Source organism: Fictibacillus terranigra (assembly GCF_030412265.1).
GTDB lineage: Bacteria > Bacillota > Bacilli > Bacillales > Fictibacillaceae > Fictibacillus_C > Fictibacillus_C terrinigri.
Map to the genome: position 1 here is coordinate 57672 of NZ_JAUHLN010000001.1, position 115343 is coordinate 173014.

General features: G+C 45.9%; 108 protein-coding genes and 1 riboswitch (2 of these 109 cut by a window edge). Of the genes, 79 read left to right on the forward strand and 29 right to left on the reverse strand.

Translation table 11 applies throughout. From position 1 onward, the window contains the following. From QYF49_RS00315 to qoxD, 7 genes are all read left to right on the forward strand, one after another. On the forward strand, positions 1-11 hold the end of the coding sequence (locus tag QYF49_RS00315) for a glycine C-acetyltransferase (protein ID WP_290397649.1). It extends 1183 nt beyond the left edge of the window; 11 of the gene's 1194 nt are visible here — the last part of the coding sequence; its start codon lies off the left edge, out of view; the stop codon is at positions 9-11. Positions 12-44: 33 nt separating this feature from the next. Then, positions 45-1007, forward strand: a complete 963-nt coding sequence (locus tag QYF49_RS00320; RefSeq protein WP_290397650.1) for an L-threonine 3-dehydrogenase — start codon at positions 45-47, stop codon at positions 1005-1007. Positions 1008-1149: 142 nt separating this feature from the next. Continuing rightward, positions 1150-2370: a DEAD/DEAH box helicase gene (locus tag QYF49_RS00325; protein ID WP_290397651.1), complete on the forward strand. Its 1221-nt coding sequence runs from the start codon at positions 1150-1152 to the stop codon at positions 2368-2370. A 394-nt stretch (positions 2371-2764) separates the two neighbouring features. Continuing rightward, on the forward strand, positions 2765-3715 hold the full coding sequence (qoxA, locus tag QYF49_RS00330; protein WP_290397652.1) for a cytochrome aa3 quinol oxidase subunit II: 951 nt from the start codon (positions 2765-2767) through the stop codon (positions 3713-3715). 18 nt (positions 3716-3733) lie between these two features. After that, positions 3734-5677 carry a cytochrome aa3 quinol oxidase subunit I gene (gene qoxB, locus QYF49_RS00335; RefSeq protein WP_290397653.1) on the forward strand — a complete coding sequence of 648 codons (1944 nt, stop codon included), beginning with the start codon at positions 3734-3736 and terminating at the stop codon, positions 5675-5677. A gap of 14 nt (positions 5678-5691) precedes the next feature. Continuing rightward, positions 5692-6312: a cytochrome aa3 quinol oxidase subunit III gene (qoxC, locus tag QYF49_RS00340; protein ID WP_290397654.1), complete on the forward strand. Its 621-nt coding sequence runs from the start codon at positions 5692-5694 to the stop codon at positions 6310-6312. Beyond that, positions 6305-6733, forward strand: coding sequence for a cytochrome aa3 quinol oxidase subunit IV (gene qoxD, locus QYF49_RS00345; protein ID WP_290397655.1), 429 nt, complete (start codon positions 6305-6307; stop codon positions 6731-6733). Before qoxC ends, qoxD begins: the two co-directional genes overlap by 8 nt. A 66-nt stretch (positions 6734-6799) precedes the next feature. Here qoxD and QYF49_RS00350 read toward each other — a convergent pair whose 3' ends face one another. From QYF49_RS00350 to QYF49_RS00375, 6 genes are all read right to left on the reverse strand, one after another. After that, positions 6800-7084, reverse strand: coding sequence for a spore morphogenesis/germination protein YwcE (locus QYF49_RS00350; protein ID WP_290397656.1), 285 nt, complete (start codon positions 7082-7084; stop codon positions 6800-6802). A gap of 354 nt (positions 7085-7438) precedes the next feature. Then, positions 7439-8713, reverse strand: a complete 1275-nt coding sequence (locus tag QYF49_RS00355) for a glutamate-5-semialdehyde dehydrogenase (protein ID WP_290397657.1) — start codon at positions 8711-8713, stop codon at positions 7439-7441. 11 nt (positions 8714-8724) lie between these two features. After that, positions 8725-9870 carry a glutamate 5-kinase gene (proB, locus tag QYF49_RS00360; RefSeq protein WP_354005781.1) on the reverse strand — a complete coding sequence of 382 codons (1146 nt, stop codon included), beginning with the start codon at positions 9868-9870 and terminating at the stop codon, positions 8725-8727. 332 nt (positions 9871-10202) lie between these two features. After that, positions 10203-11993 carry a DHA2 family efflux MFS transporter permease subunit gene (locus tag QYF49_RS00365; protein ID WP_290399003.1) on the reverse strand — a complete coding sequence of 597 codons (1791 nt, stop codon included), beginning with the start codon at positions 11991-11993 and terminating at the stop codon, positions 10203-10205. 8 nt (positions 11994-12001) lie between these two features. Then, a complete protein-coding gene (locus QYF49_RS00370; RefSeq protein WP_290397659.1) occupies positions 12002-12679 on the reverse strand; it encodes an HlyD family secretion protein in 678 nt (225 codons plus the stop codon). Next, positions 12676-13125, reverse strand: coding sequence for a MarR family winged helix-turn-helix transcriptional regulator (locus tag QYF49_RS00375; RefSeq protein WP_290397660.1), 450 nt, complete (start codon positions 13123-13125; stop codon positions 12676-12678). The genes QYF49_RS00370 and QYF49_RS00375 overlap by 4 nt, the downstream gene beginning before the upstream one ends. Positions 13126-13430: 305 nt before the next feature. On the opposite strand from QYF49_RS00375, the gene QYF49_RS00380 reads away from it, so the two are divergent. Beyond that, positions 13431-14975 (forward strand): phosphodiester glycosidase family protein, encoded by a 1545-nt coding sequence (locus tag QYF49_RS00380; protein WP_290397661.1) that lies wholly within the window; start codon positions 13431-13433, stop codon positions 14973-14975. 61 nt (positions 14976-15036) lie between these two features. Here the strand turns inward: QYF49_RS00380 and QYF49_RS00385 are convergent, their stop codons facing one another. Further along, positions 15037-15315 (reverse strand): alpha/beta-type small acid-soluble spore protein, encoded by a 279-nt coding sequence (locus QYF49_RS00385; protein WP_290397662.1) that lies wholly within the window; start codon positions 15313-15315, stop codon positions 15037-15039. 291 nt (positions 15316-15606) lie between these two features. Between QYF49_RS00385 and msrA the strand changes: the two genes are divergently transcribed. Together msrA and fni are read left to right on the forward strand one after the other, a co-directional pair. After that, positions 15607-16581 (forward strand): peptide-methionine (S)-S-oxide reductase MsrA, encoded by a 975-nt coding sequence (gene msrA, locus QYF49_RS00390; protein WP_290397663.1) that lies wholly within the window; start codon positions 15607-15609, stop codon positions 16579-16581. 105 nt (positions 16582-16686) lie between these two features. Next, complete coding sequence (fni, locus tag QYF49_RS00395) at positions 16687-17733, forward strand: type 2 isopentenyl-diphosphate Delta-isomerase (protein ID WP_290397664.1); 1047 nt, start codon at positions 16687-16689, stop codon at positions 17731-17733. On the opposite strand, the gene QYF49_RS00400 is transcribed toward fni, so the two are convergent. Beyond that, positions 17723-18322 carry a DUF3298 and DUF4163 domain-containing protein gene (locus tag QYF49_RS00400; RefSeq protein ID WP_290397665.1) on the reverse strand — a complete coding sequence of 200 codons (600 nt, stop codon included), beginning with the start codon at positions 18320-18322 and terminating at the stop codon, positions 17723-17725. The genes fni and QYF49_RS00400 overlap by 11 nt on opposite strands. A gap of 173 nt (positions 18323-18495) precedes the next feature. Here QYF49_RS00400 and QYF49_RS00405 point away from each other — a divergent pair, with 173 nt between their 5' ends. From QYF49_RS00405 to QYF49_RS00430, 6 genes are all read left to right on the forward strand, one after another. Further along, a complete protein-coding gene (locus QYF49_RS00405) occupies positions 18496-19464 on the forward strand; it encodes a GNAT family N-acetyltransferase (RefSeq protein ID WP_290397666.1) in 969 nt (322 codons plus the stop codon). 17 nt (positions 19465-19481) lie between these two features. After that, entirely contained in the window at positions 19482-19925 is a 444-nt protein-coding gene (locus tag QYF49_RS00410) for a GNAT family N-acetyltransferase (RefSeq protein WP_290397667.1), read from the forward strand. A gap of 93 nt (positions 19926-20018) precedes the next feature. Continuing rightward, entirely contained in the window at positions 20019-20987 is a 969-nt protein-coding gene (locus tag QYF49_RS00415; protein ID WP_290397668.1) for a YbgA family protein, read from the forward strand. 75 nt (positions 20988-21062) lie between these two features. Further along, complete coding sequence (locus QYF49_RS00420; protein ID WP_290397669.1) at positions 21063-21557, forward strand: Crp/Fnr family transcriptional regulator; 495 nt, start codon at positions 21063-21065, stop codon at positions 21555-21557. A 102-nt stretch (positions 21558-21659) separates the two neighbouring features. Then, positions 21660-22160 (forward strand): hypothetical protein, encoded by a 501-nt coding sequence (locus QYF49_RS00425; RefSeq protein ID WP_290397670.1) that lies wholly within the window; start codon positions 21660-21662, stop codon positions 22158-22160. A 65-nt stretch (positions 22161-22225) separates the two neighbouring features. Next, positions 22226-23221 (forward strand): HD domain-containing protein, encoded by a 996-nt coding sequence (locus QYF49_RS00430; RefSeq protein WP_290399004.1) that lies wholly within the window; start codon positions 22226-22228, stop codon positions 23219-23221. On the opposite strand, the gene QYF49_RS00435 is transcribed toward QYF49_RS00430, so the two are convergent. From QYF49_RS00435 to QYF49_RS00445, 3 genes are all read right to left on the reverse strand, one after another. Beyond that, entirely contained in the window at positions 23222-23917 is a 696-nt protein-coding gene (locus tag QYF49_RS00435) for a queuosine precursor transporter (RefSeq protein WP_290397671.1), read from the reverse strand. A gap of 394 nt (positions 23918-24311) precedes the next feature. Next, a complete protein-coding gene (ald, locus tag QYF49_RS00440) occupies positions 24312-25445 on the reverse strand; it encodes an alanine dehydrogenase (RefSeq protein WP_290397672.1) in 1134 nt (377 codons plus the stop codon). Between the two features lie 136 nt (positions 25446-25581). After that, positions 25582-26823, reverse strand: coding sequence for a PucR family transcriptional regulator (locus tag QYF49_RS00445; RefSeq protein WP_290397673.1), 1242 nt, complete (start codon positions 26821-26823; stop codon positions 25582-25584). 133 nt (positions 26824-26956) lie between these two features. On the opposite strand from QYF49_RS00445, the gene QYF49_RS00450 reads away from it, so the two are divergent. The 3 genes from QYF49_RS00450 (at position 26957) to QYF49_RS00460 (ending at position 29727) form a co-directional block, all read left to right on the forward strand. Continuing rightward, positions 26957-28663, forward strand: coding sequence for a M3 family oligoendopeptidase (locus tag QYF49_RS00450; RefSeq protein ID WP_290397674.1), 1707 nt, complete (start codon positions 26957-26959; stop codon positions 28661-28663). A gap of 174 nt (positions 28664-28837) precedes the next feature. Continuing rightward, entirely contained in the window at positions 28838-29383 is a 546-nt protein-coding gene (locus tag QYF49_RS00455; protein ID WP_290397675.1) for a DUF420 domain-containing protein, read from the forward strand. A gap of 104 nt (positions 29384-29487) precedes the next feature. Next, positions 29488-29727, forward strand: a complete 240-nt coding sequence (locus tag QYF49_RS00460; RefSeq protein WP_290397676.1) for a hypothetical protein — start codon at positions 29488-29490, stop codon at positions 29725-29727. A gap of 40 nt (positions 29728-29767) precedes the next feature. On the opposite strand, the gene QYF49_RS00465 is transcribed toward QYF49_RS00460, so the two are convergent. Then, entirely contained in the window at positions 29768-30388 is a 621-nt protein-coding gene (locus QYF49_RS00465) for an NAD(P)-dependent oxidoreductase (protein ID WP_290397677.1), read from the reverse strand. A gap of 135 nt (positions 30389-30523) precedes the next feature. Between QYF49_RS00465 and QYF49_RS00470 the strand changes: the two genes are divergently transcribed. Both QYF49_RS00470 and QYF49_RS00475 read left to right on the forward strand, forming a co-directional pair. Then, positions 30524-31396: an NAD(P)-dependent oxidoreductase gene (locus tag QYF49_RS00470; protein ID WP_290397678.1), complete on the forward strand. Its 873-nt coding sequence runs from the start codon at positions 30524-30526 to the stop codon at positions 31394-31396. Positions 31397-31539: 143 nt separating this feature from the next. Next, positions 31540-32292 carry an SLAP domain-containing protein gene (locus QYF49_RS00475; RefSeq protein ID WP_290397679.1) on the forward strand — a complete coding sequence of 251 codons (753 nt, stop codon included), beginning with the start codon at positions 31540-31542 and terminating at the stop codon, positions 32290-32292. Positions 32293-32540: 248 nt separating this feature from the next. Here QYF49_RS00475 and QYF49_RS00480 read toward each other — a convergent pair whose 3' ends face one another. Both QYF49_RS00480 and QYF49_RS00485 read right to left on the reverse strand, forming a co-directional pair. Then, the gene (locus tag QYF49_RS00480; protein WP_290397680.1) at positions 32541-33038 is read right to left on the reverse strand and encodes a YajQ family cyclic di-GMP-binding protein; all 498 of its coding nucleotides are present in this window, start codon (positions 33036-33038) and stop codon (positions 32541-32543) included. Between the two features lie 264 nt (positions 33039-33302). Then, positions 33303-33656: a YflT domain-containing protein gene (locus QYF49_RS00485; protein ID WP_290397681.1), complete on the reverse strand. Its 354-nt coding sequence runs from the start codon at positions 33654-33656 to the stop codon at positions 33303-33305. Between the two features lie 145 nt (positions 33657-33801). Here QYF49_RS00485 and QYF49_RS00490 point away from each other — a divergent pair, with 145 nt between their 5' ends. The 4 genes from QYF49_RS00490 to QYF49_RS00505 all read left to right on the forward strand — a co-directional run bounded on the left by QYF49_RS00490 (position 33802) and on the right by QYF49_RS00505 (position 40285). Further along, positions 33802-33948, forward strand: a complete 147-nt coding sequence (locus tag QYF49_RS00490; RefSeq protein ID WP_290397682.1) for a lmo0937 family membrane protein — start codon at positions 33802-33804, stop codon at positions 33946-33948. Positions 33949-34122: 174 nt separating this feature from the next. Beyond that, positions 34123-34824: a polysaccharide deacetylase family protein gene (locus QYF49_RS00495; RefSeq protein WP_290397683.1), complete on the forward strand. Its 702-nt coding sequence runs from the start codon at positions 34123-34125 to the stop codon at positions 34822-34824. 240 nt (positions 34825-35064) lie between these two features. Beyond that, positions 35065-38562 carry a bifunctional 2',3'-cyclic-nucleotide 2'-phosphodiesterase/3'-nucleotidase gene (locus QYF49_RS00500; protein ID WP_290397684.1) on the forward strand — a complete coding sequence of 1166 codons (3498 nt, stop codon included), beginning with the start codon at positions 35065-35067 and terminating at the stop codon, positions 38560-38562. A gap of 133 nt (positions 38563-38695) precedes the next feature. Beyond that, positions 38696-40285, forward strand: a complete 1590-nt coding sequence (locus QYF49_RS00505) for an ATP-binding protein (RefSeq protein ID WP_290397685.1) — start codon at positions 38696-38698, stop codon at positions 40283-40285. A 64-nt stretch (positions 40286-40349) separates the two neighbouring features. Here the strand turns inward: QYF49_RS00505 and QYF49_RS00510 are convergent, their stop codons facing one another. Beyond that, positions 40350-40922, reverse strand: a complete 573-nt coding sequence (locus QYF49_RS00510; RefSeq protein WP_290397686.1) for a beta-class carbonic anhydrase — start codon at positions 40920-40922, stop codon at positions 40350-40352. 376 nt (positions 40923-41298) lie between these two features. On the opposite strand from QYF49_RS00510, the gene QYF49_RS00515 reads away from it, so the two are divergent. Together QYF49_RS00515 and QYF49_RS00520 are read left to right on the forward strand one after the other, a co-directional pair. Next, positions 41299-41535, forward strand: coding sequence for a hypothetical protein (locus tag QYF49_RS00515; protein WP_290397687.1), 237 nt, complete (start codon positions 41299-41301; stop codon positions 41533-41535). A 310-nt stretch (positions 41536-41845) separates the two neighbouring features. Continuing rightward, positions 41846-42124, forward strand: coding sequence for a YwdI family protein (locus QYF49_RS00520; protein ID WP_290397688.1), 279 nt, complete (start codon positions 41846-41848; stop codon positions 42122-42124). Between the two features lie 43 nt (positions 42125-42167). Here the strand turns inward: QYF49_RS00520 and QYF49_RS00525 are convergent, their stop codons facing one another. Continuing rightward, the gene (locus tag QYF49_RS00525) at positions 42168-43787 is read right to left on the reverse strand and encodes a glycoside hydrolase family 13 protein (protein WP_290399005.1); all 1620 of its coding nucleotides are present in this window, start codon (positions 43785-43787) and stop codon (positions 42168-42170) included. 153 nt (positions 43788-43940) lie between these two features. Here QYF49_RS00525 and QYF49_RS00530 point away from each other — a divergent pair, with 153 nt between their 5' ends. From QYF49_RS00530 to QYF49_RS00540, 3 genes are all read left to right on the forward strand, one after another. After that, a complete protein-coding gene (locus QYF49_RS00530; protein ID WP_290397689.1) occupies positions 43941-44183 on the forward strand; it encodes a hypothetical protein in 243 nt (80 codons plus the stop codon). 93 nt (positions 44184-44276) lie between these two features. Next, on the forward strand, positions 44277-44513 hold the full coding sequence (locus QYF49_RS00535; protein WP_290397690.1) for a YvrJ family protein: 237 nt from the start codon (positions 44277-44279) through the stop codon (positions 44511-44513). A 51-nt stretch (positions 44514-44564) separates the two neighbouring features. After that, entirely contained in the window at positions 44565-44936 is a 372-nt protein-coding gene (locus QYF49_RS00540) for a DUF423 domain-containing protein (protein WP_290397691.1), read from the forward strand. Positions 44937-44980: 44 nt separating this feature from the next. Here QYF49_RS00540 and gerQ read toward each other — a convergent pair whose 3' ends face one another. The 3 genes from gerQ to QYF49_RS00555 all read right to left on the reverse strand — a co-directional run bounded on the left by gerQ (position 44981) and on the right by QYF49_RS00555 (position 47426). Further along, complete coding sequence (gene gerQ / locus QYF49_RS00545; protein WP_425589528.1) at positions 44981-45544, reverse strand: spore coat protein GerQ; 564 nt, start codon at positions 45542-45544, stop codon at positions 44981-44983. A 252-nt stretch (positions 45545-45796) separates the two neighbouring features. Continuing rightward, positions 45797-46543: a hydrogen peroxide-dependent heme synthase gene (gene hemQ, locus QYF49_RS00550; RefSeq protein ID WP_290397692.1), complete on the reverse strand. Its 747-nt coding sequence runs from the start codon at positions 46541-46543 to the stop codon at positions 45797-45799. 109 nt (positions 46544-46652) lie between these two features. Next, a complete protein-coding gene (locus QYF49_RS00555) occupies positions 46653-47426 on the reverse strand; it encodes a sporulation protein (RefSeq protein WP_290397693.1) in 774 nt (257 codons plus the stop codon). Positions 47427-47636: 210 nt separating this feature from the next. On the opposite strand from QYF49_RS00555, the gene pta reads away from it, so the two are divergent. Then, on the forward strand, positions 47637-48608 hold the full coding sequence (gene pta, locus QYF49_RS00560; RefSeq protein WP_290397694.1) for a phosphate acetyltransferase: 972 nt from the start codon (positions 47637-47639) through the stop codon (positions 48606-48608). A 146-nt stretch (positions 48609-48754) separates the two neighbouring features. Here pta and lipL read toward each other — a convergent pair whose 3' ends face one another. Both lipL and QYF49_RS00570 read right to left on the reverse strand, forming a co-directional pair. Next, a complete protein-coding gene (lipL, locus tag QYF49_RS00565; RefSeq protein ID WP_290397695.1) occupies positions 48755-49588 on the reverse strand; it encodes an octanoyl-[GcvH]:protein N-octanoyltransferase in 834 nt (277 codons plus the stop codon). A 3-nt stretch (positions 49589-49591) separates the two neighbouring features. After that, positions 49592-50392 (reverse strand): class I SAM-dependent methyltransferase, encoded by an 801-nt coding sequence (locus tag QYF49_RS00570; RefSeq protein ID WP_290397696.1) that lies wholly within the window; start codon positions 50390-50392, stop codon positions 49592-49594. Positions 50393-50544: 152 nt separating this feature from the next. Between QYF49_RS00570 and QYF49_RS00575 the strand changes: the two genes are divergently transcribed. From QYF49_RS00575 to QYF49_RS00595, 5 genes are all read left to right on the forward strand, one after another. Beyond that, positions 50545-50868: a hypothetical protein gene (locus QYF49_RS00575; RefSeq protein ID WP_290397697.1), complete on the forward strand. Its 324-nt coding sequence runs from the start codon at positions 50545-50547 to the stop codon at positions 50866-50868. A gap of 275 nt (positions 50869-51143) precedes the next feature. Beyond that, positions 51144-52430: an HD domain-containing protein gene (locus QYF49_RS00580; protein ID WP_290397698.1), complete on the forward strand. Its 1287-nt coding sequence runs from the start codon at positions 51144-51146 to the stop codon at positions 52428-52430. Positions 52431-52457: 27 nt separating this feature from the next. Beyond that, the gene (locus QYF49_RS00585; RefSeq protein WP_290397699.1) at positions 52458-52964 is read left to right on the forward strand and encodes a YwgA family protein; all 507 of its coding nucleotides are present in this window, start codon (positions 52458-52460) and stop codon (positions 52962-52964) included. A 504-nt stretch (positions 52965-53468) separates the two neighbouring features. Next, positions 53469-57824 carry a S8 family peptidase gene (locus QYF49_RS00590; RefSeq protein ID WP_290397700.1) on the forward strand — a complete coding sequence of 1452 codons (4356 nt, stop codon included), beginning with the start codon at positions 53469-53471 and terminating at the stop codon, positions 57822-57824. 137 nt (positions 57825-57961) lie between these two features. Beyond that, positions 57962-58135 carry a hypothetical protein gene (locus QYF49_RS00595; RefSeq protein ID WP_290397701.1) on the forward strand — a complete coding sequence of 58 codons (174 nt, stop codon included), beginning with the start codon at positions 57962-57964 and terminating at the stop codon, positions 58133-58135. Positions 58136-58338: 203 nt separating this feature from the next. Here QYF49_RS00595 and QYF49_RS00600 read toward each other — a convergent pair whose 3' ends face one another. After that, positions 58339-59652, reverse strand: coding sequence for an NCS2 family permease (locus tag QYF49_RS00600; RefSeq protein ID WP_290397702.1), 1314 nt, complete (start codon positions 59650-59652; stop codon positions 58339-58341). 206 nt (positions 59653-59858) lie between these two features. Between QYF49_RS00600 and QYF49_RS00605 the strand changes: the two genes are divergently transcribed. Then, the gene (locus tag QYF49_RS00605) at positions 59859-60386 is read left to right on the forward strand and encodes a YwhD family protein (RefSeq protein WP_290397703.1); all 528 of its coding nucleotides are present in this window, start codon (positions 59859-59861) and stop codon (positions 60384-60386) included. A 593-nt stretch (positions 60387-60979) separates the two neighbouring features. Here the strand turns inward: QYF49_RS00605 and QYF49_RS00615 are convergent. Then, positions 60980-63046, reverse strand: coding sequence for a transglycosylase domain-containing protein (locus QYF49_RS00615; protein WP_290397705.1), 2067 nt, complete (start codon positions 63044-63046; stop codon positions 60980-60982). A gap of 124 nt (positions 63047-63170) precedes the next feature. Here QYF49_RS00615 and QYF49_RS00620 point away from each other — a divergent pair, with 124 nt between their 5' ends. From QYF49_RS00620 to QYF49_RS00660, 9 genes are all read left to right on the forward strand, one after another. Next, the gene (locus tag QYF49_RS00620; RefSeq protein ID WP_290397706.1) at positions 63171-64460 is read left to right on the forward strand and encodes an amidohydrolase; all 1290 of its coding nucleotides are present in this window, start codon (positions 63171-63173) and stop codon (positions 64458-64460) included. A gap of 513 nt (positions 64461-64973) precedes the next feature. Further along, positions 64974-65912, forward strand: a complete 939-nt coding sequence (locus QYF49_RS00625) for a ketopantoate reductase family protein (protein ID WP_290397707.1) — start codon at positions 64974-64976, stop codon at positions 65910-65912. Positions 65913-66041: 129 nt separating this feature from the next. Further along, a complete protein-coding gene (gene speE, locus QYF49_RS00630) occupies positions 66042-66869 on the forward strand; it encodes a polyamine aminopropyltransferase (RefSeq protein WP_290397708.1) in 828 nt (275 codons plus the stop codon). A 93-nt stretch (positions 66870-66962) separates the two neighbouring features. Then, positions 66963-67838 (forward strand): agmatinase, encoded by an 876-nt coding sequence (gene speB, locus QYF49_RS00635; protein WP_290397709.1) that lies wholly within the window; start codon positions 66963-66965, stop codon positions 67836-67838. A gap of 129 nt (positions 67839-67967) precedes the next feature. Continuing rightward, positions 67968-69719: a PAS domain-containing sensor histidine kinase gene (locus QYF49_RS00640; protein ID WP_290397710.1), complete on the forward strand. Its 1752-nt coding sequence runs from the start codon at positions 67968-67970 to the stop codon at positions 69717-69719. Between the two features lie 173 nt (positions 69720-69892). Beyond that, on the forward strand, positions 69893-70336 hold the full coding sequence (locus tag QYF49_RS00645; protein ID WP_290397711.1) for a YwiB family protein: 444 nt from the start codon (positions 69893-69895) through the stop codon (positions 70334-70336). Continuing rightward, on the forward strand, positions 70333-72003 hold the full coding sequence (gene argS / locus QYF49_RS00650; RefSeq protein WP_290397712.1) for an arginine--tRNA ligase: 1671 nt from the start codon (positions 70333-70335) through the stop codon (positions 72001-72003). The genes QYF49_RS00645 and argS overlap by 4 nt, the downstream gene beginning before the upstream one ends. Positions 72004-72141: 138 nt before the next feature. Next, positions 72142-72315, forward strand: a complete 174-nt coding sequence (locus QYF49_RS00655; protein ID WP_290397713.1) for a XapX domain-containing protein — start codon at positions 72142-72144, stop codon at positions 72313-72315. 19 nt (positions 72316-72334) lie between these two features. Next, positions 72335-73093, forward strand: coding sequence for an alpha/beta fold hydrolase (locus QYF49_RS00660; RefSeq protein WP_290397714.1), 759 nt, complete (start codon positions 72335-72337; stop codon positions 73091-73093). On the opposite strand, the gene uvsE is transcribed toward QYF49_RS00660, so the two are convergent. Both uvsE and cls read right to left on the reverse strand, forming a co-directional pair. Next, positions 73086-74039: a UV DNA damage repair endonuclease UvsE gene (gene uvsE / locus QYF49_RS00665; protein WP_290397715.1), complete on the reverse strand. Its 954-nt coding sequence runs from the start codon at positions 74037-74039 to the stop codon at positions 73086-73088. The two genes, QYF49_RS00660 and uvsE, sit on opposite strands and share 8 nt — an antisense overlap. A 71-nt stretch (positions 74040-74110) precedes the next feature. Next, positions 74111-75313, reverse strand: a complete 1203-nt coding sequence (gene cls, locus QYF49_RS00670; RefSeq protein WP_290397716.1) for a cardiolipin synthase — start codon at positions 75311-75313, stop codon at positions 74111-74113. A 226-nt stretch (positions 75314-75539) separates the two neighbouring features. Here cls and QYF49_RS00675 point away from each other — a divergent pair, with 226 nt between their 5' ends. From QYF49_RS00675 to pyrG, 10 genes are all read left to right on the forward strand, one after another. Continuing rightward, positions 75540-77687 carry a (Fe-S)-binding protein gene (locus QYF49_RS00675; RefSeq protein ID WP_290397717.1) on the forward strand — a complete coding sequence of 716 codons (2148 nt, stop codon included), beginning with the start codon at positions 75540-75542 and terminating at the stop codon, positions 77685-77687. Between the two features lie 130 nt (positions 77688-77817). Then, positions 77818-79014, forward strand: coding sequence for an acetyl-CoA C-acetyltransferase (locus QYF49_RS00680; protein ID WP_290397718.1), 1197 nt, complete (start codon positions 77818-77820; stop codon positions 79012-79014). Between the two features lie 2 nt (positions 79015-79016). Next, positions 79017-79868: a 3-hydroxybutyryl-CoA dehydrogenase gene (locus QYF49_RS00685; protein ID WP_290397719.1), complete on the forward strand. Its 852-nt coding sequence runs from the start codon at positions 79017-79019 to the stop codon at positions 79866-79868. Between the two features lie 31 nt (positions 79869-79899). Further along, positions 79900-81042 carry an acyl-CoA dehydrogenase gene (locus QYF49_RS00690; RefSeq protein WP_290397720.1) on the forward strand — a complete coding sequence of 381 codons (1143 nt, stop codon included), beginning with the start codon at positions 79900-79902 and terminating at the stop codon, positions 81040-81042. Positions 81043-81061: 19 nt separating this feature from the next. Next, the gene (locus QYF49_RS00695) at positions 81062-82204 is read left to right on the forward strand and encodes an acyl-CoA dehydrogenase (RefSeq protein WP_290397721.1); all 1143 of its coding nucleotides are present in this window, start codon (positions 81062-81064) and stop codon (positions 82202-82204) included. 10 nt (positions 82205-82214) lie between these two features. Beyond that, complete coding sequence (meaB, locus tag QYF49_RS00700; RefSeq protein WP_290397722.1) at positions 82215-83168, forward strand: methylmalonyl Co-A mutase-associated GTPase MeaB; 954 nt, start codon at positions 82215-82217, stop codon at positions 83166-83168. Between the two features lie 5 nt (positions 83169-83173). Then, on the forward strand, positions 83174-83818 hold the full coding sequence (locus QYF49_RS00705) for a TetR/AcrR family transcriptional regulator (protein WP_290399007.1): 645 nt from the start codon (positions 83174-83176) through the stop codon (positions 83816-83818). Positions 83819-83838: 20 nt separating this feature from the next. Next, positions 83839-87099: a fused isobutyryl-CoA mutase/GTPase IcmF gene (gene icmF / locus QYF49_RS00710; RefSeq protein ID WP_290397723.1), complete on the forward strand. Its 3261-nt coding sequence runs from the start codon at positions 83839-83841 to the stop codon at positions 87097-87099. Between the two features lie 429 nt (positions 87100-87528). Further along, positions 87529-88098, forward strand: a complete 570-nt coding sequence (rpoE, locus tag QYF49_RS00715; RefSeq protein ID WP_290397724.1) for a DNA-directed RNA polymerase subunit delta — start codon at positions 87529-87531, stop codon at positions 88096-88098. A 426-nt stretch (positions 88099-88524) separates the two neighbouring features. Further along, positions 88525-90129, forward strand: a complete 1605-nt coding sequence (gene pyrG, locus QYF49_RS00720) for a CTP synthase (RefSeq protein ID WP_290397725.1) — start codon at positions 88525-88527, stop codon at positions 90127-90129. A 400-nt stretch (positions 90130-90529) separates the two neighbouring features. On the opposite strand, the gene QYF49_RS00725 is transcribed toward pyrG, so the two are convergent. After that, positions 90530-91060, reverse strand: a complete 531-nt coding sequence (locus QYF49_RS00725) for a DUF2529 family protein (RefSeq protein WP_290397726.1) — start codon at positions 91058-91060, stop codon at positions 90530-90532. A 125-nt stretch (positions 91061-91185) separates the two neighbouring features. On the opposite strand from QYF49_RS00725, the gene QYF49_RS00730 reads away from it, so the two are divergent. From QYF49_RS00730 to QYF49_RS00770, 9 genes are all read left to right on the forward strand, one after another. Then, positions 91186-91572: a response regulator gene (locus tag QYF49_RS00730; RefSeq protein ID WP_290397727.1), complete on the forward strand. Its 387-nt coding sequence runs from the start codon at positions 91186-91188 to the stop codon at positions 91570-91572. Positions 91573-91782: 210 nt separating this feature from the next. After that, positions 91783-92646, forward strand: coding sequence for a class II fructose-1,6-bisphosphate aldolase (gene fba / locus QYF49_RS00735; RefSeq protein WP_290397728.1), 864 nt, complete (start codon positions 91783-91785; stop codon positions 92644-92646). A 201-nt stretch (positions 92647-92847) separates the two neighbouring features. Beyond that, complete coding sequence (fsa, locus tag QYF49_RS00740; RefSeq protein WP_290397729.1) at positions 92848-93498, forward strand: fructose-6-phosphate aldolase; 651 nt, start codon at positions 92848-92850, stop codon at positions 93496-93498. Positions 93499-93653: 155 nt separating this feature from the next. Next, a complete protein-coding gene (gene murA / locus QYF49_RS00745; protein ID WP_290397730.1) occupies positions 93654-94946 on the forward strand; it encodes a UDP-N-acetylglucosamine 1-carboxyvinyltransferase in 1293 nt (430 codons plus the stop codon). 98 nt (positions 94947-95044) lie between these two features. Further along, on the forward strand, positions 95045-96013 hold the full coding sequence (gene glpX, locus QYF49_RS00750; protein ID WP_290397731.1) for a class II fructose-bisphosphatase: 969 nt from the start codon (positions 95045-95047) through the stop codon (positions 96011-96013). A gap of 301 nt (positions 96014-96314) precedes the next feature. After that, positions 96315-97604, forward strand: coding sequence for a transcription termination factor Rho (rho, locus tag QYF49_RS00755; protein WP_290397732.1), 1290 nt, complete (start codon positions 96315-96317; stop codon positions 97602-97604). A gap of 113 nt (positions 97605-97717) precedes the next feature. Further along, the gene (locus QYF49_RS00760) at positions 97718-97963 is read left to right on the forward strand and encodes a type B 50S ribosomal protein L31 (protein WP_290397733.1); all 246 of its coding nucleotides are present in this window, start codon (positions 97718-97720) and stop codon (positions 97961-97963) included. 189 nt (positions 97964-98152) lie between these two features. Next, positions 98153-98770 (forward strand): thymidine kinase, encoded by a 618-nt coding sequence (locus QYF49_RS00765; RefSeq protein ID WP_290397734.1) that lies wholly within the window; start codon positions 98153-98155, stop codon positions 98768-98770. Between the two features lie 97 nt (positions 98771-98867). Then, positions 98868-99320: a hypothetical protein gene (locus QYF49_RS00770; RefSeq protein ID WP_290397735.1), complete on the forward strand. Its 453-nt coding sequence runs from the start codon at positions 98868-98870 to the stop codon at positions 99318-99320. Positions 99321-99544: 224 nt separating this feature from the next. Here QYF49_RS00770 and QYF49_RS00775 read toward each other — a convergent pair whose 3' ends face one another. Beyond that, the gene (locus QYF49_RS00775; RefSeq protein WP_290397736.1) at positions 99545-100879 is read right to left on the reverse strand and encodes an FAD-dependent oxidoreductase; all 1335 of its coding nucleotides are present in this window, start codon (positions 100877-100879) and stop codon (positions 99545-99547) included. Positions 100880-101050: 171 nt separating this feature from the next. Between QYF49_RS00775 and QYF49_RS00780 the strand changes: the two genes are divergently transcribed. The 10 genes from QYF49_RS00780 (at position 101051) to QYF49_RS00825 (ending at position 109920) form a co-directional block, all read left to right on the forward strand. Further along, positions 101051-101380 carry a hypothetical protein gene (locus QYF49_RS00780; RefSeq protein ID WP_290397737.1) on the forward strand — a complete coding sequence of 110 codons (330 nt, stop codon included), beginning with the start codon at positions 101051-101053 and terminating at the stop codon, positions 101378-101380. Positions 101381-101439: 59 nt separating this feature from the next. Beyond that, entirely contained in the window at positions 101440-102099 is a 660-nt protein-coding gene (locus QYF49_RS00785; protein WP_290397738.1) for an MOSC domain-containing protein, read from the forward strand. Positions 102100-102216: 117 nt separating this feature from the next. Further along, positions 102217-103290 (forward strand): peptide chain release factor 1, encoded by a 1074-nt coding sequence (gene prfA, locus QYF49_RS00790; protein WP_290397739.1) that lies wholly within the window; start codon positions 102217-102219, stop codon positions 103288-103290. Positions 103291-103300: 10 nt separating this feature from the next. Further along, complete coding sequence (gene prmC, locus QYF49_RS00795) at positions 103301-104161, forward strand: peptide chain release factor N(5)-glutamine methyltransferase (protein ID WP_290397740.1); 861 nt, start codon at positions 103301-103303, stop codon at positions 104159-104161. 223 nt (positions 104162-104384) lie between these two features. Next, positions 104385-104482, forward strand: a riboswitch (SAM riboswitch). 168 nt (positions 104483-104650) lie between these two features. Further along, a complete protein-coding gene (locus QYF49_RS00800; protein WP_290397741.1) occupies positions 104651-105697 on the forward strand; it encodes an LLM class flavin-dependent oxidoreductase in 1047 nt (348 codons plus the stop codon). Between the two features lie 45 nt (positions 105698-105742). After that, positions 105743-106696 (forward strand): ATP-grasp domain-containing protein, encoded by a 954-nt coding sequence (locus QYF49_RS00805; RefSeq protein WP_290397742.1) that lies wholly within the window; start codon positions 105743-105745, stop codon positions 106694-106696. A gap of 275 nt (positions 106697-106971) precedes the next feature. Continuing rightward, the gene (gene spoIIR / locus QYF49_RS00810; RefSeq protein WP_290397743.1) at positions 106972-107646 is read left to right on the forward strand and encodes a stage II sporulation protein R; all 675 of its coding nucleotides are present in this window, start codon (positions 106972-106974) and stop codon (positions 107644-107646) included. Between the two features lie 62 nt (positions 107647-107708). After that, complete coding sequence (locus QYF49_RS00815; protein ID WP_290397744.1) at positions 107709-108152, forward strand: GNAT family N-acetyltransferase; 444 nt, start codon at positions 107709-107711, stop codon at positions 108150-108152. Between the two features lie 106 nt (positions 108153-108258). Continuing rightward, entirely contained in the window at positions 108259-109308 is a 1050-nt protein-coding gene (locus QYF49_RS00820; RefSeq protein WP_290397745.1) for an L-threonylcarbamoyladenylate synthase, read from the forward strand. A gap of 105 nt (positions 109309-109413) precedes the next feature. Next, positions 109414-109920, forward strand: coding sequence for an NUDIX hydrolase (locus tag QYF49_RS00825; RefSeq protein ID WP_290397746.1), 507 nt, complete (start codon positions 109414-109416; stop codon positions 109918-109920). 27 nt (positions 109921-109947) lie between these two features. Here QYF49_RS00825 and QYF49_RS00830 read toward each other — a convergent pair whose 3' ends face one another. Further along, the gene (locus QYF49_RS00830) at positions 109948-112161 is read right to left on the reverse strand and encodes a PAS domain S-box protein (RefSeq protein ID WP_290397747.1); all 2214 of its coding nucleotides are present in this window, start codon (positions 112159-112161) and stop codon (positions 109948-109950) included. Between the two features lie 177 nt (positions 112162-112338). Between QYF49_RS00830 and QYF49_RS00835 the strand changes: the two genes are divergently transcribed. From QYF49_RS00835 to QYF49_RS00850, 4 genes are all read left to right on the forward strand, one after another. Next, positions 112339-112896: a manganese efflux pump MntP gene (locus tag QYF49_RS00835; RefSeq protein WP_290397748.1), complete on the forward strand. Its 558-nt coding sequence runs from the start codon at positions 112339-112341 to the stop codon at positions 112894-112896. An 89-nt stretch (positions 112897-112985) separates the two neighbouring features. Further along, positions 112986-113603, forward strand: a complete 618-nt coding sequence (locus QYF49_RS00840; RefSeq protein WP_290397749.1) for a low molecular weight protein arginine phosphatase — start codon at positions 112986-112988, stop codon at positions 113601-113603. A gap of 76 nt (positions 113604-113679) precedes the next feature. Next, positions 113680-114129 carry a ribose 5-phosphate isomerase B gene (rpiB, locus tag QYF49_RS00845; RefSeq protein WP_290397750.1) on the forward strand — a complete coding sequence of 150 codons (450 nt, stop codon included), beginning with the start codon at positions 113680-113682 and terminating at the stop codon, positions 114127-114129. Between the two features lie 78 nt (positions 114130-114207). Then, on the forward strand, positions 114208-114780 hold the full coding sequence (locus tag QYF49_RS00850) for a TIGR01440 family protein (protein ID WP_290399008.1): 573 nt from the start codon (positions 114208-114210) through the stop codon (positions 114778-114780). A gap of 179 nt (positions 114781-114959) precedes the next feature. On the opposite strand, the gene QYF49_RS00855 is transcribed toward QYF49_RS00850, so the two are convergent. After that, positions 114960-115343: the 3' end of a MurR/RpiR family transcriptional regulator gene (locus tag QYF49_RS00855; protein ID WP_290397751.1), read on the reverse strand. Its footprint extends 465 nt past the window's final position; 384 of the gene's 849 nt are visible here — the last part of the coding sequence; the start codon falls outside the window, past its right edge — the gene reads right to left on this strand; its stop codon occupies positions 114960-114962.

A 115343-nucleotide genomic window follows, 5' to 3' on the forward strand; every position in this document is an offset into this window, starting at 1 on the left:
TCATCTCTTAATAATGGAGCCGGTATAGATTTGGAGGATGTAGCATGAAAAAGATATTAATTACTGGAGCGCTCGGGCAGATTGGTTCAGAGTTGGTCATGAAAGCCCGTGATATATATGGAGCGGATCATGTCATTGCGACCGATATCCGTAAAACAGACAGCCCGGTCGTTCAATCAGGACCTTTTGAAATTCTTGATGTAACCGATGCGCAGTCGATGGCCGGCATCGCCAAAAAATATAATGCGGATACGGTGATCCATCTTGCTGCCCTTCTTTCTGCAACCGCAGAAGCGAAGCCTTTATTGGCGTGGAATTTGAACATGGGTGGCCTCGTGAACGCGCTGGAGGTAGCAAGAGAGCTGAACTGCCAGTTCTTTACACCAAGTTCCATTGGAGCGTTCGGTCCTTCAACACCGAAAGACCAGACTCCACAGGACACCATCCAGCGCCCAACGACCATGTACGGAGTCAACAAAGTGTCCGGTGAACTGCTTTGTGATTATTACTACCACAAATTTGGCGTGGATACCCGCGGGCTGCGATTCCCTGGATTGATCTCTTATGTTGCTCCTCCTGGAGGAGGCACGACGGATTATGCGGTTGAGATTTATTACGAAGCTGTCCGTAAAGGCAGATACACTTCATTTATCGATGCGGGAACTTACATGGATATGATGTATATGCCGGATGCGTTAAATGCGATCATCAACTTGATGGAGGCCGATCCGACAAAACTGGTTCACCGCAACTCGTTCAACGTTTCTGCGATGAGCTTTGAGCCGGAACAAATTGCTGCTGCTATCAAAAAGCAGATGCCATCCTTTACGATGGATTACGATGTGGACCTAGTTAGGCAGGCGATCGCAGACAGCTGGCCTAATGCTATCGATTCATCTGCAGCTGCAGCCGAATGGAGCTTTAAAGCAGACTATGATCTGGATAAAATGACGGAAGATATGCTATTAAGGCTGAATGATAAGCTGAACAACAAAGTAGCAAACTAATAGGAACAAAAAGGGAGCCTGTGAAAACGGCTCTCTTTTTTAAAAGATGCATGTAAACCAATTGGGAGAAAAAGATTCCAGGATCTCTCTCTGCATCAGTATGCGATGTTCACTAACAAAGGAAATGAAAGGAGGCTGGCTTATGGGTGGATTTGATGCTTTACAGGTCGATCCTCTGCTTCGGAAAACGTTAGCGGAATATGGGATCACCCAGCCGACCGCCATTCAGGAGCAGGTGATTCCACTTCTGTTGGAAGGTAAAGATGTTATTGCTAAATCCCAGACAGGGACCGGGAAAACGATGGCCTTTGCCGTTCCGATGCTGCAGCGGATTGACCGCGGGAAAGGAGCGGTACAAGCGCTTATTGTCACGCCGACAAGGGAATTAGCCATCCAGGTGGCGGAGGAAGTGAGAAAGCTGAGCCGTGCGATTGGAATTGAAGTCCTGTCCGTTTATGGTGGCCAAGATGTCATTCAGCAGATGCACAAACTTGGAGGAAGAGTACAGGTTGTCATCGCGACGCCCGGCCGTCTGTTGGATCATGTCAGACGTGGCACGCTTGATTTGTCACAGGTTAGAATGCTGGTTTTGGATGAAGCAGATCAGATGCTGCATATCGGTTTTTTGCAGGATGTGGAAGAGATTATCCATCAGACTCCAGAGAGCCGTCAGATGATGCTTTTTTCCGCGACTATGCCCCCGGAAATCGTAAAACTGGCCGGAAAGTACATCAAACATCCAGAACAGATCACGGTGAAGAAGACACTGATTACCTTAAAGGAAATAAGACAGCGGGTGATAGAGACGACGGACCGGTCGAAGCAGGAAGATTTGAAACTTTTGCTCGAGCTGCATCGTCCTTATCTTGCCATCATTTTTTGCCGTACGAAGAGGCGGGTAAGCAAGCTGAATGAGGCTTTAAAAGAAGCAGGCTTTCAGACAGATGAATTGCATGGCGACCTCACGCAGGCTAAAAGGGAAGCGGTGATGAACGCCTTTCGTAAAGGGGAGATCCGTTATCTCATCGCTACAGACGTTGCTGCACGCGGACTCGATGTGGAGGGTGTAACACATGTTATTAATTACGATATTCCTCAGGATACAGAAAGTTATATCCACCGGATCGGGCGAACAGGACGAGCCGGCAATAAAGGGCTTGCCGTGACCATGGTGGCGACAAAGGACAGTAGGCATTTGCAGCTTATCGAAAAAGGAATCAAGGAAAAAATCCAAAAGCTGAAGCTTGAAAAACCGCAAAGAAAAAAGGATGGGATTCATGCCGAACCGAATGATAAGCTGCGGAACCTCCGTACAGGGGCAGGAGGAACGGATCAGAAGAGCAGAAAACCGCGAAGGCGGTGACTGCTGTACAGGCAAGGGAAAATGTCGATTTATGAAGAATAAACGTTCCATGTGAAACATTTATTATTTTTTAATTCTTAACTGGGTTTAACCCGCCCATTTAAAGGAAATACAGAATTTAGAAAGCAAAAAAGAGTCGCCCGACAAGGCGGCTTTTTCAATTCGTTATCCATAAAAATGTGATTGGCAGAGGATGAAGTATATTCCAAAAATATGAACATTCTTTGATAAATATGTGATAAAGTCGTGAAATTTACTTGAAGAACTTATGACAGTTCATAAAAGATGGTCTATTTTTCTGGGAAATTTGTTATTATTGTGAACGAAAGCACAAAGTTAAAAGTATGCAGTGAGAAATCTCACTTATATGTTTACAGGAAGGAAGGTGGGCCTAGTGTTTAAGCGGTTAAAACCGTTTTTTGCGTTAGGACTTATGCTGTCCGTATTTTTCTTGGGCGGTTGCAGCAATTATATAGTTCTAGATCCGAAAGGACCTGTTGGGGCTCAGCAGAAGGATCTTATTCTTTATTCTATAGGATTCATGGCACTTATTCTACTTGTAGTGTATATCTTGTTCACGGTGATCGTGGTTAAATACCGTGAAAACAGAAAAGATATGTCCAACTGGGAACCTGAACAAGAGGGAAGCAAAAAATTAGAAATACTCTGGACGGCTATCCCAATACTTATTACCATCGCTTTGTCTATTCCGACGATTAAGACCATTTATGATCTTGAGAAACCGCCGCAGGCTTCTGCGCATAAAGAACCTATCGTCATTACGGCGACGGCAGTTGACTGGAAATGGATTTTCACTTATCCGAAGCAAGGCATTGAAACCGTCAACTACGTTAATATCCCGGAAGACCGGACGGTGGAATTCAAGCTGACTTCAGCAGATTCCATGTCGTCATTCTGGATTCCTGAACTTGGTGGCCAAAAGTACGCGATGCCAGGTATGGAAACAACGCTTTATCTGCAGGCGGATCATAAGGGCAAATTTGCCGGCCGAAACTCAAACTTTAATGGTGAAGGATTCACTCACCAGATTTTTGATGTGAATTCTGTTTCTCAAAGCGATTTTGACAAATGGGCAAAAGATACGAAGACCAAGGCGCCTGAGTTGACTAAAAAGCAGTATGATCAGTTAATGCTTCAAGGCGAAGCCAAGAAGATGACATTCTCATCCACACATTTAAAATGGGTAGATCACGCTAAAAATAGAGACTATGCAGTGAAGACCCGTGAACGCTTAGGAGTAGTTCCGCAAAACCCGCACGGTTCAAAAGCAAAAGATGCGAACAACCCGGAACAAGACTCTCATGGGGAATCTCATTCCCATTAATAGAGGAGGCACTAAATTATGAAATGGGATGAATTTTTTGTTACCGGTGACCCGCTGATTTACGGTGCGGACGTTTCCATCGGTTTAACAGTAATCGGACTTCTGTTTTATCTGACATATTTTAAAAAATGGCAGTGGCTTTGGAAAGAATGGCTCACTACCGTTGACCATAAAAAATTAGGAATCATGTACATCGCTTCTGCGGTTCTTATGCTATTCCGCGGTGGTGTCGATGCATTGCTCATGCGTGCACAGCTTGCTGTACCGGATGCAAAATTCCTTGATGCCCAGCACTATAACGAAATCTTTACAACACACGGTACGATCATGATCATCTTCATGGCGATGCCGTTCTTGATTGGTTTGATCAACGTAGTTATCCCGCTTCAAATCGGAGCGCGTGACGTAGCGTTCCCTTATTTGAACGCCGTAAGTTTCTGGACGTTCTTTATCGGAGCAATGCTCTTTAACATCTCGTTCGTTATCGGTGGATCACCATCTGCCGGTTGGACAGCCTACATGCCGCTTGCCGGCAATGAGTTAAGTCCTGGTCCGGGTCAGAACTACTACTTGCTCGGTCTTCAGATATCCGGGATCGGTACCCTGTTGACGGGTATTAACTTCCTGGTAACGATTTTAAAAATGCGAGCACCAGGCATGACATTGTTCAGAATGCCAATGTTCACTTGGTCTGCGCTCATTACTATGGTCATCATCGTGTTCGCGTTCCCTATTCTTACAGTAGCGCTTGCACTTATGACATTTGACCGTTTATTCGGAGCTCATTTCTTCACGCTTCAAGGAGCGGGGATGGATATGCTATGGGCGAACTTGTTCTGGCTTTGGGGCCACCCGGAAGTATACATCGTTATCCTTCCTGCGTTCGGTATGTTCTCAGAAATTATCAGTACATTTGCCCGCAAGGTGCTTTTCGGTTACAAAGCGATGGTATGGGCGATGGTTCTTATCGCAGCATACAGCTTCCTGGTTTGGGTCCATCACTTCTTCACAATGGGCACAGGTGCAGCAGTTAACACTGCATTCTCGATCAGTACCATGCTGATCGGTATTCCGACCGGTATTAAGATCTTTAACTGGTTGTTTACGATGTACAAAGGTAAGATTTCATTTACGACACCAATGCTTTGGGCACTAGGATTTATCGTAAACTTTGTTGTCGGTGGGGTAACAGGTGTCATGCTTGCGATGGCTGCAGCTGACTACCAGTACCATAACACGTACTTCCTAGTTTCTCACTTCCACTATGTATTGATCGCAGGAACAGTCTTTGGGTGTTTCGCAGGACTTGTATTCTGGTATCCGAAAATGTTCGGCTACAAGCTGAATGAACGTATTGGTAAATGGGTATTCTGGTTGTTCATGATCGGGTTTAACGTATGTTTCTTCCCGCAGTATTTCCTGGGCCTTGATGGAATGCCGCGCCGTGTTTACACGTACAGCGCAGCATCAGGCTGGGGAGATCTTAATATGGTCTCTACTGTAGGAGCGTTCGTGATGGGTATCGGATTCCTGGCCCTTGTTTATAACATCTACTACAGCTTCCGTTACTCAGAGCGTGAAAACACTGGTGACTCTTGGGGCCTTGGACGTACACTTGAGTGGGCAACTACATCTGCCGTACCGCCGCACTATAACTTTGCGGTAACTCCAACTGTAGAAGGTTTGGATCCAGTTGTCGCGATCCGCAATGACAAGAAAGACGTAACACCGAAATTGGCTGATATTAAGCCGATTCACATGCCTGACAACTCAGGAGTACCGTTCGTTATGGCGTCCTTCTTCTTCGTTGCAGGTTTCGGATTAGTATTCGAATGGTACTGGATGGGCATCGTTGGATTGATCGGTGTATTCATTACCTTGATCATCCGCTCATTTGATAAGAATGAAGGTTACTATGTAAGTGTTGATGAAATAAAAGAAACTGAACGGATTACCGTTTAAAGGAGGCGTGAACAATGGCACATGCAGAAGTACACGATCATAACACGCCTTTAGAATATCAATCAGAAACCGGGCGCTTGAATATCCTCGGTTTCTGGATATTCCTTGGGGCGGAAATTGCGTTGTTCTCTACGTTGTTTGCTACCTATCTCGTTCTGATGTACAGAACTGCAGATGGGCCTACACCTCATGAGCTGTTTGAACTTAAAGGTGTATTGATTGAAACATTCCTGCTGTTGACCAGCAGTTTCACTTGCGGTATTGCGATTCACGAAATGCGCAAACGCAACAGAACAGGATTATTTGTCTGGATGATCATCACGCTCGCACTTGGAGCTGGGTTCCTGGGCTATGAAATCTACGAGTTTGTTACTTACGTACATGAAGGCGCAGCACTAGGAACAAGCGCGTTCTGGTCTGGATTCTTCGTTATCGTAGGAACGCACGGACTTCACGTAACCATGGGTATTGCATGGATTATCTTAATCTTGATACAGGTGGCAAGGCGAGGATTAACGCCTCAGACGTCAGCGAAGGTCTTTATCTCAAGTTTATACTGGCACTTCCTTGATGTTGTGTGGATCTTCATCTTCACTGCCGTGTATTTGACAGGGATGGTGTTGCACAATGGCTAATCCACAAAATCAAGCTGTATCAAACGAACATGGCGGTATACCTTGGAAACACGTGGTTGGTTATATCCTGTCCATCGTTCTTACTGCATTAGCTCTATGGGTAACATTTGAAACAGGCTTTTCAAAACAAACGATTCTTATCATCATCTTTATCTTTGCGTTCTTGCAAGCGGCTCTTCAGCTTCTCATGTTCATGCATATGACAGAGAGCTCCGAAAAGAGCAGCTCGCTTACAGGTAAAACCCAGACAGGAAACATCTTGTTTGCTGCATTCATCGCGATCGTTATCGTTGCAGGTAGTGTATGGGTAATGTCTGCAGGACATGCAAAGCATGACCATCATAAAATGGATCATAACAAGATGGAAATGGATGGTTCAGATCATAAGATGGATAAAGATATGGAAGGCATGGATCACTAGATCTGCCATAGAAATCACAAAGAAAGCTCCTTGCAGGATTCCTGCAAGGAGCTTTTTTATTTTATCTTATTTAGATTCACGGAAAAGTTTGCGTTTTTCTCTTTCACGTTGGATAAACGGTATGGCGTAAATTTTGAAAGCGGCAACATGGGCAAAAACAACGTTTGCCACAAACACGATATTAAACAGCAGATGAGCCAGTGGATTCAAATCTCCGACCAAAAAGAGGCCGACATAGAGCCACATGACCGCGATAAACGGAATCTGCCATAAAGCAAGCTTTCTATGATCGTGCCATAGGAATAGCGGAGTAGCCGTGGCCACGAATAGATATACAACATACACATCCATTACAATCAACTCCTTAAGTAGATGACAGCGTTTGCAATTGTGACGAAGTTAAGTCTGTTTTGTGAACATTTTGTTACAGTTAGTATACCACGTTTTCAAAAATATACTACAGAAAATTTAGAAAATAGGACTATTTTCTATAAAAAATTCCAGTTATACAGTTAGCTTGTAAGCTTTGATGCCGTGTTTTATAATCAATGATTTTGATTTAGAATCAATTACTGGTCCTTTTGGTTCAATTATCTCCTTCTTTCGTTCAATTATTCTCTCATTTGGTTAAATTACGACAAAAAAGACGCTTTTCCTTATAAAAAAACATGGCGCAGACGCGCCATGCTTTTATAGAACGACCGATTATCTGATCTGTCCGTCACCGGTCATGCAGTATTTTGTCGTCGTGAGCGCGGGTAAGCCCATAGGGCCGCGTGCATGAAGCTTTTGGGTAGAGATGCCGATTTCAGCGCCAAAGCCCAGCGCAGAGCCGTCAGTAAAGCGAGTAGACGCGTTATGGTACACGGCAGCTGCATCGATGCGGTTCATAAAGACTTCAGCTGTGGCAGCGTCTTCTGTGACGATTGCTTCTGAATGCTTTGTACCGTAGCGGTCGATGTGTTCAATCGCTTCATCTGTGCTCTCTACGGTTTTGATCGCGATAGAAAGGTCAAGGAATTCTTCTGCCCAATCCTTTTCGGAAGCTGGAACAGCATCGGCGAAGGCAGAAACAGCAAACTCGTCGCCATGAACGGAAATTCCATGTTCCTTCAGCACGTTTTCTAGCACAAATTGATACTCATTGAGCCAGTCTTTATGAACGATCAAGGTCTCTGCTGCGTTGCAGACCGCAGGACGGTCGGTTTTCGCATTAATGAGTATATTGAGGGCTTTCTCCAAATCAGCCTCTTTATCAATGTAAATATGGCAGTTTCCAACGCCTGTTTCAAGAACAGGAACCGTCGCTTCGTTCACAACCGTATTGATCAATGAACCGCCTCCGCGTGGAATCAGTACGTCAATGTGTTCTTTCATCGTAAAAAGCTCACTTGAGGCTTTTCTATCTGTTGTCGCAATCAATTGAGCGGCATCAGCAGGAATACTGGTTTTAGCCAGCCCCTGCTGAATGACCTGGATAATGGCCTTATTGGAATGAATGGCGCTTGAACCGCCTTTTAAGACGATTGCATTACCTGACTTTAAAGCTAAGCCGGTAGCATCCACAGTGACGTTTGGCCGTGCTTCGTAAATCATGCCAATCACTCCGAGCGGTACACGTTTTTGTTCAACTCTCATTCCGTTGTCGAGGGTCCATTCACTGACAGTCTCACCGACAGGGTCATCCTGGCCAGCTACTTGTCTGAGTCCTTTGGCAAAATCTGCAATTCTTTCCTCGGTAAGAGAGAGCCTGTCCATAAAGGCTTGGCTGAAGTCCTTCTTCCTGCCGTTCTGCAAGTCTTTTTCATTTTCATTTAATATAAAGGAAGCTCGCTCTTCAAGCTCATCAGCTAATATGAAGAGCGCCTCGTTCTTTTCCTTTTCATTCAGTATGGCAAGTTCTTTTGATGCCTTTTGTGCGGCCTTCGCCTGCTCTTTTACATTGGTTTTATTTTTAACTTCAGATTCTAAAATACTCATCCAACGCCTCCTTAAGATAATAGTGGTACAGCTAACTGGGTGTGGCACACAAGATCAGCATTATGAATAGCTTCTTGCGGATCAACATCGATAATGTCCGCGATCTCTTCATTGGAATGCCCTTTAATCTTGATCAGCTGTCTTGAAGAATAATTGCTGACACCTAGGCCGATCTGTAAGCCGGCCAAATCTTTAATTCGCACAACGGCACCTTTTTTAAAATAGCCTTCTACATATTTAATGCCGTCAGGATACAGGCTTTTGTGTTCTGCAATCTCGTCTTTTGCTTCATTCGATACAATAATTTCTCCTTCAGGACCGGAATGAAAAGCAATCCACTGTCTTCTGACATCCAGGTTTTCTGAATCGTCTTTTGGTGTAAAGTACGTTCCTTTGGCTGTCTCCTGAACCGCATTGTAGATAATATGAGGGATGGACGCGTCTCCTAAAAAGGAAGGGATGCCTGAGGCCATCGCAATCTTGGCTGCATCTATCTTGGAACGCATGCCGCCAGTTCCGACCTCGCTTCCGGACTCACCGGCTGAAGCTTCAATTTCTGGTGTGATCTCATATACTTCTTCTAAAAGCTTTGCGTCTGGATTGCTTCTCGGGTCCTCTGTATATAATCCATCGATGTCAGAAAGGATCAGCAGCTGATCGGCGTCCATTAACCCTGATACTTTAGCTGAAAGGGTGTCGTTATCACCAAACTTCAGCCGTTCAACAGTAATGGTGTCATTTTCATTAATAATGGGTACGATCCCGCGATCCAATAAAACGTTGATTGTATTTCGTGCGTTGTTATACCTTTTCCGGTCGGAAAAGTCACTTCTTGTAATTAAAATTTGTGAAGCCGTATAGCCGTGGGACAGGAAACGTTCAGAATAAGCTTCCATCAATAACCCTTGGCCAATGGATGCTGCAGCCTGTTTTTCTGGCAACGAAGTGGGTCTGGACAGGCATCCGAGCTTTCTGTAGCCCGCAGCTACGGCACCGGAAGAAACAAGAAGTACTTCATGTCCTTCATCTTTAAGCATAACGATCTCATCGACCAGCCGTTCCAATTTTCGGCGGCTGATTTCTCCGTGTCTGCTGGTCAGGGAACTTGATCCGATTTTTACAACAATTCGTTTGTTTTTAGTAGTAGATAATTTCAACTCTTTCACTCCTTATTTCCTCGTTTACCCCGTTCAATAATCAACGGATACGAGTATAACGAAGCTTCAAAAACGATACAACCGCTCATGCCGAGATAGTCAGGATATGGTCCAGAAAGGAAGGAAAACAGAGGATGAATGATTTAATCCGGTGAAAGGATGTAACAGGCTATGAAGGAATGCCAGGGCAAGAATTATGGAAAAATTTTAAGAGAGGAAAATGCAAGATTTTGGTTGTTTTTAACGTGAGGCAGGCAAGCGAACCCCTTGTCATGTAAGGGTTTTCATTCGTTTTCATAAAAAGGGGGAAGCTATCAGCTTCCTCCCATTAATTATTTTTGTGGGATCACCCGCTTGATAAAAAAAGAAAGGATGAGTGCCACAACTGCGATGCCAGTGGCGACCATGAACGAATCATTGATTCCGTCGATGGCTGCCTGTTTGGCTGCTGTTCCATAAATCACTTGAATGCCAAGTGTACTCCCTGCTCCTGCCGGTAATCCTGCCGCTTGAGCCAATCCTTGCCCAAGCGCTGAAAGCTTATCGGCGATGTAAGGGTTGGCGCTCGTTACTACATTGGAATAGTCAGCCATGTGATACTCCTGGCGGTTGGAGAACACGGTAACGAGAAAGGCGGTACCGAGCGATCCTGCTACCTGCCGCATCGTATTGGAAGTGGCAGTACCATGGCTGTTTAAGTGCCGAGGCAGCTGGTTCATCCCTGCCGTCATTACGGTCATCATCAAGAAGGACATACCAAACATACGGGAAACATAAAGAAGCAGGATATGTCCATACGTTGTGTCAGTCGATAGCCGGCTGAAAGCCCATGTTGTAATAACGGTGATGATTAATCCTATAATCGCCAGTGGCCTTGCGCCGATTCGGTCAAAAAGCGCTCCCGAAATAGGAGACATGATTCCCATGATAATTGCTCCAGGAAGCAATAAGAGCCCTGATTCAAAAGGCGTGAATCCCCGTATGTTCTGCAGGTAAATAGGAAGCAGGATCATGGCGGCGAACATGGCCATGTTGATGATCATACTGATGACGGTCGTTAAGGCAAACACGTCATACTTAAAGACTCTCAAGTCCAGCATCGGTTTATCTGTGGTAAGCTCTCTAATCGTGAAAGCGACAAGAGAAATAATGCCAATAAGGATCGTCGACATGACAATCGTGCTGGTCCAGCCCTTATTTCCGGCCTCACTGAAACCGTAGAGCAAAAATCCGAAACCGAAAGTAGAGAAAAGGAACCCCGGAAAATCGAACTTAGGGCTTGATTTCTTAATCACATCCTTCATCCAGACGAAAGCAATGATCAGATCGACCACACCAAAAGGAATGATGATATCAAATAAAAGCCTCCATGAATAATGTTCAACGATATACCCGGAGAGCGTAGGGCCGATGGCTGGGGCAAACAGCATGGCAATCCCCATGGTACCCATCGCCTGGCCCCGTTTTTCAATCGGGAAAACAGTAAGAAATACGGTCATCATCAAAGGCATGATGATTCCAGCCCCTGAAGCTTGAACAACCCTTCCGAGCATCAGCATGCCAAAGGAGGCCGAAAACGAACAAATCACGGCTCCTGCTGTAAAAAGGAACATGGCGGTAATGAATAACGTGCGCGTTCCAAATTTTTCAATGAGATAAGCCGTAATCGGTATACATACACCGTTAACGAGCATGTAACCGGTTGAAATCCATTGCACGGTGTTGGCAGAGACGTTTAAATCGTTCATGATATGGGGGATGGCAACATTGAGCAATGTTTGGTTCAAGATGGCGATAAAAGCACCGAGCATCAGCACGGTAAGAATTTTGCCGACAGGAATCGGCTCATCTTTTTTGATGGTCTTCGTCCGCTGAAGCGAGCGCTCCCCTGCATGCTTCTCAGCGGCAGAAGTTACATACTCAAGTGCAGGTTCGGAGACTGCAGTATCCTCAAGCGTCTCATCAATAAGAACGTTTGATTCATTCGGATGGCCGGTCGCCCTTTCCGAAATGAGTTCGTTTTCTTCTCCTTGTTTTTTTCGTTTGGAGCGTATGGCCATATAGTTGACGGTCAGCAAAAGAAGAATGCATAGGATGGCGTAACCTATAAAATAAATCGACATCATATCACCTACTTGTGAATCCGTACGGTTACATTCATTCCAGGTACAATATCAAGTCCTTGGTAGCTGTCTAATTCAATTTTTACAGGAATAACTTGGGTTACTTTTGTGTAGTTCGCTGTATTGTTTGAGTTTGGCAATAAAGAAAATGTATTGGCCGTAGCTAGACCAATTTTTTTCACTTTTCCAGAAAGCGAATTGTCCGGATAAGAATCAACGTAAACATCCACTTCCTGTCCCGCTTTTACATCGTTGATATCCGTCTCCTTCACGTTCGCGGTTACCCAAAGATCGCTTAAATCATAAACATGCGCCAGCGGTGTGCCTGCTGTAACGAACGAATCTTCCACTGCGGACTGCTGTACCACGGTACCATCCTTTGGCAGAGTAATCTTAACCTTTGACATGCCTGCAGCGGCAGGGGTTGCTGCAGTTCCGGCTGCTGGAGCAGCAGAGATAGTGCCAATCTCTTCGCCTTTGTTAAATTCCTTCCCGATCGATCCCTTCCAATCCGTTAATTTGCCATTGGCAGGAGCTGCAATCGTTACCTGCTCGCCTGCGATTTGGGCATTATCAGTTTTGATGTAAGACACGGATTGATTGTAGTAATAGTAAGCTGCAAATCCGCCTCCGATTAAAATTAATAAAATTATCACGTTCAATAAAGCTAAACGTTTCATGTTCATTTCTTGTTTTCCTCCTTGGCCGTCAAAACGTCCAGTATTAAATGATGAATTCTAAGTAAATGGTCCTTATCTTCCTGAGGCATGGCCGTCAGTTCCATAATTTTAGTGGTATAGGAAGAATCAGTCCCCGTTGCTTCCTCCAGCTTTTCTTCGCCTTTTCTGGTGAGTTTTAATGTAATGGCTCTTCGATCGGCGGAAGAGGTATGTCTTTCCAAAAGTTGATGAGCGACAAGGCGGTCTACCACTCCGCTCATCGTGCTGTTTGTCAGCTTGAGGCTGCCTGCAAGCTCTCTCAGCCCTACATCCGGTGTACGGTGGATCTTGTACAGCGCTTTGACCTGTACAACGGTTAGCCCGGCCCGGTCGGCGTCTTTCTTGATTAGCGAATAGAGTGCTTTTTGTATTTGTATAAAGGAATCGAGCAGCTCATTATTGAGCAGATTCATTCCACGATCGTCCCCACTTTCTAATAAACTTAACAGTTCGTATTGTAAATAGTTTGCATACTAACTATTTATGCACAGAGATATAATAAATGCTTGTGAATTATTTTGTCAATAAAAAACAGCTATTACAAAATTTATTTTGCCACGATACGGCCTTGTATACTCTCTTGGCTTGATTTACCTGTATAAACAGATGTTTATAAAAACTATAGAAACCATTTACAACTTCTATAAATGGCTGTAACTCCATTCACATATAGATAGGTTATCGTTGCTTTGAAACTAAGAGAAGTGGAGGTATAGCGTTGAAACATAAATCAATTTTTTCCTCTTGTATCCAGGCATTCATGGTTATATCAGTGATAAGCCTAATGAATCCTGGCTACGAGGCACATGCAGAGGATCATTTTTCCAAGCCAAAAATCAAGCATACGGAACAGCTGCAGAAGGGCCTCGCATACACCCATGCTGTTTATGGGGAAAACGATCCAAATCCGGGATATATGGTGGATGCTGCCTTTACCAAAACAAAAAAAGAAGCAGATGAGCTTCTGAAAGAACTCATCGGAAAGGGTTATGCCGCATCAATAAAAACGTTGGCCGAACGGGCGCAGGATGATCCTTTGCGCGGGAGCCCGCTCGGATATCTTGTTCGTACCGGTCCTTTTCAAAAGGAAACGGAAGCAAAATCAGAGCAAAAGAAGCTGGTTTCTTCAGGCTATAGTAAAGCGAAGGTCGTGTATCAACCTGAAGATGGAGAAAAGGCTTCCGGGCCATGGACAGTTCGTGTCCTTGAGATATTCCCTGAAAAATGGACGGGACAAATGATACCTTCCTTAGGGAGCGGCATTGTGCCAGGCAGAGAAAAATTGAGCGGGATGGCTTCAAAAAAGAAAGCCGTTGCCGGTATTAATGGAGGATACTTTGTCATGGGTCCTCAAGATGGAACCGAAGGCGATTTGGCTGGAGTTTCTGTCATTAATGGGGAGCTGATCAGCGAGGCGGTAAAGGGAAGAACGAGCCTGCTTATCGGAAAGGACAATAGGTCGGCAATTTCCTCGGTACGTACAAGGTTAACGGTAAAAGGAACGGATGGCATGAAAGCACAACTGGACGGTTTAAACAGGGATCCAGGACGCATCCGTGGGTGCGGAGGCCTTGGTGATCTTGAGACCACACTGCCTAAACATGATTTTACGTGCACAGATAAGGACGAACTGATTCAATATAATTCAATCTTCGGTAAAAAAGCTCCAGAAGGTCCGGGAGCTGAAGCGGTGACGGATCGTACCGGAAAGGTATTGGCTGTTCATAAATCAAGGGGCAGTGATATTCCGTTCGGAGGCTCTGTTGTTGCAGGAACGGGCAAATCTGCAGCTTGGCTTCTGGAACATGCTGTCACCGGAAGAAAGCTTCGTATAGAAAAAATGGTGTTTGCTGGTCACAGATACATTCCTGCTTATAAAAAAATGGGCATCATCAATGGAGGCCCTCAATTGTTGAAGGACGGAAAGATTGATATAGATGCTGCAAAAGAAGGGTTTCATCAGCCCGACGATCCTGAATTCTACTATCGTTTTGGTGAACGGCGGCATCCAAGAACGATTGCAGGCATAAAGCCAAATGGGAATGTCCTGCTCGTCACGGTTGATGGAAGAAGCCCTGGATACAGCATCGGAATGAATTTTGATGAAGAAGCTCAACTCATGAAATCACTGGGTGCTGTCGATGCTGTAAACTTGGATGGCGGCGGATCGACAGGCATGGTCATCAAAAGCCGGCTCGTTACCGATCCATCCGATGCAACAGGTGAACGGCCGATTGGTGATGGAATTTTACTCGTCCCTTGATGTTAATGTTAAAAAAAGGCTGGACGCGTGGCAGTTGATTGATTGCCGTGCGCCAGCCCTTTTAATGCTGTTTATTAAGATGCTGCTTCGCCTGCCGGATCAGCTCACTGACCATCCGGCCACCGATCTGTCCGCCAACGGTTCCTGTCTGTTTGGCGGTAAGCTGGCCGTTATAATCCTTCTGAAGAGGAACATTAACATCCTTCGCCACCTCAAACTTAACGTTGTCAGGCTTTGACGGGTCCACCTGATAGCCCACCTCTCTCATCACCTGGGCCTTTAATTGATCAAGTGCTTCCCTCGCTTCTGGCACTAGCGGCCTTCGACTTCTTCTACCCATTATTTTCCCTCCGTTTTCGTCGTTCTTACAGTTAGGTTGCCCATTAAGTGCAAGTTAAACCGCTGGAAGGGAGGGCAGGGAGAAGGTTCGATATGTTATTGGGCTGCGGGGAAGAGGTTCCTTGCGAAAACGGATGGTTTATTTGCGGTGATCACTTGTAAAACACATCATTTTCATAAAACAGCACTTCAGCTTTTCAAACTGAGCATTATTTTTTTATTAAGTGCCATACTTGTTTTATGATAGGAAGAATAGAACATTAAGACTTTCAAAAGAATGGGAGTGAGGTCTTTGAATACTCAGCATAACAATCAGCAGCTTGCGACTTTTGCGGGAGGGTGTTTCTGGTGCATGGTTTCCCCGTTTGAAGAAATGCCGGGGATCCTAAGTGTGGTATCCGGCTATACCGGCGGGCATACGGAAAATCCGACCTATGAGGAAGTGTGTTCTGATACAACAGGGCACTATGAAGCGGTGCAAATTACATTTGATCCTGAATTGTTTTCGTATAAAAAATTATTGCAGCTTTTCTGGCAGCAAATCGATCCGACGGATCCTGGCGGACAATTTTATGATCGCGGCGATTCATACCGCACCGCTATTTTTTATCATAATGAAGAGCAAAAAGAATGGGCAGAGGCTTCTAAACAGGAGTTAGCCGAAAGCGGACGCTTTCAGAAACCCATTGTTACGGAGATTCTGCCAGCCTCTGTGTTTTATCCAGCTGAAGAGTACCATCAGGATTATCATAAGAAAAATCCGGCTCATTACAAGCGCTATCGTACCGGATCTGGCCGTGAGGATTTCATTACCAGCCATTGGCAGTCCAAGCCTCACAAGAATGAGCTGAAGCAAAGGTTAACACCGATCCAATATGAAGTCACACAAAATGACGCAACAGAGCCGCCGTTTCAAAATCCGTTCTGGGATCATAAAGAAGAAGGCATCTATGTTGATATTGTTTCTGGAGAGCCTCTGTTCAGTTCTCTTGACAAATTTGATTCCAGCTGCGGATGGCCGAGCTTTACGAAGCCCGTACGCCAAGCGGGAGTCAAGGAGAAGACGGATTTGAGCCACTTCATGGTTCGTACGGAAGTGAGAAGCAGCGGTGCCGACTCTCATCTTGGCCATGTGTTTAATGATGGCCCCAAAGAGGCAGGCGGACTGCGCTACTGCATCAATTCTGCGGCATTACGGTTTGTTCCAATAGAAGACCTTGAAAAAGAAGGTTATGGCGAGTACTGTGCCCTTTTTGAAAAAAAGTAAATGAAGCCATATAGAACAGGCGGCCACACTGCCTGTTTTCTTTTGTTCTTTTAGGTTTTGGGGAAGCCTAGGAAGACGCATGTGTTCAGATAGGAGGGTGAATGTGTGAGTCACGATTATCATAATACGGAAAAACGGAAAAACGAGCACATTGAAATTGCCTTAAACAAGGATGTCACTGGAAATAACATAACCACCGGCTTTGAGAACTACAGATTTAAGCATAATGCACTTCCCGAAATCAACTTCACCGACATCGACCTGAGTTCTGTTTTTCTGGGAAAACCGATAAAGGCACCCTTTTTGATCAGTTCGATGACAGGCGGAACAATGCAAGCGTATGAAATCAATAAAGCGCTCGCTCTGGCTGCAGAGGCACATGGCTGGGCCATCGGTTTAGGGTCAATGCGGGCAGCGATCGAGAACGAGGGCACCGCATACTCATTTCGGATCCGAAAATATGCTCCCTCAGCACCGATCATCGCTAACCTCGGAGCCGTTCAGCTGAATTATGGATATGGAATAAAAGAATGCAGGAGAGCGGTGGAGATTGCAGAGGCAGACGGGCTTGTCCTGCACCTTAACGGCTTGCAGGAAATATTCCAGCCGGAAGGAGACGTCAATTTCTCGAACCTATTGAAAAAAATTGAAGACGCAGCGAAAAACATGCCTGTCCCCCTTGGTGTGAAAGAAGTTGGAATGGGCATCGACAGAGAAACCGCCCAAAAATTAATCGATGCAGGCGTGCAGTTTATTGATGTTGCAGGAGCGGGAGGAACCTCGTGGATACAAGTGGAAAAGTATCGATCGAAGGACCGGATGAGAGAGCGGGCTGCAGAGGCTTTTCAGGATTGGGGATATTCAACGGCAGAAGCTCTCCTTGATGTTAGAAATTATTCAGCAGATGTTCCCTTAATCGCAAGCGGCGGGCTGAATAACGGCGTTGATGCTGCAAAAGCACTGTCACTTGGGGCAAACCTGGCGGGATTCGGACGCACCCTATTACGTGAAGCTGTCGACGATGAACAAGCTATACACTTGAGGCTGAACCAGATTGAGTTTGAGCTGCGTACGGCTATGTTTGGGATTGGGGCGGTATCGCTGGCCGAACTCGCATCAACCACACGCTTAAAAAAGACCATCATCGGATGAGCACTTCTGGTTTGAGGATAGCTGCTATCGTGTTATAGGGAATCGTAAACTCCGGAATTCCCACGTAGTAAGGTGTATATTCATAGCTTTGATAATAGATGACGAGGCCTGATTTGGTTAAATAAAAGCCATCCGTGTCTTTTACACTTTGATACGGCTGAATAAGGGGAAACTGATATTCTTTAAACTGTTTTTTGATGAGAGGGCTAATTCTGGTCTTATAATAGCTTCCTTTCTTAAACAGATCTCCCAGCTCATAAATCACACCGGTTTTGACGTTCATCGTAATGGACGCTTGGAGTGTCAGCCCGTGGGCCGCATTTGTCCAGTAAGCATAATTGGTGAACACAATACTCAGCCATTCGTCTTGATTGAGCTTCACCTCAAATAAACCAGACATCTCCTCTAAATCCTTGCGTTTGATTCCATTCTCAGCCATAAGGCTGAATACCTTATCCTCTATAGCTTTGTTCAGCTTAATCTGCGTCTCGGTTTCGGAGAGCCCTATGATTTGCGGATATTGCACCGTCGCTTTTTTCTTTTGGTATTGCTGAATCAACAGATTCGTATAGGATCGGGCATCATTCAAAGGTACTCACCTCATACTTGTTGGTATTTAAAGATGGCCGGGATGCATACCCGTACAGTTCAATGTATACATCGTTCGCATAAAAGGTGATTAGAAGCTGTAAGAGAGGAAACCCCAGAACCAATTTGAGCCTGCTTAACCTGTAGGTCATCATCATAAAGAGATTTTTATGGATGCCAAAAAATATGCTTTTAATGCTGGCGGATAGGGAACATTCAAGCAGACGTAAAAAACAGGTATTTTCTTCTTTTTATCGAACCCTAATGGAGGGAGAGCGAATCAATGGAAAGCTTGGCGGTGAAAAAATGGAGCTGGAGCAATTCAGGGAAATCAAAGACTTTTACAGGAGTACTGAGGCTTTTTTGATGCAGCATGAAGCAGCGGCGGAATGGATGACGTCCAGCTGCCTTGCTCAACTTGAGATCAAAGCATCAAGGAACAACCCGCCTTTTTTATGCTGTATTCGAAAGGGCGGCGAAGTGATATTTGCGGCTTTTATGAACCCGCCGCGCCCTTTGTTCATTTTTGGCAAAGAAGAGGCACTTGCCCTGCTGATCCATAAAATGATCGAGCAGGATTGGGGAATTTCAAAGCTTATTGCACCATCAAATCTTGGACGTGCTTTTGCTGAAATATGGCTGAGAGAGACCGGGAGCACGCACCGTGTTTCCATGGGAATGAAGCTGTACCGGTTGAAGCAGATCACTGATTTTACCCCCTCGCTCGGAAGAATGCGTCAGGCAGATCGTGAAGACAGTGTACTGGCAGGAAGATGGCTGTATGAAATGGCCAGCGAGACCCGTGCCCTGATGACGGAGAGGGAAGCGCTGGAGGACGCGCGGCAAAAGATTCAGGATAAGAGAATCTATTTTTGGGAGTGCGGCCAGCCAGTCAGTATGGCGGCGGTTACAAGGCCAACGCCGCAAGGGATGACGGTCAATATGGTATATACTCCGCCAGAACATCGGAGGAAAGGGTTTGCCAAATCCTGTGTGGCTGATCTTAGCAGGAAGATCCTGCAATCAGGCAAAAAGTTCTGTACGATCTACACCGATGAAACGAACTCCTCTTCAAATAAAATTTACCGTGAAATCGGCTATGAGGAGATAGGGGGATATTCGGAGCTGTCTTTTAATCAGTGATGAAAAGGAGAATGGAAATGTCAGTACATATTCGAACGGCGAAACAGGAAGATGCAGCACAGCTGCGCATACTCATGCTGGAGTATATCGTCGATTTCTACAAAAGCCCTAAGCCAGAAGACCGAAAGCTGGATGAGCTGATCTGCGTGCTTTTAAAAAGAGAGAGAGGGATTCAGTTTGTCGCAGAACAAGAGGGAGAGCTTAAAGGCTTTGCCACCCTCTATTTTACATACAGTACGACAAGAGCTGCCGAGATCACCGTGATGAACGATTTGTATGTGGCAGAGGACAGCCGGGGCACAACTGCAGCTCAAGGGCTGTTTCATGCCTGTAAAGCATATACCGAACAGAACGGTTACGCGTCGATGCTTTGGGAAACGGCCGAGGACAACAGAAGGGCACAGCGCTTTTACGAGAAAATGGGCGGTAAGCGAGGAAACTTCCTTACCTATTCGATCTAACTTTTAGCGAACAGTACCTCCTTCTATTTTCAGAATGAGGTTTTTTTGATTGGGACACAATGCTCTTATGAGATTCGTAAAAGGAGAATTGCCATGGAGTCGTTCGCGAAGCCAAAGCTGGTCGTCAGCCAGTGTATAGAATTTGATCATTGCCGTTATAATGGGGATTTGATCCATCATCCAACGATCCGCAAATTAATGAACCATGTGGATTTCCTGCCGGTTTGTCCAGAGGTCGAGATCGGCCTTGGAACACCGAGAGAAACGATCAGGATCGTCCTTCAGAATGGTGAGCAGCGTCTCGTGCAGCCGAAAACGAACAGAGATGTAACCGGCGACATGGAGAAGTTCTCAGTTGACTATCTGCATTCACTTCCGCACATCGATGGCTTTATTTTAAAAAGCAGATCCCCTTCCTGTGGGCTAAAGGAGGTAAAGCTGTACACCTCAACAGAAAAGGGGCCGGCAATTGGTTCAAGCAGCGGTCTTTTTGGCGGTAAAGTGCTGAAGATCTATCCTCATTTAGCGGTCGAGGATGAAGGGCGCCTTAATAACTTTCTCATCAGAGAGCGTTTCTTCACCAAAATTTTTTTACTGGCTGCATACAGGGAACTGAAAAGAGAAAGATCAGTACAGAAGCTCACGGACTTTCATAATAAAAATAAATACTTGTTCCTTGCCTACAGCCGGCCGACGCAAAAATTGCTCACACGTATATTAAAGAATAAAGAGAATTACCCTGCTGATGTACTATTCATGCTGTATGAAAAAGCGCTTCGCCGTCTGTTTTTAAGAACCGCACGCTATGATTCCAGCATTAATGCAGCAAAGGAAATGGCAAAAGCCTTTGACAAGGATCTGAACGAAAAAGAAAAGTTATACTTTCTGGAGCTCACAGAAAAAGTAGCGGAAAAAAAAGAGCCGTTTTCCAGTGTAATGGCACTGCTCAAGTCCTGGGCCTGCCGATTCGATGATGAAGAGCTGCTTCGGCAAAGCTGGTTTGAGCCGTATCCCGGAGACTTGCTCGAAATATCGGATTCTGGAAAAGGAAGAGATTATTAATCATTGTGTCAGCTTTTTTCAACCTTTGTCGTCATGTTATAGTGGAGTGAGACTTGTGCAAAGAGGTGGAACACCGTGTTTTTACATAAAGGGGAAGTATTGTTTCGTCAGGGAGAAAGCGGTCCGCTCTATGAACTTAAGAGCGGGCTTCTTAAAGTCGTTCGAGTGCATGAAGATGGAACCGGTTCTCCGCTGAATTTAATTGTGCCGGGTGAAGTCATCCCGCACCATTCGCTGATCAGCCAAAAGGATTATCATGGAACTGCTGTTGCCCTGCTTCCTGCAGAAGTAAAAGTTATCCCTGAAAAAGAATGGTACGGCGATCTCTCAGAGAACCCGGAAAAATACAGAGAGGTAGCGCTGCTTCTGCAGACCAAACTGCGGATGATGCAGCAGCGCATCGACCAGCTGACCGCTGTTGCCACAAAAGACCGAGTGGTTCTGCTGCAAAACTGGTTTCGTCAATATTTTCCTGATATGTCGGTGAAAGACGTGCTGACACAGGAAGAGATCGGCCAGTTTGTCGGCCTTCGGCGTGAAACAGTCAATCGAGTGCTTCGTCATCTGTAAGTTTGCCATTTATGGGATATTTCACATAATGTTTTTCCTATATTTTCTTGTGAGCTGGCTCACACTAATGATGTATCACCAATCAAAGGAGGAATAAACAACATGAAACGTGTGATGATTTTAGCCAAATCCCTCTGTCTGAGCATCGTGCTGTTCTCGGGAGTACATGCCAGCGCAGAAGGAAACACCGGCAATCAGCCAAAACAGCACATGCATAGAAATCACATGTGGAAAGAGCTTGCCCCATATAAAGACAAACTTCATGAGAAAAACCGGCTCAAAATACAGTACTACGAACTAAAGCAGGAAGCACTGTTAAAAAAAGATACAATCCTCAGACTGCACTCTGAGGGTGCCTGGCATCAAAATCCGAAAATGCAGGTGCACCATCAGAAGATGAAAAAGATCTGCCGAGAGATGAAGGGTCTTCGGGATAAGGCCAAGGCGGAAAAGAAAAATCTAAAGGCAGCAATGAAAGCGAAAGACAAAGTAAAAATCGAGACCCACTTTGATCAGATGCTCCTTATTCAAAAGCAGGTCAATCAAAAGCTTGGCGAAAGAAATGCAGTGCTGGACTCCATGATTAAAGAAATAAAAAAATAAGCACCCAATGAGACAGGGGAATTTCCTGTCTCTTGTTGTATGGTAGAGGTAAAAAGGGAGAAGGTATGCTGGCGGTGAACCAACGGTATAGAGACGATCTTTACGGTGAATATAAGCTCGAAAAAGTGCTGTGTGAACTGATTGAATCCGGCCCCGTCCAAAGGCTGAAAGGAGTCAGACAGGGGGGAGCCTGCTATCTTGTCAATCCAGAGTGGAACGTTACCCGCTATGAGCACTCACTCGGGGTTATGCTGCTCATCAGAAGGCTGGGAGGCTCCACGGAGGAACAGATTACAGGACTTCTACATGATGTGTCCCACACGGCATTTTCTCATCTCATCGATTATGTATTGGAGAAAAAGGAAGAAGATTACCACGAGGAAATATTCAAGGGAACCATCGATTCGTCAGTGATTCCTGATATCCTGCAAAAATATGGGTACAGCAAAGAAATCCTGCATCAAAGTGATTATTTCATATTGGAGCAGCCCCTGCCCGATCTCTGTGCCGATCGGTTGGATTATACATTAAGAGATATGTACACGTACGGCGTCATATCTTACGAGGAAGTACAGGAGTTTCTCCAATCTCTTACGGTAAAGGAAGATAGGCTTTTTATTGAATCGATTGAAAAGGCAACTTGGTTTGTTGAGACCTATTATAAGGAAGTGATCGATTTCTTCCTTCATCCTCTGAATGTATACAGCTGCGATGAATTAACGTCAATATTGAGATTGGCTCTGAAAGAAAATATCGTGTCTCTGTCTGACTTTTCAATGGACGATGACGGTCTCCTCGCGAAACTAAAAGCTAGCAAGCATCCTTTCATACGACAGGGCATCAAGGAACTGTTGAATCATTCAGTTCAGGTTGAAGAAAATGAAAACGACTATGATATACATAGAAAAAGCAAACTCCGCTTGATCGATCCGCTTGTCATGCATAAAGGCAGCTTGCACCGAGCTTCAACCGTTTCGGAAACGATACAGGAGCTTAACAGAGCTGCACTACAAAAAGCGATGAAAGGTGTGTATCTTAAAGTTAAAAAAAGCGAAGCCTGATCAGGCTTCGCTTTTTGTTTCCTCCTTAAATTTAAAGCTTCTTGCAATATAAATCACCGGCGTTGATGCTGCTGAAACAATAAATTTGAGCAAATAGGTGGTGATGAAAATCTCTAACCAGACGTTCCATTCATAAACTCCAGCAAAGGCGATCGTGCAAAACACCAGAGAATCAATCATCTGACTCAGAAGTGTGCTTCCATTGTTCCGAATCCAAAGCTGTCCGTATCCAGGAAAGGCTTTTTTCAGCATGGAAAACAGCTTGACGTCAATAAACTGGCTGATCAGATAGGCAGCAAGACTCGCAGCAGCCAGCCTTGGCATCAATCCAAACAGAGCCTCCATTGGTTTTTGTGCGAAATCACTTTGAGCGGGTTCAAACAGCAGTACCATCTGCATGATCACCGTCGTCATGATCAGCGTAAAAAAGCCAAACCAAACCGCTTTCTTTGCTTCTTTCTGTCCGTATTTTTCATTCAATAAGTCAGTAGAAAGGTATATTGTGGAATACATAGTATTACCAAGTGTCATCACAAGGCCGAACATCTCAATTGTTTTTACCACTTGGATGTTAGCCAGGATGGTAGCTGCTCCAACCCATACATATAACCCATTACGGCCAAACAGGCGGTAACAGATTAAGAATAAAATAAAGTTCACGGCAGCAAATAAAATGCCATAGTAAACGTTAAACACGTCTTTAACCTCCTAGTTTTGATACTGCGGGAGTTCTCGAACCGCGCGGTGTATTCAATTTTTCACAAAGGTCAATTATAGGAGAAAGAGGAAAAGAAAGCAATAAAGGCGAAGTTCGACAAATTATTTACCGGGAAATAAAGAAAAAGCGGAAGTATCCTGTTTAGGTCCGGCAAGCGTTGGAGGCTTTGAGCATAAAACACACTTTGTTTTCTGCTCAAAGGCGAAACGACCAAGGACGAATTGGTGTTTTTATTTCGTCATCCGAAGACCTATGCTGAAAACAAGAACCATGTTTTCGAGCCTGGAAGCTGGACTTACTACTTTGAGCAGACATAGAAAAAAGCACCCTCTCCTCTTGAAAAGAGAGAAAAGTGCTTTTGATTTTTACCGATTAGATGGTTTGAAGCGTTTTTTCAAGAGCTGTGTCAGCAGAAACATACTCATAACCAAGATCCTTAGCTACTGCTTCATACGTGATATGTCCGCCAGCAACATTAAGACCCAATTTCAATGCAGGGTTAGAAAGCACTGCTGCTTTAACCCCTTTGTTCGCAATTTGAAGAGCAAAAGGAACCGTTGCGTTCGTTAATGCGATGGTGGATGTGCGAGGTACCGCACCAGGCATGTTGGCTACCGCGTAATGAAGTACTCCGTGTTTTTCGTAAGTCGGATTGTCATGTGTTGTAATGTGGTCAACCGTTTCAAAAATACCGCCTTGGTCGATCGCCACATCAACAATGACAGATCCTGGTGTCATGGATTTAATCATTTCTTCTGTAACAAGCTTAGGTGCTTTAGCACCAGGGATAAGAACAGCACCGATGACAAGATCAGACTCAGCTACAGCTTCTGCGATGTTCATTGGGCTGGACATAAGCGTTTGAACGCTTTTGCCGAAGATGTCTTCCAATTGGCGAAGACGGTCTGGGCTTAAATCGATGATCGTAACATCAGCACCAAGGCCAGCGGCTACTTTTGCAGCGTTTGTTCCTACAACACCGCCGCCGATCACTGTAACTTTACCGCGCTTCACTCCAGGAACTCCGCCAAGAAGGATACCTTTTCCTCCTTTTGGCTTTTCAAGGAATTGAGCACCGATCTGTGCAGACATGCGTCCAGCTACTTCACTCATTGGAGTCAAAAGTGGGAGCGTGCGGTTTTGCTCAACCGTTTCATAAGCTATTGCCGTTACTCCGCTCTCTGTAAGAGCTGCTGCCAATTCAGGCTCGGCTGCAAGGTGAAGATAGGTGAAAAGAATCAAACCAGAACGGAAGTATTTGTATTCAGAAGCAAGAGGCTCTTTAACCTTCATGATCATGTCGGCTTTTGCCCAAACATCTGCCGCACTATCGATCATTGCTGCACCGGCTGCCGCGTAATCTTCGTTAAGGAAGCCGCTTCCTTCTCCAGCGTTTGTTTCCACTAATACTTCATGCCCAGCTTTTATTAAAGCTACAACACCTGCAGGCGTCAAAGCTACACGGTTCTCGTTGTTCTTAATCTCTCTAGGTACACCAATAATCATTGCATAACCTCCTGGCGCCAAAATGATGGCGTTTTCATTATTACTGTGCCTACAGTATAATCCTTTCCTATCTGAATTTCTTTGTGAGGAAAAGAGAAAAAAAAGAAGAGCATTTGTGAAATATCACAAACGCTCTTCAATAAAAAAGCTGCTGAATCTTTAAATCAAGATAAAGCATCGTTTTCTGGTTCGTGTTCTTAAAATCAATCTGTCCAATTTCAGCGATTCGTTTCAGCCGGTAAGTCAGCGTATTGAGATGGATATGCAGCAGGCTGGCCGTAAGGTGTGTGTTGGAACCGGCTGACAGGTACGTATCCAACGTGTTGTACAGATCAGTCTTGTGGAGCCGGTCATACTCCTTCAGTTTTGTGAGGGCCTGATTTTGATAGCGGCTGGCGGACTGCTGCTGGTGGATGACATCAAGGAACTGGTAGATTCCTAAATTTTCATAGCCATACAATTCGGATGCAGCTTCTTTAAAGCGGTTCTTTATTTTTATCACCTGCAAGGCTTCCAGGTAGCTTTTTTCAGTAAGATGATACGAACTGTAGATTCCTCCAAAGCCTGCTGTGATTTCCCTCACCCCAAAACGTTCTTTCATTTGCAGGGTAAAGGATTGAATAAACGCTTGTAAAATTTCACTAAGCGGTTCCTTCAGTGCGGAGGTCACGAGCATGATCATTTGATTCTCGTCCAAGGCTGTGAGCTGGGCTTTGACGCTCTGATTGACAGATGTGATGTAGCTAATATTTTTCTCAAATGCAGCATCGATTTCATCAGGAAACTGAAGGATCAGTACAGAGACAGGAGAACCGGGCAGAATTCCAAGCTCCCGCAGGCTGTCCTGAATGGCTTCTTCATTGCGGCTGTGGCCGGTCAGAAGCTTCCAGAAGAACTCCTGAAGGCTTTCCTGTTTTCTTCTTGAACCGGTGTACAGCTGAAGCAGCTGGTTCTTTGCCGCCTGAGCTGCTTTCTTTAAAAGCTCTAAATCCTCATCCGACAGATGGCGGTTCACTTCGAGTACCCAAATGTAGCCGAGGATCTCTTCATTTTTTCGTATGGAAATGGCGACACGGTCTCCCAGGCCGACCTTGGAGATGGAGGATACACGAAGAGGGTCGTCGCTCGCCTGAAGTTCAGGGATGACCCCGTCTTTCCATAGGCTGTTGATGACCTTCTCTGGCACACGGCGGCCGATAATCGTCGCAATTCGTGCAGGGTCGGTGCTATTTTCATGGGTGCTGTAGGCAAGAAGCCGATGATTGGCGTCTTCGATCGTCACAGGGCAATGAAGGACTTCGCTGATCGTATCTGCAAGGTTTTCAAGGCTTCCGAACGTACCTTTAAACGGATTATTTGTATAAGAGTCAGATTTCATACGATACGCTCCTGTCGGTGGACTGTTATCTCTATAATAAAACACATTGTCGCCGAAACCCTAGCCTTTTCATTCAAAAAAGGAAAAGAAGCGGCTGTGTAGAATACAGCAAGTGAAGAGAGGAGAAGATCAAATGAAATTTAGTCAGTTTACGTATAAACGGCCAAATATGGAACAGCTTCAAGAAGAGTTCAAACAAAAATTGAAGAACTTTGAGCACGCGTCTTCTTTCCATGAGCAAAACAGTGTAATGACGGAGCTCGTATCCATTCGAAACCATTTTGAAACGATGCAAAGTATCGTACATATCAGGTATACATCAAATACAGAAGATCCTTTTTATAAAGAAGAGCACGATTTTATGGATGAAAACACTCCTGTCTATCAAGGGATGGTAAGCGAGTTCTTCCAGGCGATCGTCCAGTCCAAGTATAGGAAAGAGCTGGAAGGCAAGTGGGGCAAGCATCTGTTTAACCTTGCGGATGCAGAGCTAAAAACGTACTCACCCGAGGTTATTGAGGATCTTAAACTTGAAAATAAACTGAAGAGCCAGTATGTAAAGCTGCTGTCTTCCGCGAAAATTGATTTTCAAGGGGAAAAAAGAACACTTGCACAGTTGATTCCGTTTACTCAATCACCGGATCGGGCCACTCGCAAGAAAGCTGTGGAGGCGCAGTTCGGATTCTTAAATGACCATAAAGGGGAGCTGGACAGACAATATGATGAACTGGTGAAGCTCCGCACGTCCACCGCCAAGAAACTCGGCTACACCAGCTTTGTAGAGCTTGCTTATAACCGCTTGAGCCGCACGGATTATGACAAGAACATGGTCAAAAAATTCCGCGGCCAAGTGAAAGAGCATATCGTTCCATTCTGCACATCTCTAAGGGAAAAACAAAAGGCGCGCATTGGGGTGGACAGCCTTAAATTCTATGATGAATCCTTCAGTTTTCCGCAGGGAAATCCAAAACCTAAAGGAGATGCGGATTGGATCGTTGAGCAGGGAGCAAAGATTTTCAAGCAGCTGTCACCGGAAACGGATGAGTTTTACACCTTTATGGTTGAAAATGAACTGCTGGATCTGATCGCGAAAGAAGGCAAGGCGCCTGGGGGCTATTGTACATATATCAGCGAGTACCAGTCACCGTTCATTTTCACCAACTTTAACGGCTCACAGGGTGATATCAGGGTACTGCTTCATGAAGCGGGACATGCCTTCCAGGTGTATACGAGCCGGGGCTACGAAGTGCCTGAGTACCAATTTCCAACTTTAGAAGCTTGTGAGATTCATTCCATGAGCATGGAGCTGATCACGTATCCTTGGATGGAGCAGTTCTTTGGAGAAGATACAGACCGCTATCTGTATGACCATTTAGCTGCTGCAGTAAAATTTATTCCTTACGGTGTGGCCGTCGACGAGTTCCAGCATTTCGTGTACGAAAACCCTGATGCCTCGCCGAATGAGAGAAAACAAGAATGGCGCCGGCTGGAGAAAAAATATTTGCCGCACCGCGATTTTGACGGCATGGAATTTTTGGAGGAAGGCGGATTCTGGCAGATGCAGACGCACATCTACCGCACGCCGTTCTATTACATTGATTACACACTGGCTCAAGTTTGCGCACTTCAGTTCTGGAAACGTTCACGGGAAAACCATAAAGCGGCATGGCAAGACTACTTGGAGCTTTGCGGCCGTGGAGGAAGCCTTCCATTTACTGAACTGGTGAACATTGCAGGACTGGTGTCTCCGTTTGAAGATGGATGTGTGAAATCCGTGATGGATGAAGTGAGAAATTGGGAAGCGCAGATCGATGACACAAAGTTATTGCAAAAAGCATAAATCCTTCGGTTCCGGCCCCCTGAGAAATTCAGGGGCTCTTTCATTGCGGATAAATTTGTAGTTTTTTTGACAGATGGCTTTAATCTGTGATTTCAAGGAGGAGTTAGCTTCAGGTTTGTTGTCTACAATGGTAGAATAGGTAACGAAAAAGAAGATTATGAAGGAGACCTATCCATGAGCGATCAATCAAACTCTACCGTGAAGCAGAGAAATTACACGCCTGTTGTCATTGGGCTTTCGATAGCGATCAACGTTCTTGTTGTTATTTTATTTTTCTTACCGGCCTACAACGGCAAGGTATCGTTCGATGTTCATCTTCTCCCCCGCCTGAATGCGATTTTTAACAGCTTTACCTTTGTGTTTCTTTTGGCGGCGCTGTTTTTTATCATTAGAAAAAACATTAAGCTGCATAAGCGTTTTATCTTTGCAGCATTTACTTCGACCGCTCTGTTTTTGCTTTCTTATGTAACGTATCACTATCTGGCCGAATCTACGAAATATGGCGGAGACGGCCCGTTAAAATACATCTATTTCTTTATTCTGATCACACATATTGTTTTGGCCGCTCTTATTGTTCCCCTTGCGCTCTTTACTCTTGCCCGCGGATTAAACATGCAGGTGGAAAAACATAAGAAGATTGCCCGCTGGACGATGCCGTTATGGCTGTACGTCAGTTTAACGGGTGTTGTTGTTTATTTAATGATTTCACCATATTATTAAAAGGCAGGAATGTTCCTGCTTTTTTTCTTTACATAAAAAGAAACCGAATAGCATTGCCGCAAACGGGTAGTAATAAGAAATGAACATAAAAGGAGGAGAAGAGCTTGAGCATTGAACAAAAATTGGAGAATGCTGTTCAGTATATTAAAGAGAAGACATCCTACGAGGAGGATAAAATCCGACGCGTTCTAAAAGAGGAAGGGCATTACTTTGATTTGCAGAGTGCGGATGTCGATATGGACGAGCTCATTGACCATCTTGCAAGAAAAACAAACCTGACCGAGCTTGAGGTTGATGCCATCTTGGAAAAAGAACTTCAGTATTATGAGGAAACTGAAGAATAAAAAGCAGAGCCCGTCAGTTGATCTGACGGGTTTTTTCGATTCAGTAGCAAATGCCGACGCGGCTCTGCAAAAATTCAGTGGAGGCCAGCTGTTTATAGGTAAAATCAGCCGTGTCTCCTGTACTGATCTGATTTCCATCTACAGGGAGAAAACCTTTTTCCACCCGGTAGATTCCTGTCGCCGGACCGTCAGGCAAGTAAGTCGGACAAACGATCGTCCACTGAAGGGCCGATTGCTTCATGGCCATGTATGCACGGTGGTGTTCTTCAGCCGCTCTTGTCAGCTTCCTTCTTGATTCGTTTGATTGATATCGAAGTAATCCGGCCTCTGTGCGGCTTTCCAGAATACCCGCCGTTCCAATGGTAATGAGCCGCTTCATTCCCCGATTCGTCATCTCTCGAATTACAAGCGGCATGGAGTCTGACAGCACGCTCCCGCCATCCGTCCCCAAAGCACTGATGACAGCTTCGCAGTCTTCCATCGCCCTCCTAAGATCCGCCTCAACAGTAACATCACCGGCATGAATCTTAAGGTTTTCATGGACCGCACCCAGTTTCTCAGGATGTCTGGCGAGTACATGCACTTGATGGCCATCATTTAACGCTTTTTGCAATACACCGCTGCCGACCCTCCCAGTAGCTCCTAACAGCAATAGATTCATGGGTCATCCCTCCTTCATTGTTGTCTCAAAATCTACCTTACCTGATAGAGGGCAACTACAGCAAAAATAAATCATTAGTATGTTACTTTTTATTTCTCTATAATGAGAACCAAAGACAAATAAGGAGGACTCATTATGAATCAAAACAAGGCAGTTGGTTTTATAGGAACAGGCGTAATGGGAAAAAGCATGGCTGCACATCTCTTAAAAGCAGGGCATCCCGTACATATTTATACGAGAACACGAGAGAAGGCCGAAGAGCTGCTGAGCAAAGGAGCTGTATGGAGGAGCACGGTGGCTGAGGTGGCAAAAGCTTCTGAACTAGTGATCACGATGGTTGGGTATCCGTCGGACGTGGAAGAGATCTACTTCGGAGAGGATGGAATCTTGGAAAATGCGGAAAAGGGTACATATGTGATCGATATGACAACCTCGAGCCCGCAGCTGGCTGAAAAAATCTCCAATTCAGCAAGAGAGCTTGGGCTGCATGGCCTTGATGCTCCTGTATCCGGCGGAGACGTGGGAGCACGCGAAGCAAAACTGTCGATTATGGTCGGCGGAGAGAAGGAGGACTTTGAGGCGGTTCTCCCTATTCTGAAGCTGATGGGACAGAACATCGTTCATCAAGGAAAAGCCGGAGCCGGGCAGCATACAAAAATGTGCAACCAGATTGCGATCGCCTCAGGTATGATCGGTGTGTGTGAAGCTGTTATATACGCTGAAAAGGCGGGTCTGGATCCGTCAACCGTGTTGAAAAGCATTGAATCAGGTGCGGCGGGCAGCTGGTCCCTTTCTAATCTGGCGCCGCGCATTATCAACGGGAACTTTGAACCTGGCTTCTATGTGAAGCATTTTATTAAAGATATGAAGATTGCCCTCGAATCCGCTGAGGATATGGGACTATTGACTCCAGGACTGAAGCTGGCCAAGGATCTATACGAGGAGCTTGCTGAAATGGGCGAGGAAAACAGTGGAACACATGCGTTGTACAAACGGTTAAAACGATAATTTTCCAGAAAGAATGTCATGACTATTTTCCTGGGTACATACTCTTGTGAAAAGAGGGGTGCCAATAGCGATACGATTGATTAAGATTTCGGCGCTGCATTTTGTATTGGGTGCCGGACTCAGAATGTTTATGTCGATCTCCCATGGTTTTTCAATTGAAAAGTGTGCACGCGCATGTTAACTTGCTCGGCTGGATTGCGCTTACTCTCGCGGGCATTATCTATCATTTAATTCCTGCAGCCGCTGAGGGCCGGCTGGGGAAACTTCATTTTTGGCTGCATAACATCGGTGCCGACATGCTGCTGTCGCTTTCCTTTATGTGTACGGACATGAACAAGCAGAGACGTTTATTGCAATCGGGCGTCCAATACTGCCTTGGGGATTTTGCTCTTTGCGATAAACATCTGGAGAAACGTGAAAGACTAGACACCTGGGGCGTGCCCCGGTTGCGTTTTTGGGCCGGGATGGGTAAATGTGATATGATACGGGGAGCAACATCAAAAGGATGTGTTAGCATGCAGCGTTTAATATACGAGTATTCATGGGATAAATCAATCGCCGGCCAGGATCGGAAAACGATAGAAAAGGTCTTTCAAGAGACGTCTATCCCTTCAGGACAAGCTGCTTCTTTTGCCATGATCCGTACGGCCATCAATCATAAAGGAGAATTGCTCGTAACGGGAATTCTCCACCATTTCCGCAAGGAAACGTTTACTGTCCAAAACATGGAGATGACCTATAAAGAGAACGGAAAAACGATAGCAAAATTCATCTTTACCGTGCCGCAGATCGTGCTGGAAGCTGAAACGAGCATGCCCTGGACGTTTATTTTTCCAGTGGAGAGCTTAATAAACAAACCGGCATTGGCTGACGGCCAGCTGGACTTTATAAACTAGGCTTTGTTAAGGATAGTTGGGAATAAGAAAAACCCGGGAATGAGAAGGATCCCGGGATTTTCTTATTCCGGTCGGTCTTCGGAGGGATTTATCGAACGGTTGATACTCGACACCAATCGACCTCATTCGATGCATTTTTTTCACAGCCAACACCCCCTCTACAGCAACGGCGCAACCCCAAACAAAAAACGCCTGCCCCACTATCGGGACAGGCTCCTGCTGCTCATCGCTTGAGAATGACTCAGCTTTTAGCGGTAATTGATAAATTGTACTTCAATGGGCAAGTCTGCCTGGCGGATGGCGGCGATAATCTGTTGAAGGTCGTCGCGGCTTTTTCCGGACACACGCACCTGATCATCCTGCACCTGGCTTTTCACTTTCACGCCGGAATTTTTAATGATGGTGTTGATTTTTTTGGCATTTTCTTTGTCGATCCCTTGGACGAGCTTGGCGCGCTGGCGAACCGTACCGCCGGAAGCCTGCTCAATTTTGGAGTAATCCAGGTTCTTGATCGGGACATCCCGTTTAATCAGTTTGCTGATCAAGACGTCCTTCAGCTGCTCCATTTTAAATTCATCATCAGAAATAAGGGTTAGCTCCTGGTTGGCTTTATCCAATGAAATATCACTTTTGCTGCCTTTAAAGTCATAGCGGTTCGTAATTTCCTTCATGGCGATATTGATCGCGTTATCCACTTCAGACAAATCAACTTTAGAAACAATGTCAAACGAGCTTTCTTTACTCATTTTTCCAGCCTCCTTTATGTATCTATCACTCTATTATACTAACATTATATCGCTGTTTTCAGTTTTGACAAAACTCTGTAAAATTATAACGGGCCAACGTCGGCAAGGTTATGTTCAAAAAATAGAATGGATGTTCAAAAACTGCTCCTTTATGTTCAATCGGTTGATACACCAATAATGACAAGAGTGGACATCACTATTTTTACACGAAAAAAGGGACAGGCTTCACAACACGTGACCCTGTCCCATTTTAATCATTTAACCTTACACCCAAGTGTCGAGATTGTTATCTCCTTTTACAAGCACAAGAACTTTACCTTCATCGAGCTTTCTTTCGTACTGCTGTGCTTCAATGGAGCTTAACCCGACTTCCTCAAGTTTGCTGCGCAATTCATCCCCGCGTTTTTGGAAGAGATTTTTAATGGCAGTTCCTAGTCCCTCTTCTGCCGTTCCGATGGTGTTTGCGTCTGCAGCATCTGCGATATCACGCGTGTCATCCCTCTCATGTGCAAGGACGTAGATATCATCGTGGTCGATTCCTCGAGTTTCCAGTTCGTTAACCGCAGAAATAACTTCATGTTCTGTAGAAAATTCCCGTACTAACGGTTTAACAGCCATGGTTAAATTCCTCCTTTTTAATGAATTACAGTTGTTATGTACACGTTTTTCAGTCTTTGTAAACATGGAAAAATGATCCTGGCGTTTTATGCTCCTTACTTTGGGGAAAATAAGGAGAAATGAAACAAGAAAGGAAGAGACCCAAATGATCTGGACAATTATTGGTATATTAATCGTACTATGGCTGTTGGGACTTATTTTTAAGATCGCTGGCGGTATTATTCATATTCTTCTGATTGCGGCCGTTGTCGTCCTTGTTTTCAAATTAATTAAAGGAAGACGGTCCGCATGACCCTTGGGGTGCTTCATCTGTTGAAGCATCCCTTTTTTATGTAGGCCTTCCGGATATTTTCAAAACCCGGTATCCTTTGGCACCCATAAATAGGAGCATTTTTAACTGGAAGCCATCGATATCCCGGTAAAAGAATCGTTTCCTCCGAATAGCTTGTGGGTAGGAGGGATGATTGTGAAAATCGCATTTAAAACAATGGGAGTGCTGGCGATACTCTATTTGGCCATCCTGGCGCTGCCCCTGGATGAAAACAAGGTTAAAGCAGAACGCGAACCGGAACATAAAAAAGTGTATTTAACGTTTGATGATGGACCATCGGAAACGACGGACGAACTCATTAGTGACTTAAATGACTATCACGCTTCTGCGACTTTTTTTATGCTTTCACCTCATATGAAACAATACCCTGTGGAAACCTTGAGATTGGCTTTTAGCCAAAATGCGGTTGGATGCCATGGTGTGACCCACGATAAAGAAGCGTTTTATCACAGTGCTTCAACGGTTGCGGGTGAAATGAAAACATGCCGCCAAACGATGGAAAACATCACGGGTGAGCGTTCCAATCTTGTTCGTGTGCCATACGGGAGTGTGCCGGACATGAAACCTGCTTATATAGAGGCATTGAAGCGGAACGGATTTATCATGTGGGATTGGAACGTTGACAGTGTGGACTGGGGCAGCAATGATGACAGCTGGGTCAGTAAAACGATGCAGCAAGTAGAACTGGTCGAGATGAACCAGCAAGACCCGGTCATCGTCATGCATGATAAGGAAATGACCGCCCGGGATCTTCCGGCCCTGCTTCACGCGCTTCAAAAGCAAGGCTATGAGTTTTCACCTATAACAGAAAATCAAAAACCTGTTGTATTCCAGTAAGAAAAGCTGCCGGGACTGAAATCCGGCGGCTTTTTTTATCGTTCCTTTTCCGTATTCAAAAGCGGAATGAAATAGTGTGTTTTATAGGTTTAAGGAACTGAAATTGTAGGTCTTTCTTATTAATTTTACAAAAATATCATATATTTACCTTTATTTTGTGAATAAAGTCTTTAATTTTTATTTTCAAAATATATAATTAGATTGGAAATAAAATAACTGAATGATTTTAGGGGGATACGTATGGGGAAAAAGTCCTTTACTTCCATGGGACATTCTTTACTGGCATCAACAATGGCATTAACCGTACTTGCTTCACCGTTTACTATGGATTCGGTCCATGCTGCAGTAAAGCCGAAAACACAGAGCAAAACGGAATCGGTCCAGCTTAGGATTCTTGGTACAACCGATATCCACACCCATATCGCAAACTATGATTATTATAAAGATGCAGAAACAGATGAATTCGGTTTCGCAAAAACAGCAACCCTCATCAAAAAGGCGAGAAGCGAAGCCAAGAATACTCTCCTTTTTGACAATGGCGATTTGATTCAGGGAAATCCGCTGGGAGATTACAAAGCGAAAGTGGACAAGCTTGAGAACGGGGAATTGCATCCGGTTTTCAAAGCGATGAAGCTATTAAAGTATGATGCGGCAACGGTAGGAAACCATGAGTTTAACTATGGTCTTGATTACCTTCAGGAAGTATTGGATGATGCTCCGTTCCCGTACGTGAACTCCAACGTTTTTAAAGATGATCATGATAAAAACCCTTATAACGACAGGAACTATTTTAAACCTTATAAAATTATTAAAAAGAAAGTCGTCGATGCAAAAGGGCATAAGCACGTGATTAAAGTCGGTGTGATTGGTGCTGTTACTCCTCAGATCACCATGTGGGACAAATCCAACCTGGATGGAAAAGTGATCACAAAGGATATCGTCGAAACGGTGAAATCCTATATTCCTAGAATGAAAAAAGACGGAGCGGATATCATTGTTGCTCTGGCTCACTCCGGAATTGGAGATACGGACCGCAAACAGATGGAAGAGGATGCCGCTTATGACCTTACCAAAGTTAAAGGCATCGATGCGATTATTTCAGGACACAATCATAAAACGTTCCCTGGCGATTTCGCCAGCCTGCCGGGTGTGGATGAAAAGAACGGTACGATTAACGGCAAGCCGGTCATCATGCCTGGAAACTGGGGTAACCAGCTTGGGGTAATGGACCTTGGCCTTGTAAAAGCCAAAGGAAAATGGTCTATCGCCAAAGCGAAGACTTCATTACGGGCGGTCTATGATAAAGTAAACAAGAAAAGCCTCGCCAAAACCGATGAAAGCATCATTAAGGCGATTAATAAAGACCATAAAGGGACCCTTGATTATGTCCGCCAGCCGGTTGGACAGACAAGTGCTGACATCAACAGCTACTTCGCACTTGTCCAGGATGATCCATCCATTCAAATCGTAACGAACGCACAAAAATGGTACGTTGAAAAGCAATTAAAAGGAACGAAGGATGAAGGCCTGCCGGTATTATCTGCAGGGGCTCCATTTAAAGCAGGCGGAAGAAACGGTGCGAACTACTACACCAATATTCCAAAAGGCACGATTGCGATCAAGAACGTCTCTGATCTATATCTGTATCCGAACACGGTAGCCACAGTCAAAGTAAAAGGCTCTGATGTGAAGGAATGGCTCGAGATGTCTGCTGGGCAGTTCAACAAGATCGATCCATCTAAAAAGGAAGAGCAGGCGCTTGTGAACAACGATTTCCCAACGTATAACTTTGATGTTATCGATGGTGTAACTTATGACGTCGATGTCACACAACCTGCGAAATACGACAAAGACGGAAACGTGACCAATCCTGATTCCAGCCGTATTAAAAATCTTCAATACAATGGCAAGCCGATCGACAATAACCAGGAATTTATTGTCGCAACGAATAACTACCGTGCAAACGGAACGTTCCCTGGCGTGAAGAATAAAACAGCAGTTAACCTGTACCCTGACGAAAACCGCCAAGTCATCATCGATTATATCCGTGAACGCGGAACGATCGATCCTTCTGCTGACCAAAACTGGAAATTTGCTTCTGTAGCAGGAGAACCGAGTGTAACCTTTGAATCTGCACCTGACGCTCAAAAAGCAATACCGGCGGATGGCGCTATTCAATATGTGGGCTCTGCAGCAGAGGGCTTCGCGAAATACGCTTACAAGCTTAAAAAGCTTGAAAACATTCATGTTCAGCTGTTGGGGATCAATGATTTCCATGGCCAGCTTGATACGTTCAATGCAAAGATCAATGCAGGCGGGGCAGAATTTCTAGCCGCTTACTTAAAACAGCGTGAAGCAGCCAATCCTAATACATTGCTCCTGCATGCAGGTGATGCGGTTGGAGCCAGCTCTCCAGTATCTGCTTTGCTGCAGGACGAGCCTACGATCCGTTTCCTGAACAAAATGGGCTTTGATGCGGGAACCATCGGAAACCATGAGTTTGATGAAGGCGTAAAAGAAATGATGCGTCTGATCCTTGGGGGGAGCCATCCGAAGACAGAAGCGAAATACGGCAAGTTTGAAGGTGCAAGCTTTCCTTATGTAGCAGCGAATGTCATCGACAAAAGCACGAACAAGCCTCTTCTTGATCCTTATGTGATCAAAGAAGTAGGCGGAGCAAAGATAGGCATCATCGGCGTGGTCCTATCTGATACACCAAGCATCGTTATTCCAAGCGGCGTGGAAGGCGTTCAATTTACAGATGAGGCAGAAGCCATTAACAAATATGCAAAAGAACTGGAAGCAAAAGGGATTAATTCCATCGTCGTGCTTGCCCACAACCCGGCAAACTCTACAGCTGACGGCCAAAACGCAACCGGCGAACTGGTAGATATGGCAAATAAAGTGGATGATGAAGTAGACGTGATGTTTGGCGGCCATAACCATGCGCTAACGAATGCTGTCGTCGACAACAAGCTTCTCGTTCAATCCTATTCTTCAGGGACCGCATTCTCTGATGTAGATCTTGTTATCGATCCAAAAACACAGGATATCGTAAAAAAGAACGCGGAAGTCGTCACTGTAGACCGTGGAAAAATTGCGCCGGATCCTGATATTAAAGCATTTGTTGATAAATACGTAGCAGATGTTGCTCCTATTCTAAACGAAGAAATCGGAGACACACCTAACTACATCAGCAAAGATGCGAATGCAGACGGCGAATCTCCAATGGGGAACTTGATCGCGGACTCCATGAAAGAACAGACGAAGACCGATTTCGCCTTTATGAACCCAGGCGGAGTGCGTGCAGATATTGACGCAGGAAAAATTACGTGGAAAGAAGCATTTACCGTTCAGCCTTTCGGAAATGACCTTGTGAAAATGGATCTGACCGGTGCTCAAGTTAGAAGTCTTTTGGAGGAGCAATGGGCAGATCCGACACGTGCAAAGATCCTTCAGATTTCAGGGCTGAAGTTTTCCTATGACGATTCAAAGGCGGCAGGAGAGCGGATCGTGAGCATCACGCTTCCTGATGGAAATCCTGTGGATCCGGCCAAAACCTATTCTGTCACGGTGAATAACTTTATGGCAGGCGGCGGAGATGGATACACAACCTTAAAGAACGGCAAAAACTCTGAGATTGATATCGTAGATCTTGAAGCACTTGTGAAATACATCAAAGGCAAGGGTACAGTGGATCCTAAAGTTGAAGGCAGAATCACAAAACTGAACAAATAGGCCGCAGCAAGCCAGACCAGCTTAAACCCTCTCCGTAATGGGAAGGTTTAAGCTTTTTTGTTCCGCAGGCAATCCCTTTATTTGTGATATAATCCAGTTGTTGGAGTGATTACTGGATGAAGGAGCCCGAACAGTGAATGGTTTTACAGATGATAAATTAATCTTAATCAAGAAAAGAAATAAGCTCCTTTATAAATTGTTGTGGGGATTTTTTGTTATTGATGTTCTCTTTGATTATATTTTCGACCGCGATATTGTTTCGTTCATGCTGCCGGTAGGGTTTGGCATTGGAGGCCTTATTACCTTTTTTGCGGTATGGAACCGCACACCTGTTTTTTCAATGTATCTAACCGCAACAGGTATTTTTTCTTTTCTATTCTGTTTAATATCCGTACAGCCTGTTTTGGTCAACTATCTCTACATTTGGTTCTGCCTTTTGCTGAGCACGATTTACAGCCAATACAAAGTCATTATTTATTCTGGTGCCTTGGCTGTAGCCATGTCTACTTATTTCTTTTTTACGGATCGCGAGCTCTTTTCCTCGGTTGAAGACTTTGATTTGGTCTTTATTCTATTGTTGCTCGTTTTTTTAACAGTTTTCTTTGTTCTTTCGACTCAGTTTACAGAAAACCTCCGGATGAGGGCTGAGAACAGGGAAAGGCATACTGCCAGCCAGCTGGTTGAATCGAAAGAATATTTTCATTCTGTCTTTTCACAGACAGCGGATGCCATCCTCGTTCAAAACCTAAAAGGAGATGTGCTCGCAGTAAACAGGGCATTCATTGAGCTTTACGGATGGAAGGAGGAAGAAGTGCTGAGAAAGCCGTTTCAGCATATTCCATCTACTCAAATGTATATGATCGGCGAGGTATTTCAGAAAATGATTAAAGGAGAAGCGGTTTCTGGTTATGAAATGGTCAACCAAAAGAAAACAGAAGAACTGTTTCCGGTCTCTGTCACCTTTTCTCCGATCCGCAACCCGGATGGCACAATTAAAGCGATAGCCGGAATTTACCGTGATATCACAGAAACGAAGCGGACTGAAGAACTGATCATACAGTCAGAAAAACTTTCAGTCATCGGCCAGCTGGCTGCGGGTGTTGCCCATGAAATCAAAAATCCGCTGGCCATTCTGTCAGGATTCGTGCAGTTCATGCAGGAGGAGCATATTTCCGATGAGTACACGACGATCATGCTGACGGAAATTAATAGGATGAACAGGATTTTAGAGGAATACATGCAGCTGGCAAGAGTGAAGCAGTTCACGTATGAGGAAGTGGATTTGTCCGGGCTTGTAAAGGAAACCTTGCTGCTGATGGAGGCGTTTGCCAGCCTCTCCAATATTTCAATCAAAAATGGGATTCAGGATGACTGCCGGATCAGGGGTGATTCAAACTCCCTGAAACAAGTTTTCATCAATCTGATTAAAAATGCAGTGGAAGCCTCTCCTAAAGGAAGCCAGGTTGAAGTATCGGTCAAACGCATTAGCGAAGGCTACGCAATCATTGAAGTTAAAGACGAAGGGCATGGCCTCGATAAGGATCAGCTCAAAAAGCTGGGAGAACCGTTCTTTACAACAAAGGATAAGGGGACCGGGCTCGGATTGATGGTAAGTTTTAAAATCATTGACCAGCATAACGGAGAAGTTACAGTGACAAGTGAACCGAATAAAGGAACAGTCTTTTCGGTCAAATTGCCAAAACTTCCAAAAAAAAGCTCCTGACTGTACAGCCAGGAGCTTTTTAATGCAAAGAAGGGTATACTATCCAGATTATTCGTACCTAACCCTAGTGCTTTTCTTGTTCATACCCATCAACCACAACATCGAGCTTTCCGGTTTCCGGATCGATTACGAGGCCATGAATGCGAACACCCTCAGGAAGAAGCGGGTGATGCTTCACCATGCTTACGCTGTCTTTCACTGCATCCTCTACCTTATCAAACCCTTTGAGCCACTGATTAAAATCCATGCCTGAGTATTTTAAGGTATTGAGTGTTTCTTCCTGGATGCCTTTATCTTTCATCTTTTCGATAAAATCATCCGGATCAAGAGCACTCATTCCGCAGTCGTGATGGCCGATAACACAGACCTCGGATGCTTTTAAAGCATAAATGGCGACAAGGATACTGCGCATGACACTTCCAAAAGGATGGGCAATAATCGCACCGGCAGTTTTGATATGCTTAACGTCACCGTTTTTTATATTCATGGCTTGCGGAAGAAGTTCTGTCAGCCTTGTATCCATACATGAAATAATAACAAGCTTTTTCTCAGGAAACTTGGTCGTCTGGTATTTCTGGTATTCTTTATTTTCCACGAACTTTTCATTGTAAGCTAAAATTTCTTTTAAAATAGACATGTTACTCTTCCCTTCCATAGAACTCTTTTTTTACTATTTTATCGAAAGATCCGCAGAAATCAAATTTTAAAAGTTTTTATTAGACGAAACAAGCGTGTTATCGATAAAAAAACAGGCTGAAACATCATCAGACAGAACGATGCTTTCAAGAATGGTTCGTATTTTGTTGGACAACGCAAAGATATGTAGGAAAAAAACTAGGAAACAAAGCAGATTGTGACAAACATTTCCTTTTGCGCTTCGTATAATCAAACTATCAAGAACATAAGATAGTAAGTTATGAAAGCATCTAGTCAGGAAGAAAGGAGGACAGGCCGAACGAAACACTGGTAAGCCATTAAAATAGATTTACGAATAAAAAGGGGGATGAACGGATATGGAACAATCTGTGTTTTTAATAGCCATTATTCTATTTACGGTGAACGTGATGTTTCAAAAAGCGGTTGCCTTGATGATCACCAAGGTGGAACAAACGGTTCGTGCGAAAGAGCAGAAATACCGCGTGGCAGCCAAGCTGGTTGAAGCCATTAAAAAGAAAGAACGACCGCTCTTCCAACAGATCAACAACTATAAACAAGCACGCCGTAAAGTGAAGTGGGTGGATACATCTTAACAAAATACGAACAACCAATTCAAATCGAGGGGAGAGGATAAATGATATTATTAAGAATGGCTAGATACTACTTAGTAATACTTAAAGAAATGGAAATATATGAAGGGTATTCTGCTGGCAGATCCAAAAATCTATTAAAATGGATAATTCATAGGGTTTCGCGGCCTGGATCACCGTGAAACATTGTGAATTTCAATAATAAATGCGCGGAGTATGTCGGGCAGTCTCTTTTGGGCTGTCTTTTTTTCGTGAAGAAAAAATGTGGTACTATAAGAACAGCATAGAAGGTTTATCGGAAGGAGAACATATCATGAGTATTTCCGTTCGGCATATCATCACACTGATGGAAAAGCATTTGACTGAATTGAAGCAGCTCCCGGAGGGTTCGCCAAAAACAAAGGAGAATGCGGCTGCCATTAAAACACTCTGCGAACTTATGCTGGAGTCTGACACTGCCAGGGAGGCCGGCCAGTGGATGCAGCCCTCCCCTATTTCGGCTCCGCCTGGATTTACAGGTCCATTGACCAAACCGAATAAAAAGATGGATGATGACGAAGAAGGCAATGGCGACTCCATTTTTGATTTCTAGAATAAAGAAAACCAGGCTCATCCTAAATGGATAAGCCTGTTTTTTATAGATGGTAGATTCTTGCCTCATGTGGCTGAAGGATGTTTTGGCCGTTGACCGATGAATAGTTTCCAAGGACCAGATGATCTTCATTGGGCGTATAGGAAGCCGGGAGAGAAAATGAATGCGGCTCATCGCTATGGTTTAGCATGATCAGCCATGTGACACCATTCAAGCTCCTGGTGTAAATGTACAAATAAGGTTCACCCTCTGACAGATCCTGATAATCACCATAAACCATGACGTCGTGTTCTTTGCGCAAAGCGATCAGCTCCTTATAAAAATAAAAGATCGAATGGGGATCGTTCAGTGCGTTTTCAACATTGATATCTTTGTAGTTTGGGTTCAAGCTGAGCCAAGGCTTTCCACTGGTAAAGCCGGCGTTCTTTGATGTGTTCCACTGCATGGGAGTCCTCGAATTATCACGGCTTAACGGCTGAAGCTCGCGCAGCACCTCCTGCGGGTCTCTGCCTTTTCCTGTTTCTTCCCCATATTTATTTTTCATCGCTATATCCTCATACTCATCGATCGTCTCGAACCTTACCCCGGTCATTCCAATCTCTTCGCCTTGATAAATATAAGGCATCCCAGGAAGGGTATGGACCATAGTAGCGAGCAATTTAGCCGATTCCACACGGTATACCCGATCGTTTCCGTACCGTGTTACCTGCCGGGTATGGTCATGGTTGTTCAAAAATTGTGAGTTCCACCCTTTTCCATGCAAGCCTTCATACCAAGTTTGCTGAATTTCCTTATACCTGAGCATATCCCAGGAAGGCATATCGTCCGCTACTTGGAAATGGAACAGCGTGTTCAGTTCATGCCGGTCTTCCCCAACATATTTTAGGCCGTCTTCAGGTGTAACGAACGGAATTTCGCCGACGGTCATCACATCGTAGTGCCGCAGCACTTTTTCGTTCATCTCTTTAAGATACTCGTGAATGCCGGGATTATTTCCGAGGTAATCAATGTTCTTTGGTTGTCCCGCATCGGGGAACCCTTTTTGTTTGGCCAAAAGATTGATCACGTCCATACGGAACCCATCAATTCCTTTATCGAGCCAAAACCTCATCATGCTGTAGATTTCTTCTCTGACCTCTGGGTTCTCCCAATTGAGGTCAGGCTGCTGGACCGCAAAAGAATGCATATAATATTGATCCGTATGGGAATCGTATTCCCATGCAGAAGGAGAAAAATAAGAACGCCAATTGTTCGGTTCCCGGCCTTCTGCAGGATCTTTCCAGATGTACCAGTCTCGCTTCGGATTATCCTTTGATGACCGCGATTCAAGGAACCAAGGATGCTGATCAGAGGTATGGTTAACCACCAAATCCATGATAAACTTCAATCCTCTGTTGTGAGCTTCGTTGAGCAGTTTTTCCCAAGTTTCCATCGTTCCTGCTTTTTTCATCACCGAACGATAGTCTGCGATGTCGTATCCGTTGTCCAGATCGGGTGACTCATAGATCGGATTGAGCCAGATCACGTCTGCTCCCAGTTCTTTAATATAATCCAGCTTTTGGATGACGCCTTCCAAATCTCCAAAACCGTCTCCGTCTGTATCAAGAAAGCTGCGCCAATAGACTTGATAGACGACTGCTTCCTTCCACCATGTTCTCTTCAAAACCTTCACCCTTTCCTCACCTTTTTCTCCATTATGAAGGATGGAAAGTTTCCTGGAAACCCATTTCGCAATTAGGTATTCCGATCCTTGGATTGATTACAGGAGGATCAGCGCTCGGCCTTGTCTGTGCCGCTTCAGGAATAGGAGGAGTCTTTGCGGGCTCCGCTCGTGGGAGCGGTGTCCGAAACGTTTGGCCCGGCTGCCGGATTCAATCTGCCCATCGTCTTCTTAAGTGTTCTTCTCATCTTCTCGTTCTTTATAAAAGATGTTCCTGACGATCAGGGAAGACCACCAATTCATAAAGGGCCGTTTCAAAGGCTTTGGAATGTTTCACCTCCAAAAGCATCTAACTTTCTAAAGCAGATAGGTCAAAAGTCTTGTTTTTTAAAACGGTAAAAGGTATGATGGTAAATTTTACTGTTCGGGTTTATACTATTTTTACGAACATTTGTTCGTAAAAATATACTGAAAAAGTGAGGGAGATCTTAAATGAATACAGCTAATGATTGGCTAGGGCTAGTAAATCTCCTTGGGAATGTGGGCTTTCCGGTTTTACTGGCTGGCTATTTGATGCTGCAGTTTGAAAAAAGGATACAAAGCTTGGAAGCTGTAATAAAAGACTTGCGTGATGAACTGGTTGATAAGGAAGAGCTTGAAAAGAAATTGGAGCAATACGGTCAAAGGCTGAGAGAAAGAGAGGATCTGAAAAATACGGATGTTTCATAACCTCCATTACTTTCTGGTATGATAAAAGAAAACTAGAGGAGTGGATTGGAAATGAAGCTGTTTTTAATCCTGGGTGCCGTGAATGCTGCACTGGCAGTCGTGCTGGGAGCATTCGGTGCTCATGGTCTGGAAGGAAAACTATCGGAGAGGATGCTCGAAGTTTATAAAACGGGTGTTCAATATCATATGTATCACGCCATCGGGCTCTTGATCGTCGGCCTTCTCGCGGGAAAACTGGCAAACTCAGGAGCATTGCATTGGTCAGGCTGGCTGATGTTCATTGGGATTATCCTGTTTTCCGGCAGCTTGTACGCATTAAGCACAACCGGTATTTCGAAGCTCGGCATCATCACGCCGTTTGGCGGAGTGGCATTTATTGCCAGCTGGGTACTATTCATCATGGCAGCAGTAAAAGGGCTGTAAAAAGGAAAAGAGCTTTGCTTATGGCAAAGCTCTTTTTTATCGTTTTATCTTGGGCTGTAGGTCGACATCGGCTGTCCTTGAGACTGTCCCTGGCTTTGCCCCTGCTGCTGCTCTCCCTGAGCCCCGCCATAAGGATAGGTATATTCAATTTCTTCATCGAACGTAATATAGTTGACGAATACCATGAGAAGAAGATAGCGTTTTCCGGTCTGCGGATCGCTCAGGATAATGTGGTCGCGTCCTGCAGCTTCTATCACTCCTCTGAATACTTTGGAATTCCACTTATCACTTCCTTCGAATGTTTGATAGACTGTCGCTACTTTTCCTTTGTTTAAACGCAGGATGTTTTCAATATAGGATTGTTCCAGCGGGAGCTGTCCAGGCGCTGCAATATCAGTTGGGAACTGACCGTATGCCGCTCCAAGCCCTTGGGGCGGCATCGTCATGTCCGGGATCATCCCAGGCCCTGCATACCCTCCCTGTCCTTGCTGTCCCTGCGGCATCTGACCCTGACCCATTCCCATCTGGCCGGATTGAGTCATGCTGCCATAGTATGGCGGCATACCCCCGCCTGTTTGCTGGCCTTGTGTTTGCCTGTAATTTGTCATACTTGAAATCCCCCTTATACAAAAGGTTTTGGTAAACTTACGGACCGGTATAGGTTTCTTAATGATTGATAGAGTAGTGAAGGAGTCCATAAAACTACATTTCATCATATGTGAACATGCAGCCTGTTAGACCAAAAAAAGCTGGCTCGCATGTCCGGCTTACTTGCGCGGCATGAGAACCAGCTCTAGGGAGGCGTTTTATTTTAAAGCTTCAGCGCTTGTCGGGCCTAAGAAGTGCGCTTCCGCTTTTCCTTAAACGTGTAAATAGCCAGGTACGGCTTCTTTTGTAAGCTGATTCCCGACATAGAATGAACCGAATTCACCGTAGCGTGCACTTACTTCATCAAATCTCATCTCATAGACGAGTTTTTTAAACTGAAGAACGTCATTGGCGAAGAGTGTGACTCCCCATTCCCAGTCATCGAATCCGACAGAGCCGGTGATGATCTGTTTGACTTTGCCTGCATAGCTTCGGCCGATCATGCCGTGGCTGTACATCAACTTTTTGCGTTCTTCCATCGGAAGCATATACCAATTGTCGTTTCCTTCCCGGCGCTTGTCCATTGGATAGAAGCAGACATATTTCCATTTCGGAAGCTCCGGTTTTAACCGTCCTTGAATCCTAGGGTCTGTTTCAGGGTCTGCATCGTTGGATGGATTATAGTTGCTCAGCTCTACCACAGATACATAGGAATAGGCAGGTATCGTATATTGTGCAAATGTTGTTTTATTGAACGCATTTTCGATTTCATTGAGGTCTTCCATCGTAGGACGGAGCAGCATCAGCATGAAATCTGCTTTTTGGCCAACGATCGAATAAAGGGCATGGCTGCCTTCTCTGCGGGCTTCGACTCCTTCCCATTTTTCCAAAAACGTCATAAATTCTTTGATGGCAGCTTCTCGTTCATCACTTGAAATCGCTTTCCAGGAGACCCAGTCCATCTTACGAAAATCATGGAGACAGTACCAGCCTTCCAGGGTTTGTGCAGCTTCACTCATGTATAGTCACTCCTTGGAACATAATGATAATTTCACTCTTTTCCAATATACCACATTCGATTGAATAAAAAAAAATCCCCGGTCCGTTGGAAACAGCCGGGGATGAAAGTTACACGAATCGCTGAATGGCAGCGGTGATTTTGCTGCTAAGAATAGAATGATCCTGGAGCTCTCGTTCTGCAAAGGCAAGTCTGACCTGTTTTTCATCCAGATCCATCGCTTCTTCAAGCATTCCGAACAGCCCTTTTGCTTTCTTATCGATTTCCAAAATGATCTCTAAGGAGCTTCCATCACTTAGGAATACTGCTTCTAGTTCATCCAACTTTCCCCTGAACATGCCGGTCGGCACATATTCGAATTCCTGAATAAACGGCAGGCGGCCGCCAGTAAATCGGGAAGCGGCTTCACAAGACGTGTGGCGAAGCACAAAGTCCAATCCTTCAATAGCTTCCATTGCTCTTCTGACAAGCGGTCCTGGATTAACCGTAATGTAATCTTTGTCTGACGGATCGACGGCATTCTTTATGTCTGCTCCGGTCTTCAGCCATACCGGTGTATGTCCGATGCTCAGCGGAACATCATAAGGCAGCCGGAACGAAAAAGGTATCTTTCTTATTTCCCCCGGCTGGATGGTTAAAGAATCAATCACCCGATGGCTTGCCACGGCTGCGTGTTCCCGGTATTTCTTATCATCAGATTCTCTTATGTATTCGGTCATAAGGAAAATGGATACCGAGTCAATCGGCTGAGCAGCCTTTCCGCCGGCAATCTGTACAGTTCCGGTGACATCCTCGCCGGGAATGAAACGGGTTTTGGTTAAGATCGTATCAATAGTTGCCGCACCGATACCTACACTGGCCAGCATTTTGTTCATAAAAGACATACTTAAAATCCTCCTTGAAATGGATAGTAAGATATACGGATCAATTTGTATAAAAGATTCAAACAGATCCATATCTATCCTTTTTATCCTTTGTATATTCTAAAAATAACAACTTCTTTGCACAAGCGCTTTCAATTAAGGGTATAGGTTTAAAACGGACGTGAAAAGGAGTACCCTAGTATGGAATGAACCCGAAGAGGAGGACCTCGCATGAGCGATTTATTTAAAGAGTTAAAAGATAAGGTACAGCAGCAGAACCCGACGATTGTTTTCCCGGAAGGAACCGACGAGCGAATTCTGGCTGCAGCAGTGAGATTGGCTGAAGAAAACGTGCTTAAACCCATTCTGGTTGGAGATAAAGAAGAGATCACTTCGAGAGCAAAAGAAATTGGAGTCAGCCTTGGTGACATGGAATTAATCGACCCTAAACAGTATGCTGAATTCGACAGCCTGGTGGCATCATTCGTGGAACGCCGAAAAGGGAAGGCGACAGAAGAACAAGCTCGCCAGATCCTTACGGATGAAAACTACTTCGGAACCATGCTGGTCTACACAGGGAAAGCTCATGGGCTAGTGAGCGGAGCTGCCCATTCTACCGCGGATACGGTTCGCCCGGCACTGCAGATCATTAAAACAAAAGAAGGCATCAAGAAAACGTCCGGCGCATTTATCATGGTTAAAGGCGAAGAGAAATATGTGTTTGCCGATTGTGCGATCAACATCGCCCCTTCAAGCGCCGACCTTGCTGAATCTGCATTAGTGAGCGCGCATACGGCAAGAGTATTCGGCATCGACCCGAAAGTGGCACTCCTAAGCTTTTCAACGAAAGGGTCCGCTAAATCGGCTGAAACTGAAAAAGTAGTAGAAGCGACCGAGCTGCTGAGCGGCATGAACCCTGATTTTCCGTTTGACGGCGAACTTCAGTTCGACGCGGCTTTTGTTTCTTCCGTAGCTCAGAAAAAAGCACCGGATTCTCCTTTAAAAGGCGAAGCGAACGTATTTATCTTCCCTGGACTCGAAACAGGAAACATCGGGTATAAGATGGTTCAGCGCCTTGGCGGTTTTGAAGCGATCGGACCGATCCTGCAAGGACTAAACATGCCGGTTAACGACCTTTCCCGCGGCTGCAACGAGGAGGACGTGTACAAGCTCGCTCTTATTACAGCGATGCAGGCATTATAGGAAAGCGCAAGCGCCCTGTTAAGGTCCGACAAGCGGCCAAAGAAGAATTGTGTTTTTCAATACGTCCTCAGAGGACTAGGATGAAATAAGATTCATATTTCATCTTTTATGCTGAAGCTGGACAACACATAAAAAGGCACTGGATATTAAATCTCCAGTGCTTTTACATTTCGTTCCCATACCCGCTGATAGTTGTAGTCATATATTTGAATCTCGTTAACGGAAAGTGGAGATGAAACGAGATGACTGCTTTCTTCTTTTAATACATATAAGAGTCTTGTCATCAAGCCGGCGACGGTGAGCTCCAATCCTGCCAATTCAGATAAAGAAGCCATTACTTCAGGCTGTATGTCGGGATAGACGAATTTAGTAGGCTCACCCTGAAGGCCATGTTGATAAAAATCCCGGATGGCCTCGGCTCTTTCAGCACCGTTTCCGTTCACACATAAGTAGATCTGCACAGCTGCTCCATTGCGGATGCGCCGCTGCGAGATACCTGCAAACTTCTTCCCGCCTACACTCAGATCATAGCTTCCCGGGCAATACGACCCATGGATTTCCCGTGCTTCAAACATGACATCATAGGGGCTCAGCATTTTTTGTATGAGTTCGACCATCGTGTCATATCCCTTGTTGATTTCGATACTGCTTTCTTTTTCGGGAAGAATGATTGAAATATTCAATACTCCTTCATCAAGGACGACGGCTAGTCCGCCTGAATTACGGACAATCACACGGTATCCCTTTGATTTTAAAACTTGTATCCCTTCATGCAGATGGGGAAGGCGGGTATCCTGGATGCCGAGGACAACGGTGTTGTGGTGCACCCATGTACGGACAGTGGGTGAAGATTCACCCGCCCCGATCGACGTACAGAGCGTATCATCCATCGCAAAAGACTGCAGGGCGTCAAAGGACGGACCGAGACTGGACTGGTCGATGATCCGCCATTTTGGCTGAAATAACAATGAAGTGCCCATCGTCTATCGCTTCTCCGCTTCAATGATGAAGGTTTTAGGAATGCCATGGTCAAAATCACCAGGATGCGGTTCTTCTTTCAGCTGTTTAATAAACAATCCAGCAGTTCCGATCGCGGTTACGATTTCACCCAGTGTCCATTTGCGGATCTCCACTTGATAAGGTTTTCGTTCTTCTTCTGTGGCATATTGAAGTTCAGGAAGAAACTTCGAATACGATACATCTACCGTTTCAAGTGATGTGCTGAAATAGTCCCCGCTCACCTTGTGCTTTCTCGCTGCCTGGCTTTTGCCCTGGGACGTAATGAGCTTTGTGGAGACCGGATGGAAATCTTGCAGGACCAATCTTCCGCCAGGTTTAAGCAAGCGATAAACCGTCGTGAAGAACGGCACAAGATCTGTAAAATAATGAAGGATCCCGTTTTCTGTTAGAACAAGATCATAATCCCCTGAGAGTTCTTCTTCCGGAAGGTCGAGAACATCACACTTGATATAACGGAGCGGAACCCCGGCCTCATGAGCAAGCTCTTTTGCATAGCGTTCGTTCGGTTCAGAAAGATCAATGACGGTTGCATCTGCACCAAGCAGTGCCATCGCCACAGCCTTGCTGCCATGGGAGCCAAGAAGGTTGCAGGCCTTCTTCCCTTTTACATCGCCTATATAGGTTTCAAGCGGACTCAACCGCTTTACCGGATCTTTTTTTAGTTTAGCAGCGGCTTTCGCCGGTTCGCCAAATCGATGGGTCCAGGCTTCGTAAGACTTTTCGTTCCAAGCCTGACTGTTCTGGTTTTGTTGTGTGTGATCCACGAGTCATCCTCCTGCTTCTTTCATTCCTTACTAGTATAACGCAACAGGCAGCGGAGCTTCCATGCCGGAAAATTAATTGCAACTTTTTGGAATGTATTTACGTAAGTATAGGTATAGTGAATGGAAGAGATACGGACAAAGGAGGAGATCGATTGAATAAGAACATATCCAGAACCTTAAAGTGGGTTTCAGGAGGATTTGAAGCGCTGCTGGGCATACCATTTGTTGGAGGAACCATCGTGGTTTCCTTTCTATGGACACCGCTCGCTCTTGCGCTTGCCCTCCATATCGCAACCCTCGTCTTTTCGGCGAAAGAAGGTAAAGCGAGACACGGGAGCGTTCTTGGCATCGTGACTTCCTGCATCGCGTGGATCCCGTTTGTCGGGATGATCATGCATATTATTTCCGCCATCCTGCTGCTGGTCGATGCCTACAGGCAGAAGGATACAGATAACAAGGTCGTAGATACGCAGTAAAAGAGAGGATGGCCCCGCGGGTCTCCTCTTTTTTTGATACCAAAAGAAAAAGAAAGCATGACAGCGATTGAAGATATACAGCTGTCAAAACCGCTCGTTTTGTTTGTTGTATCATGGTTCAAAATTACGTAAAATAGGGTATACTTCACAATGAAACAAATCATACAGCAAACATGACAATCCTTCTGGCGAACATATGCATGAGAAGGGATTTTCTTTTTTTAGCAGAACTATAAACATAAACTAATTGCGGCTGAAGGAGCATTTACTAAGATATGGCGAAAGAAATGGGTCAGTTGAATGAAGAAAAGGTGTTTAAAGATCCTGTTCACCGTTACATTCATGTAAGGGACGAGCTGATCTGGAAGCTGATAGGCACGCGTGAATTTCAGCGTCTTCGACGGATTCGCCAGCTGGGTACTACCTATTTGACGTTTCATGGAGCTGAACACAGCCGTTTCAGCCACTCTCTCGGTGTATACGAGATTACAAGACGGATCGTTGAAATATTTCAAAACAGGCCGCATTGGAACGAAGGCGAAAGGATGCTTGTTCTTTGTGCTGCACTGCTGCATGACATTGGACACGGGCCTTTTTCCCACTCCTTTGAAAAAGTGTTCGGAGTTGATCATGAAGACTTCACAAGGGATATCCTGTTAGGCGATACCGAAGTGAATAATGTCCTTCGCTTGCAGGGGGGGGATTTTCCCGGAAAAGTGGCCGAAGTCATTGAAAAGACCTACCATGACAAGCTGATCGTCAGCATGATTTCCAGCCAGATTGATGCCGACAGGATGGATTACCTTCTTCGCGACGCCTATTTTACAGGAGTAAGCTACGGGAATTTCGATCTGGAGCGGATTCTTCGTGTCATGCGCCCGATGGAAGAGGGAGCGGTGATCAAGGCAAGCGGGATGCATGCTGTAGAAGACTATATTATGAGCCGATATCAGATGTATTGGCAGGTCTATTTCCATCCGGTCACAAGAAGTGCCGAAGTGATCTTGAGCAAAATTCTTCACCGGGCAAAGGACCTGTATCAGGAGGGCTATCCATTTAAGCATGACCTGACGCATTTCCGCTCACTGTTCGAGGGGAAAATCACCCTGGAAGACTACATAAAGCTTGATGAGGGAGTCATGCAGTATTACTTCCAAGTGTGGCTGGACGAAGAGGATAGTACGCTTCGTGACCTGTGCCGACGCTTTTTGGACAGGAAGCTCTTTAAATACTCGGAGATGGTTTCTGTTTCAGAAGTGCTCCGCCTTTCAGGATATTTTGAGGAAGCGGGCATCGATCCCAAATATTACCTCGTGGTTGACTCCTCTTCTGACCTGCCGTATGACTTTTACAGGCCGGGAGAGAAAGAGGAAAGGCTTCCTATCAATCTTTTAAAAGCCAATGGTGAAATTCGTGAACTTTCAGGAGAGTCAGATGTAGTAGAGGCGATTTCAGGGAAAAGAAGAACGGACCATAAACTCTATTATCCTGCTGAGCTGATCGAAAAGATAGATGACAATATGCTGAAAGAAAAGATAAAACAAATATTGAAAAGGGATTAACAGGTATCATTTTAAGGGGGAAATACTGTGTTTGATGATCATTTAAAGGTCATAACGGTCATTAAGGAGGCCGGGGAAGTCATCGGGCGAAAAAAGCTGCAGAAGATGATCTATATCGCCAAAAAGCTTAACTTCCCATTTCAGGAAAAATATGAATTCCATTTTTACGGCCCCTACTCGGAAGAATTAACACTGCGGGTCGAAGAATTGTGCAACCTGGGCTACGTGTACGAAACCAAAGAAAAAGTGAGCGGCTATTCCCAGTATCGCTATTCTCTTAATAAAGAAGGGGAGGAATTTTTGGCCAGCTATGGAAAGAACATTCCGAAGCTTGGAGAGTGCGTTCGATCGATGAATGAACAATCCTCACGATTCTTAGAACTCGTCTCTACGATCCTATTCTTTTCACATTTGCCGGAAGACGAAGTTAAAGTCAAAATTCAGACCTTAAAGGCCAAACAAAAATATACCGAAGAAGAAATTCAGGAAGGCTATACATTCATCAGCCAGCTTGAAAACTGTATCGTGAAGTAAGGTTGTTTATATTTTTTTAAAAGCTGATTTTGCCCCAAGATCACAAGGGCATAAATCAGCTTTTTTGATGGGGGTAAAACAGGAAAATAGAACTGTGATCATTGTCACTGTCCTAATTTGGGGTGTGCGTCGATGACGAAATAACCAGTAGAATAGTTGAGGCTCATCCCATTGAGTGAACTCCTGTACCCTTTTGCCTATTATGAAATTTTTAACAAATAGAACGATTATATCCTTTGATTGTTTAGTTATTGTAAATTTATAAAGAAGATTCCCACGGTTACTCACGAATCGAGGTATGTAAGAATACCCATTCTTTTACAAATACAAACGATTCATTTTTACAAAATTAGGAATTTTATGATGACTTTCCCAATTTACATCCCTTATGATTGAGCTATCTTCCAAGGCTTTTGCATAGATACGGCAACCAAACCCAGAAAAGGAGGGGTGGATTAGATCGGTCCGGTTCAGCAGTGAAAATTGAGGGGAGGATGATGAACGATGAAAGCAAAACATCTTCGCTTATTCAGTTTAGTGATGTGCTTGTGCTTACTGATTCCTTTAGTACTTCCGAAGGGTGCAGCGGTATCTGCAAAGGCGAGGCCGCACGTATCCATGAAAAAAGCAAGTGCGACGGGCGGCGCCAAAATCAGCAGCAAGCTGCAAAAGCAATTTGATGATAAGGACTTGGTTACGTTCCTCATCAGGTTCAAGGAACAGGCCGATACTGAAAAGGCGGCAAAAGAAGCTGCCCAAAAGGCCAAGCACAAGAAGCTCAGTGCATTTAAAACAGAATTGAATAAACGATCTGCCGTCGTTTCTGAGCTTCGCGCAACAGCGATGGCAGCACAAGCGGGCGTAAAGCAATACTTAACTCAGCAAAAAAAGGAAGGGAACGCAAAGGATATCCGTTCCTATTTTATCGTGAACGGCATGGCGGTCACAGCCACAAAGACCGTAATGGAAAAAGTGGCGTCTTTTCCTGAAGTAGACAAGGTCCTCCCTAACGAAATCAGGCATATCCAGCCTGTCCAAGAAGCAAAAGGAAAGGCCATTCCCACGATAGAAGCGGCTAAAGCCTCAAAAGAATCGGCAAAGGCTGCCAAAGAAACGAAGGCAGAACCAGCCTCTGTCGAGTGGAACATCGACCGAGTAAGTGCACCGCAAGTCTGGAACATGGGCATCGATGGCTCAGGAACAGTTGTAGCCAATATCGATACCGGTGTTCAGTGGGATCATCCTGCTTTGAAAGAAAAATACCGTGGTTATAATGCATCCAACGGTTCTGTAAATCACGAATTCAACTGGTTCGATGCGACGGCAGGACGAGCCGCACCATACGATGATGATAATCACGGAACCCATACGATGGGTACCATGGTGGGCGGTGAACCGAATGGAAATAATCAGATCGGTGTAGCGCCAGGCGCCCAATGGATCGCTGTGAAGGCCTTTACTCCGAGTGGAGGAAGTGATGCTGACCTGCTGGAGGCAGGACAATGGATCATCGCCCCGACGGATGCCGCTGGAAATCCACACCCCGAAAAAGCGCCTGATGTAGTGAACAACTCTTGGGGCGGCGGACCTGGCATCGATGACTGGTACCGACAAATGGTACAAAACTGGCGTGCAGCCGAAATCTTCCCCGAATTTTCCGCAGGCAACACCACGTTAACGAATCCGGGCGGACCTGGCTCAGTCGCCAACCCGGCGAACTATCCTGAATCTTTTGCCACCGGAGCTACGGACATCAACAACAAACTAGCCTCTTTTTCTTTGAGGGGACCGTCCCCGTATGGCGGCATTATGAAGCCCGAAATCTCAGCGCCAGGCGTTAACATCCGTTCATCCATTCCTGGAAACAACTATGAGGGAGGATGGAATGGAACCTCGATGGCAGGGCCGCACGTTTCTGCGGTTGTCGCTCTCCTCCGCCAGGTCAATTCCTCTCTGACGGTGGATCAGATCGAAACCATACTTAAAGAGACAGCGGCTCCTCTCACTGACACCGATTATCCTGAAAGCCCGAACAATGGTTATGGACATGGTCTGGTCAATGCATTCGATGCTGTATCCTCGATTATCAGCGGCTTAGGAAAAGTGAAAGGGACAGTCATGAAAGAAGGAGAGGACTCGGAAGCCCCAACCTATACGCACGAAGCCCCTTCTGAAACGTATGCGGGAATGGACCTTCCGTTATCCATTACAGTCAAAGATAACGTGAGTGTTTCTTCTGTCACTCTTCAATATCAGAACAATGAAGGAAACTGGCAGTCTGCTGAAGCAGAACGCACGAGCGGAAACTATAGCGAAGGAACATATTCAGCGGTTCTGCCGGGCGATGCGGTTGCCGTGCCTTCGGTATCTTACCGCTGGAAAGTGGTTGATTTTGGCCAGAATGAAGTAACCACCGATTCGTACAGTGTGAATGTTCGTCCCGGGATCACCGCGGGTTACTCTACCGATTTTGAAACCCAGCCTGTTGGATGGGCATCATGGGGAGATAAAAACTCATGGGAATGGGGAACGCCGACTTCAGGTCCAGGAAATGCGGCCTCAGGCACAAAAGTGTATGGTACCAATCTTGACGGAAACTACGACAACAGTGCAAACATGGCCCTGAGGATGCCGCCTGTAGACTTGGGTGACGGCCCCGCCTATCTTCAGCTGAAGCATTGGTATGAAATCGAGAACAACTATGATTATGCGCAAATTTTTATTTCTGCTGATCAGCAGAATTGGGTAGAAAAAGCAAGATTCACGAATAAGAGCAACGGATGGCTGGATGCGCAGGTTGATCTTTCTGCCTATGCAGACCAGAGAATCTATATCGTATTTAATTTAAAGACAGACGGAAGTGTGACCAAACCGGGCTGGTATTTGGATGATGTGAAATTGTCAGCAACTCCGGCGGGAACTTCAAAAGCAGGTACTGCGCTTCAAGCCAAACCGGCAGGAGAAGTGAAGGATGCTGTGAAAAAAGCAGTGAATCCGGAAAAAATCCAGCCAGTGAACCAACTGGCGTTCAAGAAAACGGATGAGAGCAAAAAAGAAGCTGCTCCAAACGGCCTTCCGATCAATGCCGAGGTCAGCGTGCTGGAAACAGGGCGGTCCACGAAAACCAACCCTGCAAACGGAACCTACTCTCTGACACATGCAGCAGGAGACTATACGCTTGTTGCAGAATCATACGGATATCGTTCACAGCAGCAGAATGTTCACATCGAAGCAGAAGGTGAAACAGAAAAGAGCTTTATGCTGGAAGAGATTCCAAAAGGCATGATTTCCGGTACCGTAACCAATGAGCAAACCGGTGCTCCAATCAAGGATGCCATCGTTTATGTGGCAGAGGATGCTGCGGTCCAGCCAGTAAAAACGGATGAAAACGGCAACTACAGCCTAAATGTGTATGAAGGTACGTATACCGTCAAAGTGATGGCTTCCGGATACTACGGAAAAGACATGCAGGCTGTCGTCAAAGGAAATGAAACGACAGACAAGGATGCTGCACTTAAGCCATTTATATCCGCTCCGGGAGGCGAAATCGGCTATGATGACGGAACTGCTGAAAATGCCCATGCCTTCTATGATGCTGGAAATGGATGGGCGGTTAAGATGTCCCTTCCGGCAGGAAAAGAGCAAGGCTTGGTAACGGGCGGAATGTTCCGTTTCTGGGATACGGAATGGCCGGTTCCAGGTGGTACTGAAATCAAAGTGGCGGTTTACGATGCGAGCGGCCCGGATGGAGCACCAGGCAAGAAACTCGCCGGTCCAATGGATGCTGCGGCTCTTCGAAATGGAGAATGGACGAAGGTCGATCTTTCAAGCTATGGCATTCAAGTATCAGGTGATTTCTATTTGGTCTATTTCCAGGTGAAACCGAATCCGAATGCACCGGGTCTCGCCACCGATGAAAACGGGACCAATGCAGGGCGAAGCTGGCAGTATGTCGGGGGTGCCTGGTCACCTTCACCAGCCGATGAAGGTAACTACATGATCCGCGCCTTGGTGGATTATGAAGTAACGGCTCCTGTTATTTTGTCTCCTGCAGATGGAAGCTTTACAAATCAAGAGACGGTGACTGTGGAAGGCCAGACCGCCCCAAATATTAAAGTGCACGTCTTGAAAGACGGGGTGAAGGCAGCAGAAGCCACGGCTGACAAAGACGGGAAGTTTGCTGCTGATGTCACCCTGTCCAACGGTGATAATGTGCTGACCGCTAAGGCCGTCACCGACCGTGGAAGCACGGATGCATCGGTTCCTGTGAAAGTGACACTCGATCAGAAGAAGCCGAAGCTCGTTATCGATAGCCCGGCAGACGGATTGAAAACCAATAAAGAGACGGTCACCGTTAAAGGAAAAGTAACAGAAGATCACATTCAATCGGTGAAGGTGAACGGAGACGATGTCACAGTCAAAGCGGATGGCAGCTATTCCTACCGCATGATGCTCGAGTTAGGGGACAATGTGATTAAAGTAGCCGCACGGGATAAGGCAGGCAATAGCGTATCCAAAAAAGTAACGGTATATGCCCAGTATGAGGATCTTGTCATTGAAAATCTCAAGCCGGACAGTGATAAAACCTTGAAGTCGGGCCAGACGGTCAAGATTGAATTTGACAGCTCGCAAGATCTGGAAGCTGCATTCGTTATCCATATGCCGCTCACGAATGCCAGAGCAGCTGAAACGGACGCGACAGAGCTTCCAATGAGAGAGACCTCGCCGGGGCATTATGAAGGCTATTATACAGCGACCTCCAACATCAAAGTCAGAGGAGCCGCTGTGGAAGTCAAAGTGAAAGATGATTACGGCAACAGCACAAGTAAGACTGCAGAAGGAAAATTGAATATCAATTAATTAGACCTACATGGAAGCCCTCGCTAATCGAGGGCTTCTTTATACTATCTTTTGCGTAAAGCTTGTCCGCCTCACCCACGGCATCAAAATGGGATGGTGCGAGGTTTAGCTCCTCTATTGCATGGGTAATCTGCAGCATGGCGATGATTCAGTGGGCGGATGAACGATTTGCCTACCGTTTGGCTCAAGGCCCAGCTCCAAAGAAAGCTCGGTTTGGCAGGGCTCACGCGAAGGCAGAGCGTGAAGGATGGTTCCGTCACCTGCTCTCCTGGGGAGTTGGCTGTATACTCCTTGGACTTAATCGGGGATGAAACCCGGACAGCAGCTTTGCTGAGGATCATCCGCCTATGGCCGGTCATTTTGGCAGCGGACTTTTTGATAAGTTTCAGTTAAACGGTTTGGCCGAAAAAACAAAAAAAGCAAGCGACCTTTTAATTAAAGGCCGGTTGCTTTTTTATTCGTGTTCAGCTCCAGCGCTTGTCGAACCTTAGCAGGGCGCTTGCCACGTTTCTGACTAGTGCGGCAGGAAGGCGAGCTGATAGAAGAACAGTACAGAAAACAAATATACGAGAAATGGTACTTCACGCCATTTGCCGCGGGCGATTTTTAATAGCGGATACGAGATGAAACCGAAAGCAATTCCTGTTGCGATGCTGGACGTGAGCGGCATCGTCAAGATGATGATAAACGCGGGGAACGCTTCATCAAGCTCATCCCATTTGATCTTTCCTAATGCACCAAGCATCAAGCTCCCAACAATGATCAGGGTTGGAGCAGTGATGGCTGACAGTCCGGATATCGCTCCGACTAGCGGAGAGAAAAACGCGGATATGATGAACAAGACGGCAACTGTAACAGAAGTAAGACCTGTTCTTCCTCCGGCTGCTACTCCAGAAGACGATTCAATATACGCACTTGTCGGGCTCGTCCCAATGGCTGCCCCTACGGTAGTAGCTACAGAATCCGCCAGTAGGGCTTCACGGGCTTTTGGCATCTTGTTGTTTTTCATCAGCCCGGCTTGTTCTGCAACACCGACCATCGTTCCCGTCGTATCGAAAATCGTTACGAGGAGGAAGGAGAAAACAACGGCAAACAGTCCATAATGAAACACATCAGCAAAAATGGTCATCGGATCTCCGAAAATGAAGATCGATTTTGGCATCTCTGGAACAGACACGATACCTTTAAATTTTAATTGTCCGGTAAAATACGCGATAATTCCGGTGATGATCATGCCGAAGAATAACGCTCCGTTCACATTCAACGCCATTAGAATGAGCGTAATCGCCAAGCCCGCGAGAGCGAGCATAACAGAATGAGAATGAAGATTTCCTAAAGAAACCAAGTTTTCTTTATGGGCGGTAATGATTCCTGTCATGCGCATTCCGATAAAGGCGATGAAGAGACCGATACCTGCAGTGATTCCGTATTTTAAGTTGGCGGGGATCGCCTCGATGAGTTTTTCACGAAAAGGTGTTAAAGATAGTATGACGAAAATAATACCTGCTACAAAAACAGCGCCAAAGGCTGTTTGATACGAGATATTGGTATGATTGCCTACCACTGAGAAGGCGAAATAGGCATTAAGCCCCATACCCGGCGCAATGGCGATTGGGAGGTTGGCGAAAAGCGCCATCCATAGCGTTCCAACAACGGTAGCGATAATTGTCGCTATGAAAACAGTATTGAAAGGAACGCCGGCAGAGTGAAGAACAATCGGGTTAACGACAACGATATAGACCATTGTTAAAAAAGTTGTAATCCCTGAAATGACTTCGGTTCTTACGTTTGTCCCGCGTTCTTTTAGTTTAAAGAATGATGAAAACATTGGTGTACCTCCAAAAAATACGAACAATTTTTAAATGCTTACTTATAATATTCGTTTTTAGTATGTATTGCAACCTATTTTATCAAGTATTGTTACCTGTTTATCTTCATATGATACTAGCATAGAAGACATTGCAGTCTTAAATCGCTGAGAGTTGTGGTAAAATGAAGATAGAATTGAAGCGATGTCGGGAGGTTTAACATAACATGAAGGATATTTTCGGATCAGATCAAAATAAGAATAAAAAAGGAATGGGATTCACGATTTTAAGCGGGGATTCAACGGACGGGCATGGCGGATACGGGGTTGGAGCGATGAGCCTTGACCATATGACACCTGTTATCGTTGATCCTGTTGACGGTGATGCCTACGTTGATATGGGTGCGATGCATGCCCGCAGTGACATAGAAAAGCGCATTAAATTCACACCGGACCGCGCCAACACTCCAAATCCAAGATTGTACTGGCTCGTATGGGTCACCATTAACCGGAATGAAGAAGGCCCGTTCTATTACGGGGTAGCTGCATGTGAAATGCAGATCGATGCTGAAGCACGGCGCGGCTATAAAAGCCTGCCTGAGCACGTCAACCGAATGGATAAATCCTTAAAAGGCCAAGTGATCGTCGATGATATGGACGAAAAATCGAGGGTGCTTCTCGCCGAGTTTTTGAAAAGCCATGATGAAGGCATGTTCAGCCGTTCTTCAGAGGAAGTAAGGAAATTATTGCCATAAAATTGGAAGAGTTATGAACCTTTTTTGAACATTTTCTAAAAAACTTGTGACAATTCCGTGGAATACCGTAAAATGAAGCTAGCATTGCACACACAATGTTGCTAGGACAATAAACAGCCCGGGAGCTTTTGAGCACCCGGGCTGTTTATTTTGTCGAGGTTTTTGTTCGAGCGCTTTTTTGAAAAGGCTGTTTTCGTAACCTTTGTTGGCTCTTGGGAGTGGTTGATTTCCGTTTCAGGCTGCTCGCTTTCCGCGGGGCGTGCGATGAGCCTCCTCGGCGCAGGCGCCTGCGGGTCTCACCTGTCCCGCTAGTCCCGCAGGAGTCTCGCACCTTGCACTCCAATCAACTTGTCAATGAAGACTCTTTACAAAAATGTTCCAAAGCAACAATCTATTAGAAAAGAGCTTTTGAAAATGATGCGTTTTGCAAGTAAAATGTGTCGAATCGCAAGTAATTCGGGCATTTTCGCAAGTAACGCACGGAAAGTCGCAAGTAATCTTTGTCGAACCGCAAGTAATAGCACCAATTCCGCAAGTAAACCAAAAGATCCGCCTCAAAACACCTGAGAGCGGATCCTTTTATCCTCATTAAATCAGTGCCACCACGGAAAGACTTTTTGAAACCATCCTTTTCTCTTATGATCGAATCCGTTGTGATTGAATGGGCGGTCTCCCGCATGTTCGTGGCAGTATTCTGTTGGCTCTGTTCCCTCTATATAATATGTGCGCCGTTTCACCGGGCAATTTTCCGTTGCGAGCTTTCCGTTTTTAGGATTCACCATTACACTGACGACGCCTTTTGGCTTCTTAAAGGCAGCTGCCGGCTCATTTTTCAGAGCGTTCTCCATGTAGTGGACCCAGATTTTTTTTGAGTAGCTTCCATCGTTGATCCGATTGATCTCTTTTCCTTGGTCATACCCGATCCAAACGCCTGTCGTCAGCTGAGGAGTAAAGCCGACCATCCAGCTGTCGGTCGGGGTCGAGCCGGATTTTCCTGCTGCCGGGCGGGTCAGGTACTGGTCGATGCTTGAACCGGTGACCTTCGTATAGTCGTTCAGCTTTTCGTCAAACATCCCTTTCATCAAGTCCGTCATCACAAAAGCCGCCCGTTTGTCAAGAACCTGTTTCTTCTTATACTGATGCTCGTAGATCACATTGCCCTTGCTGTCTGTAATTTTCTTAATGAAAACCGGTTCCACCCGTTTGCCGCCGTTCGCAAAAAGGTTGTAGGCGTTTGTCATCTCCATGACGCTTACTCCCTTTGTTCCCAGAGCGAGTGAGGGAACACTGGATAAGGGGCTCTTGATCCCGAACTGGCGCGCGGCTTTGACGAGTTTCTTCGGCCCAAGAAAAAGATTGGTCTTGACCGCATAAATATTATCAGAAAGTGCGAGAGCTTCAGAAAGAGTGATGAAATCATAGGCATATAGATCGTTGTAGTTCTTTGGTTCGTAATCTTTTTGCCCATCCCCCATCGCGAACGAAGTCGGCTCGCTCTTTATGGTGGTGGATGGTGTATAGCCGTTTTTTAGCGCTGTATAGTACAAGAATGGCTTAAAGGATGAGCCTGGCGCACGTTTTGCCTGAACAGCCCTATCAAAAGGGCTTTCTGTAAAATTTCGGCCCCCGATGAGTGCCTTCACGTCCCCATTTCTTGGATCCATCGAAACAAGAGCAGTCTGAATGGAGGAATCTTTATCGATTTGTTCCTCGACTTCCTTTTCTGCTGCTTTTTGCATGGAAACATCCAGGGTTGTATAGATGTGCAGCCCGCCAAGCTCAACCAGCTTCGGATCGAGCTTCAGTTCGCTCTTCAGTGTCTTCATCACTTCCGCCTGAAAGTAAGGAGCGATTTTAGGCTTCTGTTCGTCTTTTTCACTCACAATCGTAAGTGGAGCAGCAGCAGCCTCCCGTGCTTCTTTTCTGGTGAGAAAGTGATTTTTCTCCATCGCCCTTAAGATAATAGACTGCCGCTGTTTAGCCCGTTCTTCATGATAGAGAGGAGAATAATATCCGGGCCCTTTTGGTATGCCTGCCAGCATGGAGGCCTCAGGTACGCTGAGGCTGCTTGAATCCTTGCCAAAATAAAATGCGGAAGCGGATTGAATGCCATAGGTGCCGTGGCCGTAATAGATTGTATTTAAATAACCTTCGAGTATATCATTTTTCGAATAATTCATTTCTAGTCTTATCGTATAAAAGGCTTCCATCGCTTTTCGAAACCACGTCTTATCATGCGTTAAAAAGAGGTTCCTCGCAAACTGCTGGGAGATCGTGCTCGCTCCCTGGACCTTTGCCCCGGCCCTGACGTCTGCCAGGAGAGCGGCTGCGATCCGCTTTAGGTCAAATCCATGATGGTCATAAAAGTTTTTATCCTCTATGGCGATGGTCGCCTGTATAAGTGCAGGACTCATTTTGTTCAATGGAACCCAGAAACGTTTTTCACCGGAGTTATTGATCTCGCCGATCTCTTCTCCATCCCTGGCATGAATGACAGTCGTCTGCGGAACAAGCAAAGGAGGAGGACCCAACAACTTGGCCAGCAGCAGCACGCCGAGAAGGCATGCAGCCATTCCTCCTGCCATAAAGGCGGCCAGTTTGCCGATCGCTTTTGCTTTTTGTAGTGAAGTATACTCCTTCCAGCGCGTGATCCAGGACATGCCTATACCCTCCTTCATTTTTTCATTATCTAGTATGGGAGAGTTAAGCATCTTCTAAACGTAGATAGAGAGGGAAATGTTATACTTGTCCCATAAAGATGGACGAAACGGGAGGAGCATAACGTTGATATTAAAAAATGCACGGTATCTTAGTGAGGCGGACGGAATCTGGACGACGAAGCAGGATGATATTCTGATAGAGGGAAACAGAATCGAGGAGATCGGCAGCCTGGAGCTTCTGTACAGCGAACATGAAGTATGGGATGTAAAGGATTTTCTCATTATGCCTGGACTCATCAATGGACACCAGCATACCCCAATGTCGTTGCTGCGCTGCTACAGTGACGATCTGCCTTTAATGGACTGGCTCAATAAGAAGATGCTGCCTGCAGAGATGAAGATGACGAGCGGCGACCGGTACTGGGGAGCGATGCTTTCCATTGCGGAAATGATCAAAAGCGGAACGACCGCTTACGCGGATATGTACATCGACATGGATACGATAGCAAGAGCGGTGGAGGAGGCTGGAATACGCGCATCGCTTGCCAGAGGCATGATTGCGATGGACTCCAACTACAGTGACCGGATCGAGGAATCAAGGGCTCTTGTAAACCGCTGGCATGGAAGCGCTGATGGACGGATAACGGCGATGGTCGCCCCGCATTCTCCCTACATGTGTCCGCCTGATTTCTTGAGTGACGCTGTAAAGCTGGCAAAAGAACTGGATGTGCCGCTGCATACCCACCTTGCCGAGACCGCTGATGAGCGCAGGATCATTCAGGAACGGCACGGCATGAGCCCCGTCGAATACTTGGAGTCGGCAGGATTTTTTGAAGATACAAGGGTTGTTCTTGCGCACGGCGTACACTTTACGGAAGCAGACCTTTCGATTCTCGAATCGGTTCATGGCGGAATCATTCACAATCCGGTGAGCAATGCCAAGCTCGGGTGCGGAACAAGCAATGTGGTTGAACTGGCTCAGAGGGGAATGAAGGTAGGACTCGGAACAGACGGTCCGGGAAGTGCGAGCACGCTGGATATGTTTATGGAAATGAAGGCAGCAGCCTGGATGCAAAAGCTCCTGCATGGCGATGCTTCTGCCCTCTCTGCTCATGAAGTGTTGACCATGGCAACAAAAAATGGGGCTGAAATACTGGGGATCGGCAAGGAAACCGGAAGTATTGAACCCGGGAAAAAAGCGGATATCCTGTTTCTGAAGATGAACCAGCCTCATCTCCTGCCGGCGCATCATGATGCCTCTCTGCTTGTGTATGCCGCAGCTGGACAGGATGTAGATTCTGTCATGATCGATGGAAAGCTTGTTATGAAAAATCGCGAACTGCTGACGATGGATGAAGAAAAGGTGATGTTTGAAGCGAAGCAAAGCGCGGAAAATCTTTTAAAGCGGCTCTAATGAGTAAGGCTGACAAATTTTGATAATGATGGTATGATGAAAGCAGAAACGTAATAAAATAAGACCGCTGGCATGGCGGCCAGCGGCTCAATAGTCGGTTCTCCCCAGGGGGATCGGCTAAGATTCAAAGCAAAGCGAGAAAAATAGACCGTTTCCTTGAGTTGGGGCTGAAGGGCGGTCTATTTTTTATGCGACAAAACAGAAACGATAAGGGACGCAAAAGCGACCGCGAACATAAGCGCTTCGAATATCGTCAGAGGCATCACCCCCTTTCGCGTAAAGCCTGTACACGATTGGTTGCAGCTTCAGCTTATAGAGAGTGCGCCGACCACCCCAAGGAACCTATACTATTGTCTTCCCATTATACCATCCGCTGCGGGATTGCATTCAATCTTAAAAAAGTTAGGAAAAAAGGCCGTGATCGAAAGCTGCTGATTTATTTGGGTATCCAATTACTTTGCGGTACTATAAAAATGAGAAAGTTCTGAATTAAAAGAAGGCAGGGTGAGCGAAATGAAGGTTGTTGTGTTTGGAGCAGGCGCGTTGGGAGTCTATTTTGGGGGAAGATGGCTTCAGGCTGGCCACCAGGTCTCCTTTTTAGTAAGGGAAAAGAGAAAGAAGGAGATTGAGGAGCATGGTCTGTATATCCATAGCGTGCAAGGAGATTATAGGTTAAATGAACCTGATCTTATCCTTCGGCCGGAAGAAGTGGAGAGCTGTGATCTTGTATTGCTTTCCGTCAAAGGCTATCACTTGGAAGAGGCGCTTCCTATTTTAAAGCAGCTCGTAGAGAAAGGGGCGCGTATTCTCCCTCTTCTGAACGGGATCGAACATATTTATAAGCTGCAGGACGAGCTTGGAGAAGAGGCGGTGATCGGCGGCCTGGCTTTTATCATCGCAACCTTGGACGAAAAAGGACATGTGGTTCATACGAGCGTCCAGCATGACATTGTTTTCGGGCCGCTTGCTGCTTCCCAGCAGAAAATGTGTGATTCTCTGTCTCGGATGATGGATGCAAGCAACATGAACGCTTTACTGAGCTCTGATATGCTTAAAAGTCTCTGGCAAAAGTATATGTTCATTACAGCATTCTCTGGAGTTACAACAGCTGCCAATCTGCCCATTGGTAAAATACGGGAGCAGGGAGAAACAATCAAGCTGTTCCGTGCCGTGCTGACAGAGATGAAGAACCTTGCCAACGCGTTTCATGTGAGGCTGGAAGAACAAGACATTGAGGAGACGATGGCAAAAATGGAGGGCCTTGCTTACGAATCTACTTCATCCATGCATCAAGACAGGCGGAAGGGCCTGCGGCTGGAGGTCGATCACTTACAGGGAGGTGCATTGAGGCTCGCTGCGCAATGCAAGCTGAAGCTGCCGTATATCGAGACTTTGCACGCGTTAATTAAGCCTTTTGAAGAAGGTGCTGTCTCAGTTGGAGCCAAACTGTAGATCGATGAGCTCTCAAGTGAGGGGTTTAACTGAAATTGCGTGTGGAATAACAAAAAAGTAAATGCTATAATCGTTATGTTTGTTGAAAGAACAACGATGCCTGGCATCTCAAATAGAGGAGTGATGAACGTGGAACTATGGTTCACGGAAAAACAGACGAAAAACTTTGGGATCACTGCAAAAATTAAACGTACATATGTGACGGAGCAAACAGAATTCCAAAAGCTGGATATGGTGGAAACAGAGGAGTTCGGAAACATGCTTATTCTTGACGGCATGGTGATGACCACGCAAAAGGACGAGTTTGTTTATCATGAGATGGTCGCACACGTACCTTTGTTTACTCATCCGAAACCAACTCAAGTTCTGGTTGTTGGCGGCGGCGATGGCGGTGTGATCCGTGAAGTCTTGAAGCACCCTTCCGTAGAGAAGGCAACGTTGGTTGAAATCGATGGAAAAGTGATCGAGTATTCCAAGCAATACCTCCCTGAAATTGCTGGTGATCTGGATAACCCGAGGGTAGAAGTAAAAGTGGACGATGGCTTCATGCACATCGCAACTAGCGAGAACAAGTATGACGTCATCATGGTCGACTCTACTGAACCGGTAGGACCTGCTGCGAAATTGTTCGAAAAAGGCTTTTACGAAGGGATTTCAAAGGCTTTGAAAGAAGACGGAATCTTTGTCGCCCAAACGGACAACCCTTGGTTCACACCGGAACTCATTTCAAAAGTGTTCAAAGACGTTCGCGAAATCTTCCCGATCACGCGTCTTTATACAGCCAATATCCCGACATACCCAAGCGGACTTTGGACGTTCACGATTGGTTCCAAACAATACGACCCGCTCGAAGTCAACGAAGAGCGTTTTCATGACATCGAGACCAAATACTGGACAAAAGATCTCCAGAAAGCAGCTTTTGCACTTCCGAAGTTTGTAGGAGATCTGATTAAGTAAAAGAAAACTTCAAAGATATTAATAAACCGAGGCATTGCACATGTAAAGCCGGCAGCTGAAGCCACACAGAAAGAGAAAGGGGCGACCACAGTCATGCGATTTGACGAAGCCTATTCTGGAAATGTTTTTATTTTAAGCAAGCAGGATTATGAAACAGCCGATGCGGTTCTATACGGAATGCCGATGGACTGGACGGTATCCTTCCGTCCGGGTTCTCGTTTCGGCCCTGCAAGAATCCGTGAAGCCTCTTTAGGGCTTGAGGAATACAGCCCATATGCGGATAAGCATCTTGAAGAAGTCAATTACTTTGATGCGGGTGATATCCCGCTTCCTTTCGGAAATCCGCAGCGCAGCCTTGATCTTATCGAAGAATATGTGACAACATTGCTGGATGCCGGGAAATTTCCACTGGGCATGGGCGGAGAGCACCTCGTTTCATGGCCGATCTTTAAGGCGTTAAAGAATAAATACGATGATTTTGCCATCATCCATATCGATGCCCACGCGGATCTGAGGGAGCAGTATGAGGGAGAGCCTCTTTCCCACTCTACTCCTATACGAAAAGCGTGCGGACTGATTGGTGCGGAGAATGTTTACTCTTTCGGTATTCGATCAGGAATGAGAGAAGAGTTTCAATTCGCCAGAGAGTCCGGTATGCATATGCATAAGTTCGATGTGGCGGAGCCTTTGAAGAAGGTATTACCGACGCTTGCTGGCCGCAATGTTTACGTAACGATCGACATTGATGTGCTTGATCCTGCCCATGCACCTGGAACGGGTACGGCTGAGGCAGGAGGGATTACATCCAAAGAATTGCTGGAGGCTATCCATTTAATCTCTGAGTCTGACATCAACATCATTGGTGCTGACTTGGTTGAAGTAGCCCCAATCTATGATCCTTCTGAACAAACGCCAATCGCTGCGGGTAAATTCCTGAGGGAAATTCTTTTAGGCTGGGTGAACAAATAATAATGAATGAAAAAAGACTGAGCCAATTGTTGGTTTCAGTCTTTTTTTGTCGAAAAAAAGTAACAATATTGTGTCTATTTTGATATAGTTAAAAAGGTGAATAGATGAAAGCGGAAAGGAGCAACAGAAATGGGAAATGAGCTTACAAGGTCTCCGATGCCCTTTATGCATCAGCTGTCGGATGCGGTCATCCTTCTTACACATGATTTTTGTATACACGAGATGAATTCAGAAGCAGTAAAAATGACAGGCTGCACTTTACCAGAGCTGAAGGGCCTTTCCATATCATGCCTCCTTCCAGACTTGAATAAAAAACGAAATGAACAGCAAACCATACTGTCTGGCGATACGCATGATCCGATGCTTGTAGATGTGAATATAGATGATTTAGGAACAGATGAAAAATATAAAGTGTGCATTCTCAAACCTGTAAAAACAGAAGCTACAGATGCTTTTCAGGAAGACCTGCTGGTTGCCTTAACAAATATTGTTCCAGACTTTATCGGGATTAAGGACGGAGATGGGAAATTTGTGTACGCCAATAAATTTTCTGGTGAAATGTTTGGCTATCCTCATACGGAATTTGTCGGAAAAACAGATGCTGAGCTTGGCCGATTAATTCCATATTTTAAACCGGTGTTCGATTATTGTATAGAAACCGATGAAGGTGTTTGGCAAGGAGGCAAACTTCAGCGTTGTGTTGAAAAAATTCCGGCTTCTTCGGGCGACAGAATTTTTGATGTATACAAAATTCCTGTCTTTGATGATGAAGGCAGTCGAAAAAACTTGCTTGTTTTTGGACGGGAGATCACGGATCAGGTATCTTCCCATGAAAAACTGCAGGAAAGCGAATCGAGATACAGACTGCTTGCTGAAAACTCTACCGACATAATTTCTACTCATAACGTGGAGGGGGAAATGCTATACGTCTCACCTGCGTGCGAACAGCTGCTCGGATATACCCCTCAGGAATTGCTGTCCAAAAAAGCCTTTGCTTTATTTCATCCAAGCGATATGAGAGCTTCGCTACAGGTGCATGAACAGCTGTTAAGAGGGGGCGATATCAGCAACTTCCAATTCAGGCTGAAGAGCGTAAACGGAGAATACCGCTGGGTTGAAGCCACGTGCCGAGGAATTAAAGATGAGACGACCGGTACGGTGATTGAGATCATTGCCGTCACGCGGGATATTTCCGAACGTCTGGAGGCGGAAGAGCTGCTTCGCAAGTCTGATAAACTATCCATTGTCGGCCAGCTTGCTGCATCGGTTGCTCATGAAATACGAAACCCCCTGACCGCACTAAAGGGGTTTATCCAGCTCTTCCAGTCCAAAGGAATTGTGGACTGTGAAAAATATTATGGCATTATGCTGGATGAGCTGAACAGGATTGAGCAGATCATTACGGAGTTGCTCATCCTTGCGAAGCCTCAATCCAAAAAGGTGGAAAAAAAGGACATTAAAGAGCTCATCCATTATGTTGTCGATCTGCTGGACCGCCAGGCTCTTGTCCACAATGTCCATATCGTATGTGACCTGGGCGAGAATCTCCCATTGATTGATTGTGTGGAGAATGAATTGAAGCAGGTGTTCATTAATTTAGTAAAAAATGCGATTGAAGCGATGCCGGATGGCGGAATCATACATATCGACAGTAAGCGCCAAGGCAGAAACATTGAAATTATTATTCAAGACCAGGGATGCGGAATTCCGCCTGAAAGCCTTAAGAAACTGGGTGAACCATTCTATTCTACAAAAGAGAAGGGAACCGGGCTGGGATTGATGACCAGCTATAAAATTATCCAGGAGCATAATGGCGAGATCATCATAGAGAGTCATCCCGGGAAAGGAACGGCTGTAAAAATAAGCCTTCCAATCCGTTGACGCACTTCGAGAGGAGAAGTGCGTTTTTCTTTGTTTTAGGGTAAGGTTGAAGAAATAGGGAAGAATCCTTTATAATAGTTGAGTTATATACAATAAACACATGAGATCGAGGTACAGAAACAGATCAATGCTTCTGTATTTTTATAGAAACGATAAAAAGGACGGATCCGACAATGGGTGGACAAGAAGCTGTGATTTCGGTCAATTTAATAATGGAAACCGTCATACAGCATGCGAAGGAAAAGGATGTACATAAAGGCGAAGCAACAGGAACCCTGTACCGTAAGGGAGATAGCACATATCTTAAGTATACGGAAGTTATAGAGGGCGCCGGTTCAGTCAACAATGTAGTTAAAATGAACCATGAAGGGATTGTCATCTTAAGGAGCGGCAGTGTGGCAATGCGTCAGAGGTTTTTGATCGGCCAGACGACGCAGGGAATGTACGATACTCCTTATGGCCAGCTATGGATGGAAACCACCACACATCAGATGAATTTCCGCTGGAACCAGCAGAGCAAAGAGGGCGACTTGCTCTTAAAGTACGGACTTGTGCTGCAGGGTGAAGACACAGGCAGCTATACAATAAAGATCAATTTTCAGGAGGCGAAGGCATGAACGTTGTAGATCAGGTAAAGCTCCATTTAAAGCAAGAAATAGAAGAAGCGGTCATTAAGGCAGGATTGGCAGAAAGAGAACAGCTTCCAGAGGTTGTTCTTGAAATCCCAAAGGATAAGTCTCATGGAGACTACGCGACTAACATGGCGATGCAGCTGGCTCGCATTGCCAAAAAAGCACCAAAAGCGATCGCTGAGGAGATATTGAATCATTTCGATAAAAGTAAAGCTTCCATCAGTAAGCTTGAGATTGCAGGACCAGGATTCATTAACTTTTATATGGATAATGCCTACTTGACCGACTTGGTTCCAGCGATCCTTCAAGCAGGGGAGAACTACGGCAGAACAGAATTCGGCGGTGGGAAGAAGGTGCAGGTAGAGTTTGTTTCGGCGAATCCGACAGGAACCCTTCACCTTGGGCATGCGCGCGGAGCCGCTGTCGGGGATTCACTTTGCAACATTCTTGACCGTGCAGGTTATGATGTCTCCCGTGAATATTATATAAATGATGCAGGAAACCAGATTAATAACCTTGCTTATTCCATCGAGGCGCGATATTTTCAGGCTCTTGGGCAAGAAAAAGAAATGCCGGAGGACGGATATTTCGGTAAAGATATTATCGAATTCGGAAAAGACCTCGCTGAAGCGTATGGTGACAAATGGGCTGCAGCTGATGAAAAGGAGCGTTTCAACTTCTTCCGCCAATACGGGCTCGAGAAGGAACTTGAGAAGATCAAACGCGATCTGGCTGAATTCAGGGTTGGTTTTGATGTATGGTACTCTGAAACGTCCCTATATGAATCCGGAAAGATCGACAAAGCCCTCAAAAAGCTGAAAGACGCGGGGGTTGTATATGAGGAAGAGGGGGCAACCTGGTTCAGAACCACAGACTTTGGTGACGATAAGGACCGCGTGTTGATTAAGAATGACGGATCCTACACGTATCTTACACCGGACATCTCCTATCACCAGGATAAGCTTGACCGCGGTTTTGAGAAGCTGATCAACATTTGGGGAGCGGACCACCACGGGTATATCCCTCGGATGAAGGCGGCCATCGAGGCGCTCGGCTATAACCGTGAACAGCTCGATGTATTGATTATCCAGCTTGTTTCCCTGTTCCAAAACGGGGAAAAAGTAAAGATGAGCAAACGTACAGGTAAAGCGGTAACCTTGAGGGATCTGATGGAAGAGGTTGGCATCGATGCGACTCGTTATTTCTTCGCGATGAGAAGCTCTGATACTCATCTGGATTTTGATATGGACTTAGCAGTTTCAAAATCAAACGAGAATCCGGTCTTCTATGTACAGTACGCGCATGCCCGCGTATGCAGCATGCTGCGCCAGGGCGCAGAGATGGGCTTATCGTACAGTGGAGAGCTCGATCTTTCTCACATCTCATCAGAAAAAGAATTTGAACTGCTCAAAAAGCTGGGCGAATTCCCGGCTGCCATTGACGAGGCGGCAGACAAGATGCTGACGCACCGGATCACCAACTATGTCTTTGAACTTGCATCTGCCCTGCACAGCTTTTACAATGCAGAGCGAGTACTCGATGCTGAAAACAAAGAAAAATCTGCGGCGCGCTACGCGTTGATGAAAGCCACGCAAATTACGATTGAAAATGCATTGAAGGTTGTCGGTGTCTCCGCACCGGAGCGGATGTAAATAGAGTAAGGCCTGCTGTTACTGACACAGCAGGCCTTTTTTTATGTCCGGCGCTTGTCGCCCCTGATCAGTGCGCTTGCGCATTTCTATGGATAAACACCGTGTTCCAGGAAACCATAAACGGAGGAGGAATGCATAATGAAGCTAGTTGTTTTAGCACTGATCACAGGAGCAGCCGTAGGCCTCGTATTTGCTCTATTTAAGCTCCCCATTCCGGCTCCGCCTGCTTTGTCCGGCATTGCCGGAATCGTAGGGATCTATCTTGGTTACAAGATGTACACATGGTTATTTTCATTTTTTATAAAGCCATGATTAGAAAGGGGATGGCACCATGGAAAGAAAGGACGTCAATACATTTTACAGGGAGTCAGGATCCGGTTTTCCGCTTGTTTTGATCCACCCTCCCGTACTGACTTCCCGTATTTTCAACTATCAGCATACGGAGCTAAGCCGATGTTTCAGAGTGATTACATACGATATACGGGGGCATGGAAACACACCTTGCGCCAATCCCTCTTTCTCCATCCAAACGTTGAGTGCCGACCTGCTCGCTTTGCTTGATGAGCTGGGAGTTGAAAAGGCTATTGTCTGCGGGTACTCTGCAGGCGGTACGATTGCACAGGATTTTGTTCTGCGTTATCCGGAGCGGGTGCACGCCCTTGTGATCAGCGGTGGTTTTCCAGAGGTGGCTTCCTGGTTTGTGGAACAAGAATTCCGGCTGGGGATCCATTTCGCAAAACATCATCCACTGCTTCTGATCAATAGCTTAGCCTGGTCACATCAAGTGACTGCAACTGACAGGCATCAAATCGCAGAGGAATGCAAAAAAGGCAGCCCGAAATTCTGGCGCCGCTTTTATGAGGAATGTTTTGGCCAAAGCTGCACGAAAGCTCTGCCGCAGATCAAAGTACCTTTGTTATTGTTCTATGGCTCACGGTGCTTTCATTTCCTGCCTTATCAAAAGATCTATCAAAGACTCGTCCCTCAAACAAAAACCGTTATTGTACCGGGTGTATTTCATCAGATTCCGGTGAAAAAGCACCACTTCTTTAACCAAACCCTGACAACGTGGGCCAAATCCATCAGATGACCAAAGTGCCTCCCGTCATCCGTTTGATCCCCCTAACCTTTGCAAGTTCACTGATCAATCGAATGAGCGCAAGATCTTTTTGTTTTGCCTCGATCATGACATCCAGCTCATCCGTAAATGGTTTGATCATTTTAAAAAAAGGCATCACATAATCCAGGCTTACGAAGTCATGATGGCTCCGATAGGCCTTTTCTGTTTTCGGGGAAGAAAGATGGACTTTGGGGGGGCGTCCGGTTCCTTTCCAAGTGGCAATAAAACGGGGAAGCAGGTCTTCCAGCGGGATGGAACCTGGATTTGACATGTGATGGTGGAAATCGAACATCATAGGAATTCCTTCTGCTTCACAAATTTCCAGCGTTTCTTCCGTCGTATACGTTTTATCATCATTCTCTAACGTCATGGCTTGTTTGATGAGAGGAGGCAGCCTTTTTATATTTTCATAGAAACGTGCAATAGAGGCTTCTTTGTCTCCATAGGTGCCGCCGACGTGGATGTTGATTCGGGCTTCTTTTTCCAGGCCCATGGCATTAAGCATATTGTAATGATACTCCATGTCTTTCACTGCATTACGAGTGATATGCTCCTTGGCGCTTGTAAAGAGGGTGAACTGGTTGGGATGCAGGCTCACACGAAGGCCATGGTCTTTCACGAGGTCTCCAACCGCACGGAATTCATCGGCCGTATGCTTTAAATAATTCCAGTTGACGTCGGGATGGGTCGCCAGCGGAACGATTGAAGAAGACATCCGATATAAAGGAAATTGGGATGCGATATTATAGTGTATGATTCGAACTGTATTCTTTAAATTCGTTTTCGTAATGAAAATCAACCGCTGTTCCCGTTCCTTTTTTTCAAGCTTCGACCAAGTGGCAAACGTCATCGTTTTGGAAGGAGATGAATCGAAAAGGGAAAGCGCGGTGGACACATAACCGAAAGATACAAGCATTCCAGAACCCCCCCTTGAAGTCTAGTCATTCTATTGTTTCTTTTACCTTATAAGCGTTATTTAAACAAAACTTATAAAAAAGGTGCAAAGGACTTCGCTGTCTGCATTTTTATTTTAGTCCACAAGGAAGGCTTGTCCAGAGCAGACACGTCCATAATGACTGAACGGGCCAAGTCATCCTCAATGGTCTTCAATGCCGACCGAATCAGTTTCTGATCAGTGAAAACGCAGTTGACCTCTGAGTTGGTAAACAAGCTTCTCAGATCAAAATTGGCGGTTCCAATATCACAGATGTTTTCATCGGCCATAAAAACTTTGGCATGAAAAAAGCCTTCATAGTACTGATATACGTGCCCACCCGATTTTAACAGTTCCCGTATAAATGGATAGGAGGCTTCCTTTACAAGAGGATGGTCTGATTTCATCGGGACAAGCAGAGTGACCTCTACCCCTCGTTTCAGTGCATCTAGGAGAGCGTTTTGCAGCTTGGCGTCGGGTATGAAATAGGGTGATCCGATGAATATTTTCGTTTTGGCCTGTTCAATCTGCTGCAAGAAGAACAAGTAGATCTGTTTGGTTGAAAAAAGGGAGGTAAATGTCTGTGTCCCCTCATCAAGCGCCGGAAAGTAAGAATCACCGCTCAGTTTTTCCCCGCTGGCCGCTTCCCAATCAAGGAGGAACTGCTCCTGAAAGGCGTGAACAACAGGGCCATGCAGCTGCAGATGATAATCGCGCCAGTCGCCAAGCTTCGGATCTCTTCCTAAGTACTCATCTCCGACATTGAATCCCCCAGTAAATCCTTTTTTGCCATCGATGATCGTGATCTTCCGATGGTTTCGCCGGTTCAGCTTATAAAAAAAATAAGGAAATCCGGGCTTGAAGCTGTAGGCAAATTGAACGCCTGCCAGCTTCATTTCATGTATGGCCTTCTTTTTAAGAAAAAAACTGCCCAAATAGTCAACGAGAAGCCTTACCTTTACACCCTCTCTCGCCTTTCTTTTGAGAAGTGACGTCATCTCCTTGCCGATGCAGTCTTCATTGAAAATATAAAATTGAATATGTAGATGATGGGCTGCTTGTTCTATTTCTTCAAATAACGTATCGAAAAACTCAGTCCCGGTTGTAATAAGAGACGCTTCTCCAGTATAGATGGCAGGTTCGTCTAATTCCTTCTTCACCACATTTTTTTTGCCCAACCGAAAATCGAGCCAGATCAGCACCGCAATCATAGCGGCAGCAAGCAGAAGAATTAAAAACAAGGATAAGATGGCCATCGCGGTACTTCCTTTCTGATAGAAATTGAAATCAGTGTAAATAGTATCCCCAAATACGGTGTCAGGCACCCCAAAAAAATTTTTAAAATAATATTGACTGAATGCTCATTCATTTCTATTATTTATGTTATAATGGTTTCAGAAAATTCCACCCTTTTTGAATAATCATTCTTGTTATAGACAGGAAAAGGGAGGGCAACAGACAATGATGAAGGGAGCATAATTGATGAACGGTTTACAGATCTTGAACTGGATTGCCTTTATTCTTGTAACCGCTTACGCCATCTATTTGTTTGCATATGTGGTGAAAACTCGTTACGAATTCATCAAAATGGGTAAAAAAGTCGAATTTGACCATACCGTGCAGGAACGGATCCAAGCTGTGCTTGTCAATGTATTCGGTCAGAAGAAGCTTTTGAAAGATAAAAAGAGCGGAATCATCCATGTGTTATTTTTCTATGGGTTCCTCCTTGTCCAATTTGGTGCGATTGATTTTATTTGGAAAGGGCTAGCCCCTGGGTCGCATCTTCCGCTTGGTCCTCTTTATCCCGGATTTACCTTTTTTCAGGAAACCGTAACTTTCCTCATCCTAGCAGCGGTCGTTTGGGCATTTTACCGCAGATATGTCGAAAAGCTAGTACGCCTTAAACGGGGATTTAAAGCAGGTCTCGTGTTACTGTTCATCGGAGGATTAATGATTTCCGTCCTCCTCGGCAACGCCATGGAAATCCTTTGGCATGATCTGGAGCTCGAATGGACGGCGCCGATTGCTTCAAGCCTCGCCTATATCCTTGGCGGGCTGCCAGAGGCTGCGGCCGTCACCCTATTCTTTATCTCCTGGTGGATTCATCTACTGTTCCTTCTCACGTTCCTTGTCTATGTGCCTCAGTCCAAGCATGCTCACTTAATCGCGGGCCCGCTCAATGTATGGCTTGGGAGGAAGGATAAAGTTGGGAAACTTTCATCCATTAACTTCGAAGATGAAACTCAGGAAGTATTCGGAGTGGGCAAGGTAGAAGACTTTAACCAGAAGCAGCTTGTCGACTTGTATGCATGTGTAGAATGCGGCCGCTGTACAAATGTGTGTCCGGCAACCGGTACAGGCAAAATGCTCTCGCCGATGGATATGATAATTAAAGTAAGGGATCATCTCACTGAAAAAGGAGCAGCGGTTACTTCACGCACACCATGGATGCCATCTTTTGCTTTCGCGAATACAAAAGGCAACCAGATTGCTTTTGAAGCCGCAGCAAAAGGACAGGGCGCTAAAGAGATGGCTGCTGCAACAGACGGAAGCTCTGCGTTCAAGTTTGAATATAATATTGAACTGATCGGCGAGGTCATGACCGAAGAAGAGATCTGGGCATGTACTACTTGCCGAAACTGTGAGGATCAATGCCCGGTGATGAATGAGCATGTGGATAAAATCATCGACATGCGCCGCTATCTTGTTCTGACGGAAGGAAAGATGGAGGCCGATGCCAAACGTGCCATCCAAAATATTGAAAAGCAAGGAAACCCATGGGGCATTTCCAAAAAAGAAAGAGAAAACTGGCGTGAGCTTCGGGAAGATGTTTCGATTCCTACCGTAAAAGAGATGGAGAAGGCCGGTGAAGAGCTTGAATACTTGTTCTGGGTCAGCTCCATGGGGGCCTACGACAACCGAAGCCAGAAAATCGCACTTGCTTTTGCAAAGATCATGAATGAGGCCGGCGTCAAGTTTGCCATCCTTGGTAACAAGGAAAAGAACTCCGGGGATACGCCTCGACGAATCGGAAACGAGTTCTTGTTCCAGGAAATCTGCAACAGCAACATCGCGTTATTTGAAAAACATAATGTGAAGAAGATCATCACGATTGATCCGCATGCCTATAATACCTTTAAAAATGAGTATCCGGAGTTTGGTTATGAAGGTGAGGTTTATCACCATACCGAGCTTTTGGCAGAGTGGATTCAAGAAGGCCGCATCACACCGAAGTTTGAAGTGGATGAAGTCATCACTTATCATGATTCCTGCTATCTCGGGCGCTATAACGAAGTGTATGAGCCGCCTCGTGAGATATTGAAGGCCATCCCTGGAGTAAAGCTTGTTGAGATGGACCGAAATCGGCAAAACGGCATGTGCTGCGGTGCAGGCGGCGGTATGATGTGGATGGAAGAAAAGGCAGGACAGCGTGTTAACGTCGCAAGGACTGAGCAGGCACTGGCGGTTAATCCGACGATGATCGGAAGCGGCTGCCCATACTGCTTAACCATGCTGAGCGATGGAACAAAAGCCAAAGAAGCAGAAGATCAGGTTCAAACATTGGATGTCGTTGAAATTCTTGAACGTTCCTTGTTTGGCTCATCAAAAGAAAAAGAATTGGTGCAATAAGAGGTTAACCTGCTGTCGATTGGCAGCAGGTTAACCCATGAATCTTTGTTGACCGAGCGTTCGCTCGGGACATCTTGTAAGCGTTTTAATCAATCCAGCTTCAGCTTTTTAATAAAAGGAGTGATTTTGCATGGGTAAAACAGTCATTGTCAGCGGTGTACGTACACCAATCGGTAAGTTTGGCGGAGCTTTAAGCACTTTATCTGCATCTGATCTTGGTGCAGCAGCGATTAAAGAAGCGCTGCAAAGAGCGGATGTCAATGCGGGCCAGGTAGATGAACTGATCATGGGCTGTGTGCTGCAGGGCGGACAGGGTCAGATTCCTTCCCGTCAGGCTGCCCGGAAGGCAGGCTTGCCATGGGAAGTGAAAACAGAAACCATCAACAAAGTCTGTGCTTCCGGAATGAGGAGCGTAACCTTAGCTGATCAGATCATCCGTGCCGGTGATGAAGAAGTGGTTGTAGCCGGCGGGATGGAGTCGATGAGCAATACACCTTATATTCTTCCAAAAGCTCGCTGGGGCTATCGTATGGGAGACGGGCAGGTGAAGGACTTGATGACACATGACGGACTCACTTGCTCCTTTACAGGCGTTCACATGGGAACATACGGCAATGAAGTGGCGCAGGAGCTTGAAATTTCACGTGAGAAACAGGATGAGTGGGCATTAAGGAGCCATCAAAGAGCGGTTTCCGCCACTGATGATGGCACGTTTGCTGAAGAAATCGTAGCGATACAGGTGCCTCAGCGCAAAGGAGAGCCGATTTCTGTAACAGCGGATGAAGCACCAAGAAAAGATACAACTTCTGAACGTCTGGCTAAACTGGCCCCTGTTTTCTCCTCAACAGGAACCATTACAGCAGGAAATGCACCTGGAGTAAACGACGGTGCTGCAGCGCTGGTCCTCATGTCTGAAGAGCGGGCACATAAAGAAGGAAAAGAAGTGATGGCCACTATCCTCGGAGCTGCGGCAATTGCCCTTGAAGCGAAGGATTTTCCAAAAACACCGGGCTTAGTCATCAATGAATTGCTGAAGAAAACAGGAAGAACCCTTGAAGAAATCGACTTATTTGAGATTAACGAAGCTTTTGCAGCAGTAGCGTTGGCCAGTGCAGAGCTTGCGAACCTTGATCTGGAAAAAGTAAACGTGAACGGCGGAGCGGTAGCCTTAGGGCATCCGATCGGAGCAAGCGGAGCGAGAATCATTGTTTCATTGATTCATGAACTGAAAAGGCGCGGAGGCGGCCTGGGGATCGCATCCATCTGTTCAGGCGGCGGCCAGGGCGATGCTGTATTGATTGAAGTGAATTCATCAAAGGGGGAATAAGAATGAACGTCAAAACCATCATGGTAATTGGAGCCGGGCAAATGGGCTCAGGTATTGCTCAAGTATGTGCGATGGCAAACTACAAGGTTTACCTTCACGACCTAAAGGAAGAGTTTGTCCAAAAAGGCATGGAATCTATTTCACGGCAGCTAGCCCGCCAAGTGGAAAAAGGAAAGATGGCAGCAGATGAAAGGAAGGCTGTTTTAGAGCGCCTCCACCCTTCAACGGACATTCAAAATGCTGCAGATGCGGATTTGGTCATTGAAGCAGTCATCGAAAATATGGACGTGAAAACCCAGGTGTTTAAGATGCTGGATGAAATGGCGCCGGAACATGCCATTTTGGCCAGTAACACCTCTTCCCTTCCCATTACTGAGATCGCCGCTGTCACGAATCGGCCGGAACGTGTCATCGGCATGCATTTCATGAATCCTGTGCCGGTAATGAAGCTGGTTGAAATTATCCGGGGGCTCCAAACGAGCGATGGGGTCTATCAGCTCATTGAAGAAGTGACGAAACAAGTGGGCAAGGTTCCGGTGGAAGTGAATGATTTTCCAGGCTTTATTTCCAACAGGATTTTAATGCCGATGATCAATGAAGCGATTTTTGCCCTCTATGAAGGTGTAGCGGAGCCGGAAGCGATCGATGAAATTATGAAACTGGGAATGAATCATCCGATGGGTCCCCTGACATTGGCGGACTTTATCGGCCTCGATACATGCCTTTACATCATGGAGACACTCCAGGAAGGCTTTGGCGATGATAAATACCGGCCTTGCCCGCTTCTCCGCAAGTATGTGAAGGCAGGCTGGCTTGGCAAGAAATCGGGCAAAGGGTTCTACACCTATAACTGATGCAGGAACGCTTGAACAGGGGGGATGAGACGTGAACCTCACGTTTACAGAAGAACAGCTCATGATGCAAAAAATGGTGCGTGATTTTGCTCAAAAAGAAATTGCGCCTATCGTGGATAAAATGGATGAGACCGATCAGTTTCCAGCAGAGGCCGTCAAAAAAATGGGCGAGCTCGGACTAATGGGCATACCCATCCCGGAAAAATATGGCGGTGCAGGCATGGACTTCACCTCCTATATTATTGCCATTAATGAATTGTCAAAGGTGAGTGCGACGGTCGGCGTCATTCTTTCTGTTCATACAAGCTTAGTGGCTAATTCCATCTATTATTTTGGAAATGAAGAGCAAAAGCAAAGGCTTATCCCTAAACTGGCCGGCGGGGATTATCTTGGTGCTTTCGGCCTGACAGAACCGGGTGCCGGATCCGATGCCGCTGCTCTGAAAACGAAAGCTGTGAAAAAGGGTGATAAGTACATCCTGAACGGGTCTAAAATCTTCATCACCAATGCGGGTGCGGCACATCTATACATCGTTTTTGCTTCGACCCATCCTGAGGCTGGCCCAAAAGGAATAGCAGCGTTTATTGTCGAAAAAGGCACACCGGGCTTTTCCGTCGGAAAAAAAGAAAAAAAGATGGGGCTGAACGGATCCAACACATGTGAGATTATCTTTGACCAGGCCGAGGTTCCAGCAGAAAACCTGCTGGGTGCAGAAGGGGAAGGCTTCAAAATTGCAATGAGCAACCTGGAAGCGGGACGGATAGGAATTGCTGCACAATCGCTTGGAATTGCGGAAGCAGGGCTTCAGCATTCTCTGGAATACGCGAAAACCCGCAAACAGTTCGGAAAGCCGATCGGCGCCCAGCAAGGCTTGGCGTTCATGCTCTCCGATATGGCCACAAGAGTGGAAGCTGCCAAACTATTAACCTATCGTGCAGCACATATGCGTACGATGAACCAGCCGTGCGGAAAAGAAGCTTCAATGGCCAAACTGTACGCTTCACAGGCAGCGATGAAAACGGCCATCGATGCTATACAAGTACACGGGGGATACGGCTATACGAAAGAGTATCCGGTGGAGCGGCTGTTCAGGGATGCCAAAGTATGTGAGATCTATGAAGGAACAAGTGAGATCCAACGGCTCGTGCTGAGTAAGCACTTAATACAAGACTAAACAGGGAGGCAAGAGAAACATGCAATTTCAACTATCTGAAGAACACGAAATGATCCGCAAAATGGTGCGTGACTTTGCAAAAAATGAAGTAGAACCGACAGCTGCAGAAAGGGATGAAGAAGAACGGTTTGACCGCAGCCTTTTTGACAAGATGGCTGAGCTCGGGCTTGCAGGTATCCCTTGGCCGGAAGAATACGGCGGAATCGGAGGAGACTATCTTGGATATGTAATTGCGGTGGAGGAGCTTTCCCGCGTGTGTGCATCAACAGGTGTAACTTTGTCCGCGCATACCTCGCTTGCCGGCTGGCCGATCTTTAAATTCGGTAGTGAAGAGCAAAAACAAAAGTTTCTTCGCCCGATGGCAGAAGGGCAAAAAATGGGAGCCTATGGCCTGACAGAACCGGGATCCGGATCTGATGCCTCCAATATGAGAACAACAGCGCGAAAAGATGGCGGCGATTATATTATCAACGGGTCTAAGATATTCATCACCAATGCAGGAGAAGCTGAAATTAATGTGGTGTTTGCGATGACCGACCAATCCGCAGGACACCGCGGCATTTCTGCATTCATCATTGAAAAAGGTACACCGGGCTTTTCCTTCGGCAAAAAAGAGAAAAAGCTAGGGATCCGCTCTTCACCGACATTGGAGCTCATTATGGAAGACTGCAGAGTTCCTGCAGAAAACTTGCTCGGCAAAGAAGGAGAAGGCTTCAAGATTGCCATGATGACGCTTGACGGCGGAAGGAACGGAATCGCTGCACAGGCAGTCGGTATTGCTCAGGGAGCGCTGGATGCCGCGGTTACCTATGCCAAAGAAAGAAAGCAGTTTGGAAAGTCCATCGGCCAGAATCAAGGAATTGGATTTAAATTAGCCGACATGGCAACGAAGGTCGAAGCGGCAAGGCTTTTAACCTATCAAGCTGCATGGCGTGAAAGCCAAGGGCTTCCATATGGAAAAGAATCTGCGATGTCCAAACTTTTTGCAGGTGACATTGCCATGGAAGTAACGACTGATGCTGTGCAAGTATTCGGGGGATACGGGTATACAAAAGAGTATCCCGTTGAACGGTATATGCGAGATGCGAAAATCACTCAAATCTACGAAGGAACACAGGAAATCCAGCGATTGGTTATCTCCAAAATGCTGCTGAAGGATTAAGGAGGAGAACATGCACCCATTGGCCGAACGCATTAAAAATAAAGATGAACGAGCGCTTGCGAAAGCCATTTCCTATGTTGAGAACGACCACCCTGAGAAGCTTGAACTGTTAAAAGACATTCATAGCCTTCGGAAAAAGGCCCATTTTGTCGGACTTACCGGTTCTCCAGGTGCAGGCAAGAGCTCCCTGGTCAACCGGCTGATGACCTTTTTGCGCAGCCGGGGCATGACGATAGGAGTGGTGGCGGTTGATCCGACCAGTCCGTTTAGCGGCGGAGCCATTCTCGGTGACCGGGTGAGGATGAGTGAACATTTTACAGATCCAGATGTGTTCATCCGGAGCATGGGAACAAGGGGAAGCCTGGGCGGTCTTGCCAGGACAACAAAGGAAACCGTTCGGCTGATGGATGCCTATGGCTTTGACGTGATCCTCATCGAAACAGTGGGGGTTGGGCAGTCTGAGCTTGACATTATGAAGATTGCCGACAGCATTGCTGTAGTATTAAACCCGGGTAGCGGAGATGTTGTTCAAGTTTTCAAGGCTGGAATTATGGAAATTGCCGACCTGTTTGTCGTTAACAAAGCCGATCTCCCCGGTGTGCCTAAGCTTTTATCTGAAATTGAAGCGATGCTTGATCTAGTGAAGCATGATGCACCCTATCGTCCGCCGATCGTTCAGACGATATCTGTACAAAATAAGGGGATGGAGGACGTATGGGATCAGCTGAGTGCCCACCGCCGATATTTGGAGGCAAGCGGTGAAGGAGAAGAGCGGCGGGTACGCAGCCTCAAACAGGAAGTGATCGAAGTTGTGCATTACGAACTGATGCGCAGCCTCTTAATAGAAGAAGAGAGTAAGGGATATCCATGGCTGGCTGATGTCCAGCGGGGAAAGCTGGATCCGTATTCGGCGGCCGAAAAGGTCCTTGAGGATTGGTATAGAAACCAGGACGGAAAAGAGTGATGGTTTTGGGAAGAAAGGAAGTACCCTCGCTTGTAAAGGATGAAAAGCTGATCGAAAAAAGGCGCGGAGAAATGGTTAAGGCAGCAGTGAACCTATTTAAGGAAAACGGCTTTCACCGTACAACCACCCGGGAAATCGCAAAAGCGTCCGGGTTCAGCATAGGAACGCTGTATGAGTATATCCGCTCGAAGGAAGATATTCTATACCTCGTCTGTGACAGCATCTATGAAGGGGTAAAGGAAAAGCTCCATGAACAGATCTCTCTGGCAGAGGGAAGCATCGAACATGTGAAAAAGGCCATCGCTGTCTATTTTAATGTGGTTGATGAGATGCAGGATGAAGTGCTCGTCATGTACCAGGAAGCCAAGTCACTTTCACGCGAAGCACTGCCTTATGTGCTGAAAAAAGAGCTGGAGATGACAGCGATCTTCGAGGACCTACTGCATCGGACAGTGGCACAAGGGGAACTGGAATTGAACGAAGAGGAAGTAAAACTTCTCGCCCACAACATCCTGGTTCATGGGCAGATGTGGACCTTCCGACGCTGGAGCCTCAGAAAGGAATACACATTGGAAGAGTATACCCAAATGCAGATCAATCTGCTTTTATACGGAGTTCTAAACCGCAGCCTGACAGGCAAAACAAGTTAAGTTAGAGAGGAGAAGGGAAAATGAGTAATCCGGAAGTATATCAGCCGAAGAACCATATTCGTTTTGTAACCGCTTCCAGTCTGTTTGACGGACATGACGCGTCCATTAACATTATGAGGCGAATTTTGCAGTCAAGCGGAGCTGAAGTCATCCATCTTGGGCATAACCGTTCAGTAGACGAGGTCGTCAGTGCAGCCATTCAGGAAGATGTTCAGGGTATTGCGATTTCTTCCTATCAAGGCGGCCATGTCGAATATTTTAAGTACATGATCGATCTTTTAAAGGAACGCGGAGCGAGCCATATCAAAGTATTTGGCGGAGGCGGAGGCGTTATTATTCCGCCGGAAATAAAAGAACTGCACAGCTACGGCGTCACCCGCCTGTTCTCTCCCGAGGACGGCAGGATCAACGGCCTTCAGGGGATGATCAACTTCATGCTTCAGGAATGCGATTTTCAGACAGTGACCGAACTCACGGATGAACTGGAGAAGCTCCATGAAAAAGAAAGCCGTGCCGTCGCACGCCTGATCACGGTTGCCGAGAACGGACAGTTCGCTCCAAAGGAAACCGCAGCCACAGTTGAACACGTGCTCCAGCAAGTCAAAAGCACACAGCAAAACGTACCTGTACTCGGAATCACAGGAACAGGAGGCGCAGGAAAAAGCTCATTGACCGATGAACTTGTGCGCCGTTACGTGAATGAATTTGAAGATAAAACGGTAGCCATCATTTCTATCGATCCGACGAAGCAAAAAACGGGCGGCGCCTTGCTCGGTGACCGCATCCGCATGAACTCCATCTACAATCCCCGTGTATACATGCGAAGTCTTGCAACTAGGGGCTCCCGCTCAGAGATTTCGGCAGCAACCCGCGATGCACTCTCTGTGGTAAAGGCCGCAGGTTATGATCTGGTCATTGTGGAAACGAGCGGAATTGGGCAAGGAGACGCGGAAATCGTGGATATTTCAGATGTTTCCATGTACGTGATGACGAGTGAATTCGGCGCGCCTTCACAGCTTGAGAAAATTGATATGATCGATTACGCCGATCTCATCGCCATCAACAAGTTTGAACGAAAAGGTTCGGAAGACGCGCTGCGTGATGTAAAGAAACAGTATCAGCGCTCACGCCAATGGTTTGAAAAAGAGCTTGATGAAATGCCGGTATACGGAACGATCGCAAGCCAATTCAACGATGCAGGAACGAACATTCTTTTCCGGGCATTGATCCAATCCTTAAATGATAAATGTGGACTCGATTGGGAGCTCAAGCCCCTGGCGGAAGAAACGGTCGCCAAAAAGAACGTGATCATTCCAGGTGAGCGCAGCCAGTATCTAAACGATCTCGTCTATACAATGAAAGATTACTATAAGACGATGAATGAACAAGTAAAGTATGCAAGGAAGAGCTACCAGCTCAAAGGTTCAATAGAAACGATACAGGAGATCAATGCGAGCGGAGAGGCCGTCTCTACCCTTGAAGAAGCAAGAGATCTAATAGAGGAGAATCTTCTACCATATACGAGAAAAACAATCGAAAACTGGCCGAAGCTGAGGGAGCAGTACAGCGGCACAGAATTTGTAACGAAGATCAGGGACAAAGAAATCGTTACAGAGATCACAACAAAAAGTCTTTCAGGATTAAACATTCCGAAAGTCTCTCTTCCTAAGTTTGAAGACTGGGGAGAAATTGTAAAATGGGTCATGAAAGAAAATGTCCCTGGAGCCTTCCCTTACACAGCAGGGGTATTCCCGTTTAAACGAAAGGGTGAAGATCCGAAGCGCCAATTTGCCGGAGAAGGAACGCCGGCACGAACCAACCGGCGTTTTCACTATCTTTCAAAAGACGATGATGCGAAGCGTTTGAGTACAGCTTTTGACTCCGTTACTTTGTATGGCGAGGATCCGGATTACCGCCCGGACATTTATGGAAAAGTGGGGGAAAGCGGTGTCAGCATCTGTACGCTGGATGATATGAAAAAGCTATACGACGGCTTTGATTTGATCGCGCCGAGCACATCCGTCTCCATGACGATCAATGGTCCTGCTCCGATTATTCTTGCGATGTTCATGAATACGGCCATCGATCAGCAGGTTCAAATTTTTGAAGAGGAGCACCAACGCTTTCCAAATGAAGCGGAATACAAGGAGATTGCCGCTATGACGCTCGCGAGTGTACGCGGAACGGTTCAGGCAGATATTCTGAAGGAAGACCAGGGGCAAAATACGTGTATTTTCTCAACTGAATTTGCGTTGCGCATGATGGGAGACATTCAGCAATATTTCATCGATCACAATGTGCGTAATTATTATTCCGTATCCATCTCCGGCTACCATATCGCTGAAGCGGGTGCTAACCCGATTACTCAGCTGGCCTTTACGCTGGCGAACGGCTTTACGTATGTTGAATATTATTTAAGCCGCGGCATGCATATCGATGATTTTGCGCCGAACCTTTCGTTCTTCTTCAGCAACGGCCTGGATCCGGAATATGCGGTGATCGGCCGGGTTGCACGAAGAATTTGGGCGACGGTGATGAAGAATAAATACGGTGCTAACGAACGCAGCCAGAAGCTGAAGTATCATGTCCAAACATCCGGCCGTTCGCTTCATGCCCAGGAAATCGACTTTAACGACATCCGTACAACACTTCAGGCTCTGATGGCGCTCTATGATAACTGCAATTCGCTCCATACCAACTCTTATGACGAGGCCATTACGACTCCGACAGAGGAATCTGTCCGCCGTGCGATGGCGATCCAGTTGATCATCACAAAGGAAATGGGTCTTGCCCGTAATGAAAATTCCCTACAAGGATCGTTTATTATTGAGGAGCTGACCGACCTTGTGGAGGAAGCGGTTCTTCAGGAATTCGAAAGGCTGAATGCACGAGGCGGCGTTTTAGGCTCCATGGAGACGCAATATCAGCGAGGAAAAATCCAGGAAGAATCCATGTATTATGAGATGAAAAAACATAATGGAGAGTTGCCGATCATTGGGGTGAACACGTACCTGAATCCGAATCCTCCTAAAGATGAAGAATTTAACATGCAGCTCGCACGTGCAACGAAGGAAGAGAAGGAACAGCAGATCGCCAGCCTTAATGAGTTCAAGAACAGACATGCCGAGCATTCGGCGCAAGCGCTGCGCAAGCTGCAGGAAACGGCCTTGAACGGAGGCAATATATTTGAAGAGCTGATGAAAACCGTCAGAGTAGCGAGTCTCGGTCAAATCACATCCGCTTTATATGAAGTCGGCGGAAAATACCGCAGGAATATGTAAAAATGAAAAATAGAAAAAGAGGGTTAACCCTCTTTTTCTATTTTTAGCCTACTCAATGTTGCAAAATCCTCTTTGAAAGCCTCGCTGAACGGGTGTCTGGCACCCGCAGTTAACCCAAAGGTGCCTGACACCCAAATAATAGAACTAATTGCTTCGAAGTAAAGAAATATGGCATTTTAGCCAAATATGGCTAAAGAACCAGGCTTTTGTGCTGTGCAGCAATTAGTCCATTTAGGGGGTGCCAGGCACCTTTAGGGTGAAAAGATAGTGCCAGGCACCCTTGCAGTGATGTTGATTTTAAAAAAAAGATATCATTCATCTAGCATATCCTTGAAAGATTTGTTTATAATGAAGAGTATAATTCTTCTAGAACAAAACTTGTGCATCTATGACATAAATAGATTTATTGATTTGAAAGGAAGTGCCAACTTGAGTTTAATCAAATCTTATTCAAAAGAAGAGATCGTGGAAATGGCCATGGTTGAGATCGCTTTTGAAATTTTAAAAGAGGAAAAACAGACTGTTCCCTTTTATGAGCTTGTACAGCGCATTAAGGATATGAAAGGATTGTCTGATGCTGCTGTTGAACGCCGTCTATCTCATTTTTATACAGACATGAATATCGATGGCCGTTTTGTTTCCCTTGGCGACAATAAATGGGGACTTAAAGCTTGGTATCCGATCGAGAGCAGTGAAGAAGAGCTTGGGAACACCAACAAGCCTACGAAACGCAAAAAGGCTGTCGCAGATGATAACGACTTTGATGACTACGATGAAGATTTTGAAGAAGACTTCGATGCTCTCGATGTTGAAGATGAGTTTGCGAAAGCAAGCAGCGATGAAGATGATGGGGACGAGGACGAAGAAGAATTGGATGAGGACTTCGACGAATTCGCAGACAGCGACGAAGAGCTGGATGAAGACATGGAAGACGAAGAAGACGTTGCCGCTGAAGAGGAATTATACGAAGTGGAAAATGAAGACGAAGAGGACAAGTAAGAGTTGTAAGACCGACTGCCCGGTGTGCGCCTGAGAAACGGTGCCCACCGGGTTGTTTTTTTGATGTCCGGCTCGCCCAGGGCGAAAATGGATTACAATTTCCCCTCAAACAAAAATCGTGTTGCTGAGTAAGAGTTCCACCGCTTGTCGGACGTTGACAGGCAGCTGCCGCTTTTCCAGTCTTTTCTTACTTTTGCAAATTTCCTTATGGTTCTTGACATTCCAGCGGAAAGCCGATAGAATCATTTTTGGGCTAAACGTATATATAAATAATTTTTTGCAGATAAAAACAAAAGTGCCCCCTTTAATGGGGAGGAGTCACTTTTGTTTTTTTTTATTTTTTAAGCTTCTTAATCATATTCGCCCTTCTGCTTGAAACCGATGCGGAGGGGTATACTTAATTGTGAATCCAGAGGGGGAAAAAAGATGGCAAAGTATATATTTGTAACAGGCGGAGTGGTTTCGTCTCTAGGAAAAGGGATTACGGCAGCTTCCTTGGGCCGATTGTTAAAAAACAGAGGCGTTAAGGTAACTACCCAAAAGTTTGACCCTTATATTAACGTGGACCCAGGAACCATGAGTCCTTATCAGCACGGAGAAGTTTTTGTAACCGATGATGGAGCTGAAACAGATCTAGACCTTGGGCACTATGAGCGTTTTATCGATATTAACCTGAATAAATTCAGTTCTGTCACAACAGGTAAGATCTACTCTACGGTTCTCCGCAAAGAAAGAAGAGGAGAGTACCTGGGCGGAACAGTACAGGTTATTCCTCACATCACGAATGAAATTAAAGAACGTGTATTCCGGGCAGGCCGCGAAACCAACGCTGATGTTGTGATCACTGAAATTGGAGGAACAGTGGGTGATATTGAAAGTTTGCCGTTCCTTGAAGCGATCCGCCAGATTAAGAGTGATGTCGGTTCAGAAAATGTAATGTACATCCACTGTACACTTATCCCATATATCAAAGCTGCCGGAGAGCTTAAGACGAAGCCGACCCAGCACAGCGTGAAAGAGCTTCGAAGCCTTGGAATCCAGCCAAACATCATCGTCGTCCGTACGGAAATGCCAGTCTCTGATGATATGAAAGAAAAGATCGGCCTTTTCTGTGATATTGATCCAAAAGCAGTCATTGAAGCGCGTGACGCTGATACGTTGTACCGTGTACCGATCGACCTGCAGGAACAAAATATGGACCAGATTGTTTGCGACCATTTGAAATTGGACTGTAAAGAAGCTGACATGGGTGAATGGAAAAGCTTGATTGATCGAGTACTTAACTTGTCAGGAAAAGCAAAAATTGCGTTAGTCGGAAAATATGTCGCCCTTCAAGATGCCTATATTTCAGTCGTTGAATCCCTGCGGCATGCTGGATATCACCATGATGCGGATGTTGAGATCCAATGGATCAACTCTGAAGATGTAACGAAAGAAAATGTAGCCGAAACACTGAAGGATGCTGATGGGATCCTTGTTCCTGGCGGCTTCGGAGACCGTGGTGTAGAAGGGAAGATCCTTGCCATTCAGTATGCACGTGAGAACAAGGTTCCTTACCTTGGAATTTGTTTAGGCATGCAGCTTGCGTCTGTTGAGTTTGCACGCAATGTGCTCGGCATGGAAGGTGCACATTCTACAGAGCTTCTTCCGTCCACATCCTATCCGATCATTGACTTGCTTCCTGAGCAAAAAGATGTGGAAGACCTTGGGGGTACGCTTCGTTTAGGTCTGTATCCATGTAAGCTTAACGAAGGAACAAAAGCATACGATGCTTATCAGGATGAAGTGGTTTATGAGCGCCACCGCCACCGTTATGAATTCAATAATGAATATCGCGGTCAAATGGAGAAGGAAGGCTTCGTATTCTCTGGTACAAGCCCGGATGGCCGTTTAGTCGAGATCATCGAGCTTAATGATCATCCTTGGTTTGTAGCCTCTCAGTTCCACCCAGAGTTTATCTCTCGCCCGACTCGCCCGCAGCCTTTATTCCGAGATTTTGTCGGAGCATCTCTGAAATTAAAAAATCAATAAAATAAACCCGGCTGATTTCAGCCGGGTTTTTTGATTGAAGATTGGTTCATCCGTTTTAAACCCAGCATTACCGGCCCTAGATGGTTCTTTGCATGCGGTTTGAGAGGGGGGCGACCGCAGGACAGTGGACAAATAGGGCCAAGCATGCTGAACGCGCTCTGACTTGCTGTTGACCTTGGCTGCAAGCACTTCGTTAAAGGGGATTGTGACGGAGGCTTCTGTTTGCTCGAAAATCTGGTTGAAAATATTAAGGGGCTGGATAAGGATTAGGACGCTGTCCCTCCTCATCTGGAAATTCGGCAAAAATTGACATATCCCTTCAATGTTTTCAAAAAATTTAAAGTAGTTTATTCATACATTCGCTTTTTGGACCGTTTCTGCACGATTGTATATTTGCCAATTAATCTTCATACTCTTCGAGGATTTCTTTGGCGGTGATAAACAGGGCATGATACGCAAAAATGCCTGCCATGGCAGAAGGCATTCCAATACGCTCACCATTCTCGGTTGGAACCAGGCCTCTTTTTACCATCAAATCAATAAATACATCACAAAAGGGTACGGCTTCTTCCCCTTTTTCTTTTCGTGAGGCAAGGAAAATGGTGTTCGCTTCTGTATGTTGTTTTATTTCCCGGAGCAGGCTGATCGTGGGCTCATCGTTATGAAAACGTGCGGAAGCGATCACAGTATCTACACTTGTTAATCCGCTGATTTCTGAAGCGTCCAGGTGCTTCGCATTTGAAAAGGCCTCTTGTCCGAGCAAACCTTCTGCACATACTGCCTTCATCTCGTCTTTTCCTGTAAAATAGACAGTGCCCTGCGAAAGGACGGTTTGTGCAAGAAGTCTTGCTCCGTCTTCAAAGGCAAACTCATTATCCTGCTGTATTTTAGAAAAAATTCCGCTGAGCTGGGTGGCAAATATTTTTAACATAAGATTCCCCTTCGTTTCAGTAGTATGATTTAGTATAACGCATTGGTTTTTTTATTTCACTTGAGGCAGCAGGAAAACGACAGGTTTCACAGAATTAGTTAGAATATGGAATTGAACGAAAAAATATGACAGAGGTGAGCGAATTGAGTAAGATATTGATTGTTGATGACCAATATGGAATTCGAATTCTTCTTAATGAGATTTTTCAGAAAGAGGGTTATGAGACTTTTCAGGCGGCGAACGGGGTTCAGGCTCTTGCAATCGTCGAAGAGGAAACACCCGATCTCGTAATTTTAGACATGAAGATCCCAGGAATGGACGGATTGGAAATCTTGCGCCGCGTCAAAAAATTAAACGCTTCGATTCAGGTTATTATTATGACGGCTTATGGCGAATTGGACATGATACATGAAGCGATTAAACTCGGGGCGATCACTCATTTTGCGAAACCTTTCGACATTGATGAGATCCGCGCAGCGGTAAGGAAAGAATTACCAATCAGCGCAGGGTAGACAAAAAATCTTCAAAACATTGACAGATCGGCATTGGTAGCGCTTGCACGCAAAAAGCCTGATTTATTGCGGTTTTCAAGCGCTATTGGTATGCTATAATAGGTTTGAAAAAAGACTAAGTAATGTTTAACATATGGCATTTTCGGAAAAAGAACCACGATCATTCTTTTTTCGTTTTTTTGTGCCAATAGTAAAGGGAGGACATGAAACATGCCTTTAGTGTCAATGAAGGAAATGCTCGAAAAAGGAAAAGCGGAAGGATATGCTGTCGGTCAATTCAACATCAATAATCTTGAATTTACCCAAGCGATTCTCCAAGCGGCTCAAGAAGAAAAATCTCCGGTAATTCTTGGCGTTTCAGAAGGCGCTGCACGTTACATGGGTGGTTTTAAACTTGTCGTCAGCATGGTTAAAGCATTAATTGAAGAATATAAAGTAACTGTACCGGTTGCGATCCACTTGGATCATGGATCCAGCTACCAAAAATGTGCGGAAGCCATTCATGCCGGTTTCACTTCCGTTATGATTGATGGATCACATTTCCCGCTTGAGGAAAACATCGCCTTAACGAAAAAGGTAGTAGAACTTGCACACTTCCATGGTGTATCAGTTGAAGCTGAGCTTGGCCGTATCGGCGGACAGGAAGACGATCTTGTCGTGGATGATGCAGAAGCAGCTTACGCTATTCCTTCTGAATGTGATCAGCTTGTGCGCGAAACGGGTGTAGATTGCTTTGCTCCTGCACTAGGAAGCGTACACGGGCCTTACAAAGGTGAGCCGAACCTTGGTTTTGACCGCATGAAAGAAGTAAATGAACTAACTGGTGTTCCTCTTGTGCTACACGGCGGAACTGGAATCCCAACACACGATATTCAAAAAGCAATCTCTCTAGGTACAGCCAAAATCAACGTAAACACAGAAAACCAAATTGCGTCTTTCAATGCAGTAAAAGAATACATTGCTGCTAACCCGGATAAATACGATCCGCGTAAATACCTTACTGCTGCCCGCGATGCGATCAAGGAAACAGTGAAAGGGAAAATCCGCGAGTTCGGTTCTTCCAACAAGGCGTAACAATGATATGGAAATAAAACGGCTCATGCCGTTTTATTTCTCTGCCATGAAGCCGCCTATAACATTATAGGCGGTTTTCTTTACAATCAGATGCAAAAAAGGGTTATAATATGGGGTATGAAAGTTGTTGTGTGGAAGAGACTAAAAGGGGAATTAGACATCGTGTCTATACAACCACTTTATTATAGGAGTGAATGAATAATGAAATTTTTTATCGATACTGCAAATATTGACGAAATCCGCGAAGCCCACGATCTTGGCATTTTATCAGGGGTTACAACAAACCCAACGCTAGTGGCGAAAGAAGGCGTTGACTTCCACGACCGCATTCGTGAAATCACTGCTCTTGTACCGGGTTCTGTCAGTGCTGAAGTTGTTTCGCTTAAAGCGGAAGAAATGATCGAAGAAGGCAAGGAGCTTGCTGCGATCGCACCAAACGTGACCGTTAAAGTTCCGATGACAACAGAAGGTCTTAAAGCGGTTAAAGCTTTCAGTGACTTGAACATTAAAACAAACGTTACATTAATCTTTAATGCCAACCAGGCATTGCTTGCCGCAAGAGCGGGTGCAACGTACGTGTCCCCATTCTTAGGAAGACTGGATGATATCGGACAGGATGGGTTGAAGCTCATTAGCGAGATCGCTGAAATCTTTGCGATTCATGGTATCCCAACCGAGATCATCGCAGCATCTGTTCGTCATCCGATCCACGTGACACAGGCAGCACTTGGCGGAGCACATATCGCGACTATTCCGCTTAAGGTCATCAAGAGCCTGGTGAATCATCCATTAACTGATCAAGGGATTGAACGATTCCTAAGCGATTGGGAAGCTGTAAAAACCCGCGGATAGACGATACCATAACTTATACAAGCACCACCTCCCGTGGTGCTTGTTTTTGGTTTTTTGCCATAAAACACCAAAAATTAGCATGATATTCCAGTGGTTGAGAATACTAAAAAGTACAACAACAGCTGTAGACCGCTTGATGCAGAAGGGAGCAAATCATGGAACAAAAGCTTATGATTGAAGGGGGATTTCCCCTCGAAGGAACCGTTCATATTAGCGGAGCCAAGAACAGTGCGGTTGCATTAATCCCAGCTACCATTCTTGCAGAATCCCAAGTCATCATAGATCAGTTGCCTAATATATCAGATGTCCGTTTGTTAAGAGATTTGCTGGAAGAGATCGGCGGAGAAGCCGAATTGGATGAAAACAATACATTAACGGTGAATCCCGAAAAAATGATTGCTATGCCGCTTCCAAATGGAAAGGTTAAGAAATTAAGAGCCTCTTATTACCTGATGGGTGCTATGCTTGGCCGCTTCAAAAAAGCAGTCATTGGCCTTCCGGGAGGCTGTAATCTCGGCCCAAGGCCTATTGATCAGCACATCAAAGGCTTTGAGGCATTAGGTGCAAAAGTTACCAATGAGCAAGGTGCGATCTATCTACGTGCAGATGAGCTCATCGGCGCACGAATCTATTTGGATGTAGTAAGTGTTGGTGCTACGATTAATATTATGCTGGCGTCCGTTCGGGCCAAGGGCCAAACGATCATTGAAAACGCTGCAAAAGAACCAGAAATTATCGACGTTGCCACTCTTTTGACAAGCATGGGCGCGAAAATTAAAGGTGCAGGTACGGATGTCATTCGAATCGACGGAGTCGACCATCTGCATGGATGCCGCCACTCTATCATCCCAGACCGTATTGAAGCAGGCACGTACATGATATTGGCCGCAGCCGTTGGCCAGCAAGTGTTAATTGATAATGTCATACCTCTCCACTTGGAGTCATTGATTGCCAAGCTCCGTGAAATGGGTGTTCATATCGAAACAAAAGACGATCAGGTACTCATTCACAACAGTGGGAACCCGTTAAAGAGTGTAGATATTAAGACCTTGGTTTATCCTGGTTTTCCGACAGATCTTCAACAGCCGTTCACTTCATTGCTTACGAAGGCAGAGGGAACGAGCATCGTTACGGATACCATTTACTCTGCTCGATTTAAGCATATCGATGAGTTGAGGAGAATGGGTGCGAACATGAAGGTAGAAGGACGATCCGCCATTATTAATGGACAGGCCCGCCTTGAGGGAGCGAAAGTAAAAGCCAGTGATCTGCGTGCAGGAGCAGCTCTTGTCGTTGCCGGACTTATGGCAGAAGGCATCACCGAAGTTTCCGGGCTTGAGCACATCGACCGCGGCTACGAATCCTTAGTCGATAAACTGTTAGGCCTTGGCGCGAAAATATGGCGTGAAAACCTTGATGTGGAGGAAAAGGAAGAGGTCGAGAAGTAGGCAACATCAAGTTAAAGAGTTTCAGTGCTTGTCGCCTCTGACAGGCATCTCACGATTTCAATTTTTTGTAAGCGTTTAACAAGGGGGATGTTATTTCAATGGAACGTAGTTTATCAATGGAACTAGTACGTGTAACAGAAGCCGCTGCACTTGCTTCAGCTCGATGGATGGGCCGGGGCGTAAAGGATGAAGCGGATGACGCAGCAACCACTGCCATGCGCGATGTTTTTGATACTGTCCCGATGAAAGGAACCGTTGTCATTGGAGAGGGAGAAATGGACGAGGCTCCAATGCTTTATATTGGTGAAAAGCTCGGGACAGGCTATGGTCCGCGCGTGGATGTAGCGGTAGACCCTCTCGAAGGAACGAACATCGTGGCTTCCGGAACTTGGAATGCTTTAGCTGTGTTAGCTGTGGCGGACCATGGAAACCTTCTCCATGCACCGGACATGTATATGGATAAAATCGCTGTAGGGCCGGAAGCCGTGGGCAAGATCGACATCAATGCACCGACCATCGACAACCTAAAGGCGGTGGCTAAAGCGCGGAATAAGGACATTGAAGATCTTGTCGCGATCATTCTTAACCGCCCGAGGCATGAGAAAGTCATCCAGGAAATCAGAGAAGCGGGTGCAAGAATCAAGCTGATCTCTGATGGTGATGTGGCAGCCGCCATTAATACTGCATTTGAAGGAACAGGCGTGGATATATTATTCGGATCAGGCGGTGCTCCCGAAGGTGTCATTGCCGCAGTTGCCTTGAAGTGCCTTGGAGGAGAAATACAAGGGAAATTGCTTCCCCAAAATGAGGCTGAGCTAGAACGCTGCCGCAAAATGGGAATCACTGATATTAACAAAGTGCTTCGTATGGAGGATCTTGTAAAAGGTGATGATGCCATCTTCGCTGCGACAGGTGTAACAGACGGAGAACTACTGAAAGGCGTACAGTTTAAGGGGACGATCGGTACGACCCACTCTGTCGTCATGCGTGCAAAGTCCGGTACGGTTCGATTTATCGATGGCCGCCACAGCCTGAAGAAGAAACCTGATCTCGTCATTAAACCATAATCATTATTAAATAGTCCGGCGCTTAACTCTTCAGCATGTTGCTTTGAAAAAAAGGATGCGGAAGAGGAAGCGTCCGGCATTTTTTCTTTTTTCATCCTTCTTTATCTAAGACTTGATTAAACCCACATTTTGTGGTTAAAATATGAAGTACTGTTTAATTTATATTATAAATTTCCACTTCTGGTTTACTTACTTCAAAAGTATCCTTCCAATCCTTCATTTCTGTTGCCCTGTTCTTTCAAAAAACGATTAAAAACAGAAAACACAATGTGTAGAAAATAGAATAAAGTGTGGTGTTATTATGGGCTTAGTATTATCTGAATTAGAAACGAAAAAACTAAAAGAATTATATGAACTTGCAAGACAATATAGAGTTCCGTATTACGGAAAATTGACGAAAAGAGAATTAATGTTCTCCATTCTTAAAGCGCAGGCTGAGCAGGATGGATATTCATTTATGGAAGGCATTCTCGAAGTTATTCCGAACGAAGGTTTTGGCTTTTTGCGTCCGATCAACTACTCTCCAAGTTCTCAGGATATTTATATTTCAGCCTCGCAGATCCGCAGGTTTGATCTGAGAAATGGGGACAAGGTATCCGGTAAGGTAAGGCCGCCAAAGGAAAATGAACGGTATTACGGATTGCTTCAGGTGGAAGCAGTAAACGGCGAGGATCCGGACACAGCAAAAGAACGTGTTCACTTCCCGGCGTTAACGGCTCTTTATCCGGAAAAGAAAATGGTGCTTGAAACCGAGCGCACAAACCTTTCAACCCGTATTATGGACATGATTGCGCCGGTTGGTTTCGGCCAGCGCGGATTGATTGTTGCGCCGCCAAAAGCCGGTAAAACCAGCCTCTTGAAAGAAGTCGCACACAGTATTTCAACGAACCACCCGGATACTGAACTGATCGTTCTGCTCATTGATGAGCGTCCGGAAGAAGTAACAGACATCGAGCGGTCTGTGAAAGGTGATGTAGTCAGTTCTACGTTTGACGAGGTGCCGGAAAACCATATTAAAGTGGCGGAGCTTGTATTAGAGCGTGCGATGCGCCTGGTGGAGCATAAAAAGGATGTAGTGATCCTGCTGGACAGCATCACACGTCTTGCACGTGCGTATAACCTCGTAATTCCTCCGAGCGGACGTACATTGTCCGGCGGGATCGACCCGGCCGCGTTCCATCGTCCGAAGCGCTTTTTCGGGGCTGCCAGAAACATCGAAGAAGGCGGCAGCCTGACGATTTTGGCGACAGCTCTTGTGGAGACAGGCTCCCGTATGGATGACGTAATCTACGAAGAGTTCAAAGGAACAGGAAATATGGAGCTTCATCTTGACCGTAAGCTTGCTGAACGCCGAATCTTCCCAGCGATTGATATCCGTCGTTCCGGAACGCGAAAAGAAGAGATGCTTATCCAGAAAGATCACCTTGAATCATTATGGGCGATCCGAAAAACAATGGACGATTCGTATGATTTCGTAGATACATTTATGAAGCGATTGCGAAAAACAACCAACAACGAAGAATTTTTCGCGATGTTCGAAGCCGAGAAGTCAGGCACGAACAAGCGTGTGAAATCCCTGTCGAATTCCTGAAGAATATAAGGGAAATGCTGTTGCAAAATAAATAGCACCCTGTTATACTACTGCTATGTGCTTATTTTAACTCTGGGTCCTCAGGATTCAGGGCAGAAGGAGTTGAGAACGAAATGAAACCAAATTTACATCCGAATTATAATAAAGTTGTATTTATGGATGCGAGCAGCGGTTATAAGTTCTTGTCCGGCTCAACGATGTCTTCTAACGAGACCATTGAATGGGAAGATGGAAATACTTATCCAGTAATCAAAGTGGATGTTAGTTCCGATACACACCCTTTCTACACTGGCCGTCAGAAGTTTACTGATGTTGGTGGACGTGTTGACCGTTTCAAAAAGAAATACAATCTTAAGTAATATGCTGCAAGTTGTAAGGGGCAAGAGAACTTCTTGCTCCTTTTTTTTGTAATTGAAGAGAATTTTGCCGTCTTTGTAAAAGGCGTTAGCTCAATAGATGAGTACATAATAAATGTAAATACCATGTAGGATTCTTGCTGGAAAGACTGATGACATGAAAGCCAAGGATCTAGGAAGGGGAACAGAAACATGTACGTAATGAAGCAGAATGGCTGGGTTGAGGTCATTTGCGGAAGCATGTTTTCAGGAAAATCAGAAGAATTGATTCGCAGGGTCCGGCGTGCGAAATACGGAAAGCTTGAAGTTCAAGTCTTTAAACCGCTCATCGACGACCGCTACAGTGAAGAATCGGTGGTTTCTCATAACGGTACGGCAGTTATTGCACAACCCGTTGGGAAATCTGTTGATATCCTGAAAAACGTCTCTCCTGACACTGAAGTGGTAGCCATTGACGAGGTTCAGTTCTTTGATGAGGACGTCATTTCGGTCGTTCAGGAATTAGCCGATCATGGGATTCGAGTGATCGTTGCTGGCCTTGACCAGGATTTCAGGGGCGAGCCTTTTGGCCCGATGCCAAAACTCATGGCGCTTGCTGAAAGTGTGACGAAGCTGCACGCGATCTGCATGGTATGCGGTTCTCCTGCCAGCCGTACACAAAGACTGATCGACGGAAAACCGGCTTCTTATGATGATCCGATTATTTTGGTTGGCGCATCCGAATCATATGAACCGCGCTGCCGCCATTGTCATGAAGTACCGGGAAAGCCGAATAATCTGCTCGCAAGCCTGGCAGATCACACTGAATAAATAATGGATGATTCTTCTCATGGAGGGAATCATCCTTTTTTTGTCTGTATTTTTTATCGCAGAACACAAACCCTAATACGTACAGGAGGTGTTTTCTGTGAAAAAAGCAGGCGTTTTCCTTATCCTTTCTGCTTTGCTGGCAGCCTGTTCACCTACGTCAAAAGATCATTTTGAACCGACGGCGAATGAATCAGCCCAGAATAGAAAAGACAACATGTGGGGCCATGGCATCATTAATTACCATGTGACAAAAAACAATCCGAAATTCAATTATAGCTCCGAAACCAATAAGAACCCGCATGATTATCAGAAGCTGAACACAGCTCGGTTTGACATATCTGATGATCAGGATAAGATCCGGCAGGCAGTGGTCAGTGAGACAGGCATCAACCCTCAGATGGTGACCATAAATGGAAACTACGCACATATCCATTTGAACGTCCCGCCGAACGTGTCTGACCGCAAGAAAGCAAAGATGCGCCGGGAAATTAAAGCGGCAGCAGAGCAGGCAGTGCCACGCTATAAGTTTTCAGTTAAAGTGGACAGTTAAGAAGAGTGCATGCGCCCTTGCTCAGCAACACGCTTTTTGTGTTGAGGGGAAAGAGTGAAGCCATCTGGGATGAAAAGAAGATCTTACTTTTCATCCTCCGGGGACCTATGCTGAAAACAAGAAACCCGTGTTCAGCCCGGGGCGCTGGAACAGGACAATACACCACTGACATACATCAGGTGAAAAAACGGCAAATGTCCGTGCTCCCGCACAGACAAATGCCGTTATTTTTTGGCCCTTCTTGCTGCTTGCTGGATCGGGTCCCACACCCCATTATACGGAGGGGCATAACAAAGATCCAAATCCTCCAGTTCATGCAGATCCATTCCGTGATACATCGCTGTGGCCAATACATCGACTCTTTTGTCAACTCCGTGTTTGCCGATAAACTGCCCGCCAAGAATGCGCTGGTTGTTGGCATCAAATATGATTTTCACGTGCAGCGGTTCTACCCCGGGAAAATAGCCGGCAATATCTTTTGCGCGTGTCATCACCGTTTCGACCGGAAATTGAAGCTTCTCCGCTTCTCTTACGGAAATTCCCGTTTTTCCAAGAGAAAGATCCATGAATCTAATGATGGAGGAGCCCACGATCCCTTTGAACGTCTGCCTCTTGCCGGACATGTTCAAACCGGCAATCCGGCCTTGTTTGTTCGCGGTGGTGCCAAGAGGGATATGGTCATCCATTTCTTTGATCAGATGGTAATGGCTCGCGCAATCACCAGCAGCATAGATATCTTCTACATTGGTCTCCATGTACCGGTTAACAAGGATTGCACCGCTCTCATGCAGCCTGATGTCCGTATTTTGGATCAATGCTGTATTCGGTTTTGCACCTGCAGCGACGATTACCATGTCCGTTGGATAGTCACGTTTATCTGTCTTCACGAATTGAACCCGGTCATCCCCTTTAAAACGCTGAACTTCCTCATTTAGACAGACCTCTATGCCGTGTTTTTTGGCTTCTTCATGGATCAGCTCCGCCATATCCGAATCAAAGATTTTGCCCAGCTGGGCCCCTCTTTGGATGATTCTTACCTTTTTTCCTAGAAACTTGAGATTCTCAGCCATCTCAAGACCAATATAGCCTCCCCCGATAATCGTAACATCCTGAATGGATGAGTCTAGTTCCTTTTTGATCTTCTCCGCATCGGGAATGGTTTTCACAACATGGATACCCGGAAGGTGCCTTCCTTCCCATGCTGGTATAATCGGGCTCACTCCTGTTGCGATCAAAAGCTTGTCATATGAAAAAATAAATTCATCCTGCGTTTTTGTATGTATGCCGTGAATGGTTTTTTCCTTGGGATCCACCCGTGTTACTTCATGAAAGGTTCTTGCATCCATTCCATATTTGTCTCTGAAAATGCTGACGTCACGGGCGATCAGATCTTCGGAGGAAGGTATGAGCCCGCTGACTACATAGGGGAGGCCGCATTGGCCGTATGAGTAAATCCCGCCCTTTTCGAAAATGGTGACGCTCGCCTGCGGATCATTGCGGACAATTTGCATGGCAGCACTCATTCCGGCTGCATCTCCGCCAATAATACAATAGTTCATATTTTATCCCCTTTCTGTTCCTCTATAGTATTCCACTGTGCTAGATTTTAGTCATCGTTAACAGGGTGTTCGCTATTTCTGCGCCGTATCCTTTTTTTGCTTTAGCGCTTTCTGTACCAACAATAATTCCCGGCCCCCGTCGAACAATCATAGTATAGAGAGGTGTAGAAAATGCTGGATATCTTATCGAATGGAACGGACTGGAACGACCAGCCTGTACCACTCACCACACTTATCAAAAAGCTAAAAGAGAAGCCGCTGGATCCCATCTATGAATCCATGGGAAACTTTATCGTGAAGGTCAATCCGGTGACTGATACGCAGCACGACATTCGGCACAAAGGATGTACACAGTTCTTTGGCCACTTTGCTACCATTCCCTTTGTGTTCAATATCATAACCGATGAAAAAGTCGTGATCGAAGAACTGACAAAGGCTATCCGTATGAACCAGCAGCGCCTGGATTATGAAGCGCTGAAAAACCATACATCCATGTATTAAAATCCTTTGCCCGGCGCATCCGTTTAGAGTACGATAAAAGAAAAAGCGGGGGTGCCATCGTGGAAGGATCCATAATAGCTTTAAATGTTGGACAGGCAGATTTTCTATCGTGGCAGGGAAAAGAAATAAGCTCGGCGATCAATAAGAAGCCGTCTCAGGGCCCTTTATACCTGTCTAACCTTCAATTCGAGGGTGATGTACAGGCTGACACTGTGCATCATGGCGGGCCGGATAAAGCCGTCTGTGTCTATTCTCATGCCCATTACCCGTATTGGGAGAACGGTTTGGGAATGTCTCTGGTCGTTCCTTCTTTCGGTGAGAATCTTACCGTTGAAGGGCTTACTGAAAAAGAGGTCTGTATCGGTGACATCTACCGGCTGGGGGAGGCATTGGTGCAGGTGAGCCAGCCGCGTCAGCCTTGTTTTAAAGTCGCCGCCAAGCTTAATCAGCCGCTGATGGTTAAATATATTCAGGATACGAGTTACTCGGGCTATTACTTGAGGGTACTGAAAGAAGGCATAGTCAGACCGGAAGACAAGCTTGTTATCGAAAAAAAGCACCAGGGCGGAATCACAGTCGAATTTGTAAACCGAATCACGTACATAGATAAGGAAAACAGAGAAGGCCTTACCCTTCTTGCCAATCTCGTTGAACTGGCAGAAGGCTGGCGCTCAGCTATGAAAAAGCGGTTAGAAACTCTCCCCGGGCAGAACCTGTAGCCCCGGGGTTTCTTTTTGCCTTTCAATCCATAAAAAAACATGCATGAAGCCTTTTTGACGGGTGCCTTCCCCTGTATTATAATTAGAATGTTATGCCATTAAAATGAGGTGAAAAGCGTGTTAGAACGTTTAGAAACGATAGAAGCCCGATACAACAAACTAAATGATCTTTTAAGTGACCCAGAAGTCATTAGCGATACGAATAAACTAAGAGAATATTCTAAAGAACAGTCTTCTCTTCAAGATACGGTAGCCGTTTACCGTGAGTATAAAGAAGCGAAAGAAGGCCTCGACGAAGCGAAATCGATGCTCGAAGAAAAGCTGGATGCTGAGATGACGGCCATGGTAAAAGAAGAAATTTCTGAGCTGGAAGACAAGATCGAAGAGTATACGCAGCAGCTGAAGATTTTGCTTCTTCCAAAAGACCCGAACGATGATAAAAACGTTATCGTCGAGGTACGCGGGGCAGCAGGCGGTGACGAAGCCGCACTATTTGCCGGCGACCTTTACAAAATGTACAGCCGTTATGCCGAGCTGCAAGGCTGGAAAACCGAAGTCATTGAAGCAAGCTACACAGAGCTTGGCGGCTACAAAGAGATTATCTTCATGATCAACGGGAACGGGGCATATTCCAAGCTGAAGTATGAAAACGGAGCTCACCGCGTACAGCGTGTACCTGCCACTGAATCCGGCGGCCGTATCCATACGTCCACCGCGACGGTTGCGATTCTTCCGGAAGCAGAAGAAGTCGAAGTTGAAATTCATGAGAAGGACGTTCGTGTAGATACGTTTACGTCCAGCGGACCGGGTGGACAATCCGTTAACACGACTCAATCCGCTGTTCGTCTGACTCATATTCCAACAGGGACGGTAGTCTCCTGCCAGGATGAAAAATCACAGATCAAGAACAAAGAAAAAGCCATGAAAGTTCTTCGTGCCCGTGTCTATGATAAAATTCAGCAGGAAAAGCAGAAAGAATACGATGAGAACCGTAAATCAGCAGTCGGAACCGGAGACCGCTCAGAGCGTATCCGTACGTATAACTTCCCGCAGAACCGTGTCACGGATCACCGGATCGGGCTGACTCTTCAAAAACTGGATCAAATTTTACTCGGCAAACTGGACGAGTTCATTGAAGCTTTGATTACAGAAGACCAAACGAGCAAAATGAAGGCCCAGACGGAAGCGTAGGATGACAAAGATGAAACGGCATGAAGCCCTGAATTGGGCTTCATCTTTTTTAACAGAAATAGGGCGTGAACCCCAGGCCGGGGAGCTTCTGCTGCGGCACGCACTTGGCGATCTGAGCCGGACGGAGATGCTTCTTGGTTTGAATGAAGAGCTTCCTCCACAGCAGCAAGAGGTCTTTATGGAAGCTGTGCAAAAGCATGGCGAAGGAGTCCCTGTCCAGTACATTACTGGTTTTGAAGAGTTTTACGGAAGACGTTTTTTTGTAAATAAAGAGGTTCTCATTCCTCGGCCGGAAACAGAAGAGCTTGTATACGAAGTACTTCAGCGTTCCAGCATGAGGTTTCAGGATGCACAAGAGATGAAGACAATCGACGTTGGGACGGGAAGCGGTGCCATTGCCGTTACGCTCGCCTTGGAAAATCCGCGTCTTACGGTCTCTGCGGTTGACATCGCCGAGGAATCACTGGAGGTTGCCAGAAAAAATGCGGCAGACCTTGGGGCACCGGTTCGTTTTATTCATGGCGACCTTCTTCAGCCTCTGATCGAGACCGGAGAAAAAGTCGATATCGTGGTGTCCAATCCTCCTTACATTCCTGACCGTGAAATCATGGAGCTTGAAACGATCGTGAAAGATCAGGAGCCTTTCCGTGCGCTGAGCGGCGGTCAGGACGGCTACGTCTTTTACAGAAGATTTATGGAGGAGCTCCCCCTCGTCTTGAACAAACGAAGCATAGCAGCCTTTGAGGTCGGGCATGACCAAGGGCAGACAGTAGCGGAAATGCTTCGGATTACCTTCCCAGGATCATTCGTATCGGTCATAATGGACATCAGTCAAAAAGAACGGATGGTTATCGCAGAGATTGGTTTTTAATAAGCAGAAAAGGTAGCCCTCAGCTGTGCTGGGGGCTTTTTTTGTGGTTAGGAGTGAGAAATTGAGTGGATTGTCGCCGAATGGAGCCTAATTCAAAATAATTGAACCAAACTAAATCTTCAGACTTCTACCCTGTATTTACACCAATCATTCCCAACTATTCTCTTATCCATAAAATTGACGGAATGCCTACTTTTAGTGTAGGATTACTTTAATTAAATAAATCTTATCCAGAGTGGTGGAGGGACTGGCCCGATGAAACCCGGCAACCTATTTATCAAGGTGCTAAATCCAGCAGGAGTTGATCCTGGAAGATAAGATGGAGCGGTCTGAAACTTCCTCTTATCCGAGAGGAGGTTTTTTTGTGGGGTTTTTCGGGTTAGTCGGAGGGTCAGGACTTTGTCCTGACCGCTCCTCGCCTGAAGGGATAGCCTTCGAGGTTCCTTTCAGCGGCAGCAGGTGTTTAAAGCAGAGGGGAGAAGGAAGCAGATGAGATTTGGATTTTGGTTGCCGATTTTTGGCGGATGGTTGAGAAATGTGGAAGATGAGAACATGCCGCCCACGTTTGATTATGCAAAAAAGGTCATTGAGTCCGCGGAACAGTGGGGGTTTGATACTACGCTGATCGCAGAGCTGTATTTGAATGATATTAAAGGGCCGGATCAGGATTCCCTTGAGGCTTGGTCAACGGCTGCGGGACTCGCCGCTGTAACAGAGAAAATTGAAATCATGACAGCAGTCAGACCGGGATTCCATAACCCTGCCGTCACTGCCAAAATGGCAGCGAACATCGATCAGATCAGTGGAGGAAGGTTTACACTTAATGTCGTTTCCGCCTGGTGGGAAGAAGAAGCGAGGCAGTATGGAGGCATTTTTACCGCTCATGATGAGCGGTATGAGCGTACGCAGGAATTTATTGATGTTCTCAAAGGGCTGTGGACGGAGGAAACGTTTAATTATTCCGGGAAGTTTTATGAGTTAAGCAACACAAAGCTCTTCCCTAAACCTCTTCAGCGTCCGAATCCTATCCTATATGCAGGCGGTGAAAGTGAGCGAGGAAAACAAGTGATCTCTTCCTCCTGTGACGCCTATGTGATGCACGGCGGAACTGTCGAAGAGATCGCGGTTAAGATCGAAGACATGAAGAACCGCCGAGAGCAGACAGGCAAAGAACCTTTATCTTCGTTTGGAATGGCCGCCTATGTGATCTGCAGAGACACTGAAGAGGAGGCACAGGCTGAACTGCAAAGGATTACAGAGGTCAAGGAATCGAGCGCTTATGCAGGATTTAAAGATTTCACGAGCAAATCACAGCTTGAGCAGCAGATACAGCTGCAGGACTATTCTGTTTCAAACCGTGGATTGCGGCCTAATCTGATCGGTACGCCTGTGCAGATTGCGGAGCGCATTGCTGCGTATGATGAGGCTGGCCTCGGACTTCTTTTATTGCAATTCTCCCCTCAGTTAGAGGAGATGGAACGTTTTTCAAAACAGGTAATGCCATTAGTGGAGAGCTTTAGGAAAGAACGTGTGTAAAAGCTTTGCCTGCAGATACTCACCTAGGATATAAGGAGGATGACCATGAAAAAAGTTTACATTATACACGAGAATGATGAGTGGACAAATCATTTAATCAAGAGGCTGGACGAACTGCAGGTGCCATATGAGGCTTGGCATCTTGATCAAGGCACGGTCAATCTGGCAGAAGCACCTCCCGAGGGCATTTTCTATAGCCGTATGAGTGCTTCCTCTCATACAAGAGGACACCGTTATGCACCGGAACTGGCTGCCAGTGTAATCGCCTGGTTGGAGGCACATGGCCGAAAAGTACTGAACGGCAGCCGGGCGCTTCAGCTGGAGGTAAGCAAGGTGGCTCAATATCTGGAGCTTGAGGCTCATGGAGTGAGGACACCGAAAACGATTGCAGCTGTCGGCAAGGATCAGATTCTTCAGGCGGCAGAACAGTTCAGCGGAAAACCGTTTATCACCAAGCATAACCGTGCAGGAAAAGGTCTTGGTGTACAGCTTTTTCATTCGTATCAAGGCTTGAAGGAATATGTTCTCGGACCTGACTTTGAAGAGCCGGTAGACGGCGTGACACTGGTTCAGGAATACATTGATTCTCCGGAATCTTATATTACACGCTGTGAATTTGTCGGAGGTAAGTTTGTATATGCGGTTCGGGTGGATACTTCTGAAGGATTTGAACTCTGTCCGGCCGATGCCTGCCAAATCGGGGATCTTTTTTGTCCCGTGGGAGAGGAAACGCCGGCGAAGCCAAAATTTCAGATCGTGGAGAATTTCCATGAAGAGGTCATTGAAAACTATGAGAGCGTTCTGGCAGACAACCAAATCCATGTTGCCGGTATAGAGTTTATAAAAGATATAGACGGTACTATTTTTACGTATGATATTAATACGAATACCAATTACAACTCGGATGCTGAAGCGGCGGCAGGAAAATATGGCATGCTTGAGCTTGCAAGGTTTTTGCGGCAGGAGCTTGATTCATTGACAACGGCATCGGTATCATGAGACAGAAAGAGCCTCCCGCGGGTAACGGGAGGCTCTTCGTTTTCATTATCTACATGAAAAAGGGGGTGATAGGGATGTCCTTACTATAGCAGACACACTCCTTTGTGGAGGAATTATGTGACCTTTTTGATATGTTTAATAAATTTGTGACAAAGTATGCAGTTTTCACAGCCGCTTGCTGTCATATTTTTTCGGTATTTGTTTACTAGATTCATAGTATGATTTCTCCTTTCCATGACCACACTGTGGATAGAAAAGGAAAGGGGAGCTTTAAAATGAACCGTTCAAAAAAATCTCTTATGACTATACTATTTCTGTCGCTGATCGCGATGCTGCTGTTTTTTGAAACCCAAACGAAGGTAGCCAATGCTACGATGAATGCGTCTGTAAAAATCCCGAGTGACGCGATCAGACTTCGGATTCTTGCAAACAGTGATGCTGATAAGGATCAGACACTAAAGAGAAGAATCAGGGATAAAGTGAACCAACAGATCACAACCTGGGTGGGGGGATTGGACTCTCATGATCAGGCCGAAAAAGTGATCAGAAAACATTTGCCTGAGGTTGAAAACGTGGTAAAGTCCTATTTGAAGGATGCCGGGCTTGACATTCCCTATAAAGTTCAATTCAACAATGACGTTGCCTTCCCGACAAAAATGTACGGAAATTACATCTACCCTGCTGGAAAATATGAAGCGGTACTGATCACACTTGGAAAAGGAGAAGGAGCCAACTGGTGGTGCGTATTGTTCCCTCCTCTATGTTTCCTTGATTTTGAAAACGGTGATGCTGTTAAAGCCGACCAGAAGAATGTAAAGGAAGTAGCCTCAGCTTCAGAACAGGAAGCTCCGGCGATGCAAAAACCCGATGAAGAAACGGTGCATGTTAAGTTCTTTCTGGCAGACTTGTTCACCACCATTGCGGATAAGATAGGGGGTCTCTTCTCTTAATTCCCTGCATAACTTTCATGGTTGTTTCATAGACTTTAAAAAATGCTAGAGGGGTGAACGCCATGACCATTCGATTACGGGCGGCTATGCCGCATGAGGCTGGAAGCCTCGGTGACCTGGTCAAGCAGGCCGGTCTTGGAACCGATGGAATCAGAGAGGGGATCGAGAACTATCTCGTCGTGGAAAATGATCAAGGTGAAACGATCGGGACGGTGGGGCTTGAAAGGGTCGAAAACGATGGGTTGCTGCGATCTTTTGTGATGAAGAAAGAATACTCGAACGAACATCTATTTCTGCGATTGATTCAAAGAATTTTGCTATACTGTAAGGAAAAAGGAGTAGAAACCTTATACCTGCTTACGAAAGCTGTCCACCTTTTTGAACCGCTGTCGTTTCAGCCGGTATCCGCAACAGGAACTCCTTCCCATATCGAGAATACCGCCCATTATAAAAAAACGGCTGAAAAAGATGTTGTGCTGCTGTACTGCACGCTGAACGAAAAGTAATTATCCACAAGTTATGCACATTACTGGAGCATTTGTGTGTAACTTGTGGATGATGTGCGTTGTAAGCTTACGAACACATTTCGGGCGGTTTGAAAGGATTTTTTACATGCTGGAATATAAAACTGAAGTTTGGCCTGTGGATAAAAAAATAGCGGAAGATGAAAATTGTCCACAAATTACGCAGGCTTCCCTGTGGATAAAGAAAAATGAAGTGATCGCTTTTCCGACAGAAACCGTGTACGGACTCGGCGGAAACGCGAAGAGTGATGCAGCCATCGAGAAGATTTTTCTGGCGAAGGGACGGCCGAGCGATAATCCGCTGATCGTCCACGTGGCAAGCCGTGAGCAGCTTATCGGAATGGTTTCCTCCATTCCTGAACGGGCAAAAAAACTGATGGATGCGTTCTGGCCAGGTCCGTTGACATTGGTTCTTCCCAAGGGAGAGGATGTGTCCGAACGGGTGACCGCAGGGTTATCCACAGTGGCTGTTCGGATGCCTGATCATCCCGTTGCTCTAAAACTCATTAAAGAATGCGGTCTCCCCTTGGCGGCTCCCAGCGCGAATGTCTCGGGAAGGCCTTCTCCTACAACGGCCCAGCACGTCCATGAGGATTTAAATGGGAGAATACCCGGCATCCTGGATGGCGGGGTCACAGGGGTAGGAGTGGAATCCACAGTAGTCGACTGCACAGCTGAAACACTGGTCATCCTTCGGCCAGGAGGTGTCACAAAAGAGCAGCTGGAGGTGGTTGCAGGTGAGACCATGATGGATCCAGGCCTCCTCAATGAGCAGGCCGCCCCAAAATCTCCGGGGATGAAATACACCCATTATGCTCCGAATGCTCCTCTTTTCCTTGTGGATGGATCCCCTTCTTTCCTGCAGGAGCTTGTGGATAAGCAAAAAGGAGCCGGTTTAAAAACCGGGGTGCTCACCACGGAAGAAAATGCTCCCTTTTACAAAGCGGATGCGGTCATTCCTTGCGGATCACGAGGAAAGCTGGAAAGTGTAGCACATCACCTATATGACGCATTGAGGGCATTTAATGAGAGTGGTGTCGATATCATTTACGGAGAAGTTTTTCCGAAATCGGGTGTAGGCGCAGCGATTATGAACAGGCTCGAGAAATCTGCCGGCGGGCAGATCATCAAAGAATAACCCCTGAAAGAACAGGACAGCTTGCTGTCCTGCTTTTTTTATGGACAGAAAACAAGAGTGAATATATGGTAAAAGGAAATGGATCTCAGGTTTGGGGGTGTTTAGATGGAAAGCAGAATGATATACGCTTCAGAAAAAGAGATGGTGCTCGAGGATGCTTTTGGAAGAATTTCTCTTAAAATGAAAAACCCTGAATCAGTGGTGATGCTCGCCAGAAAAGAGGATAGTTTGATCTTGATCAGCCAGTATCGGCAGCCGGTGGACAGCAAAGTGATCCAGCTGCCAGGGGGAAGAGTAAATGAAGGAGAGCAGCTGGATCATGCGGCCCGGAGAGAGCTTCGCGAAGAAACAGGTTATGAATGCGGCCGAATTCATTATCTTGGAAAATTGATTCTTGCCTCATGGAAAACGAATGAAGAAGCACATGTTTTTTATACGGAAGAGCTGATCGATCATCATCAACAGAGCCTTGAAACCCATGAGAAAATTACGATTCTTGAAATGAGCCTGGAAGTGTGTCTGCGGCAGATCGAAGAAAACACAATAAATGATACAGAACTGTGCTATGCTGTTCTGCAAGCGATTCTGAAGGGCTTCATCCGACCAGAATAAAGAGGAAGGGAGAGTATGACCTTTCTCCTATCCCCCTAAACGCGGGAGCGTAACAGGAAGCGCTACCTTGAAAGTGCTCCCTTTCCCTGGTTCGCTTTTTACCTGGATCCTTCCGCCATGGTCCTCAATGATCTTGTAGCAGACCATGAGACCGAGCCCCGTCCCTTTTTCCTTTGTGGTAAAGAACGGTTCACCGAGTGAAGGGAGCTTTTCAAAAGGAATGCCGCAGCCTTCATCCTTGAACGACACCACTAATTCATCGTCTTCTGTTTTGATGGAGATATACACGTTTCCGCCATCCGGCATCGCTTCGATCGCATTTTTAAGCAAGTTGATAAATACCTGTTTCAGCTGACTGTCTACACATGAGACCAAAGGCAAGTCCTCGTGTGCCTTAAAATAAATCTGCACGTTCATCAAGATAGCCTGTGTTTCAATCAGGGAGATGACATGGTGCAGCAGCCCTGTGATGCTGGTGGGCACCATATCGATCACCTGCGGCTTGGCCAGTACCATAAATTCACTGACGATGGAGTTGATCCTGTCGATCTCTGAAAGCATGATATCATAGTACTCATAATGGTCCTTTGCTTTCGATTGCAGCAGCTGAAGGAATCCCTTGATGGAGGTTAAAGGATTTCGAACCTCATGGGCGACACCGGCAGCCAGCTGGCCAAGAACGGAAAGTTTATCAGATTTTCTGAGCATTTCTTCTGTTTTTTTCCGTTCGGTCAGATCTCTGGAGACGAAGACAATGCTTTCCACCTGATTCTTTTCATTGATGACAGGTGTTGCATTTGTTTCCAATACAACGTAAGAGCCGTTTTTATGTTTCCATCGTGCTTCATATTTGACAGGCTTTCTAGCTTCAATCATTTGCCGCAGGATGTGAGTCACTCGTTTTTTGTCCTCATCATGAAGAAAATCCACTGCATTTTTTCCGATATAATCTGCAGGCTCCGTACCCAGGATCAGCTTGTTGGAAGGGGAAGCATAGGTAATTTTTCCTTGTATGTCGGACGTTGCGATGAGATCCATAGTATTTTCAGCGATGATTCTGTATTTTTCCTCGCTCTCCCGCAATGCTTTTTCTTGGCGTTTTTTTTCGGTGATGTCACGTGAAATACCCGAGTAGGCGTATACTCGGCCGTTTTGATCGAATATGGGAAACAGTGTCACACTGGAATTCAGCAAGGTTCCGTCTTTGCGCTGGCAGATCATCTCGTGGCCTTTAATGGGGATTCCCTTTTTCACCGTCTGGATCATCTGTACGGATTCTTGTAAATATTGATCAAGGACAATAGGGAAAATCGGATTTCTGCAATCTTTTAAATCTTCTTCTGTCCACCCGAATGTGTTTTCGAAAGCCGGGTTCAGCTTGATCGTTTGTTTGTCAAAATCATAGATGGAAATCATGTCTGCAGAATGTGTAAAAAGCGACTCCAGTGTTTCTTTTGTTTCCTTCAGCTCGGCTTCCTGCTTCTTCTTTTCTGTGATGTCTTTTCCGATGCAATACAGGCCGAGGACGTCCCCGCTGACGATAATGGGGGTAATGGTCACATTGACATATCGGATTTCCCCGTCTTTTCTTCTCAGCATAATATCGTGGGTTTTTGGAGTGCCCCTCAGCGCTTCCTCAAAGCCGCGCACTGAAGTTTCCAGGTGTTCTTTCATGAGCAAAGGATGAAAGGTCATGCTGAGCAGTTCTTTGCCCGAGTAACCGGTCAGCTGTTCTGCTGCGACATTAACGGTCGTGAACTTACCTTGAAAATCCAGGGAAAATAGAGCATCGATGTTATGCTCGATCAGTGAACGGTACCTTTGTTCACTTTCTTCCAACTGCCTTTCCACCATGACACGGTGAATGAGATCGATGCTTAAGCCCCTGACTTCCACCACCTTTCCGTTTTCGAAGACTGGAATTAATGATACAAGAAAGGGCACCTGGTTGATTTGGGCTTCATATGTAATATGCTCACCTTTCCAAGCCCGTTCGTAGCAATCAATTTTAAATTCAGCGAGCTCTTTCGAAAAAATTTCTTCAGGAGTCTTCCCCACCACCCATTCTTCCTTAAAGCCCAGGGAATCAGAGAGTTCGCCGCCGCATCCGGTCATAATGAACTGTTGGCCGGACTTAACAAACCTGAACGTCATGCTCATTTGTTTAGTAACTTCCATGCGGTGTGCTTTAAAGTTTGATTCAGCAACTGCCGGATGAATCGATCTATCGTCATCTGCCATGAAATTCCCCTCCGATTCTTTCCGTTATTCTATAATCTTTATTTACGGTAAAAAAAACCATATCCCTGCTAAAGTCGAAAATTGCTTTTATTTGAAATTTTCTTCGGTTGTAAACGCAGAGTCTAATCATGGCTGGACGTGCATATGGTTGTACTAGCGGAGTGAGGGGGAAACGAAATGGACGTCGTAACAATCGGTGAGTGGCTGACGCTTTGGCTCATGTCCTTTGCGCTGGGAATGGATGCCTTTTCCATCGGCCTTGGCATGGGCATGCTGCAGCTTAGACTGAGGCAGATCGTAAAAATCGGTGTTGTCATCGGACTGTTTCACATTGGAATGCCTCTGGCAGGATTGATGCTCGGCAAGCAGATTTCCTCTCATTTTGGCGGGATTGCAGCGATCATAGGCGGCTGTTTGCTGCTTCTTCTTGGCTTGCAGATGATCCGCTCCTCCTTCAAGCCTGAGAATGAGCCGTTCGTAAATCCTGTCGGGTTCGGTCTCCTGCTGTTTGCTGTCAGTGCGAGTCTTGACAGTTTCTCTGTCGGTTTAAGCCTGGGGATTTATGGAGCCCGCACGTTTCTCACCATCTTCATGTTTGGAATCATGAGCATGATGCTGACATGGGGGGGGCTGATGATGGGTAGAAAAGTTCAAAATTGGCTCGGCTCCTACAGTGAGGCTCTGGGTGGATTAATTTTGCTTGCGTTCGGAATCAAACTGCTGTTTCCTTTATAATGGCAAAAACGATGAATGAACGATTGGCGCTCCAGCCAATCTTTTTTTATACTTGAATATAAAGACATTGATGATGAAGGTGGGAAATCATGAAAAAGATCCTGTTTGTTTGTACCGGAAACACTTGCAGAAGCCCGATGGCGGCGGCACTGCTCAAATATCTTGGCAAAGGAAAGGTCGAAGTCAGATCAGCAGGCGTCTTTGCTGCTGAAGGGGCGGGAGCCAGTTCCCATGTAGTAACGGCGATGTCGGAAAAAGGCATTCCCTTCAGCCATGAATCCAAACCGATCACGGGGACGCTCGTTCGTTGGGCGGATCTGATCCTGACGATGACCGAAAGCCATAAGCATACCGTTTTCCATCAATATCCAGAGGCTGTAGACAAAGTTTACACGCTTAAAGAATATATCTATCAGAATGAAGGCTATGAAAAACAGCTGTCAGAGCTTCATCAGGCTTATGCTGAGATCGAAACCATCAGGGCGTTCTACCACAATAAATGGGAACAGGCCGATGCTAAAGACAAGCCTGGGGTTTCTGAGGAATTCGAAGCGGAGATCCAGCCATTTAAAGAAAAAATTTTTTCTCTGGAAAACAGCCTGCCCTCACTGGACATCATCGACCCGTTTGGCGGCAGTATCGAGCTCTACCGTGAAACAAGAGGCGAGCTTGAAAGCCTGATTGAAAAACTGCTGGAAAAGATATAAATAGATGGTCTTCCTTGAAACAATAGAAAAATGGCTTTAAAATCGTAATAGACTACCGAACTTACAGGAGGATCAGATGAGAGTAGCGATTGGTTCAGACCATGCAGGAGTTGAACTGCGTCAAGAAGTGGTAAACATGATGCAGGAGATGGGAATTGAAGTGAAAGATGCAGGCTGCGAATGCAGCACCTCGGTAGATTATCCGGATTACGCCATACCGGTTGCTGAAATGGTGGCAAACGGAGAGGCTGATCGGGGAATATTAATCTGCGGTACGGGAATAGGTATGAGTATAGCGGCAAACAAAGTAAAAGGAATCCGCTGTGCCCTTGTACACGACTTGTTCAGTGCGAAAGCCACACGTCTTCACAATGACAGCAATGTGCTGGCCATGGGTGAGAGAATCATCGGGCCTGGACTGGCCTTGGAAATTGCAAGGGTCTGGCTGACGACAGAATATGAAGGCGGCCGCCACAGCAAACGAGTCGGAAAAATTTCTGATTACGAGGCAAAGGGCACAAAATAGGCAGCAGTACCGCAACGAAAAGGTGACAGAAGCGGCAGGATGCCGATTCTCACCTTTAAAGAAGGGGCGATTCAACCGATGAGTGACCAGCTGCAAACTGTGGAGAAGCAGGTCTTTCATGCATTATCAGATTTACAGAAGCAAGCCCAATTAAAGCCGGGGCAGCTGCTGGTCGTCGGGGCCAGCACGAGCGAAGTGACCGGCGGCAAAATTGGCACTTCAGGAACGATGGAAGCCGCTCAATCCCTATATAACGGGGTGATGGCGTTTCAGGAGGAAACACAGGTGTCTCTTGCCTTCCAATGCTGTGAGCATTTGAACAGAGCACTGGTTGTGGAGAGAGAAACAGCCGACCGGCTTCGATATGAAGAAGTCCGTGTGGTTCCTGCCCGTTCGGCAGGAGGCGCGCTCGCAACCTATGCCTTTCATCATTTAAAGGATCCAGTCGTCGTTGAATACATTAAAGCAGATGCTGGAATTGATATTGGGGACACATTTATCGGCATGCACCTGAAGCATGTGGCTGTCCCTGTGAGAACGGAAGTAAAAAGCATCGGCGAGGCTCATGTCACCCTGGCCAAAACACGGCCAAAGCTGATTGGCGGAGAACGTGCTGTATATCCATCCAAAGAAGATATCCGCTGCTTTTAATAGATAGAGAAAAACCGCCTGCATCAGGGCGGTTTTTTTGTGCTGGAGCGGATCGCTTTTTTATGAAAATGGCGGGTTTTGCAAGTAACCCAAGCAGTTTCGCAAGTAAGTGAGCGGTTTTCGCAAGTAACTCATGTCGCACCGCAAGATAACTAGCTCTTCACCACTGCAGATACCCGCTAGAACTTCTTCTCCGAAATCGCTGAGCGCATGCGCTGCAGCGATTTTTGTGCTGCTTCTTTTCCGGCCATCATGACATTGACATAGAGTGCGTCGATAATACTGAGCTGCGCAATCCGGGAAGAGAGCGCCTCAGAACGGAATTCTGTCTCCCTCGAGATCGTGTGCAGGGAGATGTCCGCCTTCTCGCTAAGCGGAGACTTCGCATAATCGGTCAGAGAAATGGTGCGGCAGCCATTATCTTTGGCCACTCTCATCACGTGCAGCAAGTCCTTATTCGTCCCGGAATGGGAGATAAAGAGAGCCACATCCCATTCCGTAAGCTGAGACGCAGACATTAGCTGGAAGTGTGTATCTGTATAAGCGATGCTCGGTTTGCCCGT

Coding starts and splice junctions, on each gene's coding strand:
- QYF49_RS00320 (WP_290397650.1), top strand. CDS start 45: ATGAAAAAGATATTAATTACTGGAGCGCTCGGGCAGATTGGTTCAGAG.
- QYF49_RS00325 (WP_290397651.1), top strand. CDS start 1,150: ATGGGTGGATTTGATGCTTTACAGGTCGATCCTCTGCTTCGGAAAACG.
- qoxB (WP_290397653.1), top strand. CDS start 3,734: ATGAAATGGGATGAATTTTTTGTTACCGGTGACCCGCTGATTTACGGT.
- qoxC (WP_290397654.1), top strand. CDS start 5,692: ATGGCACATGCAGAAGTACACGATCATAACACGCCTTTAGAATATCAA.
- qoxD (WP_290397655.1), top strand. CDS start 6,305: ATGGCTAATCCACAAAATCAAGCTGTATCAAACGAACATGGCGGTATA.
- QYF49_RS00350 (WP_290397656.1), bottom strand. CDS start 7,084: ATGGATGTGTATGTTGTATATCTATTCGTGGCCACGGCTACTCCGCTA.
- QYF49_RS00355 (WP_290397657.1), bottom strand. CDS start 8,713: ATGAGTATTTTAGAATCTGAAGTTAAAAATAAAACCAATGTAAAAGAG.
- QYF49_RS00365 (WP_290399003.1), bottom strand. CDS start 11,993: ATGTCGATTTATTTTATAGGTTACGCCATCCTATGCATTCTTCTTTTG.
- QYF49_RS00370 (WP_290397659.1), bottom strand. CDS start 12,679: ATGAACATGAAACGTTTAGCTTTATTGAACGTGATAATTTTATTAATT.
- QYF49_RS00375 (WP_290397660.1), bottom strand. CDS start 13,125: ATGAATCTGCTCAATAATGAGCTGCTCGATTCCTTTATACAAATACAA.
- QYF49_RS00385 (WP_290397662.1), bottom strand. CDS start 15,315: ATGGGTAGAAGAAGTCGAAGGCCGCTAGTGCCAGAAGCGAGGGAAGCA.
- QYF49_RS00405 (WP_290397666.1), top strand. CDS start 18,496: ATGCCAAAAAATATGCTTTTAATGCTGGCGGATAGGGAACATTCAAGC.
- QYF49_RS00410 (WP_290397667.1), top strand. CDS start 19,482: ATGTCAGTACATATTCGAACGGCGAAACAGGAAGATGCAGCACAGCTG.
- QYF49_RS00415 (WP_290397668.1), top strand. CDS start 20,019: ATGGAGTCGTTCGCGAAGCCAAAGCTGGTCGTCAGCCAGTGTATAGAA.
- QYF49_RS00425 (WP_290397670.1), top strand. CDS start 21,660: ATGAAACGTGTGATGATTTTAGCCAAATCCCTCTGTCTGAGCATCGTG.
- QYF49_RS00430 (WP_290399004.1), top strand. CDS start 22,226: ATGCTGGCGGTGAACCAACGGTATAGAGACGATCTTTACGGTGAATAT.
- ald (WP_290397672.1), bottom strand. CDS start 25,445: ATGATTATTGGTGTACCTAGAGAGATTAAGAACAACGAGAACCGTGTA.
- QYF49_RS00445 (WP_290397673.1), bottom strand. CDS start 26,823: ATGAAATCTGACTCTTATACAAATAATCCGTTTAAAGGTACGTTCGGA.
- QYF49_RS00450 (WP_290397674.1), top strand. CDS start 26,957: ATGAAATTTAGTCAGTTTACGTATAAACGGCCAAATATGGAACAGCTT.
- QYF49_RS00455 (WP_290397675.1), top strand. CDS start 28,838: ATGAGCGATCAATCAAACTCTACCGTGAAGCAGAGAAATTACACGCCT.
- QYF49_RS00465 (WP_290397677.1), bottom strand. CDS start 30,388: ATGAATCTATTGCTGTTAGGAGCTACTGGGAGGGTCGGCAGCGGTGTA.
- QYF49_RS00470 (WP_290397678.1), top strand. CDS start 30,524: ATGAATCAAAACAAGGCAGTTGGTTTTATAGGAACAGGCGTAATGGGA.
- QYF49_RS00475 (WP_290397679.1), top strand. CDS start 31,540: ATGGTTTTTCAATTGAAAAGTGTGCACGCGCATGTTAACTTGCTCGGC.
- QYF49_RS00480 (WP_290397680.1), bottom strand. CDS start 33,038: ATGAGTAAAGAAAGCTCGTTTGACATTGTTTCTAAAGTTGATTTGTCT.
- QYF49_RS00485 (WP_290397681.1), bottom strand. CDS start 33,656: ATGGCTGTTAAACCGTTAGTACGGGAATTTTCTACAGAACATGAAGTT.
- QYF49_RS00490 (WP_290397682.1), top strand. CDS start 33,802: ATGATCTGGACAATTATTGGTATATTAATCGTACTATGGCTGTTGGGA.
- QYF49_RS00500 (WP_290397684.1), top strand. CDS start 35,065: ATGGGGAAAAAGTCCTTTACTTCCATGGGACATTCTTTACTGGCATCA.
- QYF49_RS00510 (WP_290397686.1), bottom strand. CDS start 40,922: ATGTCTATTTTAAAAGAAATTTTAGCTTACAATGAAAAGTTCGTGGAA.
- QYF49_RS00515 (WP_290397687.1), top strand. CDS start 41,299: ATGGAACAATCTGTGTTTTTAATAGCCATTATTCTATTTACGGTGAAC.
- QYF49_RS00520 (WP_290397688.1), top strand. CDS start 41,846: ATGAGTATTTCCGTTCGGCATATCATCACACTGATGGAAAAGCATTTG.
- QYF49_RS00535 (WP_290397690.1), top strand. CDS start 44,277: ATGAATACAGCTAATGATTGGCTAGGGCTAGTAAATCTCCTTGGGAAT.
- QYF49_RS00540 (WP_290397691.1), top strand. CDS start 44,565: ATGAAGCTGTTTTTAATCCTGGGTGCCGTGAATGCTGCACTGGCAGTC.
- gerQ (WP_425589528.1), bottom strand. CDS start 45,544: ATGACAAATTACAGGCAAACACAAGGCCAGCAAACAGGCGGGGGTATG.
- hemQ (WP_290397692.1), bottom strand. CDS start 46,543: ATGAGTGAAGCTGCACAAACCCTGGAAGGCTGGTACTGTCTCCATGAT.
- QYF49_RS00555 (WP_290397693.1), bottom strand. CDS start 47,426: ATGTCTTTTATGAACAAAATGCTGGCCAGTGTAGGTATCGGTGCGGCA.
- pta (WP_290397694.1), top strand. CDS start 47,637: ATGAGCGATTTATTTAAAGAGTTAAAAGATAAGGTACAGCAGCAGAAC.
- lipL (WP_290397695.1), bottom strand. CDS start 49,588: ATGGGCACTTCATTGTTATTTCAGCCAAAATGGCGGATCATCGACCAG.
- QYF49_RS00580 (WP_290397698.1), top strand. CDS start 51,144: ATGGCGAAAGAAATGGGTCAGTTGAATGAAGAAAAGGTGTTTAAAGAT.
- QYF49_RS00590 (WP_290397700.1), top strand. CDS start 53,469: ATGAAAGCAAAACATCTTCGCTTATTCAGTTTAGTGATGTGCTTGTGC.
- QYF49_RS00595 (WP_290397701.1), top strand. CDS start 57,962: ATGGCGATGATTCAGTGGGCGGATGAACGATTTGCCTACCGTTTGGCT.
- QYF49_RS00600 (WP_290397702.1), bottom strand. CDS start 59,652: ATGTTTTCATCATTCTTTAAACTAAAAGAACGCGGGACAAACGTAAGA.
- QYF49_RS00605 (WP_290397703.1), top strand. CDS start 59,859: ATGAAGGATATTTTCGGATCAGATCAAAATAAGAATAAAAAAGGAATG.
- QYF49_RS00615 (WP_290397705.1), bottom strand. CDS start 63,046: ATGTCCTGGATCACGCGCTGGAAGGAGTATACTTCACTACAAAAAGCA.
- QYF49_RS00625 (WP_290397707.1), top strand. CDS start 64,974: ATGAAGGTTGTTGTGTTTGGAGCAGGCGCGTTGGGAGTCTATTTTGGG.
- speB (WP_290397709.1), top strand. CDS start 66,963: ATGCGATTTGACGAAGCCTATTCTGGAAATGTTTTTATTTTAAGCAAG.
- QYF49_RS00640 (WP_290397710.1), top strand. CDS start 67,968: ATGGGAAATGAGCTTACAAGGTCTCCGATGCCCTTTATGCATCAGCTG.
- QYF49_RS00645 (WP_290397711.1), top strand. CDS start 69,893: ATGGGTGGACAAGAAGCTGTGATTTCGGTCAATTTAATAATGGAAACC.
- argS (WP_290397712.1), top strand. CDS start 70,333: ATGAACGTTGTAGATCAGGTAAAGCTCCATTTAAAGCAAGAAATAGAA.
- QYF49_RS00655 (WP_290397713.1), top strand. CDS start 72,142: ATGAAGCTAGTTGTTTTAGCACTGATCACAGGAGCAGCCGTAGGCCTC.
- QYF49_RS00660 (WP_290397714.1), top strand. CDS start 72,335: ATGGAAAGAAAGGACGTCAATACATTTTACAGGGAGTCAGGATCCGGT.
- uvsE (WP_290397715.1), bottom strand. CDS start 74,039: ATGCTTGTATCTTTCGGTTATGTGTCCACCGCGCTTTCCCTTTTCGAT.
- cls (WP_290397716.1), bottom strand. CDS start 75,313: ATGGCCATCTTATCCTTGTTTTTAATTCTTCTGCTTGCTGCCGCTATG.
- QYF49_RS00675 (WP_290397717.1), top strand. CDS start 75,540: ATGAACGGTTTACAGATCTTGAACTGGATTGCCTTTATTCTTGTAACC.
- QYF49_RS00680 (WP_290397718.1), top strand. CDS start 77,818: ATGGGTAAAACAGTCATTGTCAGCGGTGTACGTACACCAATCGGTAAG.
- QYF49_RS00685 (WP_290397719.1), top strand. CDS start 79,017: ATGAACGTCAAAACCATCATGGTAATTGGAGCCGGGCAAATGGGCTCA.
- QYF49_RS00695 (WP_290397721.1), top strand. CDS start 81,062: ATGCAATTTCAACTATCTGAAGAACACGAAATGATCCGCAAAATGGTG.
- meaB (WP_290397722.1), top strand. CDS start 82,215: ATGCACCCATTGGCCGAACGCATTAAAAATAAAGATGAACGAGCGCTT.
- icmF (WP_290397723.1), top strand. CDS start 83,839: ATGAGTAATCCGGAAGTATATCAGCCGAAGAACCATATTCGTTTTGTA.
- pyrG (WP_290397725.1), top strand. CDS start 88,525: ATGGCAAAGTATATATTTGTAACAGGCGGAGTGGTTTCGTCTCTAGGA.
- QYF49_RS00725 (WP_290397726.1), bottom strand. CDS start 91,060: ATGTTAAAAATATTTGCCACCCAGCTCAGCGGAATTTTTTCTAAAATA.
- QYF49_RS00730 (WP_290397727.1), top strand. CDS start 91,186: ATGACAGAGGTGAGCGAATTGAGTAAGATATTGATTGTTGATGACCAA.
- fba (WP_290397728.1), top strand. CDS start 91,783: ATGCCTTTAGTGTCAATGAAGGAAATGCTCGAAAAAGGAAAAGCGGAA.
- fsa (WP_290397729.1), top strand. CDS start 92,848: ATGAAATTTTTTATCGATACTGCAAATATTGACGAAATCCGCGAAGCC.
- murA (WP_290397730.1), top strand. CDS start 93,654: ATGGAACAAAAGCTTATGATTGAAGGGGGATTTCCCCTCGAAGGAACC.
- glpX (WP_290397731.1), top strand. CDS start 95,045: ATGGAACGTAGTTTATCAATGGAACTAGTACGTGTAACAGAAGCCGCT.
- rho (WP_290397732.1), top strand. CDS start 96,315: ATGGGCTTAGTATTATCTGAATTAGAAACGAAAAAACTAAAAGAATTA.
- QYF49_RS00760 (WP_290397733.1), top strand. CDS start 97,718: ATGAAACCAAATTTACATCCGAATTATAATAAAGTTGTATTTATGGAT.
- QYF49_RS00765 (WP_290397734.1), top strand. CDS start 98,153: ATGTACGTAATGAAGCAGAATGGCTGGGTTGAGGTCATTTGCGGAAGC.
- QYF49_RS00775 (WP_290397736.1), bottom strand. CDS start 100,879: ATGAACTATTGTATTATTGGCGGAGATGCAGCCGGAATGAGTGCTGCC.
- QYF49_RS00780 (WP_290397737.1), top strand. CDS start 101,051: ATGCTGGATATCTTATCGAATGGAACGGACTGGAACGACCAGCCTGTA.
- prmC (WP_290397740.1), top strand. CDS start 103,301: ATGAAACGGCATGAAGCCCTGAATTGGGCTTCATCTTTTTTAACAGAA.
- QYF49_RS00800 (WP_290397741.1), top strand. CDS start 104,651: ATGAGATTTGGATTTTGGTTGCCGATTTTTGGCGGATGGTTGAGAAAT.
- QYF49_RS00805 (WP_290397742.1), top strand. CDS start 105,743: ATGAAAAAAGTTTACATTATACACGAGAATGATGAGTGGACAAATCAT.
- spoIIR (WP_290397743.1), top strand. CDS start 106,972: ATGAACCGTTCAAAAAAATCTCTTATGACTATACTATTTCTGTCGCTG.
- QYF49_RS00815 (WP_290397744.1), top strand. CDS start 107,709: ATGACCATTCGATTACGGGCGGCTATGCCGCATGAGGCTGGAAGCCTC.
- QYF49_RS00820 (WP_290397745.1), top strand. CDS start 108,259: ATGCTGGAATATAAAACTGAAGTTTGGCCTGTGGATAAAAAAATAGCG.
- QYF49_RS00825 (WP_290397746.1), top strand. CDS start 109,414: ATGGAAAGCAGAATGATATACGCTTCAGAAAAAGAGATGGTGCTCGAG.
- QYF49_RS00830 (WP_290397747.1), bottom strand. CDS start 112,161: ATGGCAGATGACGATAGATCGATTCATCCGGCAGTTGCTGAATCAAAC.
- QYF49_RS00835 (WP_290397748.1), top strand. CDS start 112,339: ATGGACGTCGTAACAATCGGTGAGTGGCTGACGCTTTGGCTCATGTCC.
- QYF49_RS00840 (WP_290397749.1), top strand. CDS start 112,986: ATGAAAAAGATCCTGTTTGTTTGTACCGGAAACACTTGCAGAAGCCCG.
- rpiB (WP_290397750.1), top strand. CDS start 113,680: ATGAGAGTAGCGATTGGTTCAGACCATGCAGGAGTTGAACTGCGTCAA.
- QYF49_RS00850 (WP_290399008.1), top strand. CDS start 114,208: ATGAGTGACCAGCTGCAAACTGTGGAGAAGCAGGTCTTTCATGCATTA.